This window comes from Salinispora sp. CH2A1_6 (assembly GCF_056820975.1).
This window is the reverse complement of the sequence record NZ_JBXEDG010000003.1, coordinates 963,952-1,079,294: the sequence shown is the minus strand read 5'-3', so window position 1 is coordinate 1,079,294 and position 115,343 is coordinate 963,952. Positions and strand designations below refer to the sequence as shown.

The window sequence follows — 115,343 nt, the reverse complement described above, 5'->3', positions numbered from 1 at the left end:
GCCCTCTCCGCCCAGATCGTCGCCGACTCCATCGGCCCTGCGTGGTAGCGGGTAAGCCCCGGTCCACCGACGCTTACTCGCGATGTCACGGCTTCGCCGGCGGCTCCCGTGGGCCGCGGGCGTCAGCTGGCATTGATCAGTGCGCCCCGGACGGCGGCCAGTAGCTGTCCGAGGCCGAAGCCGGCCAGCAATGCCCAGACCGCGCTCGCCACGGTGATGGTGCCTGCGGCCAGGTCCGGCTCGATCAGCCCGGTCAGCCCGGCCAACAGCAGGCCGACGAGGGCCACCACGACCCGGGTCGGCCGCTCCCCCACGGTCACCGCACCGATCTCCCGCATTCCGGCGGAGGTCGCCCGGGCACGCACGTACTCGTGCAGCCAGGAGAGCGCACCACCGGCGGCCACCAGCGCGCCGGGCGCGCCGAGCAGCCAGAACGCGACCAGCCAGGCCGCCTCGCCGAGCCGGTCAGCCACCGAGTCGTAGACGTACCCGAGCCGGGTGGTGCGGTTGCTCGCCACCGCGACCGCGCCGTCGAGGCTGTCCGCCACCGAGGCGAGCAGCACCAGCAACGCGCCGAGGAAGGGGCCGTCCTGCGGGCGTACCGCGACCAGCGGCACGCCGAGGCAGAGCAGCACCCCGACGACGGTCACCGCGGTCGGGGTGACCCGCAGCCGACCCAACACGTAGCCCCCGTGGTACGCGAGGCGCAGCCAGGCACGGACGGGCGGGGCCGCGGCGCGCGGATCGAACCCACCGTGCAGGCGCGCCCAGGCCGTGGCGTACTGCTCCCAGTTCAGCTGTCTGCCCACCACGGATCAACCGTCGCACCGATCGCGCGGTGTCGTGGCGCGTCTGGTCACCCGGGGGTGCTAACTCGCAGATTCCGCCAGATCTCCCGGGTCGCTGTGGACCGGTTGAAGGTGATGAAGTGGATGCCGGGAACCCCCTCGTCCAGCAGCCGCTGACACATCTCGCTGGCCTGCTCGACACCGAGCTCGCGGACCGCCTCCGGGTCGTCCGCGACCTGCTCGAAGCGCGCGGCCAGGGCCCGTGGGAAGGGCGCACCGGAGAGCTGCTCCGACCGCTCGATGGTGCTGACCTTCGTTACCGGCATTACACCGGGGATGATCGGTGTGTCACAGCCCGCCGCGACCACCCGGTCCCGCAGCCGAAGGTACTCATCAGCGTCGAAGAACATCTGAGTGATCGCAAACTCGGCGCCGGCCCGGCACTTGCGGACAAAGTATGCCGTGTCGGAGTCGATGTCGGGCGAGCGAGGGTGCTTGTACGGGAAGGCGGCAACACCGACGCTGAAATCACCCGCGTCCCGGACCAGGCGGACCAGGTCCTCCGCGTAGTCCACGCCGTCCGGGTGTGGGATCCACTCGCCGGTGGGATCACCGGGCGGATCGCCGCGCACGGCGAGCACGTTACGCACACCCGCAGCGGCCAACCGCCCGATCACGTGCCGCAGCTCGGCCACCGAGTGGTTGACCGCGGTCAGGTGCGCCATCGGCAGCAGCGTGGTCTCGGTGGCGACCCGTTCGGTAACCGCCACGGTCGTGTCCCGAGTCGAGCCACCGGCGCCGTAGGTGATGGAGACGAACGACGGGCGCAGCGACTCCAGCTCCCGGATGGCCTGCCAGAGCAGCCGCTCACCCTGCGCTGTCTTCGGGGGCATGAACTCGAAGGAGAAGGTCGGCCGGCGGTCGCGGATCAGCTCCCCGATCGCCGGCTGCGGATTGGGGAGAACCGATGGAAGACCAAGCGCCACGCCCTGACTCTAGCGGCGTACGGCCGCGATCCCTAGACCTTCCCCGCCGCAAACGGTACAAGGGGCATGGCCCGGTCGACACCACCCAACCCGGCAAAGTCGACACCGCGCGGTAGGGCACGGCGCGTCGCCCGGCCGCCGGTGCGTCGCCAGCCGTCGCGACCGGCTAGCGTCAAGGCGTGACCTACGCTGCTCCTGTCTCCCCGGTGGACCGTGCCGGGCTTCGGCAACGCGTCAACAAGGCACTGGCCGACTTCCTGGTAGATCGACGTGCCTGGATGACGGAGGTTGACGCCTCCCTCGCCCCGTTGGCCGACGCGGTCGAGGCGTTCGTCCTCGGCGGCGGCAAACGGCTACGGCCCGCCTTCGCCTACTGGGGCTACCGGGGCGCCGGTGGAATCGACACCGAAGAGGTCGCGACCGCCCTGGCCGCGTTGGAGTTCGTACAGGCCAGCGCGTTGATTCACGACGACCTGATCGATCGGTCGGACACCCGGCGGGGGGAGCCGGCGGTGCACCTGCGGTTCGCCGCCCGGCACAGGTCAGCGGACTGGGACGGAGACCCGGACGGATTCGGTGACGCGGCCGCCATTCTCCTGGGTGACCTGTGCCTCGTCTGGTCGGATGAGCTGCTGCACTCCGCCGGACTGGACCCGCACACCGTCGCCCGGGCACGACCCGTGTTCGACCAGATGCGAACCGAGGTCACCGTGGGCCAGTACCTCGACGTGCTGGCCCAGGCCAGCGGGGACACGTCGGTTGAGCGGGCCGGAAAGGTTGCCCGCTACAAGTCGGCGAAGTACACCGTCGAACGCCCGTTGTTACTCGGCGCCGCACTGGCCGACGCCACCCCCGAGGTCCACGCGGCGTACTCGGCGTACGGGCTGCCGCTGGGTGAGGCCTTCCAGCTCCGCGACGACGTGCTGGGGATCTTTGGGGACCCGGCACAGACCGGTAAACCAGCCGGCGACGACCTCCGCGAGGGAAAGCGGACATACCTGGTGGCGGCGGCGTTGGAGATGGTCGGCACCGCCGACCGGGAGGTGCTGCTCGACGGCCTCGGCGACTCCGACCTCGACGACGCCGGGGTGGCCCGGCTGCGGGAGCTGATCGGAGCCAGCGGCGCGCTCGGCCGCGCCGAGCAGCGGATCCAGGAGCTCACCGACACCGCGCTCGCCGCGCTATCCACCGTTGACCTCGACACCGAGGCGCACCAGGCCCTGGCGGACCTCGCCATCGCTGCCACCCGCCGCCCTGCCTGACCCCGCCCGATCCGGCCACCTGAGCCGGACCGGGCGGGGCGCCGAGGTCAGAAACCGAGGGCTTGGGCGCGGCGTTTGACCTCGCGGGCCTGATCGCCGGCCAGCGCCGCGGCGGCGGTGCCGCCGGGCAGGGTGTCGTCGGGCTGATAGAGCCAGCGCAGGATCTCCTCATCGTCGTAGCCGGCGTCGATGAGGAGATTCAGCACCCCGGGTAGATGCTTGAGCACCCCTCCGGTCGCCACCAGGTCCGCCGGTACCCGACGGGCACCGTCTCGGCGGACCGCGATCAGCTCCCGGTCCCGGATCATCTGGTGGACCTTGCTGATGGTCAGGTCAAGGCGCTCGGCGACAGCCGGCAGGGTCAGCCACGCGGTCGGTTCGGCGACAGGGCTCACGGCGGGCTCGCCAGCGGGAACGGAGTCGGTCACCCGACCACCCTGCCACGTCGCCCCGGCATCGGGCGAAGGCCCCCACGACACCGGACCATTGCCGTCGTGCACCGACCGGAGCTGCGGAAACGGCCGTCCGGCGAGTCTCCGGATTCAAAACGTCACTGCCGGCCTGTAGCATCGGTGTCCAACCACCTACCCCTGGACACATAGACTCCCTGCCGATGGACACACAGGTCGCCGACACGTTGCTGGGCTCACTGATTGACGGGCGCTACCGCATCCGCGGTCGGGTCGCCCGGGGTGGCATGGCGACTGTATACACCGCAACCGACGAACGCCTCGATCGCACCGTCGCAGTTAAGATCATTCATCCCACGCCGGGCCCGGCGGCCCAGGGACAGACAACGGGCTTCGTGGAACGTTTCGCCGACGAGGCGAAGACCATCGCCCGGCTGACCCACCCCAACGTTGTCGCGGTCTACGACCAGGGCATCCACGCTGACCGGCCATACCTGGTCATGGAGTACGTGCGCGGTCGCACGCTGCGCGACGTGCTCGCCGAACGGCACCGGCTCAACCCCGACGAGGCGCTCGCGATCACCGAACAGATGCTCGCCGCGATCGCCGCCGCGCACCGGGCCGGGCTCGTCCACCGGGATGTCAAACCAGAGAACGTGCTGGTCGCCGAGGCACCGACCGGAGGTGCGGCCAACCTGGTCGACAGCGTGGTTAAGGTCGCCGATTTCGGACTGGCCCAGGCGGTGGAGGCGAGCGCCCACGACGCGCAGGCCAACCAGCTGATGGCCACGATCGCCTATGTCGCACCGGAGCTGGTGACTGACGGGCACGCCGACCCGCGCACCGACGTCTATTCGGCGGGCATCGTGCTGTTCGAGATGCTCACCGGTCGCGTGCCGTACGACGGCCATCGCCCGGTTGAGGTGGCCTGGCAGCATGTGCGACAGGACGTGCCGGCACCGTCAACCCTGGTGCCAGGACTACCGAAGCCCCTCGACGACCTGGTCCTCCGCGCTACCCGGCGCGATCCCGGTGCCCGCCCCGCCGACGCCGGTGCCCTGCTCGCCCAGGTCCAGGTGGCCCGGGAGGGGTTGGGCAACCCAAATACCCACACCACGGTGCTACGCCGGGTGACCGAGAAGCCCCCGGTGAGCGAGCCGACCATGGTGGTGGCGGCCGTACAGCCGGCGCAGCGCCCCGCCTGGTCCCGGTTGCCCGGGGAGGCACCACGGGGCGGCCGACGAAGGGCGGCCGACAACGAGAGTGTCTGGTCCCGGTTGGGCCCGCTGCCCGGTCGGCTCGTGGGTGAGCAGCGCGGCCGGCTTGCGGTGGCCGCTGTCGTCGTGATGCTCGGGCTGATCGCCGCGGTGGGTGGCTGGTGGGTCGGGGTCGGCCGATACACACAGGCCCCAGAGTTGGTGAGCCTGGACCAGGCCGCCGCGGAAGCACAGGCGAGGCGGGCCGGTCTGGTCCTCCAATACACCGACCCACGCCACGACGATCAGGCACCGAAGGACGCCGTCCTGTTCCAGGATCCGGCCTCTGCGTCCCGCATCGTGAAGGGTGGCACGATCACCCTCACCCTCTCGCTGGGCCCCGAGCAGTTCGCGGTGCCGGATGTCGTCGGCAAAGAGTTCGAGTTGGCCGCGACCGACCTGACCGAGGCCGGCCTGAAGGTGGTCAAGGGCTCCGCCAGCTACCACAACAGCCTGCCGGAGGGCATGGTGGTCGCCACCGACCCGAAGGCCGGCGCCGAAGTCAAGCCCGGACACGAGGTCACGGTAACGCTGAGCAGAGGCAGGGCGCCGATCTCGGTGCCGAATCTGGTCGGTAAGCGCCTGGACGAGGCCCGTTCGATCCTGAATCAGCTCGGGCTGGTACTCGCTGAGCCGCCGACGGTGAAGGAGTCCGACAAGCCCAAGAACGAGGTCATCGGGCAGAGTCCAGCCGACGGCGACGGCGTGGAGAAGGGAACGGAGGTCAGCCTGGAGGTGAGCCAGGGCCCACCGCAGGTTGTCATCCCCCGCGTGATCGGCATGCCATGCCAGCAGGCCAAGCAGGTGTTGGAGGAGCAGTCCTTCCCGGTCGCGGTGCAGTTCAACCAGAACGGCACCGTCCGGTTCCAGAGCCCCGGAGAGAACTCCCAGGTGCCGCCGGGTACCCGGATCACCCTCGGTTGCCTGTGACGGCGACGATGCGACCGGTCGGTGCGCACACACCGACCGGGGGCGGGCTGGCGAAAGCCGCCCTGCCGTACCTGGATGCGACGGGCGCCGAGGTCGCGCAGGTCTACGTGTCCAACTCACGGGGCTGGGCCTTGCCGCCCGGCAACCCGGCACAGGACGCGCTGTTTCGCGACGGCTGCGCCGAACGTGGCGTCCCGGTGTTCATCCACGCGTCCCTACTGGTCAACCTCGGCTCGCCCACGGCGGCGACGGTGGAGCGGTCAGCGCTGACGCTGGCGCACGCGCTACGCCGAGGGGCGGCGATCGGCGCCCAGGGGGTGGTGTTCCACGCCGGTAGCGCGGTCGACGCCGGATACGCCGACACGGCGATGCGCCAGGTCCGGGAGGTGCTCCTTCCGCTGCTGGACACCGCCGGTGACACGAACGGACCGATGCTGCTGGTCGAACCGAGCGCTGGCGGCGGGCGCTCGCTCGCCGCCCGGGTAGAACAGCTCGGCCCCTACCTGGACGCGGTTGACCGACACCCGCGGCTCGGCGTCTGCCTCGACACCTGCCATGCCTGGGCCGCCGGGCACGACCTGGCCGTCGAAGGTGGCATGACCGCCACGCTCGACACCCTGGTGGACACCGTGGGGGCGGACCGGCTGCGGCTGGTGCACGCCAACGACTCGAAGGACCTCTGCGGCTCCACCCGGGACCGACACGAAAGCATCGGCAAGGGCACCATCGGGGAGCCCGCCTTCGCCGAGCTGATGCGCCACCCGGCGACCTCCGGGGTACCGACGGTGGTGGAGACCCCGAGCGAGAAGCACGTGGGCCACGCCGCCGACGTGGCCGTTCTCAAGCGGCTACGAACCTGACCCGGTCCGCGGTGCGAATCAGGTACGCAAGACCCGGGCGAGGACGTCGATCGCGCGGCTGATCGCCGCGTCGTCCACCCCGAGATGGGTGACCAGGCGGGCAGTACGCGGGCCGAGCACACTGACCAGCACCCCTTCCGCACGGGCCACGGCGGCGAAGGTGTGGGCGTCCATCGGTGTCTTGGTGAGATCCAACGGGACCAGGTTGGTCCGCACCTCTGCCGCCAAGACCCCAAACGGTGCAACCGCATCGGCGAGCCGGGTTGCCCGCACGTGGTCCTCGGCGAGCCGCTGCACCTGGTTTGCCAGGGCGTACCGGCCGGCAGCGGCGAGGATCCCGGCCTGCCGCATGCCGCCGCCCATCCGCTTACGGATGAACCGAGCTCGTTCGATCTTGTCGGCACTGCCCACCACGAGCGAGCCGACCGGCGCGCCGAGCCCCTTGGAGAGGCAGACCGACAGGGTGTCGAAGAGCATGCCGTAGGTGGCCAGCGGCACCCCGTCGGCGATGTGCGCATGCCAGATCCGAGCACCGTCGCAGTGCACCGCGACCTGGGCGTCGTCGGCAGCCCGACGCAGCTCACGCAGGGCCGCCAGCGGGATCACCCCACCACCGCCCCGATTGTGGGTCTGCTCCACGGCGACCGCCCGGGTGGGCACCGCGAAATAGCCATCGGGCCGAATCATGCCCGCGACCACATCCGGGTCGACCGCCGCGCCGACCGCCGGCCAGGTCCGCGACGAAATGCCACCATAGACGGCAGCCGCACCGATCTCGTACGTCACCACGTGCGCGTCCGCATCGCAGAGCAGTTCGCCGCCGGGCGGCACCAACAACTGCAGCGAAATCTGGTTGGCCATCGTCCCGGTCGGGCAGAACAGCGCCGCCTCGTGGCCAAAGAGCGCCGCAACCTCGGCTTCGAGGGCGTTGACCGTAGGGTCCTCGCCGTAGACGTCGTCGCCCACCTCGGCGACGGCCATCGCCTCCCGCATTCCCGCGGTCGGGCGGGTGACGGTGTCCGAGCGCAGATCGATCATGATGTCCTCACTCCTCGCGTCAGCCACAGCGTCCCTTCCCGGCCGCCGACTGCGGGGCTCGCAAGCTCACTCCTCGCGTCAGCCACAGCGTCCCTTCCCGGCCGCCGACTGCGGGGCTCGCAAGCTCACTCCTCGCGTCAGCCACGGAGCATCTCGGCTACCAGGAACGCCAACTCCAGCGACTGTTGGGTGTTCAGCCGCGGGTCGCAGGCGGTCTCGTACCGGTCGGGCAAATCGACATCGCCGATGCCCTGGGCACCGCCGAGGCACTCGGTGACATCTTCCCCAGTGAGCTCGACATGCAGCCCGCCGGGGTGGGTTTCCAGGCCACGGTGCACCTCGAAGTAACCCAACACCTCGTCTACGATCCGGTCGAAGTGCCGGGTCTTGTAGCCGTTGGACGATTCATGAGTGTTGCCGTGCATCGGGTCGCACTGCCACACCACCTTGGCGCCGGCGGCGGTGACCTTGGCGACGAGTGACGGCAGGACATCACGGACCCGGTGGTTGCCCATCCGGCTGATCAGGGTCAGCCGGCCCGGAACATTGTTCGGGTTGAGCTTCTCGCACAGCTCGATGACCTCATCTGGCTTCGTCGTCGGGCCGAGCTTCACTCCAATCGGGTTCGCGATCCGGGAGATGAAGTCAACATGCGCCCCGTCGAGCTGCCGGGTACGCTCGCCCACCCAGAGCAGGTGCCCGGAGAGCCCATACGCTCGGCTGTCGGAGACCCGGGTCAATGCCCGGTCGTACTCCAAGGCCAGCGCCTCGTGAGAGCAGTAGAGGGTGACGGTCCGCAACGCCTCGTCCTCGGTCATCCCGCAGGCCCGGATGAAGGCCAACGCCCGGTCAATCTCCCGGGCGATCGCCTCGTACCGCTCGCCGGCCGGCGAGTTCCGCACGAAGCCCTTGTTCCAGTCGTGCACCGCGTGCAGGTCCGCCAGCCCGCCAGCAAGGTAGGCACGGAGCATGTTCATCGCGGCAGCGGAGTTCGCGTACGCCCGGATCATGCGTTGCGGGTCGGCAACCCGCGCCTCCGGCGTCGCATCCAAGGAGTTGATCATGTCACCCCGGTAGGCCGGCAGGCCACGCGCGTCGGTCGGCAGCGACCGGGGTTTGGTGTACTGACCGGCCGCTCGGGCAACCTTGACCACCGGCAACGAGGCGCCGTAGGTCAGCACGATCGCCATCTGCAGCAAGGTGCGGGCGTTGGCGAGCAGGTGGCTCTCGGTGTTGTCGGCGAAGGTCTCCGCACAGTCCCCGCCCTGGAGCAGGAAGGCCTTACCCTCACAAACCAGTGCGAGTTGGCGCCGCAACTGATCGACCTCGTACGGGGCCACGACCGATGGGACGTTCTCCAGCACCTTGCAGACCTCGGCGACCTGGGCACCGTCCGGCCAAGGCGGGGTCTGGGCACGCGGCAGGTCCCGCCAACGGTCCAGGCCGAGGGCAGCGTCCTCGGCGGAGTCGATGGTGGGCCGGCTGGTCTGCAGCACGGGACTACCGACAGCGGGATGGCTCAGCTGATGCCACTCATGGCGCATGCAAGAAAGCCTACGGCGACGGACCCGGCACCAAACCCGCGAGGGGGGCAGTTCCGGCGGGTGAGAGATCCGTCACCGAGATCGATCTGAATCGGGCACGGGGGACGCCGGCCGCGGGAACGGCCGGATCAGGGGGTTTCGGTCGGCTCAGGAGTCCCGGTCGAGGCGGGCACCGTACTGCCGAGTGTCTCACCCGCGATACACCAATCAGCCCCGTCCCGGGTGACCGTGAACAGCAACGGGCGGACCAACGCCTCCGGACCGGAGGACACCGACACCGTCGCGCTGACCTCCTCGCCCCGCGGACCGGGCTCGACCTCGGTGATCTGCGCCTGCGACACCTCAAAATGGTCGGCGAAGTCCCCACTCGGTCCGGTGGCGACAGCGTCGAACGCCGGATGCATCACGGCACAGAACTGACTACGCCCGGCAGCCACGTCCTTGGCCGCTACCGCATCAAGGTACGCCTGCACCCGCTCCCGCGCCTTGGCCGCGCTCTCCACCGCGGGCGCCTCCTCGGCGGACTCCGTCGGCTCGTCTGCGCTGCAACCGAGGAGGGTCACCAGCAAACTCCCGCCGAGCACGCCGAGCCCCAGTCTCCGGTACGCCGTACGCATGCCACCTCCGAACGCCATGGATTCCGGCCGTCGACCGGCGAGTCTGTCACATCGGCCGGAGCGCCGGCCCCACCGACACGGGCGGGGAAGGAGCGTTCCGCGACCCCTCCCCCGCCCGTGTCGATCGGGTGTGGCCGCGGTGCTAACCGAGGCCACTCTCGATGGCGCTGATCAGCTCCCCGTCGGTCGTATCGCCGGAGAGCTCCCAGAAGAACGCGCCACCGAGGCCCTCGTTCTTCGCGTAGGTCATCTTGCCGCCGATGGTGGTCGGGGTGTCGTAGCTCCACCAGTTGTTGCCACACCTGGCGTACGCTGTGCCACCGACCATCCCGGTTACCGGACAGCTGTTCTTCAGAACCTTGTAGTCATCGAAGCCCGGTTCGTAGGTGCCGGGGGCGGGTCCGGTGGCGGTGCCACCCGGCGCGGTCTGGGTGACACCGGTCCAACCTCGACCGTAGAAGCCGATACCGAGCAGCAGCTTGTCGGCTGAAACCCCCTTGTTCTTGAGCTTCTGGATCGCCGCATCGGACCAGAAGCCTTGCTGCGGAATGCCAGAGTACGAGTAGAGCGGCGAGTGCGGAGCGGTCGGACCCTGCGGGCTGAAAGCGCCGAAGTAGTCGTAGGTCATCGCCATGATCCAGTCAAGGTTGGCCGCGGCGCCGGCGTAGTCGGCAGCGTCGATCCGACCTCCGTTGCTGGCGTCACCGGTGATCGCGGCGGTGACCAGGGCCGATGGACCAAATCGGGAACGGAGCGCGTCCACCACGTTCTTGAACGCAGCCGGCCCACTGGAGTCACAGGTGAGACCGCAGGCGTTCGGGTACTCCCAGTCGATGTCGATACCGTCGAAGACATCCGCCCAGCGCGGATCCTCGACCAGGTTGTAGCAGCTCTCGGCGAAGGCGGCCGGGTTCTGCGCCGCCTGGGTGAACCCACCGGACCAGGTCCAGCCGCCGAAGGACCAGACCACCTTGAGGTGCGGATACATCGCTTTGAGCTTGCGCAGCTGGTTGAAGTTTCCCCGCAACGACTGGTCCCATGTGTCGGCGACGCCGTCCACGCTGTCCGCCGCGGTGTACGCCTTCTCGTAGTCGGCGTAGCTGTCGCCGATCCCGCAGCGCCCACCGGCCGTCTTGCCGAACGCGTACATAATGTGGGTCAGCTTCGAGGCCGAGCCGCTGGTGTGGATGTTCTTCACGTGGTAGTTGCGGGCGTAGATGCCCCACTGCGTGAAGTAGCCAACGAGCTTGTGGTCACCATCTGGCGGTGCGGTGGTCGGCGTTGGCGGCGGCGCGGTCGTCGGAGGGGATGTGGTCGGGGGTGATGTGGTCGGGGGTGATGTGGTCGGGGGTGATGTGGTCGGGGGTGATGTGGTCGGCGGCGCGGATCCGCCGGAGCAGGCAGCACCGTTGATCGTGCAGTTCGTTGGCGCCCGATAGGGACCGGTCCCGTTGTACCCCCACCTGAAGCTGGCGCCTGGGGCGAGCGGCCCGGCCCAACTCTTCTTGACCGCGACGTAGTGGTTGCCGGTTCGGGTGACGTCGGCGTCCCAGAAAACGCCGATACTGGCCCCAGCGGGAAGATCGAACTCGATCCGCCAGGTACTCAGCGACTCATTCGAGCCATTGGTGACCGTCACCTCCGCCTGATGACCGGTCCCCCAGTCCTGCACCACGTCGAACGTGGCGGTGACGCTGCCGGCGCCGTACGCCGAGGCCATCGGGACAGTCGCGGCCGCCAGCACGACTACCACACCGGCCCAGAGAGCCCGGCGAAGTGATCTCTTCATGCAACACCCCTCAAACAGTTAGGAAACTTTTTTAATTGTTAATGAGACGTTACTCACAGGTTCGCAAATTCGTCAAGGCGTTCACGCGCATCACAACGGAAAATTCAGAATAGAACCGACGAACCGGCCATACTCCCTGTTGGGCAAATGCCGACACAACCACGGAAATATATACGGCTGAATCGAGATATATGATCTGAAAACAGTTTGCCGCGCGCGGAACGACGATCAGCGCGAAAGGGCCAACAGTCGCCACCCCAGCGCCCGTCCGCGGAGCGACCCGAGGACACCCGACACCGCCGGCATGCGCACTCCCCGCCACCGGCCGATTTCCAACGGTGGCGGTCGACAGGGACCCGCCTTTCCGCACCCACAGGAAGCCCTGCGCAGTACGCTACGGTTTGGCTCGCAGTGGAGTGACTGGTAAAATCCGGCTATCTGAGTGGCTATTCGCGATTGTCATGGTGGGTGGTCACGTCGGCACGCCGGAAGGCCGAGGACGCAGTTTTCGGCCCATGCGCGACAGTGCGACCCAGCGGAACATTTCGGGCTAGCCCACCGATCCGGCGACACGGGCCGAAAAAGGACGGCACATGCTGCATCACCCGGCCAGACTGCCCCCGCCTCGGCGGCCCACGATGGTGGATGTCGCGCGACGTGCCGGCGTGAGTCTGAAGACCGTCTCCCGTGTGGTCAACAACGAGCCAGCCGTCGGTCCCGAACTTGCCGAACGAGTCATGACTGCCATCTCCGAGCTGGGCTTCCGGCGCAACGACATCGCCCGAAATCTCCGATCCCGAGAGCTCAGCGCCACGATCGGCCTACTCATCGAAGAAATCGCCAATCCGTTCTACGCGACGGTCGCGGGTGTCGCGGCGGAGGTCGCGGCGGCACACCAGACACTGCTGATCACCGCCTCTTCGGAGGAGGATCCGGACCGCGAACGCACGCTGTTGCTGGAGTTGGTCCAGCGCCGGGTGGACGGCCTGCTCGTGGTTCCCGCCGGAACAGACCACTCCTTTCTTCGGCGGGAGGTGGAGATGGGCCTTCCGGCGGTGTTTATCGACCGACCGCCGGGGCAGCTCCTCGCCGATGTGGTCCTCCTGGACAACCAGGGCGGAAGTCGCGCCGGAATTCGCTCACTACTCGACGCGGGACACCGACGGATCGGCATTTTGCTGGGTTCCTTGAACGTATACACAATGCGGGAGCGGCTGGCCGGCGTACAGGCCGAGTTGTCGGGTTCCGGTATCGCGTACGACGAGGCGTTGGTACGGAGTGGAATAGAGGGCCCCGAGCAGGCCAGCCGGGCGGTGGCAGAGATGTCCGGCCTCGCCGACCAACCCACCGCCTTCTTCTGCGCCAACAACCGACTCACCCTCGGCGCGCTCCAGGAGCTTCATGGCCGAGGTAGCGATGCGGCGTTGGTCGGTTTCGACGATTTTGAACTGTCCCATCTGATGCCCCGACCGTTGACCGTCATCGCCTACGACCAACGTGAACTGGCGCGGATCGCGACGGAACGACTGTTCGAACGCATCGGTGGGGACCGGTCGTGGCCGTCAACCTCGGTCCTGCCGACGCAGTTGGTTCAACGGGGCCTGAGCTGACACCGACCCGCTCCGGGGTCTGCCGATCAGCACCCGGTGTCCGGCCGACGCTTCCGCCGGCCGGACCGAGATCGCTACGCTGGCCCCGGGGGGAACGCCGCGACGGCATCGGCGAGCGTGGGTGGATCAGCCCCCCGCCGGCCACAGGTGAGCGCGGCGATGGTGCTGGCCTGATGCAGCCCCTGGCGCCACTGACTCGGGGTAACGGCAGCGAGACGGGCACCGGGCTGATCACCAAGCGCACCGAAGTCCGCGAGGGCGGCGAGCAGGCCCCCGGTGAACGAATCGCCCGCACCGACGGTATCGACCACCTCGCCCCGCCGGGCTGGCTGTCGGTACATCGCCCCGTCCGGAGCCAGCAGACAACTGCCGGCAGCGCCGCGCGTCACCACCGCGCAGGCCACCCCGGCAGCCCGCCACTCGGCCATGACCTGTTCGATGGTGCGGTCCGGGTAGAGCCAGTCAAGGTCCTCCTCGCTCGCCTTGACAAGGTGCGCGGAGCGCACCTGCCGCTCGACCCGGCGCTGCTCCCCAATGCGGTCGGGGACGATGGTGGGGCGCAGGTTGAGGTCGATCGACAGGGTGAGCGCCCCGCGGTCTCGTTCCCGGACGAAGAGCTCTTCTACGACCGCCGCGCCCGGTGCCAGGGCGAGCGCCAGGGAGCCGGAGTGCAGAGCGGTCAGCCCGGTGTCGGCGAGGCTCGGTAGCTCGGTCGTGGTCCACTGCCAGTCGGCGGTCCCGGTCAGGTAGCACTGGTAGGTGGCCTGGCCGGAGTCGTCGAGCGTGGCGACCACCAGTGAGGTTGACTCAACCGCAGAAACCGCCCAGGTCAGGTCGACTCCGTTGGCGTGCAGGTGGCCCCGGATCCGCTGGCCGAAGCCGTCGTTACCGAGCCGAGCGAGCAGCCGAACCGGCTGCTCGAGCCGGGCCAGGGTGAGTGCGACATTGGCGGGTGAGCCGCCGGGCACGGCGCGGTAGCTACCGGCCGTGTCCTCCGCGACCAGGTCGATCAGCGCTTCGCCAACAACCGCGATCACCGGCCTACCTCCGCCTGATTCGTTCCCACGGGGGCGTACAGACCCGCGAGGCTGGGCTTGATCGGTGACTGGGACAGTAGGACGGCCTGGTACGCGTGGTAGACATCGGGGCGGCCCTGCCAGACCCGGTTCGCCGGCTGGTTCAGCTCGTCCAGCTCGTGGTGCCACTCTCCGGTCTTCGCATCAATGAGGTGGCGGAGAGCGTAGTCCCAGAAGATCTGGTACCAGTGCTCGTAGTAGTGGTCACCGGTGCGCCGCCACAGCGTCGCTGCCGCCCCGATCGCCTCGGCCAGCACCCAGTGCATCCGGGATCGAACCACTGGCCGGTCCGACCAGTCGAGGGTGTAGACAAATCCATCCGCCCCGTCCACCGACCAGCCACGGGTGACCGCTGCGGTGAAGAGCGCACGCGCGTCATCGAGAAGCCATCGGGGCGGCGCTACGAGCGCGGTCTCCAGGTGTAGCAGCAGTCGTGCCCACTCCAGCCAGTGCCCCACCGTGGACCCGTACGGCCGGAAGGGGTCCGCGGGCTGGTCGAGGTTGTAGTCCAGCTGCACCTCCCAGTCGGCGGTGAAGTGCTCGGGCAGCCGCCAGTCGTGTCGGGCGGCCACGTCGTGTACCAGGTGCTCACAGATCGCCAGCGCGCGTTGCCCCCAGCGACGGTCCCCGGTGACCTCACCGACGGCCAGGAACGCCTCAACCATGTGCATGCTGCTGTTCGCACCACGGTAGGGCTCCAGCTCGGAGAAGTCCCGGCTCCACGACTCCCGGGTCCGACCGGCGGTCTCGTCCCAGAACCGGTCGCCCACCACCGCGATCGCCTCGGCCAGGAGTTGGTCGGCACCGGGCCGACCCGCGCGGGTCGCGCTACTCGCGGCCAGTAGGACAAAGGCGTGCTCGTACGCGGACTTCCGGTCAGTGACCGGTTCCCCACCCAGCTCCACGGCGCTGAACCAACCGCCGTGCCGCGCGTCCCGCAGGGTACTGCGCAGCGTGGTGACGCCGTGGTCCACCGCGTCGGCGGTGTCGGAGATCTGTTGCAGATGCGCCAGGGCGAAGACGTGGGTCATCCGACAGGCGATCCAGGTGTGCAGCGGCTGGCGCGGGTCGGGTTCGCCACGCTCGCCCAACCACCAGAACCCGCCCTCGGGCCGAATCGAGGTGCGGGCGGCGCGCAGCAGCGCGTCGCGTTGGTTGGCGAGGAGCTGCTGATGGGCGGCGTCCGGATTCGGGCCGGTTTGCGTCGGCCGCCGGCCGGAGAGATGTTCGGTCATGTCAGCTCTTCACCGATCCCGCCATGAGGCCACCGATGAACCAGCGACCCAGGAATACGTAGACAACCAGCGTGGGCAGCGAGGTGATCAACGCCCCGGCCATTGAGGCCGCGTAGTCGGGGGACTGAGCTCCCGCGAGCGCATTGAGCGCGATCGTGATCGGCCCATTACGGGTATTGGAGAGGAAGATCGCGAACAGGTAGTCGTTCCACGCAGAGGTGAACTGCCAGATCACGGCGACCACGAAGCCCGGAATCGACACCGGCAGGATGATCGACCGGAAGGTACGGATGAGGCCCGCACCATCGACCCACGCAGCCTCGACCATCTCCACCGGCACCGTGGTGGCGTAGTAGTTACGGAAGATGAGCGTGCAGATCGGGATGCCGTAGACGCAGTGCACGAAGATCAGCGTAGGAATACCCGGCGCGATACCGAGGGTGCTGACCACGTCCCGCAACGGAATCATCACCGCCTGGTAGGGGATGAACATCCCGAACAGGATCAGGGTGAACACGATGTCCGCACCGGGAAACCGCCACCGGGACAGAACGAAACCGTTCGCCGCGCCGAGCAGCGAGGAGATCAACGCGACCGGAATGGCGAGCTGGAAGGTCCGTACAAACGACGGGCCCAGGGCCGCCCACGCTTTGGCCCACGATTCGGTGCTCCACTGCTCGGGCAGATTCCACTGCCCGTTCACGCCGATGTCAGAGCCGGACTTGAAGCTGGTCACGACGAGGACGTACGCCGGCATCAGAACGATGAGCAGGAAGAGCAGCAGCAGGCAGTACCGGAGAGTACGCCCGATCACGCCAGTGGTGGGGCCGCCACGCTTTCGGGGCGGCGCCGCGACGGCCGGTGGGGGCGTCCGCCGAGGGGTCGTGGTGGTCACGAACGTCGCTCCGTTCTCATCGTCTGCACCAGGTAGGGCACGATGACCAGCGCGACCAGCAACAACAAGATCACCGAGATCGCCGAGGCCTTGGCGTAGTCACTGGTCAGCAGGGTCTGCCAGACGTAGACGGCCGGCACCTCGGTCAGCCACTGGGCACCGGAGACAGACATGATCAGGTCAAACATCTTCATGGACATGTGCCCGACGATGATCAACGCGGTGAGTGCCACCGGAGTCAGCTGCGGAAAGAGGACCCGCCGGTAGAGCTGGAAGGTGCTGGCACCATCGACCGCCGCCGCCTCGCGAAGCTCCGCCGGGATGCCGCGGAACCCAGCCAGGAACAGCGCCATGACATAGCCGGAGAGCTGCCAGATCGCCGGGACCGCCATGGCGACCATGCCCCATTCCGGGTCAGTCCACCAAGGGTTTTGCAGGAAGCCGAGATTCAGCTGCCCGAAGATCGCGTTCAGGCCACCAGCGTCGTCGCCCTGCCCGGAGTTCATCAGCCATCGCCAGACCACACCGGAGGCGACGAACGAGACCGCCATGGGAAACAGGTAGACGGTCCGGAACAGCCCCTCGGCCCGGACCCCGCGCTCCAGGAGAAACGCCCAGAGCAGGCCCAACAGCATCGTGCCGAGCAGGAAGACGACGGTAAAGATCAGCAGATTCCGCAGTGAGTGCAGGAACCGGCCGTTGATGTCGTTGGTGAACAGGTCGACATAGTTACTCAGGCCGACGAATCCGTCCGACTCGGCGGCGGTGTGCCGATCCGACATCGAGACCTTTATCGTCCAGCCAATGAGGCCGTAGACGAACACTCCAAGCAGGAGTAAGGAGGGGGAAATCAGCAGAAGGCCGGGTCCCCATCGCCGGACGCGAGTAAGCATGGCAGATTCCTGGTGGGTTCGGACGGACGGGTGTCAACCGGGACCGGTAACCGCACGGCCGAGCGAGAGCGCCAGCCGTGCGGTTACCGAACTGCGAGCCGTTCTAGTTCTTGCCGAGCGCGGCGGCAGCGGACATCGCCTTCTGCAGTCCCGCCACGTCCTGGTCGCTGGAGAACTTGCCGATCGCGGAGTTCGCCGCCTCGACGGCGCCCTGCGAGCAGGCCGCACCGTGGGCGCAGGACGGGACCTGCGTGCCGGTCTTCCACGCCTGGATGGCCGACTGCTGGTAGGCGGGGTAGTCGGCCTCGGTGACGTCGGTGCGGGCGGGGATGGAGCCCTTCTTGATGTTGAACGCCTGCTGCCCCTCAGCGCTGCCGACGGTCTTCAGCCAGCACTTGGTGCCCTCGGGGTTCTTGGCACCCTGCGGCAACACGAAGGAGTCGGCGAGCCACTGGAAGGTGTCCCCGTTGCCTGGGAACGCGATGTGGTCGAAGTCGGTGAAACCCTTGGTCTCGAAGTCGCTCGGCGCCCAGTCCCCCATCAGGAAGAAACCGGCCTTGCCGTCTATGAGGAGCTTGCCGGCGTCGGTCCAGTCGTAGGTGTCGCGGTCCGCGTTGGTGTAGCTGAGCAGCCGCTTGTAGTTCTCCAGGCCCTGGGTGACCTCGGGGCTGTTCCAGTCGGTCGCACCGGTCCAGAGACCGGTGAAGCTCTCCGGGCCGAGGTCACTGATCAGGACCGCCTCCAGCAGCATCAGCTGGGACCAGTCCTTGCCAATCGCGAGCGGCGCGCTGATGCCCGCGGTCTTGAGCGTGTCGAGCGCGGCGAAGAGGTCGGCCAGCGTCGTCGGCGCGGCCGTGACACCGGCATCGGCCAGGACCGACTTGTTCGTCCAGAGCACGTTCGACCGGTGGATGTTCACCGGCACCGAGTAGACCTTGCCGTCCACGCTGAGGTTGTCGAACAGTCCCGGCGGCAGCGCCTCGGTGAGGCCCCACTCCTCGTACAGGGCGCTGAGATCCTCGATCTGGCCGGCCGCGATGTAGTCCGACAGCGCGGCACCGGCGTGGGCCTGGAAGGTATCCGGCGCGTCGCCCTGCTGGAGCCGGGAGGCCAGCACCTGCTTGGCGTTCGAACCGGCGCCGCCCGCCACCGCCCCATTCACAAACGAGTAGTCACACTGCTCGTCAAAGGCGGTGACCAGACCGTCGAGGCCAGCCTTCTCGCCCCCGTCGGCCCACCAGGTGAAGACCTCCACCTCCTGGTCGGCCCCGCTGTCGGCACCACCGCAAGCGGCGGGCGACAGCAACGCGAGCGCCCCGACCGCGGCGACGGCCGCCCTACGCATCCTGCCCATGCTTCCTCCCGCTGGGGATGACATCGTTGTCTGAGAGCCACCACACTTTCGCTGCGCCCAGTTTTCGTCAACATCAGCCCAGCTACGAAAAAGTAACGATGACATCACGAGACGACCCGTCAAAAACTACTTAACTCTCCTATTACAGCCACTCCGACGCGACGATCATGAATTGCGCCGCCGGAGGCTCCCCCGAGACGATCACCAACCTATTGACAACGTTGTCTCCTGCCGACACGCTTTCTCCGACCCTCAAGCGTGACCCCCCGCACGCTTGACGACCCCCTGGAGGATCACGTGGGCAGACACCGGCGGGCGATCGCCACCGTGCTCGCGGTTGGCCTGGCGATACCGGGCACCCAACTGCCAGCAGCGGCGGCACCGTCGCTCGACACCAACTTCTTCTCCTCGTTCGATTCCGACGATTCACATCCGACATGGACCAACACCGTAGAAACCGACGCGGCCGGAAAACCCAAGATGTCCGGCGTCACCGGAAATCCAGATTCCGGCGGAATCCCCGGCAACATCAATGACACGATCGCCGAGGTAACCGCCAACGGCGACAACCCGCCCAACGAAACCGTCCGACGGGTAATCGACAATGACCCGTCCACCAAGTGGCTGGTCTTCGAGCCCACCGGCTGGGTACAGGCCCAGCTCGAGGCGCCTGCGACGGTGGTGCACTACGCGCTCACCTCCGCCAACGACGTACCGGAGCGGGACCCGCAGGACTGGGAGCTACAGGGGTCGACCGACGGCGACACCTGGGTCACCCTCGACGCCCAGACCGGGCAGGACTTCCCCGAACGGTTCCAGACCAAGGAGTACCGGTTCAGCAACAACACCGAGTACTCGCACTACCGCCTGGACATCACGGCCAACCACGGCGCAGACATCGTCCAGCTGGCGGATCTCCAGCTCTCCGACGGCGACACCACCCCCAAGCCGCCGACACCGATGTACAGCGTCGTTGACAACGGGCCCGCGGGAAGCCCCACCGCCAAGGCCAACGCCGGCTGGAGCGGCGAACACGCGCTGCGCTACTCGGGGGGACAGACCGTCGACGGACGCGGCTACGCCTACAACAAGATCTTCGATGTTGCCATCGACGTCACCGCAACCAGCGAACTGTCGTACCTGATCTTCCCCGAGCTGACCCAGGGCGATCTCGACTATCCGAGCACCTACGCCGCGGTCGACCTGGCCTTCGACGACGGCACCTACCTCAGCGACCTGGACGCGGTTGACCAGTACGGCTTCGGTCTACACCCATCGAAGCAGGGGACCACCAAGTCGCTCTACGCCGACCAGTGGAACAGCAAACGATCGTCCCTCGGTGAGGTGGCCGCGGGGAAGCGGATCGATCGGATTCTGATCGGGTACGACAGCAATATCGGCCCCGGCACCTTCCGGGGCTGGGTGGACGACATCCGAGTGACCGGGAGCCCCGAGCGCCCCGCCTACGACCGGCTCTCCGACTACGCGTTGACCACCCGTGGGACGAACTCCACCGGAGACTTCTCCCGGGGAAACACCTTCCCGGCGACCGCGGTGCCGCACGGCTTCAACTTCTGGACGCCGATGACCGACGCCGGCTCGAACAGCTGGGTCTACCAATACCAACGGGACAACAACGCCGACAACCGGCCGACGATCCAGGCGTTCACCGCCAGCCACGAGCCCAGCCCATGGATCGGTGACCGGCAGACCTTCCAGGTCATGCCCGCGGCCACCAGCGACAAACCGAACGCCGACAGAACGGCGCGGGCGCTGGCCTTCCAACATGTCAACGAGACCGCCAAGCCCCACTACTACGGCGTGACCTTCGACAACGGGCTCAAGACGGAGATCACTCCCACCGATCACGCTGCGATGTTCCGCTTCACCTTCACCGGTGACCGGGGCAACCTGATCTTCGACAACCTCAACAACCAGGGCGGCCTGACCCTCAACCCCGACGGCACCGTTACCGGCTACTCCGACACCCGGCTGGGCAGCGGCGCCACCCGGATGTTCGTCTATGGCACGGTGGACCGCCCCGTCGTCGCCCACGGTGGGTTGACCGGTGGCGGTGGCGACGACGTGACCGGCTACCTTGCCTTCGACACCACAACGTCGAAGGTCGTAACGCTGCGGATCGCCACCTCGCTGATCTCCCTCGACCAGGCTCGAAAGAACCTGGCGCTGGAGATCGCTGAGGACGACACCTTCGACACCATCCGCGCCCGCGCCCAGGACCTCTGGGATGACAAGCTCGATGTCATCGAGGTCGAAGGTGCTACCGACGAGCAGCTCGTGACCCTGTACTCCAACCTCTACCGGCTCTTCCTCTACCCAAACTCCGCACATGAGAACGTCGGAACGGCAACCGCTCCGGTGTGGAAGCACGCGGTGCAGTCGTCCACCTCGAGCACCCTGCCACCGGGGACCACACCAACCGAGACCGGCGCGGACGTGGTAGCGGGGAAGGTGTACGTCAACAACGGCTTCTGGGACACCTACCGCACCACCTGGCCGGCGTACGCGCTGTTCAGCCCCACCACCGCCGGTGAACTCGTTGACGGCTTCGTCCAGCAGTACCGGGACGGTGGTTGGGTGTCGCGGTGGTCGGCCCCCGGCTACCGGAACCTGATGACCGGCACCAGCTCGGACGTCTCGTTCGCCGACGCGTACGTCAAGGGGGTGCGCAACTTCGACGTGCGGGCCGCGTACGACGCGGCCGTGCGCAATGCCACCGTCGTGCCACCCGGGAACGCCAACAACAGCAGCGTCGGCCGGAAGGGCCTACCTGAATCGATCTTCCACGGGTACACCTCGACCGCGGTCTCCGAAGGCGTCTCCTGGGCGCTGGAGGGCTACATCAACGACTTCGGTATCGCGAACATGGCCGCCGAGCTCGCCGAGGACCCGGAGACCCCGGAAGCCGACCGGGCCCGCTACCGGGAGGAGGCGGAGTACTTCCGCAGCCGGGCGCTGAACTACACGCACACCTTCGACCCGGCGATCGGGTTCTTCCAGGGACGCGACGCGTCCGGGCGGTGGAAGTCGACGCCCGAGACGTACGAGCCGCACGTGTGGGGGCACGAGCACGACTACACCGAGACCAACGGGTGGAACTTCGCCTTCCACGTCCCGCACGACGGCGAAGGCCTCGCCAACCTGTACGGAGGGCGGGAGGCACTGGCCGAGAAGCTGGACGAGTTCTTTGCCACGCCGGAGACGGGGACCTTCCCCGGCTCGTACGGCCGGATCATCCACGAGATGCGGGAGGCGCGGGACGTCCGGATGGGCATGTGGGGTTTCAGCAACCAGGTGTCGCACCACATTCCCTGGATGTACAACTACGCCGGCCAGCCGGCCAAGACGCAGAAGATCGTACGAGAGGTGCTGTCCCGGCTGTACATCGGCAGTGAGATCGGCCAGGGGTACGCCGGCGACGAGGACAACGGTGAGACCTCGGCGTGGTACCTGTTCAGCGCGCTGGGCTTCTACCCGCTCCAGGTGGGTAGCGAGAACTACGTGATCGGCTCACCGCTGTTCACGAAGGCCACCGTGCACCTGGATAACGGTAAAAAGATCGTCGTCAACGCGCCGAACAACAGCGCCGACAACGTTTACGTGCAGGGCCTCAAGGTCAACGGCACGCCACACCACCAGACCTCGATCTCACACGAGGTGCTGGCCGGTGGCGCGGTGCTGGACTTCACCATGGGCTCGCAACCGTCTTCCTGGGGCAGCGGCGAAGCGGACCTCCCCCCGTCCCTCACCCCCTCCGGTGCGACCCCCCGGCCGATGTCCGACATCGCGGTGACCGGTGGTCCCGCGGCGCTGGCCGACAACACCTCCACCACCTCGGCTCCGGTGGCGGCGCCGGTGCAGTGGGCGGTGGCGGGCGCCCCGGAGCGGGTCACCCACTACACCCTCACCTCGGGTCCGGACACCGGGACCGACCCGGTGGGCTGGCAACTGCAGGGCTCCTACGACGGAGACACCTGGACCACCATCGACAGTCGTGCCGCTGAGGAGTTCACCTGGCGACTGCAGACCCGGTCCTTCGCCGTAGACCGGCCCGGGCGGTACCTGCACTACCGGCTCACGCCCGAGGGCGGCGACTCCGTCCCCGTCCTTGCCGAGGTCGAATTGCTCGCCACGACCTCCCCCTCGTGTACGAAGACGGTGAGCGGCACCGTCAACGGACCGCTGAAGGTCGACTCCGGGGTGACGTGCCTGTCCGAGGCAACCGTCAACGGGCCGGTGACGGTGCGATCCGGTGCCGCGCTCCACGCGGTCGACTCGACCATCTCCGGTCCGGTCGCCGCCAACGGGGCCGAGGCGGTGGTGCTCCGGGAGGTGCAGCTCGGAGGGCCGCTGACGGTGTCCCACGTGATCGGCGAGGTGAGCATCGAAGGCACCACCGTCGCGGGACCGGCGGTCCTGACGCGGAACCAGGCGCCGGTGATCGCGGCGGCGTCGGTCGGCGGGCCCCTGTCGTGCTCCCGCAACATCGTCGCGCCCACCGACAACGGGGTGCCGAACTCGGTACAGGGACCTGCCTCCGGGCAGTGTAGGGACCTGTAAAGATTCCGGGGTCGGCCGCTGGCACAGCGGCCGACCCCGCTGCCGGCCCCGAGGGTGACCCTCGGGGCCGCTCCCGTCCCGGCGGCACTCGGCACGGCCGGCCTGCTCCCGGTGCGGCGTCCCACCGCTGCGTTGCCGCTCAGTCGGCTTGGGCGGCCAGTTCCCCGGCCCGGTCCCGGGCCGCCTCCAGGGCGGCCAACAGCGCCGCCCGCACCCCGTGCTTCTCCAACTCGCGGACGGCGGAGATGGTGGTGCCGGCGGGCGAGGTCACCGCCTCCCGCAGCTTGACCGGGTGCTCGCCGGAGTCGCGCAGCATGACCGCCGACCCGATCGCGGTCTGCACGATCAACTCGTGGGCGACCTGCCGGGGCAGGCCGAGCAGGATGCCCGCGTCGACCATCGCCTCCACCAGCAGGTAGAAGTATGCCGGCCCGGAACCCGACAACGCGGTCACCGCGTCCTGCTGCGACTCGGGGACCCGTAGGGTCCCGCCGAGTGGGGTGAACATCTCCTCGGCCAGGGCCAGGTGCGCGGCGGTGGCGTGCTCTCCGGCGGAGATCGCCGACATCGCCTCGTCAACCAGAGCCGGAGTGTTGGTCATCACCCGCACCACCGGGGTGCCGGCGGCCAACCGCCGGCTGAAGAAGCTGGTGGGCAGGCCGGCGCAGAGCGAAATGACCAGCTTGTCGGCCGGAATCTTGGGGCCGATCTCGTCCAGCAACGCCGCCGCATCCTGCGGCTTGACCGCGATCGCGAGCACCTCGGCCTCGGCCACCGCGGTGTGGTTGTCAACCACCCGTACGCCGTAGCGGAGGGCCAGTTCCTCGGCCCGCGCCTGCCGCCGGGTGGTGGCCAACAGCCGCTCCGCCGGCCACCCCGAGCGCAGCAGGCCGGAGAGCACCAGCTCGCCGATCTTGCCAGCCCCCATGACCGCGACCGGGTGCACGGTTTCCGCCATCGGCCGTACCTCTTCCCGCGTAGGCCGGTGCGCGGTGGGCTGCGGCCCACCGCGCACCGGTTGAACGATCAGCTACCGAAGAAGACCTCGGCCTCGGCGTACCGCTCCAGCGGCACGGTCTTCAGCTCGCGGGTGGCCTCGGCCAGCGGCACGCGGACAATGTCCGTGCTCTGCATCGCCACCATCTTGCCCCAGTCGCCCTCGTGCACCGCGTCGATCGCCTGGAGACCGAGCCGGGTGGCGAGCACCCGGTCGAAGGCGGTCGGGGTACCCCCGCGCTGGATGTGGCCGAGCACGACGGTACGGGCTTCCTTGCCGGTCTTGGCTTCGAGCTGCTCGGCAAGCCACTGGCCGACGCCCCCGAGGCGGACGTGGCCGAAGGCGTCCAGCTCCTGGTTGTGCAGGACCATCTGCCCCTCGAGCGGGTGGGCACCCTCGGCGACCACGACGATCGGGGCGTACTGGTGCTGGAAACGCTTCTCGACGTAGCCGGCGACCTGGTTCACGTCGAACTGCCGCTCCGGCAGCAGGATCACGTTGGCGCCACCGGCGAGACCGGCGTGCAGGGCAATCCAGCCAGCGTGCCGGCCCATCACCTCGACCACCAGGGTGCGGTGGTGGCTCTCGGCGGTGGTGTGCAGCCGGTCGATCGCCTCCATCGCGATGTTGACCGCGGTGTCGAAGCCGAAGGTGTAGTCGGTGGCGCCGAGGTCGTTGTCGATCGTCTTCGGCACGCCGATCACGTTGACGCCGAGTTCGTGCAGCTTGGTGGCGACACCAAGGGTGTCCTCGCCGCCGATGGCGATCAGCGCGTCAACGCCCTGCGCGGCGAGGTTTTCCTTGATCCGCTCAACGCCGTTCTCAATCTTGAACGGGTTGGTCCGGGAGGAGCCCAGGATCGTACCGCCACGCGGCAGGATCCCCCGCACCTCCGCGATTCCCAGTGGGCGAGAAAGCCCCTCGAGCGGGCCCTTCCAGCCATCCCGGAAGCCCACGAACTCGTGACCGTAGTTGGCCACGCCCTTCCGAACGACCGCCCGGATGACCGCGTTGAGACCGGGGCAGTCGCCGCCGCCGGTGAGCACGCCGATACGCATGATCTGCTCATCCTCCTGGGAACATTGGGTAAAAGCCCGGTTAAGCCCCAGGATATGTGTCGAAACAGACCATCGGCGCCATTGCCGGCCCGGGGCGGGCCGTCATTGCGAACTGTAGTCCCGTCCGGTATGCGCCGACACCGCACCCCGGCTACCAAGCGGTAGGCAGGCCCGGGAGCGGACCTGATCAACGTCGACCCGACCCTGTCCGACCCGACCCTGTCCGACCCGTCCCCGTCCGACCCGATCCTGTCATGGCCTGCCACCGAGCCAGGTTGTGCCGCGCGTCCACCAGCGCATCATGCCGAGCCGCGTCCGCGTCCGGCAGCGGCGGACGACCCCGGTCATCCCAGAGCTGACGCAGGTCCTTGGTGAAGCGCGGGATCTGACGAGGCAGCGCCGTCATCGCCCCCCACAGCTGCGCCAGCGACACGTGGTCGTACGCCGCGTACCACGCCCACAGCTCCAGCTGCTCGCCGGGACGACCCCGGACCGGTTCCAACAGGAACTCCTCCAGTTCGTCCCGGATCCGCGCGCGGGACCGCCACGCCCGATCCGCCGGCGACGGCAACTGACTCAGCACATTACGACGCACCCAGGGCACCGCCCGGGAGTCGTCGAACTCGGTGGAGACGGCGTAGAAGTCACGGCCGTACTCATCGACGACGCCGATCGACACCAGGTCGATGGTGCGGCCATCCTCGATGAACTCGCAGTCATAGAAGTAGCGATAAACCATCACCGCCATCCTGGCGTATGCCGTCATGACCGGACCGGGGTGGGTGCCGCCGGCCCGAGCGCTCCGCGTCATCGCAGGTCAGAACTGGTATCGGATAGGTCTCGAAGGTCACGCAAACGAATTGAGGGGTGTACAGCAAGCGACCAGGCCGTCATGATCTGATGTGTACCGCTACCGGAGGCGTCGGAGCACCTTGGCAGTCCCTGTCAGGTTCACCCGGTGAGCGAGTCAGGGGTCCTTGACCGGGGGAGGGGTTGGGCCGTGGAGGTGCGCCTACCGGAGCCGGGTGACGCGCTCACGGGCGTCGAGATGTTCGCCGGCCTCGAACCAGAAGCCCGGCAACGAGTAATCGCGGCGGCGGTGCCCCGCACCTACCGCAAGGGACAGCTGCTCTTCGTGGAGAACGACCCGGGCGAGTCCCTGATCGTGCTACGCCGCGGCGCGGTGGCCGTCTTTCGCACGGCTCCCACCGGCGAGCGGGCAGTGCTGTCGGTGATCCGGCCACCGGAGGTACTGGGCGAGGTCTCACTGCTGGACGCCTCCACCCGGTCGGCATCCGCCGAGGCCATCGAGGACTGCGCGGCCCTCGCCCTGTCCCGGGGCGCCTTCATGGAGCTGGTGCACTCAAACCCGCGCATCCTTGACGCGGTGATGCGCTCCCTCGGCAGCCTGATCCGCCGGCTCACCGAGCAGAACGCCGACCATGTCTTCCTCGATCTGCCCGGAAGGGTGGCCAAGACGCTGGTCCGCCTGGCCGGTGAAAGCCAGGCGCCCATGATCACAATCGAGCTCAACCAGAGCCAGCTCGCCGAGATGGCCGGCGGCTCCCGGCAAAGCGTCAACCAGGCGATCGGCTCCTTCGCCAGCCGAGGCTGGCTGCGCACCGAGGGCCGCCGGATCGTGGTGACCGACGTGGCGTCGCTGCGTCGCCGCGCCGGCATGAGCGAGCGCTGACGGCACGTACGATCGGGGTCGGGGCGGGCGATCGGCCCCGACCGGGGTGCGCCCCGGCGACCGTTCCGATCGCAAGACGCGACCGAACGCACTCCCGCAACCGGTCCCCGGCGTGTCACGATTCAAGGCACGGCGGGCACAGACGCCGAGAGGCTTCGGGAGCGCGCCCCGGGCGCGCGATGAGGAGGTTGTCCGGTGTCAGCGGGTGGGGCCCGCCGGGGACGGCGGGACAACGGGATCGACGCAAGCGAGTACGCGGTCGCCGGTGATGTGGATCCCCGGGTGGGTGAGCATCTTCTGGACGTGCTCGCCGCCGGCGGCATCGCCGCCTACCTACAACCCTCGGCCGACCTCAACCCGGTCACCCGCACCACCACAGTCCCGCCCCGGCCGATCGACCGGCTGTACGTGGACCGCTTCCACCTGCGAACCGCTCGGGACTACCTGACCCAGCTCGCCGACGAAGGCGCCACCGACCGGACCCGGGACAATGAACCCGACATCGAGGCCGAATGGGCACGGATAGTCGCCGGGTTCCACACCACCTCCGCCAGCGGTGGTGACAACCGGTGGCCCGCCGCAGAGGACGTGGACGAGGATCGGGCCGGCCGGACCTCCACCGACACCCGGCGACTGCCCTACGCGGCGGACGTCTCCGGCGTCTCCGTCAGCCAGGGGCGGGAGGAGCCATCGCTCCTCGACGGGTTGGACACCTTCGGCGCGGACCTGCCCGACGACGACGAGGAGGCAGAGCGGTACACGCCACCCCCGCCCCCACCGTTGCCCCGCATCTCCAAGTACGCCGCGCTCGGCATCCTGGCCATCGTGGTCGGCTTCCTGCTCTTCCTCTACCCGTCGCTGCTTCCGGTGGACCCGGGGATTGTCACCCTGCTCGGCTTCACCGGCATCCTTGCCGGCTTCGTCACCCTGGTTTGCCGGCTCCGCCCCGGCGACCGGGACGAACACGACCCGGACGACGGCGCCGTCGTCTGATCTGACCTGGGCGTCCCGGCCCCCAGCACGCAGCCACACCCCCGTCGGCGCGCCCACCGCGGCGCGCCCACCGGCTGTGGGCGCCCACCGGTCACACACCGGTCACGGTCGCCCACCGGTCCCGGATCGCCCCACCGGTTACGGCCCGCCCGGGCCACCCCGAAGCTGAGGCGTAACATTGGTGTAACTTACGGTTAGTAGGAATACTGTTGTCCGTCATTCCCCCTCCGCCGGCTGCCGGCCCTGTCCCCCTCTTGCGGCGGTCTCCGGCAGATCGGAACGCCGAAGTGCGACAGAGTTCCCTGGTGGTGGTCGCCAACCGCCTCCCCATCGACGACAGTACGGCGCCCGACGGTGCCTGCGAGTGGCGCCGCCGCCCCGGCGGCCTGGTCAGCGCCTTGCACTCCCCGCTACGGCAGACACCCGCCACCTGGGTGGGGTGGGCGGGTGGCACCGGGCCGGCACCGGCGCTGCCCGACGTTGACGGGGTCCGAATGCACACGGTGCCGCTCACCGCCGACGACCTGCGTGACCACTACGAGGGCTTCGCCAACGCCACGCTCTGGCCGCTCTACCACGACGCCGTCGAACAGCCGGAGCACCACCGCCGCTGGTGGGAGGCGTACCAGCGGGTCAACCAACGGTTCGCGACAGCCGCCGCCGAGGTGGCCGAGCCCGGCGCCGTGGTCTGGGTACAGGATTACCACCTACAACTCGTACCCGGCCTGCTCCGGGCGCTCCGTCCGGACCTGCGAATCGGCTTCTTCCTCCACGTGGCGTTCCCGCCGCCGGAGCTGTTCATGCAGCTCCCCCGGCGAGCCGAACTCCTGCGGGGAATGCTCGGTGCCGACCTCGTCGGCTTCCAGCGGGCCCAGGCGGCACACAACTTCGCCCAACTCGCCGACCGGGTGCTCGGGCTGCCCGCCACCGACCACCGAATCGCCGTTGACGGCCGGATCGTCCGCATCGGTTCGTTCCCGGTCTCCATCGACACCGCCGAGATGGCCGCCCTGGCCGACCGGCCCGAGGTCGCCGACCGCGCCAGCAGGCTTCGCCGTGACCTGGGCAGCCCGGAACACGTGATCCTCAGCGTCGATCGGATGGACTACACCAAGGGCATCGAGCAGCGCCTCAAGGCGTACAGCGAGCTGATCGCCGACGGACACGTCAAGGTACAGGACACTGTCCTGCTCCAGGTGGCGGTGCCCAGCCGCGAGCGGGTGGGGCAGTACCAGATCCTCCGCAGACGGGTCGAGCGCGAGGTTGGCCGGATCAATGGCGAATTCGGCCGCGTCGGCGAGCCGGCCATCCACTACCTGACCCAGCCCTTCGACCGCACCGAGTTGGCCGCGCTCTACCGGATCGCGGACGTGATGGCGGTGACCCCGCTCCGGGACGGCATGAACCTGGTCGCCAAAGAGTACGTAGCCGCCCGGGTAGACGACACCGGCGCGCTGCTGCTCAGTGAGTTCGCCGGCGCCGCCGCCGAGCTACCCCAGGCGTACCTGGTGAACCCGCACGACCTGGAAGGCCTCAAACAGGGCCTGCTCGCGGCGCTGCGGGCCCGGCCGGATCAGGTCCACGAGCGGATGCGGAAGATGCGGACGCACCTGCGCCAGCACGACATCCACGCCTGGGCTCGCTCCTACCTGGCCGCTCTGGACCAGGACAGCGCCCTGCTCAGTCGACTCGGTACGACCCGCTGACCGACCCGCCCGGGCTCAGCCGACGGACGGTTCCTTCTCCAGCCAGTCGAGGATCGCGTCGATCGGTTCCCGCCACCCGGCGTCCAGCATCAGGTCGTGGCCCATGCCGGGGAAGAGCAGCGGGGCCGAGGCGTACCGTCGGGCAGCCCGGGTGAGCGCCGAGCGCGGCACAATCCGATCCTCCGGGCTACCGAGCACCAACACCGGTGGGTCGCCCACAGCCGGCTCGGGCTCCCGTCCGAACAGTAGCTGCCACTGGGCACGTCGGGCGGGGCGGCCCAGCCGGGACAGGTGCCGCCGCGCCTCATCACGGGGCAGTTCCGGACCGAACAACTGGGCGCGGCTGCACCGCAGCCGACCGCCGACGAGCGCCGGCAACGTACCCACGGGGTTGCGGCGCAGCGCCGTAACCGCCGTTGCCCAACCCCCGAAGACCGGGGCCACCATCACGGCGGCGCGGGCTGGATAGCGGGCCAGGGCGTGCGCAACCACCAGCGCCCCAGCGCCATGCCCGACCAGCACCGCCCGGCGGGGCAGCCCCGCGGCCACCTGCACCACGTCATGGGCGTACGCCCGCAGCGTGGCCTCCGGCGCCGGCCCACTGCCAGACTGCCCACGCAGACTCAACGCGTACCCGGAGAAGCCGCGCTCGACGGCGTGCCCCAACCAGTGCTCGGCGAACGCCCAGGCGCCGTGACCGAAGCCAGGGACGAACAACAGCGGCGGCCGGCCCTCATCCAGCCCGGGGACGGCCTCGAGCACCTCGCGCCGAACCGGACGGACCGGGCGAGCCCACTCCCGCCCCCGGATGACCCGTACCTGCTGGCTCACCGGGTAAGCCCTCCGCTCGCGACTGCGGGGCTCGCAAGCTCGCTCCTCGCACTCACCACGCCCACCCTCCGCTCGCGACTGCGGGGCTCGCAAGCTCGCTCCTCGCACTCACCACGCCCACCCTCCGCTCGCGACTGCGGGGCTCGCAAGCTCGCTCCTCGCACTCACTTGGCCGCCAGGTCGTGCAGGGCGCGCTGCAGTGCGCCCAGGTAGTCGGCGTGACCGACCTCGAACCAGTGCCGGCTGCTCTCCTTGACCGGCCCCGCGTAGCGCTCCCCCGCCCACGCGGTCACCGTGGCGGCGAAGGCCGCCGCCTTGCTGGGCCGGGTCTCCCGCAGTCGCAGCAACCGGGCAAAGAGCACGCTCTGCCAGTGGGACAGCGGGAAGATACCGGAATCCGGCTGCACCAGGCCGGCCACGGCGAGGGTCGGATGATTCGGCACAAAGGCGTTGAGCCACAGCGCCGGACGCCCGGCCCCGCCATCGTCGCCAAGGATCTTCGGGTCGAGAAACTCGAACCGGGGCAGGTAGCCGGTGGCGAAGACGACCAGCTCCGGATCGACCTGCCGGCCGTCCGCCAACTCGACGGAGTCCGAGTGGAAGCGGACGGCGTCCGGCACCGGAGTGACCCGGCCATGGCCCAGATAGTAGACAAGCTGACTGTTCACGATCGGATGCGTCTCCAGCATCCGGTGGTCGGGCTGCGGCAGACCGAGACGGGTCAGATCCCCCACAACCACCCGGAGGAGGCGGTGAAAGAGCCACTGGCGGAGCCGCCGGGGCAACCGCAGCGCCAGCAACAGGTCGTTGAGCTGGTCAGCCGGACGGCCGAGGAGATACTTCGGTGCGTACCAGTAGCCACGGCGCGTGGAGTGCCAGCAGTGGGCGGCCTGCTGGGCTGCCTCGGCGGCGATGTCGCAGCCGGTGTTGCCGGCACCGACCACCAGCACCCGCCTGCCCCGCAACTGCGCCGGATCCTGGTAGGACGAGGCGTGCATGACCTCACCGCGGAACTCGGCAAGGCCCTCGTAGTTGGGCAGCTTCGGCGACCAGTTGTGGCCGTTGGCGACCACAACCGCGGCATACCGGGAGGTCCGTACCGGTCCGTAGCCGCCGGTGCTGCGGGTCGTGACGTCCCACCGGTCGCCAGCCACCGGCTCAACCCGCACCACCTCCGTGCCGAACCAGACGTGCCGGCGCAGGTCGAAGTGGTCCGCATACCGCTCGAGGTAGGAGAGCAACTGACTGTGATGCGGGTAGTCCGGCCAGTCGTCCGGCATCGGGAAATCGGGGAACTGGGTTAACGGACGCGACGAGATCAGGTGGGTGCTGGCGTAGACCGGGCTGCGGTCGTGCCGCCAGTTCCACACCCCGCCGACTCCGGTCTCCCGCTCGTAGCAGTCGACGCCGAACCCGTGCTCGGTCAGATTCTTGATCGCGGTCAACCCACTCGGGCCCGCCCCGATCACGCAGACAGTCTCACCGCGGTCGGAGACGGAGCGGCCGTCACGGTTCGGGTCGAGGGCGCTCGACGCCGGGTCGGGCCCGCCGTGATCGGTGGAGGTGGTCACCGAGGCATCTCCTTAGGTGCGGCACGGATGCCAGGTCGCGCAGCATCCTGCCCACATCGGATGCACAATGTCCAGCCCGGCCCGGCCCGGCGTCGGCCCGCGTCCTAGCGCTGACGGGCGAGGTCGGCAGCGCCGATGAGACCAGCGTCGTTGCCGAGCTTGGCGGGACAGACCTCCGCCACCGGCAGCCGGCCCCGCTGCGCGAGCGCCTCGGTGAAGGCGGAGCGAGCCGGTCCCAGCAGCAGATCGCCGGCTTCGACAACGCCACCGCCGACCACCAATACCTGTGGGTCCAGGATCTGTGCCAGGTCGGCGAGGCCGTTGCCGAGCCAGTGGCCGACCTGGGCGAAAGCCTCGGTGGAGACCGGGTCGCCGTCCTGTGCCGCGGCGGTGACCATCCGACCGGTGATCGCGTCAACGTCGCCACCGGCGCACGCCAGCAGGGCGGTAGCGCGGTGCGGTTCCTGGCGGGCCGCGGCGCGGGCGAACCGCACCAGGGCGCTTCCGCTGGCGTACTGCTCGATGCAGCCCAGCCGGCCGCAGCCGCACTGGTGCCCGTCCGGCACGCTGAGCATGTGTCCCAGCTCGGCAGCGATGCCGTGCGCGCCACGCACCAACTCGCCGCCGAGCACGATGCCGCCGCCGACCCCGGTGCCGATGGTGAACATGACCATCGAGTCCTCGGCATCGCGGGCCGCGCCGTAGCGGAACTCCGCCCAGGCGGCCACGTTGGCGTCGTTCTCCACGATCACCGGCAGGTTGGTGGCTCCGTTGACGAACTCGCGCAGCGGCTCGTCCCGCCAGGCGAGGTTCGGGGCGAAGAGCACAGTCGAACGACTGGCGTCGATCCAGCCGGCCGCCCCGATGCCGACACCCTCGATCGCCCGGCCCTCCGCCAGTTCTCGGATCACCTCAACGATGAGGTCGCAGGTCTTGCCGACGTCATCCGCGGGAGTGTCCCGTCGGGTCTGCACGAGCACCGTGCCCGTGTCGTCCACGACGCCGGCTGCGACCTTCGTGCCACCGACGTCCACTCCGATGGTCAGCGTCACCGCTGCCACTCCCCTCTGCTGTGCTGCCCGACCCGGGGCGTCGCGCCGGTCGGGTCGGGGGTGCTGGGTCAGGCCCCTCGGGCGCTCTCGCCCAGGTCGCCGGGTGCCCGCGCGGCGGGCACGACGGGACGGTCAGCCATCGCCGGCACCTTCTCTGTCGCGGCCGACCCGGCGGCGTTGCCGGGCGGTGCGGCGGCCGGGACGGGGGCCTCCTCCGCCCGAGTCGCGGCGGACCAGGCATCCCCCTCGGGCGCCGACGGAGAATCATGCCTGCTCCGGGTAGCCGCCTGCCACACCGGGGTTGGCCTCCCCGATGCCGCGGCTTCCGGGGTGGGGTCCGCCGCCGAAGTGGGGGCCGGCTGCGCCGAGGCGAATGCTCGGAGCAGGCTCGCCACTCCGGCAGCCAGATCACCGGCTCCGGTGGCGAGCCGCTCGGCAAATTCCGGACTCGGGTCCCGTAAGGCGACAATCGCCCGACAGAGCGGGCAGATGCAGCATTCCGCCGTACCGGTCGACATACCGGCACCGGTCGAGCTCCCCGCGTGACCGAGAACACTCGAGACGACGCCACCGAGCGGACCCCAGGAGGTGCCACCCTCCGCGCCGGCCGCGGCGAGCCGCACCGCGGCCAACAGGGTCGCGACCAGTCGTTCCGCCTCTTCCCGGGCCGAACCCGGATCCGTTGCCGCCATGATCGGCTCCTCTACCGCAAACGGCCGCGTCACTGCGGCACGTCAGATGCTTTCTACCCGGCGCTTGAGCTGCTTCAACGCAGCTTCCATGATCATTCTCTCCGCCTTGCGGCGAAACATGCCAAGCATTCCGACCGACAGCTCGACCTCCAGCGTGTACGTCACCGTGGTCGTGCCGTCGGCGTTGCCCACCAGGTCGTACGAACCGCGCTGGGTGCGCTGCATTCGAGAGGGCGCCGCCAAGTGCCACCCGATCCGGCTGAGGTCGTCTGCGTACTCGTAGACCAGCACATACTCGTCCACCAGAACTCCGGCGTCGAGGGTGAACCGCACCTGACGGGCAGAGCCGTCGGCGTACTCCTCCAGGACCTCCACCTGCCGCAACGCATCGGTCCACTCGGGGTAGCTCGGAAGGTCACAGATGACCGCCGCCACCCGTTCCGGTGCCGCACCGATCGTGATCGACTGCGTGGAGGAGTCCGCCATGGGGGGAGGCTACCCGGCGATGTGACGAACCTGTCTGCACCACCCTCGGCGCCGGACGGGTAGGTTGCGACTGAGCCGACCGTGAGGGCGGCCTGCCCGGCCAGCGTGAACACGAGGAGAGTGCAGGTGCGCGAGTTCTCCGTCCCACCGATCGTCACTGTCGGCGACTCGGCCAATCTAACCGATCCGGTCTGGGAGAACGCTGAGGTCGCCCCAGACGTGGTGCAGTTCATTCGTGCGGGCGCCGACGACGCCCGGGTCGACGTTACCTGCCTCCAGTTCCGCGACGAGGTGATCGCGGTGGCACGCGGTCTGGTCGCAGCCGGGGTACAGCGCGGCGACCGGGTCGGGCTGATGAGCCGCACCCGGTACGAGTGGACACTCTTCGACTACGCGGTCTGGGCTGCCGGCGCGGTCACCGTGCCGATCTACGAGACCTCCAGCGCCGAGCAGACCGCCTGGATCCTGTCCGACTCGGAGGCGGTCGCCGTCCTGGTGGAGACGGACGCTCACGCCGCGCTGGTCGCCGGCGTCCGAGACCGGGTACCTGAGCTGGCGCACGTGTGGCAGATCGACCTCGGTGCGATGGATGAGTTGGCCAGCGCCGGCGAGTCGGTTGACCCGACCGAGATCGACCAGCGACGCGCGGCCGTGCGGGCCGATGACCTCGCCACCCTCGTCTACACCAGCGGCACCACTGGTCGCCCCAAGGGATGCATGCTGACCCACCGCAGCATGTTCGCCGACATCGCCAACGCCGTTCCGGTGCTCCCCAACCTGTTCGGCCCGGGCGCCTCCACCCTGCTGTTCCTGCCACTCGCCCACGCCTTCGCCCGGCTGATCCAGGTCGGTGTGGTGCAGGCCCGCGCCACTATGGCCCACTGCCCGGACACCAGCGACCTGCTTCCCCGGCTACAGGCGGTTCGCCCCACGTTCGTGCTCTCCGTTCCCCGGGTCTTCGAGAAGGTCTACAACAGCGCCAAGCAGAAGGCCGACGCCTCCGGCAAGGGCCGGATCTTCGCCCGCGCCGAGGCCGTCGCGATCGCGTACAGCGAGGCGCTGGAGACCTCGACCGGGCCGGGCCTGGCGCTCCGGATTCAGCACGCGCTCTTCGACCGCCTGGTCTACCGCAAGCTGCGGGCCGCGCTCGGTGGACGGTGCAACGATGCGATCTCCGGCGGGGCGCCACTCGGCGCGCGACTCGGGCACTTCTTCCGCGGCGTGGGGGTGACCATCTACGAGGGGTACGGGCTGACCGAAACCTCCCCCGCCGCCTCCACCAACCTGCCCGACGCCATCCGGATCGGCAGTGTCGGACGTCCCCTGCCCGGGGTGACCATCCGGATCGACGACGACGGCGAAGTCCTCGTCGCCGGAGACCTGGTCTTCCGGGGCTACTGGCGCAACGAGGCCGCCAGCGCGGATGTGCTCACCGCCGACGGCTGGTTCCGCACCGGCGATCTGGGCCAGCTCGACAGTGACGGCTACCTGCGGATCACCGGCCGGAAGAAGGAGATCATCGTGACCGCGGGCGGCAAGAACGTCGCTCCGGCAGTCCTTGAGGACCAGGTCCGGGCGCACCCGCTGGTCAGCCAGTGCGTGGTGGTCGGCGACCGGCAGCCCTTTGTCGCGGCGCTGGTCACCGTGGATGAGGAGGCGCTGCCGGCGTGGTTGGAGGAGGCCGGTCTGCCGGCGACCACCCCGGCCGAGCAGCTACGCGACCATGAGGGGCTGCGGTCCGAGATCCAGTCCGCGATCGACACGGCCAACCGCGCCGTGTCCAGGGCCGAGGCCATCAGAGTCTTCCGAATCCTGCCCCGGGACTTCACCGAGACGACCGGCGAGCTAACCCCCTCCCTCAAGGTAAAGCGACAAATCGTGCACAAGTCGTACGCCGCAGAAATCGCTGATATCTACCGAAGCTGACTACCATCCGTCACGTGCCCGCCTCCACTCCGAGACTGCCCCGACCGCATCCCCTCGCCGCTGCCGCGCGCGTGGTGATGCTGGCCCTGGTGGCGGTACTGAGCCTGCTCGCCACACACGACCTCGCCCAACTGTGGTGGATCGCGCTCCTGGCGGCAGCGGGCCTGCCGGCGCTGCTCGCACCGACACACGACCGGCTCGGACCGCTGAGCCGGGGCGCCGAGGTGGTGGTGCTGGGGCTCGCCACCAGCCACGTCGCCTCGGTGGCGACGATCGGCATCCCGAACGCCGGGCTGGGCGCCTCCGCGGTGCTGCCATACCTGACCGTCCCGATTACCGTCACCGCCCTGCGCCGGCGCTTCCGCGAAGGCGCAGGGTTACTGGCGATCATCGGTCTCACCCTGCTGCTGGCCGGGGCACTGACCGAGGTCGACGGCCGGCGGCAGCTTTTCCAGGCCGGCTACCTGGCGGTCAGCGCCCAGTGGCTGACCCTCTCCGGCCTCGGGCTCTACGCGGCGCGAACCCTGCACCGGGTCATCCGGGCACGCGGCGACAGCAAGCCCCAGCCGTACGCGGAGGCGACCCGCCTGCTAACCCAGCTACGTACAGTGGCTCGACAGCTACCTGGAGCCACGCTGGACCCGGGTGGCATCTCCGAGCACCTGCTGGAGGAGTTGCGGACGCTGGCCCGGGCGGACCGGGGGGCCGTCCTGTCGGCCAGTGGTGGTGGCCGGCTGGTGGTCCTGGCCCAGTGCGGGACCGACCGGGTGGACTGGGAGACCACACTGGATGCGGACTCGGCGATCGCCGACGCGTGGGCCAGCCAGCAGCCGCAGACCGCCGCACACTCGCAGGTCCGCTCACCCGTCGGTGGGGAGGTCTCCGCGCTGATCCTGCCGCTGGTCGCCGGGGTGCGCACGGTCGGGTTGGTGGTGTTGGAGGCGGATGTCGCGCACGCGTACCCGCCCGCGATCGTGGCCCGGGCGACCGGGCTGACCTCCCCCGCCGCGCTGCGCCTGGAGGCAGCCCTGCTCTTCGACGAGGTGCGCTCCCTGGCCACCAACGAGGAACGGCAACGACTCGCCCGGGAGATCCACGACGGGGTGGCCCAGGAGCTGGTGATGGTCGGCTACGGCATCGACAACGCCCTCGCCACGGTGCACGAGGACACCGAGGAGAGCGCTGAGTCGCTGCGTGCACTACGTCAGGAGGTCACGCGGGTCATCACCGAGCTGCGGCTCAGCCTCTTCGAGCTACGCAGCGAGGTGGACCGGCACGGGGGCCTCGCCGCCGCCATCGCCGAGTACGCGCGCACCGTCGGGGTCTCCGGCGGCCTGCGGGTACACCTGTCGCTGGACGAGTCGACCGCCCGGCTACCCGCCGCCACCGAGGCCGAGCTCCTGCGGATCGCCCAGGAGGCGGTGGCCAACGCCCGCAAGCACGCTGGCGCCTCGAACCTCTGGGTCACCTGTGCGGTGGACCCGCCGTACGCCCAGATCGAGGTGTCGGATGACGGTCACGGGATCTCGGACCAGCGTGCGGACGGGCACTACGGTCTTGCGATCATGGCGGAGAGGGCGGAACGTATCCGAGGTCGACTGGAGATTCGACCGCGGCAGCCGAGCGGCACAACGGTGGCCGTGGTGGTTGGTTCGTCACCCCAGCGCGATAACGTGCGTGGCAGTACCGCAGCAGAAGGGGAGTAACCCGAGGATGACCACACCGACACCAACCACTCGCACCAAGGTCCTCCTTGTGGACGATCACGATCTGATCCGCAAAGGGCTGCGGCACGCCTTCGAGCGCGACCGGCAGTTCGAGGTTGTCGGCGAGGCTGCCACCGCGGCCGAGGGGATCCGCCAAGCCGGCGCCCTCCAACCAGACGTGGTCATCATGGACCTGCGACTGCCCGACGGCAGCGGCCTCGAGGCCACCCGCGCACTGCGCAAGTCCAGCGCCACGATGGGCATCGTCGTGTTGACCATGTACGCGGGCGACGACCAGCTCTTCGGCGCACTCGAGGCGGGTGCGAGCGCCTTCGTCCCGAAGACCGCCCCGGCGGACGAGGTGGTTGCTGCCGCCCGGCACGCCGCCTCCTCGCCCAGTGCGTTCACCGCCGCCGACCTGGCCGAGGCGATGAAGCGCCGGCTGGCCCCGTCCGGGCCACAACTCTCCCCACGCGAAGGACAGGTGCTACGCCTGCTCGCCGACGGAATGAGCGTGGCCGGCATCGCCAAACAGCTCTTCGTCAGTGAGTCCACTGCGAAGACCCACATTTCTAAACTCTACGAGAAGCTCGGCGCCGCCAATCGCGCCCAGGCGTTGATGACAGCGCTCCGGCTCGGTCTGCTCGAGGCCCCCGATGCGCCCAAGTTCTGATCTCCCGCTCAGCTAACGAGCGGACAACTTCTCATTGACGACAGTGTCGGCCGGCGCGATGTCGCGCTAAGGTCTCCCCCGGCGGAGGGGTGGTCTGCAGGGGCGTGCCCCGTGCGCACGAAGAGGTGAGGCATGCGACGGCCGGACTGGGCACCCGACGAAATCGACATCGAGCGTCCCAGCGTCGCCCGCATGTACGACTATTACCTCGGCGGTTCCCACAACTTTGCGGTGGACCGGGCAGCAGCGCAGGCCATGGTCGCGGCCGTTCCCGAGGCCCCGCTGATGGCCCAGGCAAACCGCGCTTTCCTGCGCCGGGCGGTGCATTTCCTGGCCGATGCCGGGGTTCGGCAGTTCCTCGACATCGGCTCCGGAATCCCCACTGTCGGCAACGTGCACGAGATCGTCCAGCAGGTCGCGCCGGACTCCCGGGTCGTCTACGTCGACACCGATTCGGTGGCGGTGGCGCACAGCCAGGAGATTCTCGCTGACAACGACCAAGCGACCGTCATCCAGGAGGATCTGCGGCACCCCGACCGTATCCTCAGCCACCCCGAGCTCCGTCGGCTGCTCAACCTCGATGAGCCGACCGCGGTACTCATCGTCGCCGTGCTGCACTTCGTCCCCGACGACGACCGCCCCGCCGAGCTGCTGCGGACCCTGCGCGACGCCCTCACTCCCGGCAGCTGGCTGGTGCTGTCGCAGGCCAGCGACGAGGGCCGGGCGGAGACCGAGCGAAGCGACGCCGAGATGGTGTACCAACGCACCGGCAGTCCACTATGGTTTCGCAGTCGATCCGAACTGACCATGCTCTTCGACGGTTTCGAGCTGGTCGAGCCGGGGGTGGTCTGGGTTCCGCAGTGGCGCCCGGAGACACCGGAGAGCAGTGTGAACGCCGAGACATCGGGGTTCCTCGGCGGCGTGGGGCGGATCGGTGACTAGCCCAGCCACCGCGACCCAGCCGAGCGGCGCCAACTCCGGCATAGCGGCCTTTACTCAGGAGTGGGCTAACGCGCTCACCGGGACGAGCTACCTGCCCATGACCCAGGCGCAACTCAAGCAGTTGCTCAACCGTCTCGCCCGGCAGCTGGCGGGGGCCCTGCTCGCCGAGCCGTTCGACCTACGAGCCGGTCAGCGCGTCGGCACCGAGCTGGTCGCCGCACACATCGCCTCCGCCGAGGCACTGGGGCGTACCGTCGAGGTCGTTCAGCTCCGCCTGGTGCGCGACCTGGGCCTGGTCGCCGAAGATGTAGCGGACCGGCTGGCCCGGCTGCTCGCCGCCGTGACCACCGGATACACCCGGGCGCTGCGCGACCGCACGCTGGACGAGCAGGAGTCCATCCGGCGGGCCGCGATGGCGCAGCGGTCCAAGGCCGAAGAGGCGCTCCGGGCCAGTGAGGCCCGCTTCCGGCACCAGGCCACCCATGACGCGCTCACCGACCTGCCAAACCGGAATCTCTTTACCGAGCGGCTCACCACGGCGCTGACGGCGCCACGGCGGGACACGGACCGGGTCGGCCTCTGCTTTCTCGACCTGGACCAGTTCAAGCGGGTCAACGACCAGCACGGGCATCAGGCCGGTGACCGGGTCCTCACCGAAATGGCCAACCGGCTGCGGCACGCCCTCACCGGGCATCTGGTCGCCCGGCTCGGCGGCGACGCGTTCGTCATCCTGATCGAACGCACCAGCGGCACCGGGGACGTGATCGCGGTGGCGGAGGCGGCCCTGGCCGCCGTACACGAGCCGGCTGCGGTGGCGGGCCACGAGGTGACGGTGCGGACCAGCATCGGCATCGTGGAGCGGCAGGTCGCGGGCACCTCGGCGAACGAGCTGATGCGGGCCGCCGACTGCACCCTGCACTGGGCCAAGGCAGCCGGCGGTGGTCGCTGGACGCTCTACGATGCCGAGCGCGACCGCCGAGAGCTGACCCGCCAGGCGCTGACCGCGGCGATCCCAGCCGGACTGGACCGGGGCGAGTTCTACCTCGACTACCAACCGCTCACCTCCCTGAGTGACGGCCGCCTGCTGGGTGTGGAGGCGTTGGTGCGCTGGCGGCATCCGGAGTTGGGCGTCCTCCGCCCGGACCGCTTTATCGGCCTCGCCGAGGAGACCGGATTGATCGTCCCGCTCGGCGGGTGGGTGCTCGCCGAAGCCTGCCGGGCAGCAGGCAGTTGGTCGGTGACCGGCGGGACGCCGTTCGTCAGCGTCAACCTGGCCGTCCGGCAGGTGCACCGGCCGGACCTGGTGCAGGACGTCCGAAACATACTGCAGCGCACCGGGCTGCCGCCGGAACGTCTCCAGCTGGAGATCACCGAGAGCGCCATGATGAGCCCCGCCGACGAGCCGGTTCGGGCGCTGCGCCGCCTCGCCGACCTCGGTGTCCGCATCGCCATCGACGACTTCGGCACCGGCTACAGCAACCTGGCGTACCTGCGCGACCTACCGGTAACCGAGTTGAAGGTGGCGGGGGAGTTCGTTGCCGGGCTGCGTGCCCAGGAGCCCCAGGCAGACGAACGGATCGTCGCGTCGTTGGTCTCGCTGGCCCACGCGCTCGACCTGACCGTCACCGCCGAGGGGGTGGAGACGGCCGGGCAGGCCGAACGGTTGCGGGCCATCGGCTGCGACGCGGGCCAGGGCTGGCACTTCGGCCGCCCAGAACCTGCTGACCGGATCCTGGCCCGGCTGTCCTGACTGCGCACCAGAGACCGGGGCTGACCCCGGTCTCTGGTCGCTCAGGCCTGCAGGAGAGTGCTCATCCGCGCGGCCTGGGTCTCCCAGCGCCACTCGCGTTCGACCCAGGCCCGACCGGCGGCACCGAACTGGCGGGCCAGGTCCCGGTCGGCGAGCAGGGTCGCCACCCGGTCGGCGAGCTGGGCCACGTCCCGTCCCCGCACCACAAAGCCCGTCTCGCCGTCGCGCACCGCATCCGGCGCACCCCCCGAGTCGCCGGCCACCACGGGCAGCCCGGTCGCGGAGGCTTCCAGATAGACGATGCCCAGCCCCTCCACGTCCAGGCCCCGGTTCCGGGTACGGCACGGCATCGCGTACACGTCGCCGGCCGCATAGTGCGCGGGCAACTCCGCCGCCGGCACCGTGCCGGTGAAGACCACGTCCCGCTCGACGCCGACCTGTCGGGCCAGCTTCCCCAGCCCGTTCCGGTACGGCCCACCCCCGACGATCAGCAGTGCCGTGTCCGGGACCCGGCGGCGGATCTCCGGCAACGCCCGGATCAGCGTGTCCTGCCCCTTCCGCGGCACCAGCCGGGACACGCAGACCACGACCGGTCGGTCGACCAGCCCCAGCCGCGCCCGCACCGAATCACCCTGGACGCTCGGGTGATAGGTGTCGAGGTCAACACCGGGCGCCAGCCGACTCAGCTGGGTCACCCCACGCAGGGCCCGATCCAGCCGGAGCCGGGTGTACTCCCCCAGGTACGTGGTCACGTCAACGTCCCGGCCGATCCGGCGTAGCGCGGAACGGGCGCCGGGCAGCGCTGCCCAGCCAATCTCATGCCCATGGGTCTGCGCCACCACCCGCCGGACTCCGGCCCGACGGCGCAGGCCGGCCGCGAGCAGCCCCAGTGGTGCCGCCGCACCGAACCAGATCGTGTCGCAGTCGTGTGCCCGGGCAAGCTGGGTGACCCGCCGGGCCACCGGCGGGGTGGGCAGCAGCACCTTGGTGTCTTCCCGCACCACCTCGAAGGGTTGGTCGGCGTCGAACCTCTCGGCGCCGCGCCAACTCGAGGCGTAGACCACCACCGAGCCCGCGGGCTGGCGCACCGCGAGGCCATGCACGAAAGACTGGATCCCCCCGGGCCGGGGCGGAAAGTCGTTCGTGACAAGCAACGTCCGGCTCTCGCTCATCGGCTGGTCTTCCTGGCGTAGGCGCGGGCGGCGGCAATCCGCTCCACGGTGGACGGATGACTGGCGGAGTAGAGGTATCCCAGCCGGGGTGGGTCGGGGTCGGCGAGGTTGACAACGGCGAGTCGGCGCTGCATCGCCACAAAGGCGCCCGGATCCTTGGTCAGCGCCAACGCGTGTGCGTCGGCCCGCGCCTCAATCCGACGGGAGATCAACGCCTGTGCCGGCGTGGCAACCAAGCCGGCCACCGTCACCAGCGCCAACAGCAACGGGAAGGCGCGCGGTTGGTCAATCGAGTCGACCCCGGCCATCCGCAACAACGGCGGGACGGCCCCGAGCAGGTAGAGCGCCACCACCAGCACCGCCGCGCCGAGCGCGCCGGTCAGTGTCCCGATCACCACGTCCCGGTCCTTGGCATGCCCCAACTCGTGGGCCACCACCGCGGTCACCTCCTCCGAGGTGGCTTCGCGCAGCAGGGTGTCGTAGACGACGATCCGGCGGGTCGGCCCCAGCCCGGAGACGTAGGCGTTGACGGCGCTGGTGCGACGGGAGGCATCGGCCACCAACACGTCCCGGACCGGCACTCCGTCGCGGGCGGCCAGTTCCATCAACTCTGTCCGCAGTGGGCTCGGCGCCAACGGGGTGAACCGGTTGAACACCGGTTCCACCAGTACTGGGAAGACGAACGACAGGAGCATCACCAAACCGGCTGCCCCAGCCGCACCGAGCGCCCACCACCAGCGGGGCGCCAGCCGAATCACGGTGTAGAAGCCGCCCAGGGCCACTGCCCCGATAACCGCGCTGACCGCATACGACCTGAGCAGGTCAACAGTCCAGCCACCCCAACTGTTGGTAGCCAGCCCGTACCGGGTGAGCACGGTGTGTCGCCAGGCGGCGAAGGGCAGGGTCATCAGGTCGGCGACGAGCACCACGGTGAGCCCGCCGAGCACCGCCTGCGCGGCCCAGTGCCCACCGAACGGACGGCCGACCAACTCAACCAAGCGGCTGCCCAGCGGGGTGAGCCCAAGTGCGAGCGCCACCAGCAGGCCGACGCCGAGCGCCGCCCAGCCGCCGGGCCGCAGCGCCGCCCGGAACTCCCGCCCCCTACTTACCTGATCTCCTGGCAGCTCGTCCAAGGCGGCGAGTTGGTCGGCCCGCGGGGCGGGCGGACGCTGCCACGGGATCAGCACGGCGGCGGTGACGGCCAGCGCAGCGACCAGCCCGACCAGGGTGAGCAGAGCCCAACCACGCGGGCTCACCGGATCGCCTCCCGGCCCACGATGCCGGTGGTCGCGACGGACCCGCCCGCAGCGCGCCATTCCCGCGTCATGCCACTCCTCCCGCTGTGCGCGCCCATCGTAGTGGCCGCCCGGTCACGACGGGCGGGGTGCACACACCATCGGCGACAACCGGACGATCGCGGCGGGAGCTCCGCGGGCGCCACGCGGGCCGCCCCGCTCCCACGGGCAGGTCAGGCCACCCGATGGTGGCGGTCGGGCCGGTGCACCGGGGGCCGGGACTCCGGCGACACCGGGGGCCGGGACTCCGGCGACACCGGGGGCCGGGACTCCGGCAGTACCTGCACGTCGAACCCGGCCCGAGCGAACACCTCGATCGCCCGCGCCTCGGCGGGGCCGCACTCCACGGGCTCCTCGAGCAGAGCGGTCACCAGGCAACCCGAACAGCGGTCTGCCCGGCCCGCACACCCGTCACAATCGATCAACATCACGCCTCCCGCCGCGCCGGCGGTGATCGGGCCAGCAGGTCGCGCTTCTTGGTCACGCCCACCCCACCGCTGCGAGGTCTGCCCAACACCGTCGGTCACATCGACGCTAGACGCAGCGTGTGACAGAACCCGGACAACTCGATCAACTCGCCGCCAAGCCGCCCCGGGGACACGCCGACCGAGGGTCCCGCCCAGGCTGGGACCGCCCGGCCAGTCAGGACCGAGCCAGCCGGCGCAGCAGCGCGTCGGCACCCAGCGGGTAGGCACCGTGCCGACGTACGCCATCGGCCACCTCCCGGTCCGCGGAGACCACCACCACCGGCCGACCCGACGGTTCGGCTCGAACCAGCCGCCGGATCAGCTCGTCGGCCGTCTCGCCCTTACGGGAGAAGAGCACGCGGACGCCGCGCGGACTCGGCGGCAGGCCATGCATCCGCTCGGCGCCGTCGAAGACCACGGTTACCTCGTCGCCGGTCTGCGCGGCGATCCCACCCAGCCCGGTGATCAACCGCTTGCGCTGCTGCTCCAGTGACATGTCGCCGAAGCCCCGCTTGGTGACGTTGTAGCCATCCACCACCAGATGTGCCCGGGGCAGCGCGAGCAGCTGGTCCAACCGGGCCGGATCGTCGGAGTCCCGGGCTCGGGTGGCGACACCGGCCACGGGAGCGCCGGACTGGTCGGCGAAGGCGTCGGCGACGAAGTCAGCCGGCAACCTGTCCGCCGGATCCAACGCCAACTCCCGCCGCAGGCCCACCGCGGCCTGACCGATCGTCTCCAGCAGCAGCCACAACCGGGCGTCGTCAACCGACCTGGACTCCTTGGCGCTGGCCCGGGCCACCCCAGCCGCCGCCTCGGCCTCGGCCAGCCGGGCCCGGGCCCGACGAAGCTCCGCCTCCGCGTCCGCCGTCGCGCGCGTCGCCCGGCCACGCTCAGTGGCGAGCAGCTCGCTCGCCCGGCGTTCTCGGGCCTGCGTCTCGCGCAGCGACCGGCCGAGCTGCCGCGACTCCTCCCGGATTTGGCCAAGCTCCTCGCGGACCCGGGCCAGCTCGTCGCGGAGCTTGTCGGCCTCGACCCGAGCCACCGCACGGTCGTGTTCTGCCCGGGTAGCCCGCTGCTCGGCCTCTCGGACCAACTCGGCGACGACTGCGCTGTCCGCCTCGGCCCGGACCGCCGCACCGCTGGACTCGATGAGGTCCCGCCACGCCCGCGGGCGCGCCAGGTACGCCAGTGCGGCAACCTCCACCGGGTCGGCGGCGGCCGGCGCGGCGCCCCCGATCACCGCCGTGCCCAGGTCACCGGCGTCGGCAAGCACCCGCGCGGCCACCCGCTGGCGAAACAGTGGGTCGCCGGTCAGCTGGGTCGCGATCATCGGCGCGCCGAGCCGCGCCCGCCGGTTCGGCGCGAACTTGGCCACCCGGCGCAGCGGGACCGGCACCTCATCCGCGGGCAGGCCGGGCAGCACCGCGGCGGCCAGCGCCACGATCCGCTGCCGGACCGGCTCCGGCAGCACCGGTTCCGGACCGCCCTCCGCTGCGGGGTCGTCGGCGGACGGCACGGGGTCGGCCCCGCTGCGGGGTCCGGAACCGGACGCACCGGCGGTGCCGGTGACAGCCGGATTGGCGGTGGACGCGGTGGCGCCAGCGGCAACCGGATCATCGAGAGTGCCCCCCGTACCCTCGATGCCCGGCTCCGACGCAGCAGCGACCGACTCCTCCGCGGGACGGTGGTCGTCGTCGTACGGCTCGGCGAGGGGCATGGGGCAAGTCTCCCACTGTCGCCCCGCCCGTCGCCGAGCGAGTGAGCCAATATCTGATCGCCGGACTGTTGTCAACGCTCCGCCGCCCCGCTGGAGTCGGCGGTCCCCGGGGCGATGCCACGGCGCGGGCTGCGCAGCCCGGTGGGTACGGTGTCGGACCGGGCCGTTAGCGTGCCCGCCGATGGCACCGCAGAAATATGTCCAGGAGTTGTTGGCCGGCCTCGACCCCGCTGTCGGCGGCGTTGACCCGGCCCTACCGCTCTACGCGACCACCTTCGTCGTGGTCGACCTCGAGACCACGGGCGGCGCACCGGACGGCGGCGGCATCACCGAGATCGGCGCGGTGAAGGTCCGTGGCGGTGAGCAGCTCGGCGTGCTCGCCACCCTGGTCAATCCCGGCACACCGGTCCCGCCCTTCGTCACCGTGCTCACCGGCATCACCCAGGCGATGCTGCTGCCCGCCCCTCCGATCACCGCGGTCCTGCCGAGCTTCCTCGAATTCCTCTCCGCCGACGCGGTCCTGGTCGCCCACAACGCCCCGTACGACGTGGGGTTCCTCAAGGCGGCCTGCGCGGCGCACGGCTACCGCTGGCCGAACCCGCGCGTGCTGGACACGGCGGCGCTGGCCCGACGGGTGCTGACCCGCGACGAGGTGCCCAACCGCCGGCTCGGCACCCTCGCGGCATACTTCCGCACCGCCACCCGGCCCACCCACCGGGCGTTGGACGATGCGTTGGCCACCGTTGACGTGCTCCACGGGTTGATCGCCCGGCTCGGTGGGCACCGGGTGCACACGATCGGTGAGGCGATCGAGTTCGCCCGGGCGGTCACCCCGACGCAGCGCCGCAAGCGGCACCTCGCCGAGGGCCTGCCCCACTCGCCCGGGGTCTACGTGTTCCGGGGCACCGACGACCGCCCGCTCTACGTCGGCACCTCGGTCAACATCGCCAACCGGGTCCGCAGCTACTTCACGGCCGGGGAGAAGCGGGCCCGCATCTCGGAGATGCTCGCCGCCGCCGAGCGGGTGGAGGCGGTGGAGTGCGCCCATTCGCTCGAGGCGGAGGTGCGGGAGTTGCGTCTGATCGGGACGCACGCTCCGCCGTACAACCGACGGTCGAAGTTCCCCGAGCGGGTGGTCTGGCTGAAGCTGACCGACGAGGCGTACCCACGGTTGTCGGTGGTACGAAACCTGACCCCGGAGGACGAGGCCTACCTCGGGCCCTTCACCTCCCGCCGCGCCGCGGAGCTCGCCGCGGCCGGCTTCCACGACGCGATGCCGCTGCGGCAGTGCACGCACCGGCTGTCGCTACGGAAGGTCACACCGGCCTGCACCGTGGCCGAACTGGGTCGCTGCCCGGCCCCCTGCGAGCACCGAATCACCCCGACGGAGTACGCGGAGCGCGCGACGACGCCCTTCCGGGTGGCGTGCGGCGGCGATCCCCAGAACGTGGTGGATGCCTTGCTTGACCGGATCGGGACGCTTTCGGCGGGACAACGCTACGAGGAGGCCGCGGTAGTGCGGTCCCGGCTGACCGCCGTGCTCCGCGCGATCATCCGGATGCAGCGACTCACTGCGCTCACCGGGATCGCCGAGGTGGTGGCAGCCCGGCCGGCACCCGACGGAGGCTGGGAGGTGGCGCTGGTGCGGCATGGACGGCTGGCCGGTGCCGGCGTGTCTCCGCCCGGAATCCACCCACGACCGACGATCACCACGATCCGGGCGACCGCGGAGACCGTCGCGCCGGGTCACGGGCCCACTCCGGCCACCAGCGCCGAGGAGACCGAGCGCATTCTGTCCTGGTTGGAGCGCCCGGAGACCCGGTTGGTGGAGATGTCGTCCGGCTGGGCCTCCCCGATTGGCGGCGCCGGCCGGTTCCGAGCCCTGCTAACGAAAGCGACAAACGCGGCTTCCCACCAATTCTCGACCGAAAGCCCATGACCAACCACCTGATCGGATGACGCCGACTCGCATAAGCTGTTAACAAGTGCAGTCCTGCCCGTTCTCTGGGCCTGCTCCCGGCACCGGAGACGGTGGCCTGGGGGCCGGGGTGAGGAGGTATCCCTCGTGGATGTCGACGCCGGACACGGCGCCGCCTTGGAGGGCGCGCTTCCGCCCCAACCGGCGGAGCTGCCCCTGACCCGCCGACTGCGCACGCTGCTGGCGTGGTCCACCGCAGAAACCGAGCCGGTTGGTGAGCTGGTCCGCACCCACCGGAGCATCCACTCCGGAACGGATCCGTCGTTGCTGCGTCGGGCCTACACGATCGCCGAGACCATGCACCGTGGGCAGTTCCGCAAGAGCGGTGAGCCCTACATCACCCACCCGCTCGCGGTCGCCCAGATCTGCGCCGGGCTCGGCATGGACGCGACCACCCTGGTTGCGGCGCTACTACACGACACCGTCGAGGACACCCGCTACACCCTCCAAGCCCTCGCCGACGACTTCGGGCCCGAGGTCGCCCACCTGGTTGATGGAGTAACCAAGTTCGACAAGGCGTTCTACGGCAAGGCCGCTGAGGCCGAGACGATCCGAAAGATGATCATCGCGGCCGGCAAGGACGTCCGGGTATTGATCATCAAACTGGCGGACCGGCTGCACAACATGCGCACGCTCGGGGTTCGCTCCGCCGCGTCCCGGGAACGCATCGCCCGAAAGACCCAGGAGGTGCTCGTTCCGCTCTGCGACCGCCTGGGCATCCAGAAGCTCAAGCGAGAGCTGGATGACATCGTGCTGATGCACCTGGAGCCGGAAGAACACGACCGCATCTACCGGCACCTGCACGACCGGCCCGGCTGGGACGCATATTTGGCGGAGGTCGTCGCCCGGGCGAAGACGGCGCTCCGCCGCAGCCGGGTCAACGCCGACGTGAGCCCCCGTCCGCGCCACCTCTACTCGATCTGGAAGGACACCCTGGCCGGCGACCACGCCACCCCATGTGACCTACCTCGGGTCGTGATCGTCGTGAACGGCCCGGCCACCGACTGCTACGCGGCTCTCGGGGCCATCCACGGCACCTGGCCCCCGGTGCCCGGCCGGTTCAAGGACTACATCGCCTCCCCGAAGAACAACCTCTACCGCTCCCTCCACACCAGCGTTCGCGGGCTCAAAGATCGCACGGTGGAGGTGCTGATCCGCACCGAGGAGATGCACCGCTGCGCGGAGTACGGCATCGCCGCCAGCTACCGCTTTCCCCGCGTCCGGGTGGACCAGTCCGTCCGGGACGAACACCTGGACTGGCTGCGACGCGTACTGGACTGGGAACAGGAGACCGCCGACCCGGCGCAGTTCCTGGAGTCACTACGCAGCGACCTCGCCGAGGCGCAGATCCAGGTCTTCGCCGACGGGCGACAGGTGGTGCTTCCCGCCGGGGCCACCCCGGTCGACCTCGCGTACGAACTCGACACCGAGCGCGGCGACCACTGCCTGGCGGCCCGGATCAACGGTCGACTCGCCCCGCTCTCCTCCTGCCTCGAGGACGGCGATGTCGTGGAGATCTTCACCGAGACAGAACGGACGCCCGACGGCTTCGACGCGGCCCCACGCGGTCCCCGCCGGGAATGGCTCGGCTTCGTCAAGTCCCCACAAGCGCAGATGCAGATTAATCGATGGTTTGCCGACCACACCGAACCCGGAATCTCCATCGCCGACAAGGTCCGCCTCGGTCGGGCTGCCGTCGGGCTGGCCCTGCGCAAGCACGACCGAGGTCTCGCCAGCGACCTGCCCCTGCTCCGACTCTCCGAGGAGCTCGGCTACCCCGACCTGGAGACATTGCTCGTCGCGGTCTTCGACCGGGCAATCGCACCGGACACGGTGGTGAAGCAGCTCATCGACCTGGTTGACCACCGGCAGCGGTGACCCGGCTGGCCCCAGGCCGGCGGGGTTTCACCCGACGGCATTAGCCTGGAAGCATGATCTGCCGCTCGCGGATAACCGGACGTGCCATCGCATACCAGGTCTTCTACCGGCTCCCGCTGCCCGTGCGGCGTCGCCTGGTCCGGCTGACCGTGCCGAAGTACATCGTCGGTGCGGTCACCCTCGTTCGCGACAGCGAGGCCGAGGGGGCCGGCCGGCTACTCCTGCTGCGCCAGCCGCCCGGCCGGGGGTGGACGCTCCCGGCGGGGCTGCTGCAGAAGCGAGAGGCGCCGGTGGTCGGGGCATGCCGCGAACTGTACGAGGAGACGGGCATCCGGCTCTCCCCCCGCGAGCTGACCCCGGCAGTACCGAACGCAATCGTCCACGACAAGGGTTGGGTGGACGTGGTGTTCACCGCTGCGGTGCCGGCGTCAACGACCACCCTGCGGGTGGATGGTGCGGAGGTCTTCGAGGCCGCCTGGCACCCGCTGGACGCCCTGCCCAGGTTGACCTGGCCCACGGCCCGCCTGCTCGGCTACTTCGACATCGGACCGTTGGCGGGGCAGTTCCCGCCAACGCTGCCCGAGCCCCAGCAGTGACCGCCGCCGAGATCTGCGCGGTGGTGCTCGCTGCCGGCGAGGGCAGCCGACTGCGTCCGCTGACGGAGCGGGTACCCAAGGCGCTCTGTCCGGTCGGGAACGTCCCGCTGCTCGACCGGGCGCTCACGCGGCTCGCCGGGATCGGCCTGACCGGGGCGGGTCGAGTGGCGGTCAACGCCAGCTACCTCGCCGAGCAGGTGATCGCGCACGTCGGGGACCGGGCCCACCGGTCGGTGGAGCCCGACGGCCCGCTCGGCACCGCCGGCGGCCTGGCGAAGCTACGCGACTGGATCGACGGGCGGGGCGTCCTGGTCGGGAATGCCGACGCCTACCTCACCGACCCGGACCGTCCGCCGGGGCCGGACATCGCCGCCCTACTACATGACTGGGACGGCGAGACGGTACGACTGCTGGGCCAGCCCGCCGTGAACCCCACTGCACCCGGCACCTTCGACGGCCATGTCTTCACCGGGTTCTCCCTCCTGCCGTGGCGACGAGTGCGGAACCTGCCGCTGGAGTTCGGCGATCTGGTCCGCACCGTCTGGCGTCCGGCGGAGGCAGCCGGCGAGCTGACGGTGGTTCCCTATCCCGGCACGTTCTACGACACCGGCACACCCGCGGACTACCTCACCGCCAACCTGCACGCCACCGGCGGCGACACCCTGGTTGACCCCACGGCGCTGGTAACCGGCCCGTGCCGGTCGGCGGTGATCGGGGCGGGTGCACGGGTGCACGGGGCTGTTACCGGGGCCGTAGTCTGGCCGGGCGCCACCGTGCGGGCGGAGGAGCACGTGCAGAATGCGATCCGCGCGGGGACCGATCTCACCGTCGTAGTCAGCGAACCCACCGCTGCCGGGAGCGGCTAGCATGAGCGGCGACGCCGACGAACGGAGTGAACTCCCGTGATCACCGCGATTGTGCTGATCGACTGCGCCACCGACTCGATCCCCGAGGTGGCCGAGGCACTCGCCGCACTGCCCGGGGTCAGCGAGGTCTACTCGGTGGCCGGCCAGGTCGACCTGGTCGCGATAGTCCGGGTCCGCGAGTTCGAACAGATCGCTGAGGTGATCGCGGGGCGCATCTCCAAGGTGTCGGGCGTGCTGAACACCGACTCCCACATCGCGTTCCGCGCGTACTCGCAGCACGACCTCGAGCAGACGTTCGCGATCGGCCTCGGCACCGCCGCCGACTGACCGGCGGCAGGCACGGCCGGCGCCAGTCGACGGCCGGTCCACCCCATCGGGATGGCACGGCCGTCGAACTACCTCACCGTGGTCAGCTAACGCCCGGAGCCGGGGTCCCGGTGCCGCCGCCCGGAGCCGGTGACTCGGTGGTGCTACCCGGAGCCGGGCTCTCGCTGGTGGTACCGGGGCCAGGAGTGGTCATACCCGGGCTCGGGGTGCCGGTGCCGCTGCTCTGCGGTACCGAAACGCCCAGCTGGTTGGCCAGCTCGACCAACTCGTCGTAGTGGGTCTGCAGGGTCGGCAGCGCGGTCTGCGCAAGCTCGATCACGGACGGGTCAGAGCCCTGCGAGATTTCCGTCTGGGTGGCCTGGATGGCCTGGACGTGGGCGGTCAGGTTACTGGTCACCCAGAGCTGGTCGAATTCCTCGCCACTGGCATTGTTCATCTGGTCGGTGGCGTCCTGCTGATCGGCCGTCAGCTCGCTCGACAACTCGACACCAACCTGATTGGCGACCTGTTGGACCGTCTCGTCCAGCTGGGTGTGGTCAGTCCCGATCTGTTGGCCCAGGTTCGTGACCCCCTGGTCCTGGCCCTTCTGCCCGGCCAGCTCCCCCTTACCGATCTCAAACAGATTCACCTGGTGAATGGCCTGCAGGTACTGGGTGTCCTGCTGTGACGGCTGCGCCGCGGCATGGGCAGCCGCGGCGGGTGCGATACCCACCAGCACCAGCGCGGCCAGCAGGCCCAGGCGTTTGAATCCCAACATTCGTCCTCCCCTAGAGACGTTGGACCGCACGGATACCCGGCTGGCCGGGGTTATTCCTCTGTCCCAGCCCAGGTATGCCCCACAGACGTGGCGCCCGCCGGAGTTCTCCGGCGGGCGCCACGTGCGGTTACGTCGCGGGCGAGGTCAGCGGCGCTCGCCGCTGGTGATCTCCGAACGCTCGGTGTCCGAATCGACCGGGGGTGCCGGCGACACCGGCGCCTCGGCGGGCTTCTCGATCGGGTAGAAGAAGCCCCGGATCGCCGGGCCGAGCGCGCCGAGCCGGTTCATCTTCTTCGGCACCACCCAGCCGACGTACTCCAGTTCGCCGTCTTCGCGGTGGAGTGGCTGGTGCACCTCGACGAACCGACCGTCCGGCAGCCGCCGGATAATGCCGGTCTCGACCCCGTGCGCCAGAACCTCCCGGTCGTGCTGCTGGAGCCCCAGACAGATTCGGTAGGTGACGAAGTACGCCAGCGGCGGAAGGAGCAGCAGACCGATCCGGCCACCCCAGGTCATCGCGTTCAGGCTGATATTGAACTTGTCGGCGATGACGTCGTTCGCCCCGGAGAGCGCCAGCACCAGGTAGAAGGTGACGGCCATGGCACCCAGCCCGCTCCGCGCCGGCACGTCCCGCGGACGCTGGAGCAGGTTGTGGTGACGGAAGTCCTTGAGGCGCCGGGCCTCAATGAACGGATAGAGCACGGACATACCCACCAACACTCCGGGCAACACGACCGTTGGCCAGAACAGCGGCGGGATGACGTACCCATCGCCGATCGGAATGTAGATCTCCCAGGCGGGCATCAGCCGGGTAGAGCCGTCGAGGAACATGACGTACCAGTCGGGCTGGCTGGCAGCCGACACCACCCACGCCTCGTACGGCCCGAACAACCAGATCGGGTTGATCTGGAACAGGCCGGCCATCAGCGCGATCACCCCGAAGACGACCATGAAGAAGCCGCCCTGCTTCAACGCGTACCGCGGGAACATCCGCTCGCCGACCACGTTGTCGTTGGTCCGGCCGGGGCCGGGCCACTGGGTGTGCTTCTGCTTGAAGACCAGCCCCAGGTGGGCACCGATCAGGGCGAGCAGCAAACCGGGGATGAGCAGTACGTGCGCGATGTAGAACCGGCTGATGATGATCGTTCCGGGGAACTCGCCGTCGAAGATCGAGGACGTGAGCCAGGAGCCGATCACCGGAATCGACAGCATGATGCCGGAGGCGATCCGGAGCCCGGTGCCGGAGAGGCCGTCGTCCGGCAGGGAGTAGCCGGTGAACCCGGCCAGGAAGCCGACCCAGAACAGCAGCGAGCCGATGATCCAGTTGGCCTCCCGCGGCTTGCGGAACGCACCGGTGAAGAAGACCCGCAGCATGTGCACCACGATCGCGGCCATGAACAGCAGGGCCGCCCAGTGGTGCATCTGCCGCATGATCAGGCCGCCCCGGACGTCGAACGTGATGTCCAGACTGGAGGCGTACGCGGCGGACATCGGCGTGCCCCGCAGCGGGGCGTAGCTGCCGTTGTAGATCACCTCGGTCATCGCCGGCTCGAAGAAGAAGGTCAGGAAGACCCCGGTGAGCAGCAGGACGACGAACGAGAAGAGCGCGATCTCCCCCAGCAGGAAGGACCAGTGGTCCGGGAAGACCTTGTTCAGCAGCCGACGGAGCGGGGTGGCCGCCTGAAAGCGGTCGTCCACTCCCCGGGCCACGTTGCCCGGGACGGCTGCCATCTCAAACTTTCGCCGCTTCACGGCCGCTCCCAGAAGTCGGGTCCGACGGTCTCGGTGTAGTCGGACGTGGCCACGAAGTAACCCTCGTCGTCAACGAAGATCGGCAACTGCGGCAGCCGACGGCTGGCGGGACCGAAGATGGGCTTCGCGTTGTCGGTGATCAGGAACTGCGACTGGTGACACGGGCAGAGCAGCCGGTTGGTCTGCTGTTCGTAGAGGCTGGCGGGGCAGCCGGCGTGCGTGCAGATCTTCGAGTAGGCGGCGAAGTTGCCCCACATGAAGTCGTCATGGCCGATCCGCACATTGGCCTCGCGGGCCTCCAGCGCATCCGCGTCCCGAAGGTGGATCAACAACGCCGGCGAGTCCGCGTACTTGTTACTCACTCCGTGGTCGATGCCGGGGAAGACGGTGATCTGGCCACCGGCGCTGATGTCCGCCGGGCGAATCGGGCGGCCGTCCTCACGGACCAGCCGGACCTTCTGCCCGCCCTCCATCGGCGCGAAACCCGTGGTGAACATCTGGTTGTTCTTGTGCGGCTGCGAGATCAGGCCACCCACCAGCGGCGCCGCGGCCACCGCGCCGACCGGCGCGAGACCGGCCAGCAGCGAGACCCCCAGCAGCGGCCGGCGCTTCACGCCCAGCTCATCGGCCATGTAGAGCATCGTCTGTCCGGTGATCGTGCGGTCCCGCTCGTTCACCACGCCCTCATGCCGGTCCTGGACCGAGACCTCCTTGGGCAGCAGCTTCTTGCCCCAGGTGAGAACGCCGAAGCCGATGCCGAGCAGGGAGATACCCAGGGTCACACCGAGCAGCGGCGTGTACCACTTGTCGCCGCCGTGGCCCAGCTCGTACTCCCAGGGCCACCAGATGTAGATCGCCAGGAAGGCGGTCGCGGCGGCGCCGGTCAGCAGGAAGAACGAAGCGACCGTACGGCTCAGGCGTCGCTCGGCCTTGCTGCCCGGCACGACCTGCGGCTCGTAGTGGACGATCTCGATGTCGTCCTCACGGGCGCCCGCACGGACGATGTCAAAGCGACTGAGATCCGGATCGTCCAGGTCGACCGGCTGGTCGCCGCCCGCGTTTCCAGGGTGAGTGGTGGTCATGCCGTCACCTCGCTGTGGGCGGTGCCGACTTGCGACACCGGCGCAATGTTGGTCAGGAACCGCCCGGTCACGACTTACCCGCAATCCACAGGGTGGTAAAGACCAGCGCGACGATGCCGACCAGGAAGATCGCCAGGCCCTCGGTCGAGGGGCCGTAGCGGCCGAGGTTGAAGCCACCCGGGTCCTGGTTGTGGTTCAGGGTCTCCTGGATGTAGGCGATGATGTCCGCCTTCTGCTCGGGCGTGATCTGGTTGTCCCCGAACACCGGCATATTCTGCGGACCACTGAGCATCGCGGCGTAGATCTGACGATCGGTGGCGGGCTTCAGGGTCGGCGCATACTTACCCGAGGAGAGGGCTCCACCGCCGCCGCCGAAGGCGTGACACTGCGAGCAGTTGATCCGGAACAGCTCACCACCGGCGGCGAGGTTGCCGTCCTTGTGGAGATCCTCGCCGGCCGGCACCTCCGGGCCGCCGCCAAGCTCCTGGATGTACTGTCCGAGCTGACGGATCTCATCGTCGTTGAAGACCGGAGGCTTGCGGGGCGCCTGGGCCTCCTGCCGGACCATCGGCATGCGTCCGGTGCCCACCTGGAACTCGACCGAGGCGGAGCCAACGCCGACCAGACTCGGGCCGCGCCCCTCGACGCCCTGCGCGTTGCGACCGTGGCAGCTCACACAGCTCTCGTTGAACAGCGCCTTGCCGTCCGTGGCGGCGCTGGACATCGGCGTGTCCTGCGCCTGCACGCTGGGGGCGAAAGCCGTGTAGGCACCGCCGGCCAGCATCAGCGCTGCCAGCAGCCGGACCGCGGCACCCAGCCGGCGGCGGCCCCTGCTGCGCGCCGCGGGCCGCCCGCGCAGCCGCGCGAGCAGACCGCGTCGGCGGTCGTTGTCAGAAGTCATGACCTGTGTCCTTAACCGGTTGGACCTTGCCTGAGGGGACGAAGCAGCGGCGCGATTCGGGGCGCGCCAAGATCACTGAAGCCAGTAGATCATGGCGTAGAGCGCGATCCACACCACATCGACGAAGTGCCAGTAGTACGACACCACGATCGCCGATGTCGCCTGCGCCGGCGTGAACCGACCCATGGTGGTGCGAATCATGAAGATGACGAAGGCGACCAGACCGCCCGCCACGTGGAGACCGTGGAAGCCGGTGGTGAGGTAGAACATCGACCCATAGCCATCTTCGTTGATCTTGACGCCCTCATGGATCAGCTCCCGGTACTCGTTCAGCTGGCCGAGTACGAAGATCAGTCCCATCACGAAGGTGATCGTGAACCAACGCCGCAGGGCGTGCACGTCCCCCTTCTCCGCGGCGAACACGCCGATCTGGCAGGTCACCGACGAGAGCACCAAAATCACCGTGAACGTCGTCGCGTACGGAACATTCAGGTGCGGAGTGTGCTCCGCCCACTGCTCCGGCGCCGCGGCACGGATCGAGAAGTACATCGCGAACAGCGCCGCGAAGAACATGAGTTCACTGGAGAGCCACACGATCGTCCCGACGCTGACCATGTTGGGTCGCGTCAGGGAGTGGATCCGGCTCTTGTCAATCGCTGGGGCCGCAGTCACGCGGTCATTATTGCCGTTAAGCGAGGCCGGCGATCAGCGGGGGCCCAAACCGGTGCTCCGGGCAGCCCGATCGGGGGGGTCCGTTTAGCCTCACCTAGGGTGAAAACGTGCAGCGTGCCGATCCACTCTCCATTGCTACCGAAGTCGCCGCACCGGCTGCGACCTCGGTCGCCGCACCGGCAGCACCCGCGGCCAACCCCCCGCCGTTCACCCTCACGTCGATCTTCACCGAGGTGCAGCCAGTCAGCTGGATCGCCGTCGGCTTGGCTCTCGCCGCTGGACTCTACCTCTACGGCGTACGCCGGCTCCGGGTGCGCGGCGACCGCTGGCCGGTGGTCCGAACGCTGCTCTTCCTCGGCCCCGGCCTCGGCGGCATCGCCACGGTGACCCTCAGCGGACTGGCGGCCTACGACACGACGTTGCTGTCGGTGTACCTGACGCAGCACCTGGTGCTCTCCATGGTGGCACCGATCTTCCTGGCCCTGGGCGCCCCGATCACGCTGGCACTACAGGCGTTGCCACCGCACCCTCGCGAGCGGCTGCGGACGCTCCTACACAGCCGGATCGCCCGGCTCTGCAGCTACCCCCTGGTCGCCTTCGCGATCTTCATGGTCACCCCGTTCGCCCTGTACTTCACGGACCTGTACCGCTACACGCTCGAACACGCCTGGGCGCACGGATTGGTCCAGGCACACGTTCTCCTGATCGGGTGCGTCTTCTTCTGGCCGCTACTCGGGCTCGACCCGCTGCCCAACCGCTGGCCCTATCCGGGCTGGGCGCTGCTGATGCTGCTCTCCGTGCCGTTCTACACCGTGCTCGGGCTCACCATCATGCAGTCGACCGCCCTCTTCGGTGGCGACTGGCACTCCTCGCTCGGCCTGACCTGGGCCGACCCGTGGGAGGACCAGGTGATCGCCGGTGGCATCCTCTGGGCCGGCGGCGAGTTCGTCAGCGTCACCATGTTGGCGGTGCTGGTCGTGCGATGGATGCGCCAGGCCGAGCGGGAGGCCCGCCGAATCGACCGCGAGCTGGACCGCCAGGAGGCCGAACAGCGGGCCAACCCGGCGGTGGGCTGACTGCCCGGCCGGGGAGCACCGCCCGTGGAAGCCCTGCTGGGTAGGACCGGTACGATCGCCAGATAGCTACGAGGTGGGAGCCAGTTAAGCAATGAGCGATCGTCGGTGCACTGTCCTGCTCTACAGTGACGACCCACAGGTCCGGGATCGGATGCGACTCGCCGTCGGCACCCGGCCCGCACCCGGCCTCAAGGTTGAGTTCGTTGACGCGTCCGACTACGCCGAGTGCATCCGGCTGGTTGACGACTACGAGATTGATCTCCTGCTCCTGGACGGAGAGGCGCACCCGGGCGGCGGCCTCGGCATCGCCCGGCAGATCAAGGACGACCGGGCCGATGCCCCACCCACCTGCGTGGTGCTCGCTCGCGCCGCCGACCGATGGCTCGCCGCCTACGCCGAGGTTGACGCCACCCTGGTGCATCCGCTCGATCCGGTGACCACCGGCACGACCGTTGCCGAAGTGCTGCGGACCCACGCACCGACCTGACGTCCCCCTCCGGCACCGCCTCGGCGTCGGATCCGCCGGCGCCGGATCCTCACCCCTGGACCGCTCGGGAGGCCCCCATGGGCGAACGGACCTGGCCGCACCTGCTCGCCGCGCTGCTGCGCGGCGACGAGCTATCCACCGCCGACACTGCCTGGGCGATGGGTGAAATCATGTCCGGATCGGCGGGCCCAGCGCAGGTCGCCGGCTTCGCCGTCGCGCTGCGGGCCAAGGGTGAGACCCCCGCCGAACTCTCCGGTCTGGTCGAGGCCATGCTCAGCCACGCCGTTCCGGTCGATCTGCCCGCGGAGCTGCGCGCAACCGCCGTGGATGTGGTGGGCACGGGTGGCGATCTCGCGCACACCGTGAACATCTCCACCATGGCCTCGCTGGTGGTTGCCGGCGCCGGCGTACGGGTCGTCAAGCACGGCAACCGCGCCGCTTCCTCCTCCTGCGGCACCGCGGACGTACTGGAGTTCCTCGGCCTGCCGCTGGACCTCGGCCCCGAGGCGGTGGCGACCTGCGTCGCCGAGGCGGGGATCGGCTTCTGCTTCGCCGCCCGGTTCCACCCCGGGATGCGCCACGCTGGTCCGGTGCGTCGAGAGCTGGGCGTACCCACCGCCTTCAACTTCCTCGGCCCGCTCACCAACCCGGCTCGTCCCCGAGCCGGCGCAGTCGGCTGCTTCGACGCCCGGATGGCGCCGGTCATGGCCGCGGTCTTCGCCGCTCGCGGTGACTCGGCGCTCGTCCTACGCGGCGAGGACGGGCTCGACGAGTTCACCACCGCCGCCCCCACCCGCGTCTGGGCGGCGCAGGGCGGCACGGTCTCCGAGGCGCTGCTCGACGCGACCGACCTTGGGATACCCCGGGCCACCCTCGCCGACCTACGCGGCGGCGACGTCGCCTACAACGCCGACGCGGTACGCCGCCTGCTCGCCGGGGAGACCGGGCCGGTGCGAGACGCGGTGCTGGTCAACGCTGCCGCGGCGCTCGCCACCCAGGGGCCCCTGCACACGGACCTGACCGAGGTGCTGCGGGCCGGCCTACTCCGCGCCGCCGATTCGATCGACTCCGGCGCCGCGGCCCGCACGCTGGACCGCTGGATCGAGGTTGCCCAAACGGTAAGGCCGGCGACCGTCTGAGCCAACGCCAGACCGGCCCCGCCAACGGCGAACGGCCCGCCCCCTGCCGGGGGCGGGCCGTTCGCCTAGTTGTGGATCAGTGCTCGGCAGTGCGCCGGGTACCGCTGTAGTACTCGAAGAGCAGGCCACAGGCGGCGAAAACGACCGCTACCAGGCCGACAGCCAGCAGCCAGAGCTGCCAGAACACGAGGCCGAGACCGGCGATCGTGGCCGCCAGCGCGATCCCGAACGGCCAGTAGCTGCCCGGGCTGAAGAAGCCCACCTCACCCGCGCCGTCAGCGATTTCCGCATCAGCCCGGTCCTCGGGGCGCAGATCGATCCGCCGGGCGACAAACCAGAAGAAGCCGCCGCACATCAGGCAGAGCGCAAAGCTCAACAGCAGGGCGATGGTGCCAACCCATTCGATCTGGCCGCCGTCGCCGTAGGTCCAGCCTCCGTAGAGTGCCGAGGCAAAGAGCAGGAACCCGGCGATGATGAGGAAGATGCGCCACTCGGTCTTCATGCCTGCTCCCTCAGTTACCCGCGCCGCTAGCCGACTTGTCGGGGTTGAAGTTCGACTCGGTGCGTCGCGTGTCGAACGGCTCCGTGGTCGTCGCGTAGGGGTCTTCACCGATCGCGGTCAGCGCCTCCTGTGTGGACCGTCCATCCTGCTTGGCGGCGAGGAACTGGTCGTACTTCTCCGGCGAGACAACCCGCAGTTCGAAGTTCATGAAGGCGTGGTAGGTGCCGCACAGCTCCGCGCAACGGCCCACGTACGCACCCTCGCCCTCGAGCTTGGAGACCTCGAAGACATTGCGAATGCTACCGGGGAAGACATCACGCTTGAACAGCATCTCCGGCACCCAGAACGAGTGGATGACGTCGCGGCTGGTCTCCTCGAAGCGGATCGACCGATCCGAGGGCAACACCAGGATCGGGATGACCTCGCTGGTGCCGAGGACCGAAGCGATGGTGTTGGCCTCCACGCCCTGGCCGTCGCGGTAGTTGAACTGCCAGTTCCACTTGAAGGCGACCACCTCGACGGTGACATCCGGGTCCCGGGAGGTCTTCCCCACATCGGTCTGCACGATCGCCGTGTAGTAGAAGAGCACGGCGACGATCAGAATCGGGGCGATGGTGTAGAGGAACTCCATCGGCAGGTTGTAGCGAGTCTGCACCGGCAGCTCGTTGCCCCGCTTCCGGTAGCGCACCACGCACCAGAAGATGAGGCCCCACACGAACACGCCGACCGCGAGCGCCGCGATGCACGAGGCGATCCACAGGTCGTACATCCGGTTCGCCTCGGGGGTGATGCCGCCCTGCGGCCAGCCGAAGCCGCCGAACGCGGCACCGACATCGCAGCCCGTGAGCAGGACCAGCAGTGCCGCTCCGCCGAGACCGAGCCCAGCCAGCCGGCCGGCACCCCGCACCCGGCGCCCACCGGCTCCCGGGTAGGCGCTGTGCCGTACGGCCGACGGCCGTACCTCCGAACTCCTTGCGACCACCTGGTCCTGCCTCCCTAGCGCGCCGCCGTGTCATCTGATCTGCCGGCCTCCGCCGGTGGAGCTACAACACCGGCGGCAAAGGGGTCACCGACGGTCGCAGATTACTCGACCAGGACCGGCTGGACCCGATTGGGGTGGTTGTCCGCCCCCATCGGGGTGATCGCAGGACAGGGGAGGCGATATCGTGGAGTTCCGTGAACACCTCTCCGGTCTACCTGGACGCCGCCTCCGCCGCGCCGCTGCATCCCGTCGCCCGACAGGCGCTACTGGCTGCCCTGGATGACGGCTGGGCCGACCCACAACGGCTCTACGCCCCAGCTCGGCGTGCGCGTCAGCTCCTGGACGCAGCGCGGGAGGCCGCCGCGGACACGCTCGGCGTCCGACCGGACGAGCTCTCCTTCACCCCAAGCGGTACGGCGGCTGCGCACTCGGCCGTCCTCGGCGGGCTCGTCGGACGACGCCGGGCTGGATCCGGCCTGGTGCACTCCGCTATCGAACACTCGGCGGTGCTGCACGCCGCCGAGCGACACGTGGCTGACGGCGGCACAGCGACATCGGTCCCGGTCGACCGGGTTGGCCGAATCGATCTGGACGCCTGGTCAACAGCGGTCGGGGCGCCGGGGACCGCGCTCGCGGCCCTGATCGCCGCGAGTCACGAGGTGGGCACCGTGCAGCCGGTCGCCGAAGCCGGTGCCGCCTGCGCCGCCACCGGAGTGCCGCTCTACGTTGACGCGGCACAGGTGATCGGGCACGCACCGGTGCCGGCGGGCTGGTCGATCCTGACCGCGAGCGCCCACAAGTGGGGCGGACCGCCGGGGGTCGGGCTGCTGGTGGTCCGCAAGGGCACCCGCTGGGAGTCGCCGTGGCCGATGGACGAACGCGAGGCAGGGCGGGCCCCGGGGGTGGTGAACCTACCGGCGGTCGTCGCGGCGGCGGCAAGTCTGCGCGCGGTGGCGGCCGACGCGGCGGCACGGGGGGCCCGACTCGCCCGCCTGGTGGACCGGATCCGCGTCCGGGTGCCGACCGAGGTGCCGGATGTGGAGGTGGTCGGCGATCCAGAAGATCGACTTCCGCACCTGGTGACCTTCTCCTGCCTGTACGTCGATGGTGAGGCGCTGCTCCACGCGTTGGACCGGCGCGGCTTCGCCGTCTCCTCCGGGTCGTCGTGCACGTCGTCAACGCTGCGCCCGTCGCACGTGCTGGCGGCGATGGGAGTGTTGTCACACGGCAATGTGCGGGTCTCGCTGCACCAGGACACGACCGAGGCCGACGTGGAGCGGTTCCTGACCGAGCTGCCGGAGATCGTGGCCGCGTTGCGGGCCGAGGCGGGCGTGGTGGGGCTGTGACGGCGCCCGAGGTGCTCGACTGCCGGGGGCAGCGCTGCCCGCTGCCGGTGATCGCGGTAGCGCGCCGTCTGCCCGAGCTGCCGGTGGGCGCCCTCGTCCGGGTGCTGGCCGACGATCCGGCCGCCGCGGTGGACCTGCCCGCCTGGTGTCGGCTTCGAGGTCAGGAGTTCGTGGGCCGGGTGGACGGTCCCGACGGTCCGGGATTCGACGTTCGACGCCGGCACTGACCCCCGGGGATCGGGGGCCAGTGCCGGCGTCGGATCACGGCACCAGGTGCGGACGGACCTCATCGGCAGCCGCGTCGCCGTACGAGTCGGCGAGCCGCTTGACGAAGAGGTCCCGGTGAAGCTGGTATTCCTGGGTGCCGACCGCCTCCAGCACCAGGGTGGCGAGCAACGAGCCGACCTGGGCGGCCCGTTCCAGGCCCAGGCCCCAGGAGAGCGCGGCGAAGAAGCCGGCCCGGAATCCGTCGCCGACCCCGGTCGGGTCAACGGCGCGGATCTCGCGGGCGATCGGCACATGGATCGGGTCGATGTCCCGTCCGGCGATCTCCACGCCCTGCTTGCCCAGGGTGGTCACCCGCACCTTGACCAGGTCGAGCAGTTGCGCGTCGCTGAGACCGGCCTTGCTCTGCAGCAGCGACTTCTCGTACTCGTTGGTCATCAGGTAATCGGCGCCCTGAACCAGCGCGACGACGTCCTCACCCGGCATCCGCGCGAGCTGCTGGGAGGGGTCGGCGGCGAACGCGTACCCCCGCTCCCGGCACTCGGCGGAGTGGCGCAGCATCGCCTCCGGGTCGTTGGCGCCGACCAACACCAGGTCGAGGCCGCTGGTCCGCTGGGCGATCGGCTCCAGCTCAATGTTGCGCGCCTCGCTCATCGCCCCCGCGTAGAAAGAGGCGATCTGGCACATCTCGGTGTCAGTGGTGCAGACGAACCGGGCGGTGTGGGCGATCTCGCTCACGTGCACGGAGTCGCAGTCAACGCCGTGCCGCTCCAGCCAGGAGCGGTAGTCGGCGAAGTCGGCACCCACCGCGCCCACCAGAACCGGGTGCAGGCCGAGCTGGCCCATACCGAAGGCGATGTTGGCGGCCACCCCGCCCCGTCGTAGCACAAGGTCGTCCACCAGGAAGGAGAGCGACACCTTGTCGAGCTGGTCGGCGATGAGCTGCTCGGCGAATCGGCCGGGGAAGCTCATTAGGTGGTCAGTCGCGATCGAGCCGGTCACGGCGATCTTCATGTCATCCCTTGGGGTGTCGGGAGCGGGGCGTCGGTCAGCCTACCGCTCCGGCTACCCCGAGGTAACCGTTCAGTTGAACCATCAGCAACTCCCGTACCAACCGCCGACGGGCCGACTCCCGTGATGACAAAACCGGGGCCGGCCCGTCGGTCGGCGCTCAGCTGAACGAGTCGCCGCAGGCGCAGGAGTTTCCCGCGTTCGGGTTGTCGATCGTGAAGCCCTGCGCGTCAATCCGGTCGGCGAAGTCGATGGTGGCGCCGCCCAGGTAGGGGGCGCTCATCCGGTCGACGACGACCTCCACGCCATCGAAGTCGGTGACCACATCGCCGTCGAGCGACCGCTCGTCGAAGAAGAGCTGGTACCGCAGGCCGGAACAGCCGCCCGGCTGCACCGCGACCCGGAGCCGCAGGTCGTCACGGCCCTCCTGCTCGATCAGAGCCTTGACCTTCTGGGCCGCGACATCGGTCAGGATGACGGTCGTGGGGGCCTCGGTCGACTCGGTCTGCGCTGGCGTGGTCACGTGGAATCTCCCTGCACACGTATGGTGTGGTCGTCGTGGCCAACACCGTCGGTCAACGATTCCCACTGCGGTCCGGCTTCGATTGTAGGCCGCCCGCCACCGGGTCACCCAGGTGACGGGGGCCGCACCCGGCCGGTCAGCGACTCCACTGCCGGGCCAGCCGGGCCGCCAGGGCCCGCAGCCCGTCGACCGGCTGGCCGATCGCCGCCTCCACCCCGCCGTGTTCCGCCCCGCCGTAGTGCTCGACGAGACTGTGTGCCTCGGTGACGCCCGCCGCGGCCGCCTCCCGCCGGCCCGCACCCACCCGTCCCGCCAGCACCACGCACGGCACGCCCCGGTCCCGGGCCGCGCCGGCCACCCCAGCGACCACCTTGCCGCGCAGGGACTGCTGATCAAACGAACCCTCACCGGTGATCACCAGATCGACGGAGTCCAGCGCGGTCTCCAGCCCGACGGCGCGGGCGACCAGGCCGATCCCCGACTCGCACCGGCCGCCGAGGGCGAGCACCGCCGCGCCCAGCCCACCGGCCGCCCCGCCACCGGGCAGGGCGCCCAGATCACCGGGGCAACCGGACAGGTCCCGTTCAAGGACCGCGGCGAACCGCTCCAACGCCGCGTCGAGCAGCAGCACGTCCGCCCGGTCGGCGCCTTTCTGCGGTCCGAAGACACTGCTCGCCCCATGCACCCCGAGTAGCGGGTTGTCCACATCCGTGGCAGCGACCAACCGGGCGTTCCGCACCCGTGGCGCCCCGTCCAGCGCCGCGACGGCGGCCAGCGCCGCTCCCCCGTACGGCAGGGCCACACCGGCGCCGTCCAGCGGTGTCACGCCGAGGGCGACGAGCAGGCCCGCGCCCGCGTCATTGGTGGCCGAGCCACCGAGCCCGATCACCACCTCGGAGGCACCGCACTCGACGGCAGCGGCCACCAACAGCCCCACTCCGTACGAGGTGGTGCGTCTCGGGTCGCGCTCGGCCGGGGCGAGCAGCTGCAGACCGCAGGCCTGAGCGCTCTCCACGTACCCCGTACCGGCCGAGGTGAGCAGGATCTCAGCGGAGGTTGGTCGGCCAAGGGGGTCAACGGTCGGTACCGGCACCCGACGGGCGTCCACCGCCCCGGCCAACACCTCCAGGAACCCGGGGCCACCGTCAGCGAGAGGGTGCACGAGCAGGTCGTCGTCCGGTGCCACCGATCGCCAACCGGCGACCATGGCGCCGGCCACCGCCGGCGCCGACAGGGTGCCGGCGAACTTGTCCGGGCAGAGCAGCACACGCATGCCGAGCAGTGTGGCAGCACACACCGGCACGCGCCGCAACGGAGCGGCGCTGTGGAACCATAGGGGCGTGACGTCGACCTGGGTTGAACCTTCCGCCACCGCCACCGCGCTCCTCCTGCTCGGGCGGGGTAGCGATCCGGCTTCCGAACGGGGAGTCGAGTGTCCTGGCGAACTGCCGGCACCGAGCGACCCCGAGCTGGTGGCCCGGGCGGCGGCGGCGAAGGCACAACTGGGTGACCGGGTCTTCGTGCTGGGCCACCACTACCAACGCGACGAGGTGATCCAGTTCGCCGACGTGACCGGCGACTCGTTCAAGCTGGCCCGGGAGGCAGCGGCCCGGCCAACCGCGGAGTACGTCGTCTTCTGCGGCGTGCACTTCATGGCCGAGAGCGCCGACATCCTCACCACGGACCAACAGCGGGTTGTCCTGCCCGACCTGGCCGCCGGTTGTTCGATGGCGGACATGGCGGCGCTCCCGCAGGTCGAGGCCGCCTGGGAGACCCTGGCCGACCTCGACCTCACCGAAGGCACCGTCCCGGTCACCTACATGAACTCCTCGGCGGACATCAAGGGTTTCGTCGGGCGCAACGGCGGCGTCGTCTGCACCTCGTCGAACGCCAAGCGGGCGCTGGAGTGGGCGTATCAGCAGGGTCAGCGGGTACTCTTCCTCCCCGACCAGCACCTGGGCCGGAACACCGCCGTGCTGGAGCTGGGTTTCTCGCTGGACGACTGCGTGCTGTACGACCCGCACAAGCCGAACGGCGGGCTCACCGCTGGGCAGCTCCGCGATGCTCGGATGATTCTTTGGCGGGGGCACTGCTCGGTCCACGGCCGGTTCACCCTCGACAGCGTCAACGAGGTACGCGAGCGGGTTCCGGGCGTCAACGTGCTGGTGCACCCCGAGTGCCGGCACGAGGTGGTCCGCGCTGCTGACTTCATCGGATCCACGGAATACATCATCAGGACGATCGAGGCGGCACCGGCCGGCTCGGCGTGGGCGGTGGGCACGGAGCTGAACCTGGTCCGCCGGCTGGCGCTGGCCAACCCGGACAAGCAGGTCATGTTCCTGGACCGCGCGGTCTGCTACTGCTCGACGATGAACCGCATCGATCTGCCTCATCTGGTGTGGGCGCTGGAGGAGCTGGTCGCTGGTCGGGTGGTGAACCAGATCACGGTGGATGCGGAGACGGCGCACCAGGCCCGGGTGGCGCTGGACCAGATGCTGGCCCTGCCGGGAACGGAGAACCCGCCGCCGAGCGGCGCGCGATAACTATCCGTAGTGACTCTGGCGCAAAAAGTGCTAGAACGCCGATACATACCGCCAAGGGCGATCTGACCGAGTCCGCCTTCGTCACAGAGGGCTATGCTGCCCTGGGCGACGACACGTGGATGTCCCGGTCACCGACCCCTGCTACCGCGGACCGCCGGACATCCAACCCCACCGATACCCGGCACCACTAGACGCGCTGGAGGTTGCGTTGACCGACGACGTCCTGGTCGTACACGGAGGCACTCCGCTGGAAGGACGAATTCGCGTACGCGGCGCGAAGAACCTCGTCTCCAAGGCGATGGTCGCCGCGCTACTCGGCGACAGCCCAAGCCGGCTCTACGACCTACCGAAGATCCGTGACGTCGAGGTCGTCCGTGGCCTGCTCGGCGTACACGGAGTCAAGGTCACTGATGGCGACGAGGACGGCGCACTGGTCCTCGACCCCGCCAACGTGGAGAGCGCCAGCACCGACCAGATCAACGTGCACGCCGGTTCAAGCCGGATCCCGATCCTGTTCTGCGGGCCCCTGCTACACCGGCTTGGCCACGCCTTCATCCCCGACCTCGGCGGTTGCCACATCGGCCCCCGCCCGATCGACTTCCACCTCCAGGCGCTGCGCGAGTTCGGGGCGACCGTCGAGAAGCAGCCGGAGGGCCTACACCTGTCGGCGCCGAACGGCCTACACGGCACGAAGTTCGCACTGCCCTACCCGAGCGTTGGCGCCACCGAGCAGGTGCTGCTGACCGCGGTGATGGCCGAGGGCGTCACCGAGCTGCGTAACGCGGCGGTCGAGCCGGAGATCGTTGACCTGATCTGCGTCCTCCAGAAGATGGGCGCGATCATCAAGGTGCACACCGACCGGGTGATCGAGATCCAGGGCGTGCCGAAGCTCCACGGCTACTCGCATCGCCCGATCCCGGACCGGATCGAGGCAGCCAGCTGGGCCGCCGCCGCGCTGGCCACCCGCGGCCACGTCGAGGTGCTCGGCGCGGAGCAGGCCGACATGATGACGTTCCTGAACATCTTCCGCTCGGTTGGCGGCGAGTACGAGGTCACCGACGCCCGCCCACCCCGACTGAACGACCCGGGCCAGGAGGGCGGCATCCGATTCTGGCACCCGGGCGGGGAGCTGAAGTCGGTCGCGCTGGAGACCGACGTGCACCCGGGTTTCATGACCGACTGGCAGCAGCCATTGGTCGTGGCGCTCACCCAGGCCCGCGGCCTCTCGATCGTGCACGAAACGGTGTACGAACAGCGGCTCGGCTACACCTCGGCGCTGAACTCCATGGGTGCGAACATCCAGGTCTACCGGGACTGCCTGGGCGGCACGCCATGCCGCTTCGGCCGGCGCAACTTCAAGCACTCGGCGGTCATCGCCGGGCCGAGTAAGCTGCACGCCGCCGATCTGGTCATCCCCGACCTGCGGGCCGGGTTCAGCCACCTGATCGCGGCGCTCGCCGCGGAGGGCACCTCCCGGGTGTACGGCGTCGACCTCATCAACCGTGGCTACGAGGACTTCGAGGCGAAGCTCGCCGACCTGGGCGCGCACGTCGAACGACCGTGACCCACACCATTCCGGGCGGCGATACCCGCTCCTGACACATCCGCGCCCGGCGCACCGCGATGTGCACCGGGCGCGGACATTTGGCTACGCTTGCCACGTGCCCCTGTTTCGTCGCAAAGCCACTGACCTGCTCGACGAGTCCACCAAGTCGGTGACGCCCGAGGAGGAACCCGCCGCCGCCCCGCGGGGCTACACGCCGGCGAAGGGGCGCGAGACGCCCAAGCGGCCCAGTATCGGGCGGCGCCCCACCACGGCGGTCACGTCGCTGAGCAAAGAAGAGCGCCGCGCGGAGCGCCGCCGACTACGCACCGAGTCGGCCGCGGAGTTCCGCCGCGAGGGCGGTCCCCGCGACCGGGGACCGGAGCGGCTACTGGCCCGCAACGTGGTCGACTCCCGACGTACGGTGGGCACCTGGTTCTTCGGCGGCGCACTGATCGTGCTACTCGGCTCGAACCAGGCGATGCCGCCGGAGGTCCGACTCGGCTCCAACATCCTGTGGGTGGTGCTCGCGATCGCCCTGTTCATCGACTCGGTCCTGATCTCACGGAAGATCAAGAAGCTGGTCCGGGAGCGTTTCCCGAACACCGGGCAACGGATGGGCTCGCTCTACCTCTACGCGATCATGCGGTCGATCACCTTCCGCCGGATGCGGGCCCCCGTACCCCGCGTCGCCATCGGCGATCCGATCTGACGACACCTGCCGCCGGGCACCCGCTCGCCTCCTCCGACACCTCGACCCAACGGCCGCACTGCACCCGGTGGCGCGCTGACGCCACCGGAACCCGGCAGCTACGAAGACCAGTGGTCAGCTGCCCGAATGTCCAAACCTGTTCCGGATATAACCCATATATCCGGAACATGGGATAACGTTTGGGCCCCGCGCGGGCGCCACCAGTGGCGGCGACCGAGCCCACGCCGCTACCCTGCTTCCGCAGCTACACCCTGCTGAGCGGAAGAAGCTACCGGCCGGCGGGTGCCCAGCGCGACAATGTGCAACGAGGTGACAATCGCCGTGAGCGAGCGGACGCGAGCCGGTCATCGGGGCGCGCCCGAAAGCAATCGGACGCCCCCGCCAGGTCCCGCCCACCCCCCGCGGGTGATCCGGGGCAACCCCCTCAGCCAAGCTGGCGACAGGGCGCGCGCATGAGTCGCGGCAGCTACGGCGACCCATGGCACCACTCCGCCGAGCCGCCCTGGATGGTCGAGCCGACGAGCGAGTGGCATCCGCAGTTCCCCGGCCAGCGCTACCCCGGCGACATCGGGATCGCGCACACCCAGCCGCCCGCCGCGCACGGGCGACCTGCCGTTGTCGGCCGGGCCACGGTGCCCCCGCTGGCGCCGACCCGCCCCGACGGGACCTACACCGGCCGCTCCTGGAATGAAGCGGACAACCACCACGCCCACCACGACGAGGAGCTGCGCCGCCGATGGCCCGGCGAGGCGCCCCGGGGGACCGACCGAAGCTGGCGGCCAGCGCCGCGCGACATCCGGGACGGTAACCCCGATTGGGAACGGGACAGCCACGGCACCAGCTCCGGATACGGCCAGTACCCCCGCCCAGACCGGTTCGACGACCGGAGTTCGTGGCACGAGCCCGGGGGGCGGAATCAGCCGGTCTCCCCCGCCCGGCACCCAGAACCGGGCTGGATTCCGGAACCGGACGAAGAGCGACCCCAGGGACACGACCGCTACCCCCTCGGTCGGGAGGGCGGGGGGCCGCCACCTCGGACCCGCTACCCGTGGGGGCGGTGGACCGAAAACGATCATGGTCGGCCCGATGCACCGCCGGAGGGCGATGGTGGACGCCTGCGGCCGGACGGGGCCCGGGCGAACCGGGGCGGGCGCGAGGAACCGTTGCCACGACAGCATTCGGGTGGCACCGGCCACCCGAATGCCCCTGGTCCCTCGGCCGGCCCCGGCCCCTCGGTTGAGCACGGCACCGTCCACCCGCACCGCAACGGGGCACCCGGACCGGTACGACACCCCGACCGGCACCCAGTCCAGCAATCGCGCCCCCACCGTCGGCCCGGCACCGCACGCCCCTGGCCCCCGCCCCAGTCGGGCCCGAACCAGGAGCACCCCCAGCGCGGCGGGCCACACCTGCCGCCACCCCCCCGACCACCGCAGGGCGGTCCCCCGACGAGCACGTCGGCGCCCCCGTACGGCCGGCCCGTCTCCGGTGCCCCCAGCCGACCGGTGTCCGGCGGCGCCGGCACGGCCCCGCCACCACATCCGCACCCGGACCGCCCGGTAACCGGCGCACCTCCCGGACCGACGCCGCCGCCTCCCGAGGCGGCCGGACCAGCACCAGCCACCAGTGCACCGCAGCCGCGGCGCTACGTTCCGCCACCGCCCACCCCCGACCCCGTTCGGCCGGCGCCAAGCCCGAGTGGGCCAAGCGCCTGGTTCGGACCGGCCGCCACCCCCGCCGAGCCGATCCCACCCGCCGAGCCGCTCACGCCCTCCGCCGAGCCGGACCAGTCCAACGCCGACGCGCTGTCGCCGACCGCCGCACCCGACCAGCCCGACGACACGCCACCCGCCGCCTCACCGCCCTCGGCGGAGCCAGCCAGCGCCACACCCGAGTACGCGGAACCCGCGAGCAACCCCGAGGAGGAGGCGGAGCCCGCCAGCAGCGCAGCGGAGAAGGCCGAGCCGGCCGGTGCCGCGCCGACCACCGGCGACATCCTCGACAGCGGCGACGAAGCCCCGGACGAGGATTCAGCCCCGGTAGCAGACGCTGCCCCGACAGCGGACCCAGACCCGGCACAAGCCGACGCTGACCTGAAATGGGCACCAGCGGCGGGACCCGCTCCCACCGCCGAGCCCGCCGCGTCGAATTCGGAGACCGCGACGCCACCGGTCCCGCTCGACCAGGACCCGAACCCGGAGCCAGAGCCGGACCCGAACCCGGAGCCAGAGCCGGACCCGATCCCGGGGCCAGAGCCGGGACCGGAGCCGGGACCGGAGCCTGGGACGGCATCGGTGCCGACAGACCCGGCTGCGGCGACCATGGAGGCGGCCAGACCGGAGCCAGCCCAGGCGCTCCCCGCGCCACCCACACCGCGACCGGAGGCCGACCCAGCGGAACCCGACCTAGCAGCGGCGGAAGCAGAGGCAGAAGTACACGCGGAAGCGGAACCGCCCACGACGGAACCGAAGGAAGTCCCCGCGCCGAAGACAGCGGCCACTCCCCTGCCGGATCCGGCAGCCACTCCCGCGCCGGAGACGGCCACCGTGGACCGGAGCGATCCGCCGGATGCCGCGGGCGCCGACGACACCGCCCTGCCGGGTGACGCCGAACGGGTGCTGGCCAACCTCCCCTGGCGACTGGACCCGGCCACGCTCCGCGAGGTCATCCCCGACCCCGAGCAGTTCCGGAATATCCGACGCCGGCTGACCGAGAAGCTCGGCACGGCCATGGACAACCGATCCCGGGCCCGGCTGCTCAGTCTGCGGGCCGTCGCGTCCCGCGCAGCTGGTGACCTGGACGACGCGCTGGCAGACGGCCGGCTGGCCCTGACCTACGCGGAGGCCACCGGCGAGTTGCGACGGTCCGCTCTCGCGCAGGCCCGGCTGGCACACGTGCTGCGGTGGCGGGGCGAGTACGACGAAGCCGACCGCCTCTTCGCCCAGGCGAACTCACCGGAACTGCCCGACCGACTACGGGTGGCGCTGCACGAACATGCAGGACGGTGTTGCGTTGACCAAGGCCGACTGATCGAGGCCTGCCTTCACTTCGAGCGAGCGTTGGACCTACGCGGTACCGCCGACGCGGAGCTGCTGGACCGGGTACGGGTGAGTCTGGACGCGGTCGCCGATCGGGCCGCCAAGACCGGCTTCGGGCCGTACCCCCGCAGCAGGGCCGAGTTGCTGGAGCCGGACCAGCCGCCGGTGCCGGCGCGCGACGGCGATCTCTGGGGGTACGCCAACCCGGAAGGTGATCTGGTCATCGCCGCGGAGTACGCGCAGGCGCAGCCGTTCCGAGAGGGCCTGGCCTGGGTCCGCCGCCCGGACGACCAACGGTGGTCGCTGCTCGATCGAGCTGGCAGCACCGTGTTGCCAGCGTCCTGGCTGATGGTCCGCCCGTTCGCCGACGGACTGGCCTGGGTATCCCAGGGCGAGCCCGGTGGCTGGCGTGCTATCGACCCGCAGGGCGAGGTCGTGGTGGCACCGGGCTTCGCCGACGTGCGCCCGTTCCGACACGGGATCGCCGTGGTCCGGCGCGAGGGGTGGGGCGCGGTGGACCACGCTGGCCGGCTGGTGGTGCCGACCCGATACCACGGGTTCGCCACCATGCTCGTGGCCGGCGGGCAGGTGGACGGCTTCACCGAGGAGGGGTTGGCCGTCGTTGACCTGGCCGGGCGGTACGGCGTGGTGGACCGGACCGGCCGGGTGATCGTGCCACCGGTACACCCGGCGTTGGTGGTACACCCCGTGGCCTACCTGGTAGCCACCGCCGCCGGCCGATGGGGAGCGTTGGATCGGCAGAGTCGACCGCTGATCGAGCCGACGCATCCCGATCAGGCCGGGGTGCTCGCCGAGATCGAACAGCTGCTCACCGACGCCGTGCCGCTGCTCTGACCTGGTCAGACCGGAAGGACAGCCGGCAATGGCTCGGCGACCGGCCCAGCTGGTGCACCGGGTCGGCGAGCCGAAAACATGTCCTTCGTGGGCGACGTACCACCGAGCTAAGGTCAGGGGATGGAATTCCGACACCTGGGCCGTTCCGGCCTGATAGTCAGCGAGATCTCGTACGGAAACTGGATCACCCACGGCTCCCAGGTGGAGGAGGAGTCGGCCTTCGCCTGTGTCCGGGCCGCCCTGGACGCCGGTATCACCACCTTCGACACCGCGGACGCGTACGCGGGCACCCGGGCGGAGGAGGTGCTCGGCCGGGCGCTGAAAGACGAACGGCGGGCCGGACTCGAGTTGTTCACGAAGGTGTTCTGGCCGACCGGTCCGGGTCGCAACGACCGGGGCCTGTCCCGCAAGCACATCATGGAGTCGATCGACGGTTCCCTACGCCGGCTGGGCACCGACTACGTCGACCTCTACCAGGCGCACCGGTACGACCACAGCACCCCGATCGAAGAGACGATGGAGGCGTTCGCCGATGTTGTCCGCGCCGGGAAAGCCCTCTACATCGGGGTTTCGGAGTGGACGGCGACGGAGCTGCGCCAGGCCCACCAGCTCGCCCGTGAGCTGCGGATTCCGCTGATCTCCAACCAACCGCAGTACTCGATGCTCTGGCGGGTTATCGAGGCTGAGGTGGTGCCGGCCAGCGAGGAGTTGGGCGTCGGTCAGATCGTCTGGTCCCCGATGGCCCAGGGTGTGCTGACCGGTAAGTACCAGCCGGGTCACCCCCCACCCGCGGGCTCCCGGGCCACCGACGAGAAGTCTGGCGCGGGCTTCATCGCCAAGTGGCTCAGCGACGACGTGCTGACCCGGGTGCAGCAGCTCAAGCCGCTCGCCGAGCAGGCGGGGCTGAGCATGGCCCAGCTCGCCATCGCCTGGGTGCTGCAGAATCCGAACGTCTCCTCGGCGATCATCGGCGCCTCCCGCCCCGAACAGGTGCACGACAACGTCAAGGCAGCCGGGGTACGGCTCGACGCCGACCTGCTCAAGGCCATCGATGACATCGTCGAACCGGTCGTCGAGCGGGACCCGGCCCGGACCGAGTCCCCCGCGCAGCGGCCCTGACCCGACCACGGCGGTGGGCTGGTCGGAATACCGGCTCACCGCCGTGCGGGCGGACCGACCCAGCGACGTACGGAGTGAGGCGTCCCACCGCCCGGTCGGAGTGACCGGCGGCGCCACGCGGGCTCAGCCCTGCCAGAAGCGGACCAGATCCAGGCCGAGCCCGTACAGGCCCGGCGGTAGGCCCAGCGCGTCGCCGACGGCGAAGACCGTCCCGAAGAACCAGCCGTTGATCCGGGGGTTCCACAGCAGCGCGAAGAGCAGGAGAAAGCCGTACGGCGCGAAGAGGTCGTACACCCGCCGGTACGGCGGGGAGAGCCAGGGCTGGATCATGTTGCCGCCGTCCAGGCCTGGCACCGGAAGCAGGTTGAGCAGGCTCGCCGTGAGTTGGAGGAAGGCGAGCAGCGCCACGGCAGCCCAGAACTGCACGGGCCCGCCGCCGCTCGCCGCCAGCCGGACCGCGATGACCAGCACCAGCGTGAACACCACGTTCGTGGCCGGGCCGGCGAGGCTGACCAGGGTGTGCCGTAGCCGCCCCGGAATGGCGTGCCGGTCCACCCAGACTGCGCCGCCGGGCAGGCCGATACCACCGAGCAGCACCACCAGCACCGGTAGCGCGATCGACAGCAGTGGATGGCTGTACTTCAGTGGGTTGAGGGTGAGGTAGCCCTGGTGCGCGACGCTGCGGTCACCGGCGCGGAACGCCACCAGCGCGTGCGCGTACTCGTGCAGGCAGAGTGAGACCAGCCACCCGGATACCACGAAGAGGAACACGGTGACCCGGATGTTGCCGCTTTCCTGCCAGGTCAGGACTCCGCTGAGTATGAAGAGTGCGACGAGCCCGAGGAAGACCGGGCTGGGCCGGAACGCTGCCCGGGGCACGCCCAGCACCAGCGGCCCGCCCCCAGCCCGGTCTCCGGTCATCATTCCGCCGGGGGCTGCAGACTCATCCGGTACTCCACGCGGTCGTCCTCGACAAGCAGGACCGCGAGCACGCCGGCCGCCGCGAGTTCCCGCCAGGTCTGGCCGATCCAGGACTCGGCGTCCGCCTGGCTACTGAACGACTCGGCCGGCCCCGACGCCGGTTCGCCGTTCTCGCCCTCGTACTGCCAGCTCCACGCCATCTGCGTGTCTCCCCTCGCCGCTGATCTCCCGTCAGCCTAGTCCGCCGCGCCGCCGACGGCTGCACGTCCAGCCCGCGCATGATCGTTTCGAGGCGGATGTGAGCAGCTCCGGGAGGAGCGGGGCGGGAGGCGGGCGGGCACCGGGCGGCCTTAAGGTACGGGCATGTCCATTGACGGGTGGAACACGGTCCTGGTGCTCGGCGGAATCCGGTCGGGAAAGTCCGAGTTCGCCGAGGCCCTGGTGGCCGACGCGCCGACGGTCCGGTATCTGGCCACCGCCGCCGACACCAGTGCCGGCGACGAGGAGTGGGCGACCCGCCTCGAAGCTCACCGCGCTCGCCGGCCGACGACGTGGACCACGGAGGAGACCGCGGGGCAGCCACGCCGGCTGGCGGAGTTGCTGGCCGCCGCGCAGCCCGGCGAGACACTACTCGTTGATGATCTCGGTGGCTGGGTGACGACCCTCCTCGACCCCGCCCACCAGCCGGCCGACGCCACATCCACCATTGCCGAGCTGGCGGCGGCGGTCCGCTCCTGCCCCGCCCGACTGGTGCTGGTGAGCGCCGAGGTCGGCCTCTCGCTGGTGCCGACAACCCCACTCGGCCGAGCCTTCGCCGACGCGCTCGGCACCGCCAACCGGGCGGTCGCCGATGCGGTTGACACGGTCGTGCTGGTGGTCGCCGGCCAGCCCTGCTGGCTTAAACCGCCCCCGCCGCCCCGCCCGGCTGCCGTCCCAGCTCAGATCACGCCGGCCGCCGCCGGCAGCAGGGTCGCTACCGGCCCGGCCCTCGCACCGACGCCGCTACCGGAGGTGCTGACCCCGAGCGCCCCGCCCGCACCGCCCGTGCCGGCCGAACTCGCTTCCGACGCCGCCCCCAGGTCGGCGCCGCCGGTGGCCGCGACCGCCCTGGCCATCGAGCCGGGCCTGGAGTTGCCCATGCCCGACGAGGACGCCGGGTCGCAGGCCGTGGAGCGGATGGCCACCCGGGACCTGCCCGGCGCCGGTTTCGGTGGGCTCACCCAGCTGGTCGAGTTCGCCGCCGCCACCCAGGGCACTCCGCAGCCCGCCCCCTGGGGCAGCACCCGAGTGCTGCTGGTGCATGGTGACCACACGGGCGGCGCCGCCGCCGGCACCACCCCCGGTGACTCCGCCCGCCGGGCCCGGGAGGCCCGGGACGGCCAGGGTGCGTGGGCCCGCCTCGCCGCTGAGGCTGGGGCCGAGCTGCAGGTGGTTGACGCTCCCGCCGCCGACCCGATCGAGACCGACCCGGCGCTCCCCCTCAACCAGGTCGAGGCGGCGTTGCAGCTCGGCTGGCGGCTCGCCGACCAGGCCGCCGACGCGGGTGTGCGGCTGCTGGTGCTGGGGGCCTGCGGCGCCGGCACCGACGCCGCCGCGGCAGCCGTGCTCGCCGTCACCGCCGGCGCCGAACCGCCCGCCGTACTCGCCCGGGTGCGCACCGAGGCCGGCGAGTACGACGATGCCGCGTGGATGGTCCGCTGTGCGGCCGTCCGGGATGGGCTGCACCGCAGTCGCCACTCGTCCCGCGAGCCCAAGGAGATCCTCGCCGAGGTGGGCGGCGGCGACATCGCGGTCGCCACCGGCGTGCTGCTCGGCGCCGCCGCGCGGCGGCTGCCGGTGCTCCTGGACGGACCGGTCGGCGTTGCGGCCGGTCTACTCAGCCGCGATCTGGCCGGACCAGCCCGGCACTGGTGCCTGCTCGCCGACCACGGCGGGCACCCCGGTGTCCAACTCGCCGCCGACGTGCTCGGCCTCACTCCCCTGCTCGATCTGCGCCTGGACCTGGGCGAGGGCGGAAACGCACTGGTGGCGCTGCCGCTGCTGCGGTCGGCGCTGGCCTTGGCCGCGGCCCTGCCGGCGCACCCGTCGCTACGGGTCGAGTCGGACGACACCGCGTCGGACAAGGCCGCACCAGGCGAAGCCGCGTCGGACGTGGCCGCGGTGACGACGGAGTCGGCGGCCGCCGACTCGCCGACGAACGAACCAGACGAGGCCACGCCGCCGATGGAGGAGTCGGCACCGGCGACGGAGCAGCCAGAGCCGACGGACGACGAGCCGGACTTCCGCGAGCCAGAACCGGCCGGGCCGGGGCCCACCAGCACCGATCCGGAGTCCACCCCGCTGGATTCGTCCGGCCGGCGTGTCGGCTGAACCGCGGATCGCCGCCGGGGCCCGGCTGGCGCTGACCACGTTCACCACGTTGCCGGTGCGGGCCGGCCGGATCGACCGGGCCGTGGCCGGCACCGCGATGGCCCTGGCCCCAGCCGTCGGCGCGCTGCTCGGCGCCCTCCTCACCGGAGTGCTGCTCCTCACCGGCGGCCTCGCGCCGCCGCTGGTAGCCGCCGGCGTCACGGTCGGTGCCGGCGCATTGCTGACCCGAGGGCTGCACCTCGACGGGCTCGCCGACACCGTGGACGCACTCGGCTCGTACCGACGTGGGCCGGCCGCGCTGGAGATCATGAAAAAGCCGGATGTCGGCCCGTTCGGGGTAGCCGCGCTGGTGGTCACCCTCCTGGTGCAGGCGGCGGCGCTCGCGGAGCTGGCTGAGTGGTCGACGCCGACCGTGCTCGTGGCAGTGGTGTCCGCCACCGCCGCCGGTCGGCTCGGAGTCACGCTGGCCTGCCGGCGAGGGCTGCCGGCAGCCCGGCCGGACGGGCTGGGAGCCCTGGTCGCCGGGACCGTCGGGCCGGGTGCCCTCGTCACCGGGACCACCGCGGTGGCGCTGCTGGCGCTCGCCGCCGTGCCGGGCCGTCCGTGGCAGGGACCACTCGTCGTCATCGCCGCCCTCGCCACCGCGGTCTGGCTGCTCCGGCACGTGGTACGACGCCTCGGTGGGATCACCGGCGACGTGCTCGGCGCCACCGTCGAAGTGGTCACCACCCTCGTCTACCTGGGACTGGTCTTGTCCGGCTGAGCTCCGCCCACACCGGCAGGTAGCGTTGCGCACGACAACACACCGGCACGGCCCATCCGGGAGACCCCATGCTCATCACGGACGACTTCCTGCCCGTACCGGTCCCGGAAACGCTGGACGCGACCTACCTGGTGCCGATGGCTGGGCTGCCGAAGGTGGGCACGAAGACCGCGTTGCAGCAGCTCACCGGGCGGCTCGCCGAACCGGTGCACGCACTCGCCCGGCAGATGCTGGACAGTCCGCTGATGAGCGTGGACACCCGACCGATCCACGAGTTCCCCGAGCTGCCGCCGGATCTACTCACCGCCTTCGGCGCGACCGAGGCCCAGCTGTCCCGCCTGGCGGCGGCGACCCACCTGGTCGTGGTGCAGGCCGAATACCGACCCGGCTGGCCGCCAGCGCACGAGTGGGCGGCCCGGGCGGTGGCGGCGGCGGTCGCCGACACGGCCGGCGGTGACGTGGTGGATGTCTTCGGGCTCCAGTTCCTCGACCCGACGACGGCGCTGCGGTCCCTGCCGGACGAGCAGGGCCGGATCCGGCTGGTCGACTGGGTACTGGTGCCGTACTCGTCCGACGCCGACGGGCTCTGGTTCACCACCAAGGGGCTGCGCCGGTTCGGGCTGTTGGAGCTACAGGCACAGGGCGTGCCGGACCACCTGACCCGGGCTTGGGGCGCAGTGATGACCGGCACGGCGCGGCGGCTGCTGCGGGCGTGGACCGACGGCCTGGCCGGCGAGGAGTTGCCTGCGTTCGTGCAGCTACCCGTACTGGCCACGGTCACCGGAGGAGACATCGCGGTGGCATACGGCAACCCGGAGCAGCACGGGGCCACCGCCCCGGTGCTGCTTCGGCTGGAACTGGACCCGGCGACGGACCCGGAGGCGGATTCGTTCCTCACCCTGCGCCCGCCGGTCGGCTTCTCCGGGCCGGACGGCCGCTACTACGCCTCGGCCTGTGGGACCCTCTTCACCGGCATCGCACCAGACGTGCGCTACACCCGCTCCGGCGATGCGATGAGCCAGGCGGTCGCCACCGCCCGGGCCTCGCTGGGCGAGATCCGCGCCCGCTTCCTCGCCGGGGCCCTACCACCGGAGACGCAGCTGGTGGTGAAGTACGGACTTCCCGGCGAGGACGGCCCCGAGTACGTGTGGGCCGGGGTGACCTCCTGGCCGACACCAGCGCAGATCGAGGGCGCCAGCGCCAGCGACGCCCACACAGATCCGGCCGTACGGATCGGCTCCGCGGTGGTCGTGGAGGCGACCGACGTGGTCGACTGGGCGGTCCTGGACGGCACCGGGGTCCGTGAGGGCGGCTGGACCCAGGCCGTCCTGGATGCCGGCGAACGCCCCGCCCCGCCGGTCTGACCCGCCCGCCACCTCGCCGGTCGGCAGGGGTGGCGCGGGCGCTGACCGATGGCGAGCTACCGAACCGAGGGGTTGACGAACGGCGGGCGGACCAGGCTCACCGCTGCCCGGCGTCCCCGGATATCGACCTCGAGCTCGGCCCCGTCGGCCAGGGCCGGCTCGGTGTCGATCAGGGCCAGGGCGATGCCCTGCTTCCGAGTCGGGCTGAAGGTGCCGCTGGTGACCGTGCCGACCGCCGCCTCACCGTGGTAGACGACCATGCCGGGACGCGGGATGGCCCGATCGACCGCCACCAGACCGCGCAACCGGCGCCGGGGGCCGGCGGCCTTCTCCGCGAGCAGCGCCGCGCGTCCCCAGAAGGCGGGCTTATCCCAGCCGACCGCCCAGCCGGAACGGCCCTGCACCGGGGTGATCTCCAGCGACAGGTCCTGTCCGTGCAGTGGGTAGCCCATCTCGGTACGCAGGGTGTCCCGGGCGGCCAGGCCGCACGCCTGCAGCTGCTCATCGGCGGCGAAGAGCGCGTCCCAGACTCCGCCAGCCGCCGCGGCGGGCAGGATCAGCTCATAGCCCAGTTCGCCGGTGTAGCCGGTGCGGCACACGGTCACACTGGCCCCGGCCAGCGTGCCCTCCGCGAAGCTCATGTAGCCGTGCTCTGTGGGCAGGCCCAGCGCGCCGAGCAGGTCGGCCGAGCGCGGACCCTGCACCGCGAGGATCGCGTACGCCTCGTGCTCGTCACTGATCGTGACCGTTGGTGGCGCGGCGGCCCGCAGCCGGCGCACCACCTCGGCGGTGTTCGCGGCGTTGGGGATCAGGAAGACGTGGTCGTCGGCGTACAGGTAGGCGATGATGTCGTCCACCACACCACCGGTGGCATCGTCGCAGCAGAGGGTGTACTGCGCCTGGCCCGGCCCAATCCGGGCCAGGTCGTTGCTGAGACAGGCGTTGACGAACTCCGCCGCCCCCGCGCCGGTGACCCGCACCTTGCCCAGGTGCGACACGTCGAATACGCCCACCGCGTCCCGGACCGCCGAGTGCTCCTTGCGCACCCCGCCCCCGGCGTACTCGAGCGGCATCTCCCACCCGCCGAAGAGGGCAAACTTGGCGCCGGCAGCGACGTGCCGGTCGTGCAACGGAGAGTGGCGCAGCCGGGTTTCGGCGGAGCCGGAGGTCACGTCGGTCATGGGTGGCAACTTACCGGCACCACCCCGGCTGGTTAGCATCGGCGGGACCCGCCGACACCACTGGCGGGACAGCCCTGGTCGACGGCGGGTACGGTCCGCCGGAGACCTTCATCGCTGGTACGTGACGACGCGACCAGCCCGGCCCGCCCGGAGTAGCTTCAGTGACATCGCCCACCATTTCCCTCCGCCTCGTCGACACCGACCCCGCCGAGCTCGCCGTTGACGCGATCGTCATCGGCGTGCACAGCCAGCCCGGAGAGCCGGCCGGCGGCCTCGTCGGCACCCTGCTGCTGGCCAGCGGCGCGGAGAGCATCGCCGCGGCTTTCGATGGAAAACTGACCGAGACGCTGGCGTTGCTCGGCGCAACCGGAGGCCCGGGCGAGGTGATCAAGATCGCCACGCTCGGCACGGTTACCGCTCCGGTGATCGCCGCGGTGGGTCTCGGACCGGAGCCGACCGGCGCCGCCCCCACCCCGGAGACCCTGCGCCGGGCGGCCGGTGCCGCGGTGCGGGCGCTGGCCGGCTCGGCCCGAGTCGCGCTGGCCCTACCGCTGCCGGATGACGCCGACGCGCCGGCCGCGCTGCGCGCGGTCGCCGAGGGGGGCCTGCTGGGCGGCTACCGGTTCGCCGGCTACAAGACCCGCCCGCAGCCGGCCCGGCGGGAGCCCGTCGCGGAGGTGCTGGTCGCGGTCCCGGACGCGGGTGACGCCACCGCTACGGCCGAGGTTGCCCGGGCGCAGGCGGTGGCCAACGCGGTCCGCTCCTCCCGGGACTGGGTCAACGCCGCCCCCAACGAGCTGCGCCCGCCGGCCTTCGCCGACTCGGTGGCGACCGCCGCCCGCGCCGCCGGGATGGAGGTGGAGGTGCTCGACGAGGTCGCCCTGCGCGAGGGCGGCTACGGGGGCATCACCGCCGTCGGGCAGGGGTCGCAGGCCCCGCCGCGGCTGGTGCGGATCAGCTACACCCCGGCCGGCGGCGGCAACGGCAAGCGGGTCGCTCTGGTCGGCAAGGGCATCACCTTCGACAGCGGCGGCGTCTCGATCAAGCCGTCGCAGGGTATGTGGGAGATGAAGGCCGACATGGCCGGGGCCGGCGCCGTCGCCGCCGCGATGCTGGCGGTCGCGGAGCTTGCGCCCGCGGTGTCGGTGACCGCGTACGTGCCGATGGCGGAGAACATGCCCTCCGGTACGGCGTACCGGCCGGGCGACGTCATCACGATGTTTGACGGCAAGCGCGTCGAGGTGCTCAACACCGACGCCGAGGGGCGGATGATCCTCGCCGACGCGATCGCCCGGGCCTGCGCGGACGGCTGCGACTACCTGCTGGAGACCTCCACCCTCACCGGCGGCCAGGTGGTCGCGTTGGGCAAGAGGGTCGCCGGGGTGATGGGCACGCCGGAGCTGTGCGAGCGGGTGCGGACCGCCGGCGAGGCGGTCGGCGAGCCGACCTGGCCGATGCCGCTGCCGGAGGACGTGCGCAAGGGCATGGACTCCGAGGTCGCCGACATCTCCCAGGTCAACGCGGGGATGGACCGGGCGGGTCACATGCTCCAGGGCGGTGTGTTCCTGCGTGAGTTCGTCACCGAGGAGGTCGCCTGGGCGCACATCGACATCGCCGGCCCCGGCTACCACTCGGGTGAGCCGACGGGCTACTGGACCAAGGGCGGCACCGGGGTGCCCGTCCGTACCCTGCTGCACCTGATCGAGGACATCGCCAGCCAGGGCTGACGTGTCAGCAGGGGCCCTCGTCCCGCCGGGCGGGTACGAGGGCCCCTGCGCACCACCCGCCGAGTCGGTGCGGGTTCAGAACAACTCGGGGCGACGCTTGCGGCGTTCGTTGTAGTCCCGCATCCGCTGCGGGTAGCCCATCAGGCTCACGTCGTAGACCGGGATGCCCAGCCGGTGGGCGAAGCGTCGCGCGCCGTCCGGGCCGTCGATCCGGCGGCGAGTCCACTCGCCGTCGTCGGCGATCAGCATGACCGTGGTCTCGGTCATGGTCGTCCGGGGCTCGATGTACGCCTCGACTCCCCGCCGAGTCCGCACGAAGTTCTCCAGGTGGCCCAGATCGCCCCGGTCAACGCCGCGATCCTGACTGACCGGACGCGCCTTCTTCCGTCGGAACAGTCCCACCGGCCGTCTCCCCACACCCGCACCATCGAAGCTGATGCCAAGGGTACGTGTCTCGGACGTGTCGTTGGGCACCTCGTTACCCGTGCCGGGCGCGGTGGTGACAAGATGACCGAGGTGGGGTGTGTCCGCATTACCCCACCGTGACCCCCCGATGCAGCCAGGCGACCTGGGAGTTGGACGTGAGCGAGCCGAACGAGACCTTCGACATCGTCATCCTCGGAGGTGGCAGCGGTGGCTACGCAGCGGCGCTGCGCGCCGCCGAGCTGGGCCTCTCCGTTGCGTTGGTCGAGAAGGGCAAGCTCGGCGGCACCTGCCTGCACAACGGCTGCATCCCGACCAAGGCGTTGCTGCACGCCGCCGAGGTCGCCGACCAGACCCGCGAGTCGGAGCAGTTCGGCGTCAAGGCCGAGCTGGTCGGTATCGACATGGCGGCGGTCAACTCGTACAAGGACGGGGTGGTCGCCCGGCTGTACAAGGGCCTGCAGGGCATGCTGCGCGGCGCGAAGAACATCACCATCGTGGCCGGCGCTGGCCGGCTGGTCGCGCCGAACACCGTCGAGGTCGACGGGAAGCGGTACACCGGCCGTAACATCATCCTGGCCTCCGGTTCGTACGCGAAGAGCCTGCCCGGCCTGGAGGTCGACGGTGAGCGGATCATCACGAGCGACCACGCGCTGGTGATGGACCGGGTCCCCGCGTCGGTGATCGTGCTCGGTGGCGGCGTCATCGGGGTGGAGTTCGCCAGCGTGTGGAAGTCCTTCGGAGCGGACGTCACGATCATTGAGGCGCTGCCCCGGCTGGTCGCCGCCGAGGACGCGGAGTCGTCGAAGGCGCTGGAGCGGGCCTTCCGGAAGCGGAAGATCAACTTCAAGGTCGGCAAGCCGTTCGAGAAGGTCGAGAAGACCGACAGCGGCGTCCGCGTGACCATCGCCGGCGGCGAGACCGTCGAGGCCGAGCTGCTGCTGGTCGCGGTCGGTCGGGGCCCGAACACCACCGGCCTCGGCTACGAGGAGCAGGGCGTCCGGATGGACCGAGGCTACGTGCTGACCGACGAGCGGCAGCGCACGAGCGTGCCGAACGTCTACGCGGTCGGCGACATCGTGCCCGGCCTCCAGCTGGCACACCGCGGCTTCCAGCAGGGCATCTTCGTCGCCGAGGAGATCGCCGGAGAGAACCCGGCCGTCATTGACGAGGCCGGCATTCCTCGGGTCACCTACTCTGACCCCGAGCTGGCGTCGGTGGGCCTGACCGAGGCGAAGGCCAAGGAGCAGTACGGCGCCGACAAGATCAAGACCTACAACTACAACCTGGGCGGCAACGGCAAGAGCCAGATCCTCAAGACGTCCGGCTTCGTCAAGCTGGTCCGGGTCGAGGACGGCCCCGTCGTTGGCTTGCACATGGTGGGTGCTCGGGTCGGTGAACTGATCGGTGAGGCCCAGCTCATCTATAACTGGGAGGCGTACCCCGCCGAGGTGGCGCAGCTCGTACACGCCCACCCGACCCAGAGTGAGGCGCTGGGTGAGGCACACCTGGCCCTCGCCGGCAAGCCGCTGCACGCGCACGCCTGACACGACAACCACGGCGTCCGGCGACGGACGACGATCCCATCAGGGGAATGAAGGAGTCTGGAGAAAATGCCGGTATCGGTCACCATGCCCCGGCTCGGTGAGAGCGTCACCGAGGGCACCGTCACGCGCTGGCTCAAGCAGGAGGGCGACACCGTCGAGGTTGACGAGCCGCTGCTCGAGGTGTCGACCGACAAGGTGGACACCGAGATCCCGTCCCCCGCGGCCGGTGTGCTGACCCGCATCGTGGTCGGCGAGGACGAGACCGCCGAGGTCGGCAGCGAGCTGGCGACGATCGGCGATGAGGCGTCGGGCGACAGCGGGGCGACGGGCGGCGGCGAGGCCGAGCCGCGGCAGTCGGCGCCCGAGCCGACCGCCGCCGCCGAGGGCACCGGCCCGGAGCCGGAGCAGAAGCAGCCGGCTCCCGCGCCCTCCGGCGAGGGCAACTCGTCGGGCGACGGCAGCCCGGTGACGATGCCGGCCCTCGGCGAGAGTGTCACCGAGGGCACGGTCACCCGCTGGCTCAAGCAGGTCGGCGACACCGTCGAGGTTGACGAGCCGCTGCTCGAGGTGTCGACCGACAAGGTGGACACCGAGATCCCCTCGCCGGTCGCCGGGACCGTCCTGGAGATCACCGTGGCGGAGGACGAAACCGCCGATGTCGGCGCGACGCTGGCGATCGTCGGCACCGCCGGTGCGGCGGCGAAGCCGGAGCCGGAGCCGGAGCCGGCGCCCAAGCCCGAGGCGAAGCCGGCACCCAAGCCGGAGCCGAAGCCCGAGCCGAAGGTCACCGAGCCGACCCCGGGCGCCTCCTACAACGAGCCGGCGGCCGAAGCCGAGAGCGCCGCCGATCCGGCGAAGGCGGAGCGGGCCTCCACCCCGTCCGCGCCCGCCCCCCGGCCGGCGACGACCGGTGGCACGGAGAACGCCGGCTACGTCACCCCGCTGGTCCGCAAGCTCGCCGGCGAGCACGGGGTTGATCTCGCCACGGTCAACGGCACCGGCGTGGGTGGCCGGATCCGCAAGCAGGACGTGCTCGACGCGGCCGAGCAGGCCCGCGCCGCCAAGGCGGCTCCGGCCCCGGCGGCGCAGCCCGCCGCCCCCGCGGCGAAGCCGGCGGCCCGGCCCGCGCCCAGCAGCAAGCGGGGCAGCACCGAGAAGCTGCCGCGGATCCGTACGACCATCGCGAAGCGGATGCACGAGTCGCTGCACGAGATGGCGCAGCTCACCACCGTGGTCGAGGTCGACGTGACCCGGATCGCCAAGCTGCGGGCGCGGGCGAAGGACTCCTTCCAGCAGCGGCACGGCGTGAAGCTCTCCTTCCTGCCGTTCTTCGCCCTGGCGGCCGTCGAGGCGTTGCAGGCGTTCCCGATCGTCAACGCCCAGATGGACCTGGGGGCCGGGACGATCACCTACCCGGAGGCGGAGCACCTCGGCGTCGCCGTGGACACCGAGCGGGGCCTGATGGTGCCGGTCATCCACAACGCCGGCGACCTCAACCTGGGCGGTATCGCCAAGCGGGTCGCCGACCTGGCGGAGCGCACCCGGACCAACAAGATCAGCCCGGATGAGCTCGCTGGCGCGACGTTCACGTTGACCAACACCGGCAGCCGGGGCGCCCTCTTCGACACCCCGATCGTGCCGTCGCCGCAGTCGGCGATGCTCGGCACGGGTGCCGTGGTCAAGCGTCCGGTCGTGGTCAACGATCCGGAGCTGGGCGAGGTCGTGGCCGTCCGGTCGATGATCTACCTGGCCCTGTCGTACGACCACCGACTGATCGACGGCGCCGACGCGGCCCGTTTCCTTGGCGCGGTCAAGGAACGGCTGGAGGCCGGCAACTTCGAGGCCGAACTGGGCCGGTAACACCCGACCCGACGACGGTGGGCTGCCCGGTGATCCGGGCAGCCCACCGTCGTCTCACGGGTCCGGCTGCTCGGCGACGCACGGATATGGTCGGCGAAGCGTGGACAGGTCACGAGCGACACTAGCCACTGCTGTCACCCTCCGGCGGTTCTGCGACGAACACGCCGACTCCCTGCACGCCTTCTACCAAGCCTTCGGTACGCAACGCAAAGATGGCCTGACGCACGACGATGGCGGAGACTCCGTGCTCCTCGCAGAGTTGCCGTGTTGATGGGAGTTTGTCTCCCGGGGCGAGCTCACCGGACGCAACCTGCTCACGGATGTGGTCAACGAGCTTCGCCCACTTGGGTTTGGCGGGCATCTTAATCTCCCTGGTCTGCACCGCCATTTGATCACGCATCTACTTGTAATTGCAACCAATGCCCACCGATGCCTTGCTTTATATAAGCGCCTATGTGATGCCGAGTCTCGGCCGGCTCCCTGGTCTGCAACCCGGGCTGGTCACTCCGTGAAACGCGCCCGCCCGGCCGCCCATCCCCCCGGAGGTCGGTCGGGCGCCACGCCCTGCCCGAGCCTCCGACGCAGAGAAGGACCTCAGGCCCCGGGAGCGTTTCCGGGCGTCAACCGTCCCGGTCCGGACCCTCCGCGCGCCGGCCCTCCGGTGCCGCGACCCGAGAGGAGACGCCATGCCACGAGCCATACCCCGACCGGCCGGCGCGGAGCCGGACGCGGGTCAGCTCTTCGACCGGTTCCTCGGCTGGCACCGAAGCCGGATGTCCGGCCCCGACCCACCGGCGAACCTGACGAACGGCGGTGGGTGCCGCGCCGAACACCTCGCCAACGAGGTACGGAGCGAATAGTCGTTTCGATATGCTACGCATGTGTGGTCCCGACGCATCCGTGCCCTGGAATGGCTTCGGCAACGGGATCCGGACTACTGCGTCATCCGCCATGCAACCCGGGTGACCCTCGTCGCCTGCCTCCTCTTCTATGGCCTCCGGTACGGCCTGAACAGCACGACCATGGCCAGGTACGCGCTCTTCGGCATCATCGCCACCGGCATCTTCACCCAGCTGCCGGGCGGGCCGGCGCAACGGGCCCGGACGCTGCTCGCTGCCCTACCGGTCATCTGGGTCCTGATCGCCATCGGGACCGTCCTGGCGGTGAGCACCTGGGCCGCCACGATCGGCATGCTCGTGATCGGGTTCGCCGTGGCGTTCGCCGGTGTCGGCGGACCTCGCCTGATCGGCCTCGTCAGCGCGTTTCAGATCTTCTACATCCTGGCCAGCTTTCCCCCGTACCAGCCCGACACCCTGCCGCAACGGCTGGCCGGAGTGACGCTCGCCGTCGTTCTGATAGCGGCAGCCGAGGTGTGGCTCTGGCCCGGGCCGGCGCCGGCAACCAGCGCGCAGCGCCTGGGCTGGGCCGCGCGGAGTATCGCCTCGTTCGTCGCCGCGCTCGCGGACCTACTGGCCGGGCGGCCGTCCGCGGGCGAAGCGGCCCGACGGCGCCGGGCCACGGCAGCCGACGCGGTCACGCAGACCCAGATGTGGCGGCTGCCGCCGTCCGAACGGGCATCGTCGGCGAGCCGGCGAGACCACGCGCTGCGGGACGCGGCTACCGACCTACACCAGATATTTCGGCACGCCGACTGGCTCCTGCAGGCCCACCCGACGACCACCGACATGGGCGCGGCGAGGTCCCTACGGAACTGTGCGGCATCCCTGCGCCACTCCGGCGACGCGCTGTTGGACACGGAGCGGGTGTCCCCCGACCGGGCCGTTTCCAGGGAGCACCAACAGCCGGACGGCGAACGCTCAGCCACTACCGATCAGCTCCGCGTGGCCATGATCGTCCGGTCGCTGGCCCGGCACACGGACTTCGTCGCGACTGCCGTCCGAATCGCCGGAGGACACTCTGACACCACCGGCCAACCGGGAGGACACAGCTTCTGGTATCTGGGGCGGAGCACCCCGTCGCTGTACTGGCAACGGCTGCGGGTACACCTCACCCCACGCTCCGTGTTCTTCCAGCAGGCCCTGCGACTCGCCGTCGCTCTGGCCGCCGCCCGGTTCATCGCCGGTGCGCTAAATCTGGAGCACGGCTTCTGGGTGCTCCTGGCCACCCTCAGCCTCCTGCGGACCTCCGCGGCGGAGACGTGGACCACGTTCCGCCGGGCCCTGGCGGGCACCCTCGTCGGCGCCGCCGCCGGGGCACTGTTGCTGCTGGCCTCTCCCGGGCAGGAGACGTACGCGGTGATCCTGCCCCTGGCACTGGGGCTGGCCCTGTGGGTGGGTCCGCTACTCGGGCTCGCCTGGGCGCAGGCGCTTCTCACGCTGGTGCTGATCGCCGCCTTCGCTCAGCTCACCCCGACGGACTGGCATCTGGCCGGTGTCCGACTGCTGGACGTCCTGATCGGCGCGGCGATCGGCCTCGTCGCCGGCGTACTCATGTGGCCGAAGGGTGGCGGTGGTGAGCTCCGCCGGTACACGGCGGCCTATCTCGACGCGGGCGCCGAGGCGATCGAGGAGACTGTCCTGAAGGTGGCGGGACGAGCCCGGGGCCAGCAGGCGCTTGCGGCGGCACACCGGGCGCAGGTCCTCACCGACGCGTCGTTCTGCCAGTACCACCTGGAGCACACCGCTCCGCGCCCCACCGACGTGGACTGGGAGGCAGCCCTGTCCGCGGGGCATCGCATCGTCCGCGGTGCGGAGCGACTCGCCACCGGCGACCAGGACGGGATGCTGGCGCACCGGTGGCCCGGGCCCACCGGCCAGCTCGTACGCCGGGCTCAACGGCTGCGCTCCGACTACGCCGACCTGGCCGGCCGCCTGGCGCGGGGTCGCCTGCACGGTGCGGCTCCCGTCGCGCAACCAACGACGGGTGTCGTCGACCAGGTCCACGAGATCATTCAGGGTGACAACCGACGGGCCGACGTCCTGCACCTGATCGAGGTCGACCACTGGCTGGCCGACCTCGGTCGAAACCTCAACCGAATTCCCGCGCCGGCCCAGCAGGGCCAGCACAGCCAGGGGCACGGTCCACCCGAACCGTCGGGCAGCTAGCACGGACGCCCGTGGTGGTCGTAGGAACGAATCGTCGCCGCCGGCGACCGCGGCCGTCCCGCTGCCGGTAGACCTCGGCCGAATCGGTCAGGTGACCAACTCCACGCATCTATTGGTCACCCGTGTCCGAGAATATGGGCATGCGGATTCTGATGGCCGGCGCGTCCGGCTTCCTCGGCACCCGGCTTGCCGACCGACTCAGCGCGGACGGGCACCACGTGACCCGGCTGGTCCGCCGGCTGCCGCACGGCGCCGACGAACGACAGTGGAACCCGACCGCGGCCCAGCTCGACCCGGCGGTGGTGGCGGAGGCTGACGCCGTGGTCAACCTGGCCGGTGCGGGGGTCGGTGACCGCCGGTGGAACGACGAGTACCGGCGGGTCATCCGCTCCAGTCGGGTGGACACCACCACCACACTGGCCATCACGATCGCCGGGCTGCCGGCCGCCGACCGCCCGAAGGTGCTGGTCAACTCGTCGGCGGTGGGGTGGTACGGCAACACCGGCGACCGGGCCGTCGACGAGGAGGCGGCAGCCGGCGAGGGCTTCCTGGCCGATGTCTGCCGGGCGTGGGAGGCCGCGACCCGGCCGGCCGAGGACGCCGGGGTACGCGTGGTCCGGCTGCGGACCGGGTTACCGCTGCACCGCGAGGGCGGGCTACTCAAGCCGCAGTTGCTGCCGTTCCGGCTCGGCATCGCGGGCCGGTTGGGCAGCGGCCGGCAGTGGCTGCCCTGGATCGCGATGGTGGACTGGCTGGACGCCGCCGCCCTCGCCATCGACCGTGCCGAGCTCACCGGCCCGGTCAACGCGGTCGGGCCAGCACCGGTGACCAACGCCGAGTTCACCCGGGAACTGGCCCGGCAGCTGCACCGTCCGGCGATCATCCCGATCCCGGCGCTGGCGCTCAAGGTGGCGCTCGGTGGCTTCGCCCAGGAGGCGCTGACCAGCGCTCGGGTCCTACCGGGGGCGCTGACCCGAGCGGGGTTCACCTACCGTCACCCGGATCTGGCCAGCGCCCTGCACGCCGCACTGGCGGCGGAACCGGACCGATGAACGGTGAGCCGGTGCGGGGCGCGGTGACAGCGGCAGCAGCAGCGGCCGGCTTTAACGAACTCTTCCGCGCAGGTCTGACCGGCGCGTCCGGCTCCGGTTGGTAACGTCCGCTCCGTGTCGACCTCGCCGTCCGTGTCCACGCCGAACCCGCCCGCCCGCGTTCGCAGCAACCGCCGGGCAGATCTGCTCGTGGCGCTCATCGCGCTCGCCCTCGCGGTCTGGGTGACCAGCGGGCTCTGGCGAGACCCAAACGGTCGCACAGTCATGGTCAACTCCAGCGACCAGGCCCTGTTCGAATGGCTACTGGCCTTCGGCGGGCACTCCCTCACCCACGGGCAGAACCCGCTCTTCACCTACATGATCAACGTTCCGGACGGGGTCAACCTCGCGGTCAACACGTCGATCACCGTGTACGCGGCGCTCTTCGCGCCCCTGACGTACCTGATCGGGCCGCCGGCCACCTTCCTGGTGATCCTCACGCTCAACCTCGCCGCCACCGCGATCGCCTGGTACTGGCTGCTCAACCGCCAGTTCGCCCGCAGCCCGCTCGCCGCCGGGCTGGGTGGCCTCTTCATCGGCTTCTCCCCCGGCATGGTCTCGCACGCCAACGCCCACCTGAACTGGACCGCCGGCTGGTTGGTGCCGCTGCTGATCTGGCGCGTCTTCGCGCTACGCCGGAGCGGGCACCGGGTCCGTGACGGCGTCATCCTCGGTGTGCTGGTCGCGGTGGCGTTCTCCATCGCCGCCGAAGGGCTCTTCTTCACCGCGATCGCCCTCGGCCTCTTCCTCGCCGTCTGGGCGCTGCATCCGGCCAGCCGCGCCGAGACGCGCGCGGTGCTGCCGGGCTTCCTCGGCGGGCTCGCGGTAACCGCGCTGGTGGCGGGGGTGCTGCTGGCGTACCCGCTGTGGCTGCACTTCGCCGGCCCACAACGCTTCGACGGCACCGGCTTCGACGCGGTGATCCACTCCGAGAACATCGCCGCGTACGGCGCGTACCCTCGGCGCTCGATCGCCGGCGAGGTCGGGCTCCGGACCGGCCTCGCCCCGAACCCCACCGAGGAGAACTCGTTCTTCGGGCTACCGCTGCTGCTGCTCAGCATCGCCGGCTTCGTGCTGCTGTGGCGGCGCGTCCAGCAGGCCCCCCAACGGGCCACACTCTGGGCACTCGGGGCGGTCGCGGTGGTCTTCACCGTACTGTCATTCGGGCCGCAGGCCAGGTTCGCCGGCCGCGACTTCGACCTGCCGATGCCCTTCGACCTGTTGGCTCACCTACCGGTGGTGAACGCCGCGCTGCCCGCCCGGTTGGCGCTGGTCGTGGCGCCGGTGATCGGGGTGCTGCTCGCGTACACGGTGGATGCGCTCCGGGCCGAACCACCGCGCTCCCGGCCAGCCCGCCTCGCCTGGCTGGCGGCGTTCGCCGTGGCGCTGGTTCCGCTGACGCCGACCCCGCTGATCACCATCGAGCGGGAGCCGATCCCGCGCTTCTTCACCTCCGGCACCTGGCGGGACTACGTCTCACCGGGCGGGGTCCTCACGCCGATCCCGCTGGCCGTGGATGTGTACCCGGACGGGCAGCGGTGGCAGGCGCACGTTCTCGCGGACCGGCAGGGCGAGTTCCGGATCCCGGCCGGGTTCTTCCTCGGCCCGGGCGGTCCGGACGGGCGCGGCCGGATCGGTCCGGTGCCCCGGCCACTGAGCGCCATCCTCGACGAGGCCGCCCGCCTGGGTGTGGTGCCGCTCGTCACCGAGGGCACTCGGGCCGATGTCGAAGCCGACCTGCGGCACTGGCAGATCGAGACGGTGGTGCTCCCGGACCAGGTGCACGGGGCGAAGTGGGCCGTCGATGAGGAGGCGCTCCTGCAGACCGCCACCGAGCTGTTCGGTGAGCCGAAGCGCGTCGAGGACGTCTGGGTCTGGCGGATCCCGCCCGGCTGAGCCGCGAGGCGGGGTACCGGTGAGTCGGATCACGAGCCGAGGTGACCGGCGGGTACGGGACTAGGCTGGTCCCGTGAGCACGACTACCCCGGACCTGACCATTGTCCGCGCCGGCCTTCTCGACTATGAGGCCGCGTGGGAGGAGCAGCGCCGGCTGCACGAATCGGTGATCACCGACGGGGGTGGCGACGCGGTGCTGCTGTTGGAGCACCCCAGCGTCTACACCGCGGGCAAACGCACCGAGCCGTGGGACCGACCGATGGACGGCACGCCGGTCATCGACGTTGACCGGGGCGGCAAAATCACCTGGCATGGTCCGGGCCAGCTCGTCGGCTATCCGATCCTGCGCCTGCCCAACCCGGTCGACGTCGTCGCGTACGTGCGCCGGGTCGAGCAGATGCTGATCGATGTCTGTGCCGAATTCGGGCTGACGGCCGGCCGGATCGAGGGGCGGAGCGGGGTCTGGGTGCCGGCGGATGACCGCGGGCCCGCGCGCAAGGTCGCCGCCATCGGCATCCGCGTCGCCCGCGGAGTCACCCTGCACGGCTTCTCGCTGAACTGTGACTGCGACCTGACGTACTACAACCGGATCGTGCCGTGCGGCATCAGCGACGCCGGGGTGACCTCGCTCGCCGCCGAGTTGGGCCGGCCGGTGACCGTGGCGGACGCCCTGCCGGTGGTCGAGCGGCACCTACCCACCCTCATCGAGCCCTGAGCCACCGCGATCCACCGGGCACGGCGGGTGAATGATCCGCAGCACAGCTCCTCAACCCCACGGCGGCGCGGCGCCACGGTGTCCGGAGTCACCGCACCAACGGCGTGATGCCCGTCGCCCAACGTGCATCGACGGTGGGCGACGGGCGTAGGCTCGACTTCGTGACGATCGAGCACTCCGCGCCGATGACCGGTCAGGCAGCGCGTACCGCGACGCCCGCTCCCGAGGGGCGGCGCCTCCTGCGGATCGAGGCGCGCAACGCTGAGACGCCGATCGAGCGGAAGCCACCGTGGATCAAGGTCAAGGCCAAGATGGGCCCGGAGTACACCCAGCTGCGCGGGCTCGTCACGCGGGAGGGGTTGCACACCGTCTGTCAGGAAGCCGGCTGTCCGAACATTTACGAATGCTGGGAGGACCGGGAGGCCACCTTCCTCATCGGCGGTGACCAGTGCACCCGCCGCTGCGACTTCTGCCAGATCGACACCGGCAAGCCGGCCGAGTTCGACGCCGACGAGCCGCGCCGCGTCGGCGAGTCGGTGGTCTCGATGGGGCTGCGCTACGCGACCATCACCGGAGTCGCCCGCGATGACCTCCCCGACGGCGGCGCCTGGCTCTACGCGGAGACCGTCCGGCAGATTCACGCCCTCCGGCCGGGCTGCGGTGTCGAGCTGTTGATTCCCGACTTCAACGCCGTCCCCGAGCAGCTCGCCGAGGTCTTCGGAGCCCGGCCGGAGGTGCTCGGACACAACGTCGAGACGGTGCCGCGGATCTTCAAGCGGATCCGGCCGGCGTTCCGCTACGAGCGGTCCCTGGACGTGATCCGGCAGGCCCGCGCGGCCGGCCTGGTCACCAAGAGCAACCTGATCCTCGGCATGGGCGAAGAGCGCGCCGAGATCTCCCAAGCCCTCCGGGACCTACACGAGGCGGGCTGCGAGCTGATCACCATCACGCAGTATCTGCGCCCCTCCCCCCGCCACCACCCCGTCGAACGCTGGGTCAAGCCGGAGGAGTTCATCGAGCTCCAGAAGGAGGCCGAGGAGATCGGTTACGCCGGCGTGATGAGCGGCCCACTGGTCCGCTCGTCGTACCGCGCCGGCCGCCTCTACCGGCAGGCCCTCGCGGCCCGTGGCGACGCCCCGATCGACGTCGTCAGCTGACCGGCTCCCGGGGCGGCTGCGCGCCTGCTCGGGCCGCCAGGCGACTCCCGGATCCGGTCAATGACCCAGCCGTCGCAGCCGGTCGGCCACCTGATCACCGCAAGCCCGGGCCATTGTGGCTCGACGGGTAGGCCGGCCTGAACTCCCACGTGGCAGCTTCCACGATTCGGCGCCGCCACCGGCATTCGGCCGAAGGTCACCCCATCAGGTGACGCCAACCTGGAACACATAACCTAAAGTCGGACAAATGCCATGATCCGCACATGGCCATTGATGCCGGCGAGCGGCACCCGGTCACATTGCCGGTCGCCGGCCGGCCCCGACTGCCCACCATGCTCGCCGGCACGGCTCTCGTCGCCGGCGTGGGCTACCGCCTCCTCCTGCTGCTGACCGACACGCCCCCCACAAACAGCGACGAGGCGACGATGGGGCTCGCCGCCCTGCATATCGGGCAGGGGCAGGAATTTCCGATCTGGTTCTACGGCCAGGCGTACATGGGGACGCTGGAGGCGTACCTGGCGGCACCGCTGGTCGCGCTCACCGGCCCGTCAACGCTGGCGTTACGTCTCCCCACCCTGGCCCTGTACGCCGTCTTCGCCCTCCTGGCCTGGCGGCTCACGCTCCGCCTCACCGGGGACCACTGGTACGCGCTCCTGGTCACCGTGGTGCTCGCGTACGGGTCCGACCGAATCGTGAAGAACCAGCTGATCGCCGGAGGCGGGTACCCGGAGATGAACGCCGCCGGGGTGGCGCTCGCACTACTCGCGTACGACCTGACGGCCCGCCAGCAGGGCTACCGGGCGGCCCGCTGGACCGGATGGGGGTTCCTCGCCGGGCTGATGGCCTGGGTGGATCCCCTGGTCCTGCCGTACGTGATCGGCACCGGGGTGGTGCTGCTGGCGTTCCGGTGGCGGGAGCTATGGGGACGGGCTGGCGCGCTACTCGGCGTCGGCGCACTGGTCGGGGCGGCACCGCTGTTGCTGGACAGCTTCGTCACGGAACGTAGCCCGTTGACCGCGGTGCTCGCCGCCAGCGGCGCCGGGGAGTCGACCAGTTGGGCGCAGCGGCTGTACGGAGGGCTGGTGCTCGGCCCGGCGCTGGGCATGGGCTTCTGCTCCCCCAGCGCCTGTGCGCGTTGGCAGCTCTGGTGGTCCGTCGCCCTGCCGCTACTCGTGCTCGCCGCCGCCGTGATCGCGTGGCGGCAGCTCCGGGGATACCGACGGGCCACGTCCGCCCCGAACGGCCGCCCTCCGCTCACCGACGCGACGGCGGCGGCTCTCTCCCTCGCCCTGGTCGCGGCGGCGGTGGTGACGCTGGCCAGTTTTGCGACCAGCAGCGCCGCCGGACGCAGCCCGGTGGAGAGCTCCCGCTATCTGTCCTGCCTGCTCATCTCCGTACCGGTGCTGCTCTGGCCGGCGTGGCGCGCGGCCCGACGGCGGTCGCCAGGACCACCGGGTCCGGCTCGCGCCGCCGCGATCGGGGTGCTCGCCGGGACGTTGGCGACCACTGCTGTCGGCACCGGGGCAACGATCGCCACCGTACCTGCCTACCGGGCCGATCAGGCCCAGCACGCCGAGTTGGTGGCGACCCTGCGGGCGCTGGACGTGCGGCATGTGTACGGCGGCTACTGGACCTGCAATCGCCTCACCTTCGCCAGTGCGGAGGAGATCGTTTGCGCCGTCGTGAACGACGATCTGAGTCCGGGCCACGACCGCTACCCGGCCTACCGACGGGCGGTCGCCGCCGCCGCCAGCCCCACCTGGGTCGCACCAGCCGGTTCGCCGCTGGCTGCCCGCCTGCACGAGCAGGTGCGCGGTGGTGCCCTCACGCTGCACCACATCCCCGGCTGGCACCTCTTCCTTTCTCGCGAGTGAAGCCACATCGCATCGACCTTCGCCCCTCGAGCCCCGGGTGCCTACGCTGATCCTCCACGCGAATCCGATATGCCCTAGAATAAGCCGGCCGCAGAATCGGCCAGCGGCACCCGAACGACTCGCTTCCGCCCGAGTCCGTCAACGTTAGGGCTAAGGAACGAGCCTAGTCATCTTCACCCGGCAACAGCCGGCGTCTCCGCATCCGCGCAGCACCAAAGCCACAGGTCAGCGGCCGGCATTCCGGCCGCTGACCCGATAGCAAAGAATTCACCTATTGACATACACGTAATCCCCAGGAACTCTGGTGCTGCAGCCGATCACACGATCGTGATCGAGGGACGAAGGCCCCGGAGGGCAGATTTAGCGAAGCCAGAAGAACCACACGTAGCGCTGCTCCCTGCCCAATCAACAGGAAATAAGGAGATCAGTGGCCATCGGCAGCGCCGCCAACGGATACCGCCCGGTGGGCAGCCCTACAAGCCAGACCAGCACACCCTCAGCCGAAGCCGCCGAGGACCCTTCAAGCGAGGCAGTTGAGTTCATCTCGGCCTACTATGAAGAGCGGAAGATGCCGCGCGTTGCCGACCGCATCGCCGCCATTCTCGGCGAGATCACCGCCACCGGCACCTACTGGCAGACACCAGACGAGCTGGCCTACGGCGCGAAAGTAGCATGGCGGCAGTCGGTACGGTGCATTGGCCGAGTCCGCTGGGCTGGCCTCAAGGTCCGGGACCGACGCACGGTTACCACCACTGCTGGAATCTCCAGCGAATTGGCCGAGCACCTCCGGGTAGCCGACAACGGGGGACGAATTCGCTCCGTCCTCACCGTGTTCGCCGCCGATCACCCCCGCACCGGACCACGCGCACGCATCTGGAACGACCAACTCATCCGATACGGCGGGTGGCAGCTGAATGACGAAGTAGTCGGCGATCCAGCCCAGCTGGAGATGACCAGTGCGGCAGTAAAGCTTGGCTGGCAGCCACCCTCCACCCCCGGCAGGTTCGACCTACTTCCCTGGGTCGTCGAGACTGCGACCGAGGAACCCACACTTGTGGACCCTCCGCGTCACCTGGTACGAGAAGTAGCGCTGACCCACCCCGGTCACGCCTGGTTCGCAGACCTTCAGCTGCGGTGGCACGCACTCCCGGTGATCGCGAACATGCGCTTACGCATCGGCGGCGTGAACTACAGCTGCGCTCCGTTCAACGGGCACTATCTCGGCGATGAGATCGGCACTCGTAACATGTGCGACGCCAACCGGTACAACCAGCTCCGGCCCGTCGCCGCCGGGCTAGGTCTCGACACCGAGGACGAGTCCTCGCTCTGGCGAGAGCATGCCGCGCTACTCATTAATCAAGCTGTACTTCACAGCTTTCGCGCCGCCGGCGTCCGAATCTCCGTTCCGAACAACGAGTCGGAAATGTTCATGCGCTTCTGCGAAGGTGAAGAGCGGGCAGGACGACCCGTCTATGGCGACTGGTCGTGGATCAATGGCTCGGTCGGGTGGGCCGCCCTCCACGCCGTGCACCATCGCTACTACGACACCCGGATACCCAACCCCAACTTTTGGCCGGCGCCGCGTGCACCATTCTTCTCGGAACCGAACCTACGCGAGCGCCACACTGCATCTCGGCAGGAGGGCTAAAGGGTGGATGTTGCCGCACTACGGTGGAGCTGGAATCGAGTCGCCGCGGCTGGCCCAAGGGCAGCGAGACACTTCTACGCAACACTGTTCGTGATCGCCCCGGAAACCCGTACCATGTTTCCCACCAACATGCAGTATCAGGAGGACAAGCTCCTCGCCGCACTCGGACACATCATTACGAACATTGATAACAGCGATGCGCTCGCCGCGTTCGCGCACCACCTGGGAGCCGATCATCGCCGGTTCTACGGACTCGACGTGGAGGGGCGACCGGTGCCACTGGCGGAGCGCCACTACATCTGGGTCGGCCAGGCCCTTCTGGCAACGCTGGCGGACTTCGTCGGATCCGAGTGGACCCCGAGCCTCCGGGCCGACTGGGCCGCAGCATACGAATTCGTTGCCAAGTTGATGCTCACCGGCGCCGCCGCCTCGGAGCAGCTGATGCCCCCGTCCTGGCAGGCTGAGGTGATCGGTGTGGAGCGACGCCGCTCCGATGTCTGCGTACTCACCGTCCGTCCGAACTACCTCTGCACCTATCTGCCCGGACAATCCCTACCCACGCAAGTACCCACCCTGCGCACCTGGCGGTACCTTTCGCCGGCCAATGCACCCCGCCCCGACGGGACGCTCGAGTTCCATGTTCGCGCGGCGGGTCGGTTCTCGACCCACCTGGTCCGACGGGTCGCCGTTGGCGAAGTTCTCCGATTAGGACATCCCACCGGGACAGCGCTGTCGGCGTACAACCGTGCGCCGCACCGGCCGCTTCTCCTGATCGCCGGTGGCACCGGGGTAGCGCCGCTGCGCGCGATTCTGGAAGAACTCCAGCAGGGCAGCGGCCGACCCACCACCCTGGTAGTAGGGGGTAAGTCCCCCGATGACCTATATGATCATCAGGCACTCTTGAAGCTAGCCGCGTCGGCACCAGCCATGAACGCCACAGCCAACAGCTTTACGCCCTGGCTACGCTACGTGCCAACCGTAGAGATCGGATGGGACTGGGACGGCGAGGTAGGCCGGGCGGCCGACACCGCCCTGCGTATCGGCCCCTCGAAGGACGCCGATGTTCTCGTCTGTGGATCACCCACAATGACGCGGGCAACGATTGCCGCCCTCAATGCTAACGGCATCGATTCCGACCGCCTACTGGTGGAAAGATTCGACCACTCCGTCTATCCGCTCCTAGCTTCAGCCGACACACCGACAGCCACCTCGACCTAGGCAGCCGATGACCAGCGACGATACCCCCCCCCCCCGCGCAGGACGCTGATCAACCACAACCAGGCGAAGTCACCCAACGCCTCAAACTGCTGACGACCCGCCGCTTCCGCCGCGAGTGGTGGCACTCAGCCACCGAGGTGGCGGCAGTGACTCGATTCGCCGATGACCAGATCACGCTGTTGCGTGGCGAAATGGAACGCAGAGGGCGCGAGATTCGCAGCCTCCTCAACCAGATCGAGATGCTCCGCCACGGATCCCTGCCAAGCACCGCACCACAGGGCGCGGACCCAGTTGCTGTCGCGTTGACCATGCGTGTACAGGAAGAGGCCAATCGCACGATCAGTGATGCCAACGAGGAGGGCACGGAGATCCTCGCCGAGGCACGACGCCAGGCGGAGGACATCCTCACCCTCGCCCACCAGCAGGCCAGTCGAGCCACCTCTCACCATGGCTCCCGGGTCGCTGAACTCGAGCAAAAAATCAAGGACCTACAAGCAAGGCATCAGGCAATGGTTGACGCTACCTGGAATGCACACCAAAACCTTTCCCAGTGGCAGTCGCGGCTTTCTGACCAGGCGGAGCAGTTGCGGACCAGCGCACAGGCCCTCGGGGCGGTCAGTGACAATATGGAACAAACCACCAAGGAGCAGTAAGAACGGATTCGTAATGGCGCCGCCACTCGACGCCCTGGGTGCAACACTGGTGGAGTGCCAGGAGGCGGTGATCAGCCGCCCGCGCCAGCCGCTGAGAAACGCACCAGGTTCCGTCGGCCGGCAGTCGCGGCCCCGGGAAGGCTGCAGGTGGGACCCGGACAGCGGCCGATGCCGGCCGCCAAGCAGCGAGAGATTCGCCGCCCACTAGACTCGAGGGCATGGCAAAGCCCCAGGAGAAGGTCTCGTTCGGCCAACGGCTGAAGCAGATCGGGATGGTGTTTCGGTTCACCGCCAAGCAGGACCGGTGGTTCGCGCCCCTGGCCTTCGCCGCGGTGGTCATTCCACTCGCCCTGACCGTGGTGGCGTTCTTCGTGTGGGGCTGGCTCTGGATCCCGCTGGGCATCCTGTTGACGCTGCTCTCCCTGCTGATCGTGCTCAACCTGCGCTCCAACCGGGCGATGATGAACGCCGCTGAGGGTCAGCCGGGCGCGGCCACGCAGATCATCGAGAACATGCGCGGCGACTGGCGGGTCACCCCGGCAGTGAGCTCGACCACGCAGATGGACATGGTGCACCTGGTCATCGGCCGTTCGGGAGTGATCCTGCTGGCTGAGGGGAACCCACAGCGGGTGCGCAGCCTGCTCGGCCAGGAGAAGCGTCGGTTGGCCAAGGTGATCGGCTCGGCGCCGCTCTACGACTATGTGATCGGCCAGGAGGAGGGCGAGTTGCCGGTCCGCAAGCTGCGGATGACGCTGATGCGGTTGCCGCGCAAGCTCACTGGCCGGGATGTCAACGCGCTGGACAAGCGACTCAAGGCGCTCAGTGCCCGGCCACAGCTACCCAAGGGCGCCATCCCGAAGAACATGCGTCCCCCGAAGGGCGCCTTCCGCCAGGCCCGCGGTCGCTAACCTGCGGCAACCGCGGCGCAGCGTCCGCTGATCCCGAGCCGGGTCAGCGGACGACGGGGGTGACGACCGAGCCCGCCGCGCGGTCATGCAGGCCACGGCGGTCGGCATCCATGATCAGGGCAGGTATCACGAGCGCGAGCATGCCGCCGCGGAGCAACGCGCGGAGCACCCCGAGCCGACCACCGCTGGTCCAGTCGACACAGCGGATCCGGGTGAGGTACATCCCGGGGGTCTGGGCGAAGAGACCGATGAAGAAGCCGTACTCGGCGACGAGCACGAGCACCGGGGCCCACCCGTCGTGGACCGGATCGGCGAAGATACTGGCAACCAGTACGCAGAGCACCCAGTCGATCACCAAAGCACCGAAACGTGGGCCGAGGCCCCGGCTGGCGGAGACGCGGGAACGGGGCGGTACGGGCTGGTCAGCCGAGGTCGTCACAGCGCCCAAGGGTAGTCAGTGCCGCAGACGACTACTCGCCGACCTGCATCACAAAAAGGGACCAAGCGTCGCAAGTTTCACTACACTGGCACACTGACCCCTCCCGGGAGCACCAGGACCGACCGCTCCCGGCAGCGAAGGCTTGTGGTGCCCCGGCAGGGGACGTAACACGGCAGAAACATTGAAGACATGGCCGGGCAACCGCCCGGCCATAGCGTCGCCAGCAGCCTAACCACTTCAGTGGACGAGCCAGGAGGACGAGTGTTCGCCAATCCCGAGGAACTCCTGCGTTACCTCAAGAACGAGGACGTGAAGTTCGTCGACGTACGTTTCTGTGATCTGCCCGGCGTGATGCAGCACTTCAACCTGCCCGCCGAGTCGGTTGACGATGAGCTCCTCACCGACGGCCTCGCATTCGACGGGTCGTCCATCCGCGGTTTCCAGGCGATCCACGAGTCGGACATGCTCCTACTCCCGGACGTCGCCACCGCGTTTATCGACCCCTTCCGCGCGCAGAAGACCCTCGCGCTCAACTTCTTCATCCACGACCCGTTCACCCGCGAGGCCTACTCCCGCGACCCCCGGAACGTGGCGAAGAAGGCCGAGGCCTACCTGGCGGCCAGCGGCATCGCCGACACCGCCTACTTCGGCGCGGAGGCCGAGTTCTACATCTTCGACTCGATCCGCCACGAGACCTCGGCGCACCAGTCGTACTACTACATCGACTCGGTCGAAGGCTGGTGGAACACCGGCCGCGACGAGGAGGGTGGCAACCGCGGCTACAAGACCGCGTACAAGGGCGGCTACTTCCCGGTGCCGCCGGTTGACCACTACGCCGACCTCCGCGACAAGATCGTCCGTCGGCTGATCGACGCCGGCTACACCGTGGAGCGCTCGCACCACGAGGTCGGCACCGCCGGCCAGGCTGAGATCAACTACAAGTTCTCGACCCTGCTGCACGCCGCGGACCAGCTCCAGCTCTTCAAGTACATCGTGAAGAACGAGACCTGGGTCAACGGCAAGACCGCCACCTTCATGCCGAAGCCGCTCTTCGGTGACAACGGTTCGGGCATGCACACCCACCAGAGCCTGTGGTTGAACGGTGATCCGCTCTTCTACGACGAGACCGGCTACGCCGGCCTCTCCGACACCGCGCGCTGGTACATCGGCGGCCTGCTGCAGCACGCACCGTCGCTGCTGGCCTTCACCAACCCGACGGTGAACTCGTACCGCCGGCTGGTGCCGGGCTTCGAGGCGCCGGTCAACCTGGTCTACTCGCAGCGCAACCGCTCCGCCTGCACCCGCATCCCGGTCACCGGGAGCAACCCGAAGGCCAAGCGGGTCGAGTTCCGCGTGCCGGACCCGTCGGCCAACGTCTACCTGGCCTTCTCAGCGATGCTGATGGCCGGCCTCGACGGCATCAAGAACAAGACCGAGCCGCCGAATCCGATCGACAAGGATCTGTACGACCTGCCGCCGGAGGAGTGGGGCGATGTCAAGCAGGTGCCGGGCTCACTGCCGGCGGTGCTCGACTCCCTCGAGGCCGACCACGACTACCTGCTCGACGGCGGCGTCTTCACGCCGGACCTGATCTCCACCTGGATCGACTGGAAGCGGACCAACGAGGTCGACCCGGTGCGACTGCGCCCGACCCCGCACGAGTTCGCGATGTACTTCGACTGCTGAGACCCTGCAGCGACCGGCCGACCCGAGACCGCCACCACCGCGGTACCCCCCACACGGCAGCCACCACCACCAACCCGGTCATCACCAGAGCCCCCGGAGCCTTCACCAGCCGGGCCAGGTTGGTGCCGTCCGGCAACGTGAGAAAGGTCGCCGCCGCGCAGGGCAGCACGAACCAGGTCGTCCGCGTCGCGGCCACCGCGAGCAGGACCAACGGCCAGGTCGCATACCAGGGGTGGAAGACGGGTGCGAGCACCACCGTGGCGACCAGCGCCACACCGGCACCGAGCAGAGCCACCCGGGGCCGAGCCGCCTCCAGGCGGATCACCCGCCGCCGGACGTCATTCAGCGCGCGCAGCGCCGCCCAGGCCCGCCACCACAGCACCGCCAGGACCAACACCAGCAACGCCAACGCCAACGCCCGGACCACCGGCACCGCCACGGGACTCCCGCCAAAGAACTCACTGGCGTAGTCCAGGACCATGCCGACCGCCGTGGGTGGCGATGTCCACTGCTCCAGGTCGCCGCTGCGGCGCAACCCGCTCACCCAGCCCAGGCCGAGGCCGGAGAGCACCGACACACCCCCCAAGGCGATCAGAGTGCCCATGGCCAGCCAGCCGCCATCGCGCAGCACCGACCGCACGGTGAACCGACCGAGCACCGCGGCGAGCGCCGCGAACGGCAGCACCACCACAGCGGTCGCCTTCACCCCCACCGCCAGCCCGAGCAGCGCCCCCGCCACCAACAGCGGCCACGGTCGACCCGGGAACCGCACCACCACCAGCAGGCCGAGCAGCAGCAGCCCGAGCATCACCGCGTCGTTGTGCGCGCCCGCCACCAGATGCACCCCTACCAACGGGCAAGCCAGCGCCAGCCAGGCCGCCCGCCGAGTCGGCACCCCCGCCGCCCGCGCCAACCCGAGCAGACACACCGCGACGAGCAGCACCCCGGCCACCGCGATCAGCCGCAAGACCACCACCACGCCGACCAACCCACCACCGAGCGCCACCGCCAGCGCGGCGAGCAACAGAAAGCCCGGCCCGTACGGCGCGGGAGTGTCCCGCCAGATCGGCGCGACCGCTTCCACCCAGGGACAGCCCGCCGCCGCCACCCCGACCGCGTACGGGTCGACGCCCTGCCCGTACATCCAGCCCTGGCAGGCGTACGAGTAGACATCCCGGCTACCCAGCGGCGGCGCGACGAGCAGCGGCACCGACCACAGCCCGGCAGTGCGGTACGCCCACCCGGTGGACGGCGTGCCGTGCCGCAGCACCCACCACGCACCGGTCAGCAGGCCGGTGCCGACCAGCCAGAGCAGGACGGTCAACGGACCATCGCCGGCGTGCCACACCCGCTCGAGGGTCGCACCGGGCAGCGCTCCCCCGACGTACCCGGCGACGGCCAGCAGCACCGCACCGACGAGACCGACGTAGCGAACCGTTCCCGCCCGGACCGATGGCCGCACGGCCCCACGCCGGGGCACGTCTGCGCCGGTCACCGGGGCACCCCGACAGTGGGGCGGGTCGTCGCGCCGGTCCCGCCGACGAGGTGGATAGGCACGGAAGAACATGCTGCCAGTACCGTGGGCGCGGACACGGAGGTAAGCATGCGGGGCACACGGACGGTGGTGGCGACAGCCACCACGTTGGCCGTGGTGCTCGGCGGGACATACCTGCTGCTGCCGCCGATGGGCTCGGATCTCGCCGCCCAGGTGGCGCGCGCCGATTTCTTCGCCGCCCACGGCGCCACCCCGGTCGACCTACGGTGGTACGGCGGGGTCAACCAGTTCGGCTACAGTCTGCTCTCCCAGCCGGTGATGGCGCTGCTCGGCGTCCGGGTGACGGGGGTGCTCGCGCTGGTGGCGTCGACCGTCGCCTTCGCTGCCCTGCTGTGCCGGGTTGACGTACCCCGGCCGTTGACCGGCGCTCTGGTGGGGGTGGTCACCCTCGCCGGCAACCTGGTCGCCGGCCGGGTCACGTACGGGCTCGGGGTGGCCTTCGGCCTCGCCGCCCTCCTCGCACTCACGCTGCCGGCCGGCCGACAACGACTCGTGCTGGCCACGGCGGGAGCGCTGCTGGCCGCCGCGACCAGCCCGGTGGCCGGGCTCTTCGTCGGGCTCGCCGGTGCCGCGCTACTGCTCGGGCGCCGCTACGTTGACGGCCTCGCCCTGGGGCTGGCGGCAGCACTGCCGCTCGGGTTCACCGCCCTACTCTTCGGCGACGGCGGCTGGATGAACATCAGCCGCACCGACACCGTGCGGGCGGTGGGGAGCAGCCTGCTGGTGGCGGTGCTGGTGGCGTACCGGCCGGTGCGGATCGGCGCGCTGCTCGCCGCGGCCGGGGTGCTCGCGGCGGCGCTGCTGCACACCCCGGTCGGCCTGAACGCGACCCGCCTGTCGGTGATGTTCGCGCTCCCCCTGCTGGCCGGCGCCGCAACCGTCGGCAACGGCCGCTGGTCGCCGCGGCACACCGGCGAGGGAACTCACCTCCGTTGGCCGGCCCGACCCGTTCCCCCCGGCGGCACCGGGCGCAGACGACGGGTCAGCGGCGGGCTCACCCTGCTCGTCCTCCTCGCCGCCGTGTTCTGGTGGCAGCCGCCGGTTGTCCCGGCGGACCTGCGCAGTACCACCGATCCGGCGGCCCGCCCCGCCTACTTCGCGCCCCTGCGCGACTTCCTCGCCACCCGACAGCTCACCGGGCGGGTGGAGATCCCACCGACCCGCACCTATCGGGAGTCGGCGGCGCTGGGCGAGGTCCCGCTGGCGCGGGGCTGGCTGCGGCAGGCGGACATCGACCGCAATCCGCTCTTCTTCACCACGGTCCCGGGTGCCACCGGCACCGCGGTTCCGCTGACCGCCCAGACCTACCACGACTGGCTGCTGGCAAACGCGGTGCAGTTCGTGGCCGTACCCGACGCGCCACTGTCCTGGGTCGGTCGGGCCGAGGCGGAGTTGGTCCGCGACGGCCTGCCCTATCTGCGCGAGGTGTGGTCCGACCCGCGTTGGCGGGTCTGGGCGGTGGCCGAGCCGACACCCCTGGTTGGCGCCCCCGGCACATTCCTGCGGGCCGACGGCGCGACCGTGACGTTCCGGACCGACGGGCCCGCCACGGTCCCGGTACGCGTCCGACACAGCCGCTGGTTGACTGCCACCGGCGGCACCGTCACGGCAGCCGGCGAGTGGACCGCTGTCACCGTCCCGCGCGCCGGGGTGTGGACACTCGGCAGCTGAGGAGAGCCGCCGCTCGCCGCCCCGCTGACGGCGAGGCCGTCGGGTCTGCTGCGTCCCGGCGCGCCCGGGGCCGTCCTCAGAGCTCGAAGACGCGTTGCATGGCGGCACGGGAATGGCGACCGGTGCGCAGATAGTCGTCGAGGAACTCACCCGGATCCTCGTGGCCGAGGAGCCGAACCACCCCCGCCAGCTCCGCCCCGTGCCGAGGAAGCTGATCAGCAGCCCGGCCGCGCACCAGCATCAGGGCGTTGCGGACCTGCGCGGCGAGCGTCCAGCCGGCCGCCATCGCCGCGGCGTCGTCCGGGTCCACCAGGCCCGCGTCCCGGGCTGCCGTGAGGGCATCGAGGGTACGCGTGCCCCGCAGTTGGGGCAGTTGCCCGGCGTGCCGGAGCTGCAGCAGCTGCACCGCCCACTCGACATCGGCCAGCCCGCCCCGACCCAGCTTGGTGTGGGTGGCCGGGTCGGCGCCCCGGGGCATCCGCTCGGTCTCGACCCGTGCCTTGATCCGCCGGATCTCGACGACCTGCTCCCAGGTCAGGCCCGCCTCCGGATGACGTAGCGGCTCGACCAGCGCCAGGAACTCGGCGCCCAGTTCCTCGTCACCGCAGACGAACCGGGCCCGCAGCAGTGCCTGCGCCTCCCACACCCGCGACCAACGGGCGTAGTACTGCTGGTAGGCGGCGAGGCTGCGGACCAGCGGCCCCTGCCGCCCCTCGGGGCGTAGGTCGGCGTCAACGCCGAGCGCCGGGTCGGGCGCGGGCATCCCGAGCAGTCGACGTAACTCCTCGGCGATCGCCCGCGCGGCGGCGCTCGCCGTGCTCTCGTCCATCCCCGCCGGCGAATCGTGGACGAAGAGTACGTCGGCGTCGGAGAGATAGTTGGACTCGTACCCGCCGAGCCGACCCATGCCGATCACGGCGAAGCGTAGACCCGGCATCAGCGGCTGGGCCGCCCGGGCGGCCCGCAGGGCGGCGGCCAGGGTGGCGTCGGTGACATCCGCCAGCGCGGTACCGACCGCACCCACGTCGGTCAGGGCCGGAGCGGCCCGCCCCTGCGTGCTGGGCGGTGACGGGGCCAGCGAGCCGGCCCGGCTCAGCACGTCGGCACAGGCGAGGCGGAGTAGCTCCCGACGGCGTAGCGCGCGGACGGCCCGGATCGCCTCCACCGGGTCGCCGGCGTGCCGGGCCGCCGCCGCCGCGAAGCCCTCGCAGAGCACCGTGCGGGGCCGCGGGGCCAGCTCACTCTCCTGCGCGAGCAGGCGCAGCGCCTCCGGCTCGCGGGCGAGCAGGTCGGTGGCGTACCGGGAGGAGGAGAGCACGCGCGCCAGCCGGCGGGCCACCGGCCCCTCATCGCGCAGCAGGCGCAGGTACCAGGGGGTGCTGCCGAGCTTCTCGGAGACCTTCCGGTAGCTGAGCAGCCCGCGGTCCGGCTCGGGAGCGTCGGCAAACTCGCTGAGCAACACCGGCAGCAGGGTGCGCTGAATGGCCGCGGTGCGACTGACCCCGCCGGTGAGGGTCTGCAGGTGGCGCAGCGCCCCGGCCGGGTCCGCGAAGCCGAGGATTTCCAGCCGGTTGCGGGCCGCCGCCGGGGTGAGTCGCAGCCCGTCGGCGGGCACCCGGGCGACCGACTCCAGCAGTGGCCGGTAGAGCAACTTGGCGTGCAGCCGGCGTACCTCGGTGGCGTGGGTGAGCCGCTCGATTCGGAACGCCTCGACGGCGCTGCGTCCCGGTGCCGCCGAGTAGCCGAGCGCCCCCGCCAACCAGCGCAACGCGTCCGGGTCGGTGGGTACGGTGTGGGTCCGGCGCAGCCCCTGCAACTGCAGCCGGTGCTCGACGGCGCGCAGAAAGTGGTAGCCGCGCAGCAGCGCCTCCCCGTCCACCCGCCCGACGTAACCGCCGCTGACCAACGCCCGCAGGGCGGGAATGGTGCCCGGCACCCGCAGCGCCTCGTCGCCGCGGCCGTGCACCAGCTGCAGCAACTGCACCGCGAACTCGATGTCGCGCAGCCCACCCGGGCCGCGCTTGATCTCGCGCTCCTGCTCCGCCGGCGGAATATGGTCGATGATTTTGCGCCGCATGGCCCGGACATCCTCGACCGCCTCCGGGCGCTCCGCGGCCCGCCAGAGCAGCGGCGCGAGCTGCTCGATCCACTCCTGGCCCAGCGCCAGGTCACCGGCGGCCGGCCGGGCCTTGAGCAGCGCCTGAAACTCCCAGGTCCGGGCCCACCGTCGGTAGTAGGCGAGATGGCTGGCGAGGGTACGCACCAGCGGGCCCCGCTTGCCCTCGGGGCGCAGCGCGGCGTCTACCGGCCAGGCGACCAGGCCACAGACGTGGATCAGGCGGGTGGCGATGGCGGTGGCCGCGGGGAGGTCGTCGTCCTCGGCCGCGACGAAGATCACGTCGACGTCGGAGACATAGTTCAACTCGCCGCCGCCGCACTTACCCATCGCCACCACGGCCAACCGTGGCCGAGGCGTACCCTCCGGCAGCTCGCCCTGCGCGAGGTCGTAGGCAGCGGTGAGAGTCGCATCGGCCAGCGCGGAGAGCGCGGCCATCGTCTGCTCCATGTCCCGATTGCCGGTCAGGTCGGCCGCGGCGATCCGGAGCAACGCCAGCCGGTACGCCGACCGCAGCTGGGCGACCGACGCGTCCCCGCCGGTCAGCGGGAGCCGGCCATCGGCAGTGGGCGGCAGTCCGTCCGGGGTGCTCCGGAGGTCCGCCCACTGGCCCGGGTTGGCGACCAGGTGGTCGCCGAGCGCCGAGGAGGCGCCGAGGACGGCGACCAACCGCCGCCGTAGCCCCGGGTCGTCGTACAGGTCGGCGAGGAGCCCAGACGCGGCACCGATACCCACCGGGTCAGCGCCATTGGCTGTCCCACCGGCTCCCGCGGCCCGATGTTCGGCCTCCACCAGCCGGTGCAGCTGGCGCAGCGCCAGGTCCGGATCGGCGGCCCGAGACAGCGCGGCGAGTAGCTCCGCCGCCCGCTGGTCCACGGGTTCCTGCGTCTCCGGCTGCCACAGCGCCAGACCCGTGGGGCCGAGCAGGTCCCCCGCACGGGCGCTGTTGTCGCTGGTGCCGAAGCCGTAGCGGGCGAGCCGTCCCGCGGCCCGGGTCGGCCGTTTCATTCCTGCCCGAGCAGCGGCAGGCTACGGCGGGCCCCCTCGTCCAGCTCGCCGCGAGCCAGGGCGGCGAACCGCGCCGCGAAGGGCTGCCAGACCTCCTCGACATCAACCATCACCGCGGCGCAGGCGGCGACGACCACCTCCGGGTCGTAGCCCAGCTCGCCGAGCAGGGTCGAATCCGCCACCCAGTCGGCGATCATCGCGGTGTCGCATTCGACATGGAACTGCAGGCCCCAGGCCCGGTCACCGAGGCGGAAGGCCTGATGCGGGTAGCGGGTGGAGGCGGCGAGCAGGGTCGCCCCGACCGGCAGCTCAATGATCTCGTCGGCGTGCCACTGGAACACGTCCGGGATCAACGGCACGTACTTGAAGAGCGGATCCGTCTCGGCAGCGTCCCGGCGGCCCACCACCGCGGGACCGAGCTCCGGCCCGGACTGGCTGCGCTCGACCGTCCCGGCGTGCGCGGTCGCGAGCAGTTGCGCGCCGAGACCGATCGCCAGGGTCGGCACCCGGTGCCGGACCGCCTTGCGCGACAACGCCTCCACCTGCGGGAGCCAGGATGCCGACGGCTCGCCGTCGGGGAGTGGGTACGCCTGCTGCCCGCCGCCGAGGACGACCAGCGCCGCGTATCCGTCCAGGTCGGGCGGGAGCTCGTCGCCGGCGTGCGGCCGGGCGACATGCAGCCGCAGCCCGGCTTCGGTCAGCCACTCCCCGAGCCGACGCGCGTCTTCGGTCGGGTCATTCTCGATCACCAACGCGGTTGCCACGCCGTCGAGGCTATCCCGTGCGACCACCAGAAGGCTGGTTAGGCTCGACTGTTGTGATCACCGACGAGGTACTCCGTCCGCCCGCGCTGCGGCCGGGCGACACCGTGCTCCTGGTGTCGCCGTCCGGACCCACCCGGCCGGAGCGGGTCGCCCGCGGCATCGAGTTGCTGACCAGCTGGGGTCTGCGGCCGGTGCCCGCCCCGAACGCGTACGCCCGGCGGGGCTACCTCGCCGGCGCGGACGAGCTGCGGGCGGCGGACCTGAACGCCGCCTTCGCTGACCCCGTCGTCCGAGGGATCATCTGCACCCGGGGCGGGTACGGTGCGCAGCGCATGGTGGACGCGATCGACATGGCCGCCGTACGCCGGGACCCGAAGGTGGTGGCCGGCTTCTCCGACATCACCGCCCTCCAGTTCGCGCTCTGGCGGGGTGCTCGGCTGGCGGGGCTACACGGCCCCGGCGCGGCGTGGCGGGACGAACGGACGGCGTTGGGCTCCGCGCAGTCGCTGCACGCTGCACTAACCACTACCGAACCGGTGACGGTGGCCGCCCGGGAGGACGAGGAGACCTTCCGCGTCCGGGTCCCGGGCCGGGCCAGCGGCCGGCTGCTCGGTGGCAACCTCTGCCTGATCGTGGCGTCGATCGGCACGGTGGACCTGCCGGACCTGACCGGGGCGGTGCTGCTGCTCGAGGAGGTACAGGAGCCCCCCTACAAGATCGACCGAATGCTCACCCAACTTCGCCGGGCCGGGGTGCTGGCCGGGCTGGCGGCGGTGGCGGTCGGGCAGTTCACCGACTGCGCCGACGGGTGGGCGGTAGACGTCGCCGATGTGCTCACCGACCGCCTGGGGGACCTCGGCGTCCCCGTACTCGGCGGGTTGCCGATCGGGCACGGGGTGGGCCAGCTCACTGTTCCGGTGGGCACCGAGGCGCTCCTGGACGCGGCCGCCGGCACTCTCACCGTCGCCCCGGCTGTCCGCTGACCCGGCTGTCCGCTGACCCGCCGGAGCAGTGGTCGGTTCGACCGCCCGGGCAGTCGCCCAGATTGCCAGCTGGCTCATAGCGTCGTCACGGTGTTCCTCCAGCGGGCGCGGTCACCGTCGGGCAGGTAACGCACCACCTGACGAGTTGGAGGATCATCATGTCCCGCACGATTCGGAGGAAGCACCTGCTGGCCGGGCTCGCCGCGGCGGGCGTGCTCGGCGTCGGCGTGGCCGCACCGACCATGGCCATGGCCGCTGACAACACCTCGCCCTCCCCGAGCGCCAGCGCCGACGCCGACGCCGAGAAGGGCACGAACAAGGCGCAGCAGCGCTCCGACCGGCAGGCCGCGTTCGCCGAGGCGCTCGCCGAGAAGCTCGGCGTTGACGCGGACGAGGTAACCACGGCGCTGGAGGAGCTGCACGAACAGCGGGCGGCCGATCGGCCCGGGCGGGGCGACCGGTCCGAACGCCCGGACTCCGCCGACCGGCAGGAGGCGCTCGCACAGCGTCTGGCGCAGGCGGTTGAGGACGGCAAGCTCACTCAGGAACAGGCCGACGCGATCAGTGCGGCGGCCGAGGCCGGCGTCCTCCAGGGCAAGGGCGGGCACCGCGGACCGGGCGCCTCCATGGGTACGTAGTTCGACCCGCCCGTTCGCGGGAACGAGCCGCAGCACCTCGCCCGCACCGCGGCCAGAGCCGGAGATCACAGCGAGAGGTAGTGCTGCCGCTCGTACGGCGTGACCTCGCGGCGGTACTGCTCCCACTCGGACCGCTTGTTGCGCAGGAAGAAGTCGAAGACGTGCTCGCCGAGCACCTCGGCGACCAGTTCGGAGCCGGCCATCACGTCGATCGCCTCGGCGAGGTTCTCGGGCAGCGGCTCGTACCCCATCGCCCGACGCTCGGCGCTGGTCAGCGACCACACGTCGTCCTCCGCGCCCGGCGGTAGCTCGTACCCCTCCTCGATTCCCTTGAGGCCGGCACCGAGCATCACCGCGAAGGCCAGGTACGGGTTGGTCGCCGAGTCGGGCGACCGGACCTCAACCCGGGCCGAGTTCGGCTTACCGTAAGCCGGGACCCGGACCAGCGCGGAGCGGTTCAGGTGCCCCCAGCAGACGTACGCGGGGCTCTCGGTGACCCGGTTCGGCAGCGCCTGTGGGAAGAGCCGTTTGAACGAGTTGACCCACTGGTTGGTGACCGCCGTGTACTCCCGGGCGTGCACCAGCAGACCGGCGATGAACGCCCGGCCGATCTTGGAGAGTTTCATCGGGTCACCAGCGTCGTGGAACGCGTTGCGCTCCCCCTCGAACAGCGAGAGGTGGGTGTGCATGCCACTGCCCGGCTGGTCGGTGAAGGGCTTCGGCATGAAGGTGGCCTGCACGCCGGTGGAGAGCGCCACCTCCTTGACCACGTGCCGGAACGTCATGATGTTGTCGGCGGTGTTCAGCGCGTCGGCGTAGCGCAGGTCGATCTCCTGCTGACCGGGGGCGACCTCGTGGTGGCTGAACTCGACGGAGATTCCGATGCGTTCGAGCGCGAGTACCGCCTGTCGGCGGAAGTCCCGGGCGACCGCGTGGGTGGTGTGCTCGAAGTAGCCGCCCGTGTCGACCGGGATCGGCACCGAGCCGTCGGGGGCCCCATCCTCCAGCAGGTAGAACTCGATCTCCGGATGGGTGTAGTAGGTGAAGCCCTTCTCCGCTGCCCGGGACAACGCCCGCCGCAGCACGTGACGCGGGTCGGCCCAGGACGGGCTACCGTCGGGCAGCAGGATGTCGCAGAACATCCGGGCGCTCTCGCCGCTGACCCCGCCCTCGAAGGGGAAGACCTGGAAGGTCGTCGGGTCCGGCATCGCCACCATGTCAGACTCGACGACCCGGGCGAACCCCTCGATCGCCGAACCGTCGAACCCGATGCCCTCCGCGAAGGCGGACTCCAGCTCCGCGGGGGCCACCGACACGCTCTTCAGCGTGCCCAGCACGTCGGTGAACCACAGCCGGACGAACCGGATGTCTCGCTCTTCCAACGTACGGAGGACGAACTCCTGCTGACGGTCCACTTCCACCCCTCACGACCCTAATGTCCGCCTTCGGCCCGCAGACGACCCGGCCTGGCCGACCAGTCTCCTCCGGCCTCGTTACGCCGACGTTACGCGACCTTCCCGCGCCGGCACCGGCCTGTCCCATCCCCACCACAACCGACGGAAAGCGCCTCTCCCCGCACGCGCCAGACCCGGCTCGGACCGCTGCGGCAAGATAAGGACATGACCACCCTGCGTCTCGCACTCTGCCAGGTCAACCCGATCGTCGGCGACCTCGCCGGCAACGCCACCATCATCCGCGAATGGGCCCGCCGCGCGGCCGACGCCGGCGCCCAACTGGCCGCCTTCCCGGAGCTGGCCCTGACCGGCTACCCGGTCGAGGACCTGGTCTTCCGCCGCTCCTTCATGACGGCATCGAGGGCGGCGCTGGACGGACTCGCCACGGACCTCGCCGCAGACGGGCTGGGCGACCTGCCGGTGGTGGTCGGCTACCTGGACGCGGACGGCCCACCACAGGTCAACGGCGACGCCGAGCCGGGGCACGGGGCGCGTAACGCGGCGGCCCTGTTGCACGGCGGGAAGACCGTGGCCACCTACTTCAAACACCACCTGCCGAACTACGGCGTCTTCGACGAGGACCGCTACTTCGTGCCGGGCGATACGCTGTCCGTGATACGAGTCGGCGGGGTGGATGTCACGCTGACCATCTGTGAGGACCTGTGGCAGGTCGGGGGGCCGTTCGCCGCCGCCCGGCAGGCCAACGTCGGCCTCGTCATCAACATCAACGGCTCACCGTACGAACTGAAGAAGGACGACGTCCGGCTCCCACTGGTCCGGCGCCGGGCCGCCGAGGCCAAGGCGACCATCGCGTACGTCAACATGGTCGGCGGCCAGGACGAGCTGGTGTACGAGGGCGACTCCATGATCGTGACGGCGGAGGGGGAGCTGCTCGCCCGGGCGCCGCAGTTCGTCGAGCACCTGCTGGTACACGATGTGGATCTCCCCGCCGCCGACGACGGTCCGCCCGCCGACATCGAGCTGGCCGACGGTATGCGGGTACTCCACCGCCACGTTGATTCGCTGCCGGCCACGCCCACCGAGAAGTCCGCAACTGGTGACCTCATCGAACCGGCGGCCGACGAGGCGGAGGTGTGGCGGGCGCTCCTACTGGGCCTGCGCGACTACGTCGACAAGAACCGCTTCCCCTCGGTGGTGCTCGGCCTCTCCGGCGGCATCGACTCGTCGGTCGTCGCTGCCCTGGCGGTGGACGCGCTCGGTGCGGACCGGGTGGTCGGGGTGTCGCTGCCGAGCCAGCACTCCTCCGCGCACTCCCGGGAAGACGCGGCGGAGTTGGCCAAGCGCACCGGCCTGGACTACCGGATCGAACCGATCCAGCCGATCGTCGACACCTTCCTGGCCAACCTGTCGCTCTCTGGTCTCTCGGTGGAGAACCTCCAGGCCCGGGTCCGCGGGGTGATCCTGATGGCCCTGTCGAACCAGGAAGGCCACCTGGTGCTCACCACCGGCAACAAGAGCGAGCTGGCGGTCGGCTACTCCACCCTGTACGGCGACTCCGTCGGCGGCTTCAACCCGGTCAAGGACGTGTGGAAGACCCTGATCTGGCAGCTCGCCCGGTGGCGAAACGCGGAAGCGGTCCGGCGCGGCGAGACCCCACCGATCCCGGAGAGCTCAATCAACAAGCCCCCGTCGGCCGAGCTGAGCCCCGGCCAGCTGGACTCCGACACGCTGCCCGAGTACGACCTGCTCGACCCGATCCTCATCGGCTACATCGACAGCGACCTGGGACGGGACGGGCTGATCGAGGCCGGCCACGACCCGGCGCTCGTGGACCAGGTGCTGCGGATGGTGGATACCGCCGAGTACAAGCGGCGCCAGTCCGCACCCGGCACGAAAATCTCGATGAAGGCCTTCGGGCGAGACCGCCGCCTGCCGATCACCAACCGCTGGCGCGAGGACGGCCGAGTGGCCGGAGTAGCGGAGCGGCTCGGGGGCGAATAGGTGGCTCGGGGCGGAGGGGCACCTCCGGCGGGGGCGGGTGAACGACCCGGGAGTGACATCCTGCACTGCCCCCTGCCGCGAACCGCCGTGCGGGTGCGACGATCGCGGCAGAGCCCGGGGACCGCGTACGCGGCCTCGAGGAAGGAGAAACCATGCTGGAATCCAGCCCAGCCGAGGTGACCGCCCTCTACGGCGGACCGGCAACCCGACGGGTCCGCGCCCGTGACCTGCTCGCCGCGAAGGAGCGCGGCGAGCGGTGGGCGATGCTCACCTCGTACGACCAGTACACGGCGGGGATCTTCGACGCCGCCGGCATCCCGGTGCTGCTGGTCGGTGACTCGGCCGCGAACAACGTCTACGGCTACGACACGACGTTACCGGTGACCTCGGACGAGCTGCTGCCCCTGGTCCGGGCCGTGGTCCGGGCCACCCGGCAGACGCTGGTCGTCGGTGACCTGCCGTTCGGCTCCTATGAGGAGGGCCCCACCGCGGCCCTGCGCACCGCCGTACGGTTCATGAAGGAAGGCGGCTGCCACGCGGTCAAACTGGAGGGTGGCCGCCACTGCGCGGAACAGATCGCCGCGATCGTTCGAGCCGGTATCCCGGTGATGGCGCACATCGGCTTCACGCCGCAACGGGAACACACCCTCGGTGGTTACCGGGTCCAGGGCCGGGGCGACACCGCCGAGGAGGTGCTCGCCGACGCCCACGCGGTCGCCGAGGCGGGGGCCTTCGCGGTGGTACTGGAGATGGTCCCCGGCGACGTGGCGAAACGGGTGACCGCCGAGCTGACCATCCCGACCGTGGGCATCGGCGCCGGTCCGGACACCGACGCCCAGGTGCTGGTCTGGCAGGACATGGCGGGTCTTCGCACCGGCCGGCTGCCCCGCTTCGTGAAGCGCTACGCGAATCTCGCCGACACCCT

94 protein-coding genes and 2 pseudogenes (2 of these 96 only partly in view) are annotated in these 115,343 nt (G+C 70.2%); 52 read left to right on the top strand and 44 right to left on the bottom strand.

All coding sequences use genetic code 11. The annotated features are described in order from the left end of the window. Nucleotides 1-48: the 3' portion of a phytoene desaturase family protein gene (locus AC1UKG_RS09985; RefSeq protein ID WP_018742855.1), read on the top strand. 1,440 nt of this gene lie to the left of the window's left edge; 48 of the gene's 1,488 nt are visible here — the last part of the coding sequence; its start codon lies beyond the left edge, outside the window; the stop codon is at nt 46-48. A gap of 74 nt (nt 49-122) precedes the next feature. On the opposite strand, the gene AC1UKG_RS09980 is transcribed toward AC1UKG_RS09985, so the two are convergent. After that, nucleotides 123-812 carry a CDP-alcohol phosphatidyltransferase family protein gene (locus AC1UKG_RS09980; protein ID WP_018813711.1) on the bottom strand — a complete coding sequence of 230 codons (690 nt, stop codon included), beginning with the start codon at nt 810-812 and terminating at the stop codon, nt 123-125. 44 nt (nt 813-856) lie between these two features. Beyond that, the gene (gene metF / locus AC1UKG_RS09975) at nt 857-1,774 is read right to left on the bottom strand and encodes a methylenetetrahydrofolate reductase [NAD(P)H] (RefSeq protein ID WP_018742857.1); all 918 of its coding nucleotides are present in this window, start codon (nt 1,772-1,774) and stop codon (nt 857-859) included. A 179-nt stretch (nt 1,775-1,953) separates the two neighbouring features. Between metF and AC1UKG_RS09970 the strand changes: the two genes are divergently transcribed. Continuing rightward, a complete protein-coding gene (locus AC1UKG_RS09970) occupies nt 1,954-3,036 on the top strand; it encodes a polyprenyl synthetase family protein (RefSeq protein WP_026271236.1) in 1,083 nt (360 codons plus the stop codon). Nucleotides 3,037-3,083: 47 nt separating this feature from the next. Here the strand turns inward: AC1UKG_RS09970 and AC1UKG_RS09965 are convergent, their stop codons facing one another. Continuing rightward, a complete protein-coding gene (locus AC1UKG_RS09965) occupies nt 3,084-3,464 on the bottom strand; it encodes an Rv2175c family DNA-binding protein (protein WP_018742859.1) in 381 nt (126 codons plus the stop codon). A 185-nt stretch (nt 3,465-3,649) separates the two neighbouring features. Here AC1UKG_RS09965 and pknB point away from each other — a divergent pair, with 185 nt between their 5' ends. Together pknB and AC1UKG_RS09955 are read left to right on the top strand one after the other, a co-directional pair. Beyond that, entirely contained in the window at nt 3,650-5,632 is a 1,983-nt protein-coding gene (gene pknB / locus AC1UKG_RS09960; protein WP_018742860.1) for a Stk1 family PASTA domain-containing Ser/Thr kinase, read from the top strand. Continuing rightward, entirely contained in the window at nt 5,629-6,492 is an 864-nt protein-coding gene (locus AC1UKG_RS09955; RefSeq protein WP_018813713.1) for a deoxyribonuclease IV, read from the top strand. The genes pknB and AC1UKG_RS09955 overlap by 4 nt, the downstream gene beginning before the upstream one ends. Nucleotides 6,493-6,510: 18 nt before the next feature. Here AC1UKG_RS09955 and AC1UKG_RS09950 read toward each other — a convergent pair whose 3' ends face one another. From AC1UKG_RS09950 to AC1UKG_RS09935, 4 genes are all read right to left on the bottom strand, one after another. Further along, complete coding sequence (locus AC1UKG_RS09950) at nt 6,511-7,530, bottom strand: threonine aldolase family protein (RefSeq protein ID WP_482642675.1); 1,020 nt, start codon at nt 7,528-7,530, stop codon at nt 6,511-6,513. Nucleotides 7,531-7,667: 137 nt separating this feature from the next. Continuing rightward, nucleotides 7,668-9,074 carry a class II 3-deoxy-7-phosphoheptulonate synthase gene (locus AC1UKG_RS09945; RefSeq protein WP_026271237.1) on the bottom strand — a complete coding sequence of 469 codons (1,407 nt, stop codon included), beginning with the start codon at nt 9,072-9,074 and terminating at the stop codon, nt 7,668-7,670. Nucleotides 9,075-9,202: 128 nt separating this feature from the next. Beyond that, nucleotides 9,203-9,691 (bottom strand): hypothetical protein, encoded by a 489-nt coding sequence (locus tag AC1UKG_RS09940; protein ID WP_026271238.1) that lies wholly within the window; start codon nt 9,689-9,691, stop codon nt 9,203-9,205. Between the two features lie 142 nt (nt 9,692-9,833). Next, the gene (locus AC1UKG_RS09935; protein WP_482642674.1) at nt 9,834-11,480 is read right to left on the bottom strand and encodes a glycosyl hydrolase family 18 protein; all 1,647 of its coding nucleotides are present in this window, start codon (nt 11,478-11,480) and stop codon (nt 9,834-9,836) included. Between the two features lie 593 nt (nt 11,481-12,073). Here AC1UKG_RS09935 and AC1UKG_RS09930 point away from each other — a divergent pair. Next, nucleotides 12,074-13,090: a LacI family DNA-binding transcriptional regulator gene (locus AC1UKG_RS09930; RefSeq protein WP_018742866.1), complete on the top strand. Its 1,017-nt coding sequence runs from the start codon at nt 12,074-12,076 to the stop codon at nt 13,088-13,090. 74 nt (nt 13,091-13,164) lie between these two features. Here AC1UKG_RS09930 and AC1UKG_RS09925 read toward each other — a convergent pair whose 3' ends face one another. The 5 genes from AC1UKG_RS09925 to AC1UKG_RS09905 form a co-directional block, all read right to left on the bottom strand. Beyond that, complete coding sequence (locus AC1UKG_RS09925; protein WP_018742867.1) at nt 13,165-14,127, bottom strand: carbohydrate kinase family protein; 963 nt, start codon at nt 14,125-14,127, stop codon at nt 13,165-13,167. Beyond that, the gene (locus AC1UKG_RS09920) at nt 14,124-15,401 is read right to left on the bottom strand and encodes an AGE family epimerase/isomerase (RefSeq protein ID WP_018742868.1); all 1,278 of its coding nucleotides are present in this window, start codon (nt 15,399-15,401) and stop codon (nt 14,124-14,126) included. Before AC1UKG_RS09920 ends, AC1UKG_RS09925 begins: the two co-directional genes overlap by 4 nt. 1 nt (nt 15,402) lies before the next feature. After that, nucleotides 15,403-16,296, bottom strand: a complete 894-nt coding sequence (locus tag AC1UKG_RS09915; protein WP_018813718.1) for a carbohydrate ABC transporter permease — start codon at nt 16,294-16,296, stop codon at nt 15,403-15,405. Continuing rightward, entirely contained in the window at nt 16,293-17,189 is an 897-nt protein-coding gene (locus AC1UKG_RS09910) for a carbohydrate ABC transporter permease (protein WP_026271240.1), read from the bottom strand. The genes AC1UKG_RS09915 and AC1UKG_RS09910 overlap by 4 nt, the downstream gene beginning before the upstream one ends. A 103-nt stretch (nt 17,190-17,292) precedes the next feature. Next, a complete protein-coding gene (locus tag AC1UKG_RS09905) occupies nt 17,293-18,534 on the bottom strand; it encodes an ABC transporter substrate-binding protein (RefSeq protein WP_018742871.1) in 1,242 nt (413 codons plus the stop codon). 306 nt (nt 18,535-18,840) lie between these two features. Here AC1UKG_RS09905 and AC1UKG_RS09900 point away from each other — a divergent pair, with 306 nt between their 5' ends. Further along, nucleotides 18,841-23,124 (top strand): GH92 family glycosyl hydrolase, encoded by a 4,284-nt coding sequence (locus AC1UKG_RS09900; protein WP_026325155.1) that lies wholly within the window; start codon nt 18,841-18,843, stop codon nt 23,122-23,124. A 139-nt stretch (nt 23,125-23,263) separates the two neighbouring features. Here the strand turns inward: AC1UKG_RS09900 and proC are convergent, their stop codons facing one another. From proC to AC1UKG_RS09885, 3 genes are all read right to left on the bottom strand, one after another. Then, on the bottom strand, nt 23,264-24,082 hold the full coding sequence (gene proC / locus AC1UKG_RS09895; protein WP_018742873.1) for a pyrroline-5-carboxylate reductase: 819 nt from the start codon (nt 24,080-24,082) through the stop codon (nt 23,264-23,266). Between the two features lie 68 nt (nt 24,083-24,150). Further along, complete coding sequence (locus tag AC1UKG_RS09890) at nt 24,151-25,179, bottom strand: 6-phosphofructokinase (protein WP_018730685.1); 1,029 nt, start codon at nt 25,177-25,179, stop codon at nt 24,151-24,153. A gap of 187 nt (nt 25,180-25,366) precedes the next feature. Next, nucleotides 25,367-25,918, bottom strand: a complete 552-nt coding sequence (locus AC1UKG_RS09885; protein WP_482642486.1) for a polyadenylate-specific 3'-exoribonuclease AS — start codon at nt 25,916-25,918, stop codon at nt 25,367-25,369. A gap of 261 nt (nt 25,919-26,179) precedes the next feature. Between AC1UKG_RS09885 and AC1UKG_RS09880 the strand changes: the two genes are divergently transcribed. From AC1UKG_RS09880 to AC1UKG_RS09870, 3 genes are all read left to right on the top strand, one after another. Continuing rightward, nucleotides 26,180-26,872: a Crp/Fnr family transcriptional regulator gene (locus AC1UKG_RS09880; protein ID WP_012014480.1), complete on the top strand. Its 693-nt coding sequence runs from the start codon at nt 26,180-26,182 to the stop codon at nt 26,870-26,872. A 195-nt stretch (nt 26,873-27,067) separates the two neighbouring features. Next, complete coding sequence (locus AC1UKG_RS09875; RefSeq protein WP_018742875.1) at nt 27,068-27,865, top strand: DUF308 domain-containing protein; 798 nt, start codon at nt 27,068-27,070, stop codon at nt 27,863-27,865. A gap of 287 nt (nt 27,866-28,152) precedes the next feature. Then, a complete protein-coding gene (locus AC1UKG_RS09870; protein ID WP_018742876.1) occupies nt 28,153-29,571 on the top strand; it encodes a trehalose-6-phosphate synthase in 1,419 nt (472 codons plus the stop codon). A gap of 15 nt (nt 29,572-29,586) precedes the next feature. Here the strand turns inward: AC1UKG_RS09870 and AC1UKG_RS09865 are convergent, their stop codons facing one another. From AC1UKG_RS09865 to AC1UKG_RS09845, 5 genes are all read right to left on the bottom strand, one after another. Beyond that, nucleotides 29,587-30,402: an alpha/beta fold hydrolase gene (locus AC1UKG_RS09865; RefSeq protein WP_018742877.1), complete on the bottom strand. Its 816-nt coding sequence runs from the start codon at nt 30,400-30,402 to the stop codon at nt 29,587-29,589. Nucleotides 30,403-30,566: 164 nt separating this feature from the next. Next, nucleotides 30,567-31,973, bottom strand: coding sequence for a flavin-containing monooxygenase (locus tag AC1UKG_RS09860; protein ID WP_482642485.1), 1,407 nt, complete (start codon nt 31,971-31,973; stop codon nt 30,567-30,569). Nucleotides 31,974-32,077: 104 nt separating this feature from the next. Continuing rightward, nucleotides 32,078-33,034 carry an ROK family glucokinase gene (locus AC1UKG_RS09855; protein WP_018742879.1) on the bottom strand — a complete coding sequence of 319 codons (957 nt, stop codon included), beginning with the start codon at nt 33,032-33,034 and terminating at the stop codon, nt 32,078-32,080. 59 nt (nt 33,035-33,093) lie between these two features. Next, nucleotides 33,094-33,717 (bottom strand): hypothetical protein, encoded by a 624-nt coding sequence (locus AC1UKG_RS09850; RefSeq protein WP_018813722.1) that lies wholly within the window; start codon nt 33,715-33,717, stop codon nt 33,094-33,096. Nucleotides 33,718-33,759: 42 nt separating this feature from the next. Beyond that, entirely contained in the window at nt 33,760-34,203 is a 444-nt protein-coding gene (locus AC1UKG_RS09845) for an SRPBCC family protein (protein WP_018742881.1), read from the bottom strand. A gap of 126 nt (nt 34,204-34,329) precedes the next feature. Here AC1UKG_RS09845 and AC1UKG_RS09840 point away from each other — a divergent pair, with 126 nt between their 5' ends. The 5 genes from AC1UKG_RS09840 (at nt 34,330) to AC1UKG_RS09820 (ending at nt 41,200) form a co-directional block, all read left to right on the top strand. Beyond that, nucleotides 34,330-36,129: an AMP-dependent synthetase/ligase gene (locus tag AC1UKG_RS09840; protein WP_482642484.1), complete on the top strand. Its 1,800-nt coding sequence runs from the start codon at nt 34,330-34,332 to the stop codon at nt 36,127-36,129. A gap of 14 nt (nt 36,130-36,143) precedes the next feature. Continuing rightward, nucleotides 36,144-37,835, top strand: a complete 1,692-nt coding sequence (locus tag AC1UKG_RS09835) for a GAF domain-containing sensor histidine kinase (RefSeq protein WP_033662591.1) — start codon at nt 36,144-36,146, stop codon at nt 37,833-37,835. A gap of 7 nt (nt 37,836-37,842) precedes the next feature. Continuing rightward, nucleotides 37,843-38,508, top strand: a complete 666-nt coding sequence (locus AC1UKG_RS09830; protein ID WP_026271241.1) for a response regulator transcription factor — start codon at nt 37,843-37,845, stop codon at nt 38,506-38,508. A 132-nt stretch (nt 38,509-38,640) separates the two neighbouring features. Beyond that, nucleotides 38,641-39,450: an SAM-dependent methyltransferase gene (locus tag AC1UKG_RS09825; RefSeq protein WP_018742885.1), complete on the top strand. Its 810-nt coding sequence runs from the start codon at nt 38,641-38,643 to the stop codon at nt 39,448-39,450. Between the two features lie 97 nt (nt 39,451-39,547). Next, nucleotides 39,548-41,200, top strand: coding sequence for a bifunctional diguanylate cyclase/phosphodiesterase (locus tag AC1UKG_RS09820; RefSeq protein WP_018813725.1), 1,653 nt, complete (start codon nt 39,548-39,550; stop codon nt 41,198-41,200). A gap of 41 nt (nt 41,201-41,241) precedes the next feature. Here AC1UKG_RS09820 and AC1UKG_RS09815 read toward each other — a convergent pair whose 3' ends face one another. The 4 genes from AC1UKG_RS09815 to AC1UKG_RS09800 form a co-directional block, all read right to left on the bottom strand. Further along, entirely contained in the window at nt 41,242-42,372 is a 1,131-nt protein-coding gene (locus tag AC1UKG_RS09815; RefSeq protein ID WP_018813726.1) for a glycosyltransferase family 4 protein, read from the bottom strand. Beyond that, entirely contained in the window at nt 42,369-43,628 is a 1,260-nt protein-coding gene (locus AC1UKG_RS09810) for a M48 family metallopeptidase (protein ID WP_482642483.1), read from the bottom strand. Before AC1UKG_RS09810 ends, AC1UKG_RS09815 begins: the two co-directional genes overlap by 4 nt. A 212-nt stretch (nt 43,629-43,840) precedes the next feature. Further along, nucleotides 43,841-44,095, bottom strand: coding sequence for a hypothetical protein (locus AC1UKG_RS09805; protein WP_026271243.1), 255 nt, complete (start codon nt 44,093-44,095; stop codon nt 43,841-43,843). Nucleotides 44,096-44,309: 214 nt separating this feature from the next. Next, entirely contained in the window at nt 44,310-45,851 is a 1,542-nt protein-coding gene (locus AC1UKG_RS09800) for an NYN domain-containing protein (protein WP_018742890.1), read from the bottom strand. Nucleotides 45,852-46,032: 181 nt separating this feature from the next. Between AC1UKG_RS09800 and AC1UKG_RS09795 the strand changes: the two genes are divergently transcribed. The 5 genes from AC1UKG_RS09795 to AC1UKG_RS09775 all read left to right on the top strand — a co-directional run bounded on the left by AC1UKG_RS09795 (nt 46,033) and on the right by AC1UKG_RS09775 (nt 51,496). Continuing rightward, nucleotides 46,033-47,790 carry a DEDD exonuclease domain-containing protein gene (locus tag AC1UKG_RS09795; RefSeq protein ID WP_482642482.1) on the top strand — a complete coding sequence of 586 codons (1,758 nt, stop codon included), beginning with the start codon at nt 46,033-46,035 and terminating at the stop codon, nt 47,788-47,790. 126 nt (nt 47,791-47,916) lie between these two features. Beyond that, entirely contained in the window at nt 47,917-49,707 is a 1,791-nt protein-coding gene (locus AC1UKG_RS09790; protein WP_018742892.1) for an HD domain-containing protein, read from the top strand. A 53-nt stretch (nt 49,708-49,760) separates the two neighbouring features. Next, the gene (locus AC1UKG_RS09785) at nt 49,761-50,303 is read left to right on the top strand and encodes an NUDIX domain-containing protein (protein ID WP_018813729.1); all 543 of its coding nucleotides are present in this window, start codon (nt 49,761-49,763) and stop codon (nt 50,301-50,303) included. Continuing rightward, nucleotides 50,300-51,169, top strand: a complete 870-nt coding sequence (locus AC1UKG_RS09780) for a sugar phosphate nucleotidyltransferase (RefSeq protein ID WP_482642481.1) — start codon at nt 50,300-50,302, stop codon at nt 51,167-51,169. The genes AC1UKG_RS09785 and AC1UKG_RS09780 overlap by 4 nt, the downstream gene beginning before the upstream one ends. Before the next feature lie 36 nt (nt 51,170-51,205). Then, nucleotides 51,206-51,496, top strand: a complete 291-nt coding sequence (locus AC1UKG_RS09775; protein WP_018742895.1) for an Lrp/AsnC ligand binding domain-containing protein — start codon at nt 51,206-51,208, stop codon at nt 51,494-51,496. A gap of 82 nt (nt 51,497-51,578) precedes the next feature. Here the strand turns inward: AC1UKG_RS09775 and AC1UKG_RS09770 are convergent, their stop codons facing one another. The 5 genes from AC1UKG_RS09770 to ctaE form a co-directional block, all read right to left on the bottom strand. Continuing rightward, on the bottom strand, nt 51,579-52,253 hold the full coding sequence (locus AC1UKG_RS09770) for a DUF4142 domain-containing protein (RefSeq protein ID WP_018742896.1): 675 nt from the start codon (nt 52,251-52,253) through the stop codon (nt 51,579-51,581). A gap of 144 nt (nt 52,254-52,397) precedes the next feature. Next, nucleotides 52,398-54,005 carry a cytochrome bc1 complex cytochrome b subunit gene (gene qcrB / locus AC1UKG_RS09765; protein WP_018742897.1) on the bottom strand — a complete coding sequence of 536 codons (1,608 nt, stop codon included), beginning with the start codon at nt 54,003-54,005 and terminating at the stop codon, nt 52,398-52,400. Continuing rightward, complete coding sequence (qcrA, locus tag AC1UKG_RS09760) at nt 54,002-55,087, bottom strand: cytochrome bc1 complex Rieske iron-sulfur subunit (RefSeq protein WP_018742898.1); 1,086 nt, start codon at nt 55,085-55,087, stop codon at nt 54,002-54,004. Before qcrA ends, qcrB begins: the two co-directional genes overlap by 4 nt. Before the next feature lie 67 nt (nt 55,088-55,154). After that, nucleotides 55,155-55,988 (bottom strand): cytochrome bc1 complex diheme cytochrome c subunit, encoded by an 834-nt coding sequence (gene qcrC, locus AC1UKG_RS09755; protein WP_018742899.1) that lies wholly within the window; start codon nt 55,986-55,988, stop codon nt 55,155-55,157. Between the two features lie 72 nt (nt 55,989-56,060). Continuing rightward, nucleotides 56,061-56,660, bottom strand: coding sequence for an aa3-type cytochrome oxidase subunit III (gene ctaE / locus AC1UKG_RS09750; protein WP_018730660.1), 600 nt, complete (start codon nt 56,658-56,660; stop codon nt 56,061-56,063). Nucleotides 56,661-56,767: 107 nt separating this feature from the next. On the opposite strand from ctaE, the gene AC1UKG_RS09745 reads away from it, so the two are divergent. From AC1UKG_RS09745 to trpD, 3 genes are all read left to right on the top strand, one after another. Further along, a complete protein-coding gene (locus tag AC1UKG_RS09745; RefSeq protein ID WP_018742901.1) occupies nt 56,768-57,736 on the top strand; it encodes a cytochrome c oxidase assembly protein in 969 nt (322 codons plus the stop codon). Nucleotides 57,737-57,827: 91 nt separating this feature from the next. Beyond that, complete coding sequence (locus AC1UKG_RS09740; protein WP_018742902.1) at nt 57,828-58,223, top strand: response regulator; 396 nt, start codon at nt 57,828-57,830, stop codon at nt 58,221-58,223. Nucleotides 58,224-58,300: 77 nt separating this feature from the next. Then, nucleotides 58,301-59,362 carry an anthranilate phosphoribosyltransferase gene (gene trpD, locus AC1UKG_RS09735; protein ID WP_482641665.1) on the top strand — a complete coding sequence of 354 codons (1,062 nt, stop codon included), beginning with the start codon at nt 58,301-58,303 and terminating at the stop codon, nt 59,360-59,362. Nucleotides 59,363-59,438: 76 nt separating this feature from the next. Here the strand turns inward: trpD and AC1UKG_RS09730 are convergent, their stop codons facing one another. Continuing rightward, the gene (locus AC1UKG_RS09730) at nt 59,439-59,864 is read right to left on the bottom strand and encodes a cytochrome c oxidase subunit 4 (protein ID WP_018730656.1); all 426 of its coding nucleotides are present in this window, start codon (nt 59,862-59,864) and stop codon (nt 59,439-59,441) included. Nucleotides 59,865-59,874: 10 nt separating this feature from the next. After that, nucleotides 59,875-60,846 carry an aa3-type cytochrome oxidase subunit II gene (ctaC, locus tag AC1UKG_RS09725; protein ID WP_026271244.1) on the bottom strand — a complete coding sequence of 324 codons (972 nt, stop codon included), beginning with the start codon at nt 60,844-60,846 and terminating at the stop codon, nt 59,875-59,877. A 194-nt stretch (nt 60,847-61,040) separates the two neighbouring features. Between ctaC and AC1UKG_RS09720 the strand changes: the two genes are divergently transcribed. Together AC1UKG_RS09720 and AC1UKG_RS09715 are read left to right on the top strand one after the other, a co-directional pair. Continuing rightward, nucleotides 61,041-62,192: a cysteine desulfurase family protein gene (locus tag AC1UKG_RS09720; RefSeq protein WP_482641666.1), complete on the top strand. Its 1,152-nt coding sequence runs from the start codon at nt 61,041-61,043 to the stop codon at nt 62,190-62,192. Then, nucleotides 62,189-62,419, top strand: a complete 231-nt coding sequence (locus AC1UKG_RS09715; RefSeq protein WP_018730653.1) for a sulfurtransferase TusA family protein — start codon at nt 62,189-62,191, stop codon at nt 62,417-62,419. The genes AC1UKG_RS09720 and AC1UKG_RS09715 overlap by 4 nt, the downstream gene beginning before the upstream one ends. 34 nt (nt 62,420-62,453) lie before the next feature. Here the strand turns inward: AC1UKG_RS09715 and AC1UKG_RS09710 are convergent, their stop codons facing one another. From AC1UKG_RS09710 to AC1UKG_RS09700, 3 genes are all read right to left on the bottom strand, one after another. Next, nucleotides 62,454-63,431 carry a carbohydrate kinase family protein gene (locus AC1UKG_RS09710; protein WP_018742906.1) on the bottom strand — a complete coding sequence of 326 codons (978 nt, stop codon included), beginning with the start codon at nt 63,429-63,431 and terminating at the stop codon, nt 62,454-62,456. Between the two features lie 157 nt (nt 63,432-63,588). Then, on the bottom strand, nt 63,589-63,951 hold the full coding sequence (gene erpA, locus AC1UKG_RS09705; RefSeq protein ID WP_018216456.1) for an iron-sulfur cluster insertion protein ErpA: 363 nt from the start codon (nt 63,949-63,951) through the stop codon (nt 63,589-63,591). Between the two features lie 136 nt (nt 63,952-64,087). Further along, the gene (locus AC1UKG_RS09700) at nt 64,088-65,224 is read right to left on the bottom strand and encodes a glycerate kinase family protein (RefSeq protein WP_482641667.1); all 1,137 of its coding nucleotides are present in this window, start codon (nt 65,222-65,224) and stop codon (nt 64,088-64,090) included. 67 nt (nt 65,225-65,291) lie between these two features. Here AC1UKG_RS09700 and nadA point away from each other — a divergent pair, with 67 nt between their 5' ends. From nadA to AC1UKG_RS09675, 5 genes are all read left to right on the top strand, one after another. After that, nucleotides 65,292-66,494, top strand: a complete 1,203-nt coding sequence (nadA, locus tag AC1UKG_RS09695) for a quinolinate synthase NadA (protein WP_018742908.1) — start codon at nt 65,292-65,294, stop codon at nt 66,492-66,494. Nucleotides 66,495-66,609: 115 nt separating this feature from the next. After that, on the top strand, nt 66,610-68,058 hold the full coding sequence (murA, locus tag AC1UKG_RS09690) for a UDP-N-acetylglucosamine 1-carboxyvinyltransferase (RefSeq protein ID WP_018730649.1): 1,449 nt from the start codon (nt 66,610-66,612) through the stop codon (nt 68,056-68,058). A 97-nt stretch (nt 68,059-68,155) separates the two neighbouring features. Continuing rightward, the gene (locus tag AC1UKG_RS09685; RefSeq protein ID WP_018742909.1) at nt 68,156-68,749 is read left to right on the top strand and encodes a DUF3043 domain-containing protein; all 594 of its coding nucleotides are present in this window, start codon (nt 68,156-68,158) and stop codon (nt 68,747-68,749) included. A gap of 452 nt (nt 68,750-69,201) precedes the next feature. Further along, nucleotides 69,202-72,642, top strand: coding sequence for a WG repeat-containing protein (locus AC1UKG_RS09680; protein ID WP_482641668.1), 3,441 nt, complete (start codon nt 69,202-69,204; stop codon nt 72,640-72,642). 120 nt (nt 72,643-72,762) lie between these two features. Next, nucleotides 72,763-73,761, top strand: coding sequence for an aldo/keto reductase family protein (locus AC1UKG_RS09675; protein WP_018742913.1), 999 nt, complete (start codon nt 72,763-72,765; stop codon nt 73,759-73,761). A 123-nt stretch (nt 73,762-73,884) separates the two neighbouring features. Here AC1UKG_RS09675 and AC1UKG_RS09670 read toward each other — a convergent pair whose 3' ends face one another. After that, nucleotides 73,885-74,682, bottom strand: coding sequence for a site-2 protease family protein (locus tag AC1UKG_RS09670; RefSeq protein ID WP_018742914.1), 798 nt, complete (start codon nt 74,680-74,682; stop codon nt 73,885-73,887). Then, nucleotides 74,682-74,882: a hypothetical protein gene (locus AC1UKG_RS09665; RefSeq protein WP_018736125.1), complete on the bottom strand. Its 201-nt coding sequence runs from the start codon at nt 74,880-74,882 to the stop codon at nt 74,682-74,684. The genes AC1UKG_RS09670 and AC1UKG_RS09665 overlap by 1 nt, the downstream gene beginning before the upstream one ends. Nucleotides 74,883-75,045: 163 nt before the next feature. On the opposite strand from AC1UKG_RS09665, the gene AC1UKG_RS09660 reads away from it, so the two are divergent. From AC1UKG_RS09660 to AC1UKG_RS09650, 3 genes are all read left to right on the top strand, one after another. After that, nucleotides 75,046-77,052: a bifunctional adenosylcobinamide kinase/adenosylcobinamide-phosphate guanylyltransferase gene (locus AC1UKG_RS09660; RefSeq protein ID WP_018742915.1), complete on the top strand. Its 2,007-nt coding sequence runs from the start codon at nt 75,046-75,048 to the stop codon at nt 77,050-77,052. After that, on the top strand, nt 77,042-77,815 hold the full coding sequence (locus AC1UKG_RS09655) for an adenosylcobinamide-GDP ribazoletransferase (protein WP_018742916.1): 774 nt from the start codon (nt 77,042-77,044) through the stop codon (nt 77,813-77,815). The genes AC1UKG_RS09660 and AC1UKG_RS09655 overlap by 11 nt, the downstream gene beginning before the upstream one ends. A 68-nt stretch (nt 77,816-77,883) precedes the next feature. After that, nucleotides 77,884-79,179 carry a hypothetical protein gene (locus tag AC1UKG_RS09650; RefSeq protein WP_018742917.1) on the top strand — a complete coding sequence of 432 codons (1,296 nt, stop codon included), beginning with the start codon at nt 77,884-77,886 and terminating at the stop codon, nt 79,177-79,179. A gap of 56 nt (nt 79,180-79,235) precedes the next feature. On the opposite strand, the gene gcvT is transcribed toward AC1UKG_RS09650, so the two are convergent. Beyond that, complete coding sequence (gene gcvT, locus AC1UKG_RS09645; protein WP_475890492.1) at nt 79,236-80,360, bottom strand: glycine cleavage system aminomethyltransferase GcvT; 1,125 nt, start codon at nt 80,358-80,360, stop codon at nt 79,236-79,238. A gap of 161 nt (nt 80,361-80,521) precedes the next feature. Between gcvT and AC1UKG_RS09640 the strand changes: the two genes are divergently transcribed. Beyond that, the gene (locus tag AC1UKG_RS09640) at nt 80,522-82,087 is read left to right on the top strand and encodes a leucyl aminopeptidase (protein WP_018742919.1); all 1,566 of its coding nucleotides are present in this window, start codon (nt 80,522-80,524) and stop codon (nt 82,085-82,087) included. Nucleotides 82,088-82,162: 75 nt separating this feature from the next. On the opposite strand, the gene AC1UKG_RS09635 is transcribed toward AC1UKG_RS09640, so the two are convergent. Then, entirely contained in the window at nt 82,163-82,489 is a 327-nt protein-coding gene (locus tag AC1UKG_RS09635; protein WP_018726859.1) for a hypothetical protein, read from the bottom strand. 140 nt (nt 82,490-82,629) lie between these two features. Between AC1UKG_RS09635 and lpdA the strand changes: the two genes are divergently transcribed. Continuing rightward, nucleotides 82,630-84,057 (top strand): dihydrolipoyl dehydrogenase, encoded by a 1,428-nt coding sequence (lpdA, locus tag AC1UKG_RS09630; protein ID WP_018813742.1) that lies wholly within the window; start codon nt 82,630-82,632, stop codon nt 84,055-84,057. A gap of 66 nt (nt 84,058-84,123) precedes the next feature. Next, the gene (sucB, locus tag AC1UKG_RS09625) at nt 84,124-85,917 is read left to right on the top strand and encodes a 2-oxoglutarate dehydrogenase, E2 component, dihydrolipoamide succinyltransferase (protein ID WP_475890491.1); all 1,794 of its coding nucleotides are present in this window, start codon (nt 84,124-84,126) and stop codon (nt 85,915-85,917) included. Between the two features lie 121 nt (nt 85,918-86,038). On the opposite strand, the gene AC1UKG_RS09620 is transcribed toward sucB, so the two are convergent. Next, nucleotides 86,039-86,305, bottom strand: a complete 267-nt coding sequence (locus AC1UKG_RS09620) for a winged helix-turn-helix domain-containing protein (RefSeq protein WP_018223161.1) — start codon at nt 86,303-86,305, stop codon at nt 86,039-86,041. 298 nt (nt 86,306-86,603) lie between these two features. Between AC1UKG_RS09620 and AC1UKG_RS09615 the strand changes: the two genes are divergently transcribed. The 11 genes and pseudogenes from AC1UKG_RS09615 to AC1UKG_RS09565 all read left to right on the top strand — a co-directional run bounded on the left by AC1UKG_RS09615 (nt 86,604) and on the right by AC1UKG_RS09565 (nt 100,142). Then, nucleotides 86,604-86,777: a hypothetical protein gene (locus AC1UKG_RS09615; RefSeq protein ID WP_475890490.1), complete on the top strand. Its 174-nt coding sequence runs from the start codon at nt 86,604-86,606 to the stop codon at nt 86,775-86,777. A 21-nt stretch (nt 86,778-86,798) separates the two neighbouring features. Next, nucleotides 86,799-88,982 (top strand): FUSC family protein, encoded by a 2,184-nt coding sequence (locus AC1UKG_RS09610; protein WP_482641669.1) that lies wholly within the window; start codon nt 86,799-86,801, stop codon nt 88,980-88,982. Nucleotides 88,983-89,122: 140 nt separating this feature from the next. Next, nucleotides 89,123-90,034, top strand: coding sequence for a TIGR01777 family oxidoreductase (locus tag AC1UKG_RS09605; protein WP_482641670.1), 912 nt, complete (start codon nt 89,123-89,125; stop codon nt 90,032-90,034). A 114-nt stretch (nt 90,035-90,148) separates the two neighbouring features. Beyond that, a complete protein-coding gene (locus AC1UKG_RS09600) occupies nt 90,149-91,969 on the top strand; it encodes a DUF6311 domain-containing protein (RefSeq protein WP_482641671.1) in 1,821 nt (606 codons plus the stop codon). A 73-nt stretch (nt 91,970-92,042) separates the two neighbouring features. After that, nucleotides 92,043-92,684, top strand: a complete 642-nt coding sequence (gene lipB / locus AC1UKG_RS09595) for a lipoyl(octanoyl) transferase LipB (protein WP_482643196.1) — start codon at nt 92,043-92,045, stop codon at nt 92,682-92,684. A gap of 107 nt (nt 92,685-92,791) precedes the next feature. After that, a complete protein-coding gene (lipA, locus tag AC1UKG_RS09590) occupies nt 92,792-93,841 on the top strand; it encodes a lipoyl synthase (RefSeq protein ID WP_018813748.1) in 1,050 nt (349 codons plus the stop codon). A gap of 263 nt (nt 93,842-94,104) precedes the next feature. Continuing rightward, nucleotides 94,105-95,715: a hypothetical protein gene (locus AC1UKG_RS09585; protein WP_018742928.1), complete on the top strand. Its 1,611-nt coding sequence runs from the start codon at nt 94,105-94,107 to the stop codon at nt 95,713-95,715. A 463-nt stretch (nt 95,716-96,178) separates the two neighbouring features. Then, a complete protein-coding gene (locus AC1UKG_RS09580) occupies nt 96,179-97,363 on the top strand; it encodes a nitric oxide synthase oxygenase (protein WP_475890495.1) in 1,185 nt (394 codons plus the stop codon). Nucleotides 97,364-97,366: 3 nt separating this feature from the next. Continuing rightward, nucleotides 97,367-98,581 carry a globin domain-containing protein gene (locus tag AC1UKG_RS09575; protein ID WP_482641672.1) on the top strand — a complete coding sequence of 405 codons (1,215 nt, stop codon included), beginning with the start codon at nt 97,367-97,369 and terminating at the stop codon, nt 98,579-98,581. A 7-nt stretch (nt 98,582-98,588) separates the two neighbouring features. Further along, a pseudogene (locus AC1UKG_RS09570) lies at nt 98,589-99,234 on the top strand (hypothetical protein). 218 nt (nt 99,235-99,452) lie between these two features. Then, the gene (locus tag AC1UKG_RS09565; protein ID WP_018742932.1) at nt 99,453-100,142 is read left to right on the top strand and encodes a DUF4191 domain-containing protein; all 690 of its coding nucleotides are present in this window, start codon (nt 99,453-99,455) and stop codon (nt 100,140-100,142) included. Between the two features lie 43 nt (nt 100,143-100,185). Here AC1UKG_RS09565 and AC1UKG_RS09560 read toward each other — a convergent pair whose 3' ends face one another. Continuing rightward, on the bottom strand, nt 100,186-100,581 hold the full coding sequence (locus AC1UKG_RS09560; RefSeq protein ID WP_018742933.1) for an RDD family protein: 396 nt from the start codon (nt 100,579-100,581) through the stop codon (nt 100,186-100,188). Between the two features lie 261 nt (nt 100,582-100,842). On the opposite strand from AC1UKG_RS09560, the gene glnA (AC1UKG_RS09555) reads away from it, so the two are divergent. Then, complete coding sequence (gene glnA, locus AC1UKG_RS09555) at nt 100,843-102,267, top strand: type I glutamate--ammonia ligase (protein ID WP_018742934.1); 1,425 nt, start codon at nt 100,843-100,845, stop codon at nt 102,265-102,267. Nucleotides 102,268-102,277: 10 nt separating this feature from the next. Here the strand turns inward: glnA (AC1UKG_RS09555) and mptB are convergent. Further along, nucleotides 102,278-103,762, bottom strand: a pseudogene (gene mptB / locus AC1UKG_RS09550) (polyprenol phosphomannose-dependent alpha 1,6 mannosyltransferase MptB); the annotation flags it as partial. Between the two features lie 108 nt (nt 103,763-103,870). On the opposite strand from mptB, the gene AC1UKG_RS09545 reads away from it, so the two are divergent. Then, on the top strand, nt 103,871-105,493 hold the full coding sequence (locus AC1UKG_RS09545) for a hypothetical protein (protein WP_018813754.1): 1,623 nt from the start codon (nt 103,871-103,873) through the stop codon (nt 105,491-105,493). Nucleotides 105,494-105,569: 76 nt separating this feature from the next. Here the strand turns inward: AC1UKG_RS09545 and AC1UKG_RS09540 are convergent, their stop codons facing one another. Then, complete coding sequence (locus tag AC1UKG_RS09540) at nt 105,570-108,617, bottom strand: bifunctional [glutamine synthetase] adenylyltransferase/[glutamine synthetase]-adenylyl-L-tyrosine phosphorylase (protein WP_018813755.1); 3,048 nt, start codon at nt 108,615-108,617, stop codon at nt 105,570-105,572. After that, on the bottom strand, nt 108,614-109,408 hold the full coding sequence (locus tag AC1UKG_RS09535; RefSeq protein ID WP_018742946.1) for a type 1 glutamine amidotransferase: 795 nt from the start codon (nt 109,406-109,408) through the stop codon (nt 108,614-108,616). Before AC1UKG_RS09535 ends, AC1UKG_RS09540 begins: the two co-directional genes overlap by 4 nt. Before the next feature lie 26 nt (nt 109,409-109,434). On the opposite strand from AC1UKG_RS09535, the gene AC1UKG_RS09530 reads away from it, so the two are divergent. Further along, on the top strand, nt 109,435-110,364 hold the full coding sequence (locus AC1UKG_RS09530) for an LD-carboxypeptidase (protein WP_018742947.1): 930 nt from the start codon (nt 109,435-109,437) through the stop codon (nt 110,362-110,364). 158 nt (nt 110,365-110,522) lie between these two features. Continuing rightward, the gene (locus AC1UKG_RS09525; RefSeq protein WP_018742948.1) at nt 110,523-111,002 is read left to right on the top strand and encodes a hypothetical protein; all 480 of its coding nucleotides are present in this window, start codon (nt 110,523-110,525) and stop codon (nt 111,000-111,002) included. Between the two features lie 65 nt (nt 111,003-111,067). On the opposite strand, the gene glnA (AC1UKG_RS09520) is transcribed toward AC1UKG_RS09525, so the two are convergent. Then, entirely contained in the window at nt 111,068-112,417 is a 1,350-nt protein-coding gene (gene glnA, locus AC1UKG_RS09520; protein WP_018742949.1) for a type I glutamate--ammonia ligase, read from the bottom strand. Nucleotides 112,418-112,621: 204 nt separating this feature from the next. On the opposite strand from glnA (AC1UKG_RS09520), the gene AC1UKG_RS09515 reads away from it, so the two are divergent. Together AC1UKG_RS09515 and panB are read left to right on the top strand one after the other, a co-directional pair. Continuing rightward, on the top strand, nt 112,622-114,418 hold the full coding sequence (locus tag AC1UKG_RS09515) for an NAD+ synthase (RefSeq protein WP_018742950.1): 1,797 nt from the start codon (nt 112,622-112,624) through the stop codon (nt 114,416-114,418). A gap of 152 nt (nt 114,419-114,570) precedes the next feature. Continuing rightward, nucleotides 114,571-115,343, top strand: the 5' portion of a protein-coding gene (gene panB / locus AC1UKG_RS09510; protein WP_018742951.1) for a 3-methyl-2-oxobutanoate hydroxymethyltransferase. Its footprint extends 73 nt past the window's final position; the window shows 773 of its 846 coding nt (coding positions 1-773); its start codon is at nt 114,571-114,573; the stop codon falls past the right edge of the window.

Excerpts from the sequence above, each read along its gene's own strand:
- lipA (WP_018813748.1), top strand. The coding sequence starts at position 92,792 with ATGCCCGTCGCCCAACGTGCATCGACGGTGGGCGACGGGCGTAGGCTC.
- AC1UKG_RS09660 (WP_018742915.1), top strand. The coding sequence starts at position 75,046 with ATGTCCATTGACGGGTGGAACACGGTCCTGGTGCTCGGCGGAATCCGG.
- AC1UKG_RS09730 (WP_018730656.1), bottom strand. The coding sequence starts at position 59,864 with ATGAAGACCGAGTGGCGCATCTTCCTCATCATCGCCGGGTTCCTGCTC.
- AC1UKG_RS09905 (WP_018742871.1), bottom strand. The coding sequence starts at position 18,534 with ATGCGTAGGGCGGCCGTCGCCGCGGTCGGGGCGCTCGCGTTGCTGTCG.
- AC1UKG_RS09585 (WP_018742928.1), top strand. The coding sequence starts at position 94,105 with ATGGCCATTGATGCCGGCGAGCGGCACCCGGTCACATTGCCGGTCGCC.
- AC1UKG_RS09950 (WP_482642675.1), bottom strand. The coding sequence starts at position 7,530 with ATGATCGATCTGCGCTCGGACACCGTCACCCGCCCGACCGCGGGAATG.
- AC1UKG_RS09785 (WP_018813729.1), top strand. The coding sequence starts at position 49,761 with ATGATCTGCCGCTCGCGGATAACCGGACGTGCCATCGCATACCAGGTC.
- AC1UKG_RS09850 (WP_018813722.1), bottom strand. The coding sequence starts at position 33,717 with ATGGCGGCAACGGATCCGGGTTCGGCCCGGGAAGAGGCGGAACGACTG.
- AC1UKG_RS09845 (WP_018742881.1), bottom strand. The coding sequence starts at position 34,203 with ATGGCGGACTCCTCCACGCAGTCGATCACGATCGGTGCGGCACCGGAA.
- AC1UKG_RS09675 (WP_018742913.1), top strand. The coding sequence starts at position 72,763 with ATGGAATTCCGACACCTGGGCCGTTCCGGCCTGATAGTCAGCGAGATC.
- sucB (WP_475890491.1), top strand. The coding sequence starts at position 84,124 with ATGCCGGTATCGGTCACCATGCCCCGGCTCGGTGAGAGCGTCACCGAG.
- AC1UKG_RS09615 (WP_475890490.1), top strand. The coding sequence starts at position 86,604 with ATGCCACGAGCCATACCCCGACCGGCCGGCGCGGAGCCGGACGCGGGT.
- pknB (WP_018742860.1), top strand. The coding sequence starts at position 3,650 with ATGGACACACAGGTCGCCGACACGTTGCTGGGCTCACTGATTGACGGG.
- qcrC (WP_018742899.1), bottom strand. The coding sequence starts at position 55,988 with ATGACTTCTGACAACGACCGCCGACGCGGTCTGCTCGCGCGGCTGCGC.
- AC1UKG_RS09710 (WP_018742906.1), bottom strand. The coding sequence starts at position 63,431 with ATGAAGATCGCCGTGACCGGCTCGATCGCGACTGACCACCTAATGAGC.
- AC1UKG_RS09830 (WP_026271241.1), top strand. The coding sequence starts at position 37,843 with ATGACCACACCGACACCAACCACTCGCACCAAGGTCCTCCTTGTGGAC.
- AC1UKG_RS09670 (WP_018742914.1), bottom strand. The coding sequence starts at position 74,682 with ATGACCGGAGACCGGGCTGGGGGCGGGCCGCTGGTGCTGGGCGTGCCC.
- AC1UKG_RS09825 (WP_018742885.1), top strand. The coding sequence starts at position 38,641 with ATGCGACGGCCGGACTGGGCACCCGACGAAATCGACATCGAGCGTCCC.
- AC1UKG_RS09820 (WP_018813725.1), top strand. The coding sequence starts at position 39,548 with ATGACCCAGGCGCAACTCAAGCAGTTGCTCAACCGTCTCGCCCGGCAG.
- AC1UKG_RS09815 (WP_018813726.1), bottom strand. The coding sequence starts at position 42,372 with ATGAGCGAGAGCCGGACGTTGCTTGTCACGAACGACTTTCCGCCCCGG.
- AC1UKG_RS09945 (WP_026271237.1), bottom strand. The coding sequence starts at position 9,074 with ATGCGCCATGAGTGGCATCAGCTGAGCCATCCCGCTGTCGGTAGTCCC.
- proC (WP_018742873.1), bottom strand. The coding sequence starts at position 24,082 with ATGGCGGAAACCGTGCACCCGGTCGCGGTCATGGGGGCTGGCAAGATC.
- AC1UKG_RS09680 (WP_482641668.1), top strand. The coding sequence starts at position 69,202 with ATGAGTCGCGGCAGCTACGGCGACCCATGGCACCACTCCGCCGAGCCG.
- AC1UKG_RS09565 (WP_018742932.1), top strand. The coding sequence starts at position 99,453 with ATGGCAAAGCCCCAGGAGAAGGTCTCGTTCGGCCAACGGCTGAAGCAG.
- AC1UKG_RS09770 (WP_018742896.1), bottom strand. The coding sequence starts at position 52,253 with ATGTTGGGATTCAAACGCCTGGGCCTGCTGGCCGCGCTGGTGCTGGTG.
- AC1UKG_RS09620 (WP_018223161.1), bottom strand. The coding sequence starts at position 86,305 with ATGGCGGTGCAGACCAGGGAGATTAAGATGCCCGCCAAACCCAAGTGG.
- AC1UKG_RS09800 (WP_018742890.1), bottom strand. The coding sequence starts at position 45,851 with ATGCCCCTCGCCGAGCCGTACGACGACGACCACCGTCCCGCGGAGGAG.
- trpD (WP_482641665.1), top strand. The coding sequence starts at position 58,301 with ATGGGCGAACGGACCTGGCCGCACCTGCTCGCCGCGCTGCTGCGCGGC.
- gcvT (WP_475890492.1), bottom strand. The coding sequence starts at position 80,360 with ATGACCGACGTGACCTCCGGCTCCGCCGAAACCCGGCTGCGCCACTCT.
- AC1UKG_RS09545 (WP_018813754.1), top strand. The coding sequence starts at position 103,871 with ATGCGGGGCACACGGACGGTGGTGGCGACAGCCACCACGTTGGCCGTG.
- AC1UKG_RS09795 (WP_482642482.1), top strand. The coding sequence starts at position 46,033 with ATGGCACCGCAGAAATATGTCCAGGAGTTGTTGGCCGGCCTCGACCCC.
- AC1UKG_RS09890 (WP_018730685.1), bottom strand. The coding sequence starts at position 25,179 with ATGCGTATCGGCGTGCTCACCGGCGGCGGCGACTGCCCCGGTCTCAAC.
- AC1UKG_RS09525 (WP_018742948.1), top strand. The coding sequence starts at position 110,523 with ATGTCCCGCACGATTCGGAGGAAGCACCTGCTGGCCGGGCTCGCCGCG.
- AC1UKG_RS09650 (WP_018742917.1), top strand. The coding sequence starts at position 77,884 with ATGCTCATCACGGACGACTTCCTGCCCGTACCGGTCCCGGAAACGCTG.
- AC1UKG_RS09700 (WP_482641667.1), bottom strand. The coding sequence starts at position 65,224 with ATGCGTGTGCTGCTCTGCCCGGACAAGTTCGCCGGCACCCTGTCGGCG.
- AC1UKG_RS09515 (WP_018742950.1), top strand. The coding sequence starts at position 112,622 with ATGACCACCCTGCGTCTCGCACTCTGCCAGGTCAACCCGATCGTCGGC.
- AC1UKG_RS09920 (WP_018742868.1), bottom strand. The coding sequence starts at position 15,401 with ATGACCGAACATCTCTCCGGCCGGCGGCCGACGCAAACCGGCCCGAAT.
- AC1UKG_RS09665 (WP_018736125.1), bottom strand. The coding sequence starts at position 74,882 with ATGGCGTGGAGCTGGCAGTACGAGGGCGAGAACGGCGAACCGGCGTCG.
- AC1UKG_RS09805 (WP_026271243.1), bottom strand. The coding sequence starts at position 44,095 with ATGTTGATCGATTGTGACGGGTGTGCGGGCCGGGCAGACCGCTGTTCG.
- AC1UKG_RS09940 (WP_026271238.1), bottom strand. The coding sequence starts at position 9,691 with ATGCGTACGGCGTACCGGAGACTGGGGCTCGGCGTGCTCGGCGGGAGT.
- AC1UKG_RS09540 (WP_018813755.1), bottom strand. The coding sequence starts at position 108,617 with ATGAAACGGCCGACCCGGGCCGCGGGACGGCTCGCCCGCTACGGCTTC.
- AC1UKG_RS09910 (WP_026271240.1), bottom strand. The coding sequence starts at position 17,189 with ATGCTTACTCGCGTCCGGCGATGGGGACCCGGCCTTCTGCTGATTTCC.
- AC1UKG_RS09935 (WP_482642674.1), bottom strand. The coding sequence starts at position 11,480 with ATGAAGAGATCACTTCGCCGGGCTCTCTGGGCCGGTGTGGTAGTCGTG.
- AC1UKG_RS09885 (WP_482642486.1), bottom strand. The coding sequence starts at position 25,918 with ATGGTTTATCGCTACTTCTATGACTGCGAGTTCATCGAGGATGGCCGC.
- AC1UKG_RS09605 (WP_482641670.1), top strand. The coding sequence starts at position 89,123 with ATGCGGATTCTGATGGCCGGCGCGTCCGGCTTCCTCGGCACCCGGCTT.
- AC1UKG_RS09740 (WP_018742902.1), top strand. The coding sequence starts at position 57,828 with ATGAGCGATCGTCGGTGCACTGTCCTGCTCTACAGTGACGACCCACAG.
- AC1UKG_RS09930 (WP_018742866.1), top strand. The coding sequence starts at position 12,074 with ATGCTGCATCACCCGGCCAGACTGCCCCCGCCTCGGCGGCCCACGATG.
- qcrA (WP_018742898.1), bottom strand. The coding sequence starts at position 55,087 with ATGACCACCACTCACCCTGGAAACGCGGGCGGCGACCAGCCGGTCGAC.